Below are 114,062 nucleotides of genomic sequence, written 5' to 3'. Positions count from 1 at the left end.
GTCGATGCCGAGGAGGGCGCAGGCGGCGAGGATCGTCGGGTGGGGCAGGCCGCCGAAGTCGGCCTGCGGCGGGGACGCGAGCGCCATCGACTCGACGCCCGCCTCCTGCGCCGGCACGGCGTTCATGATCACGGAGGAGGGGTAGACGGACCGGCCGCCCGGGGCGTAGAGCCCGACGCGCTCGACGGGCACCCACTTCTCGGTGACCTTGCCGCCGGGCACGACCTGGACGGTGTGCGGGGCGCGGCGCTGCTCGCGGTGGACGGCGCGGGCGCGGCGGATGGACTCCTCCAGGGCCGCGCGCACGGCCGGGTCGAGGCCGGCCAGGGCCTCGGTGAGCGCGGCCGCGGGGACGCGGACCTGGTCCAGGCGCACGCCGTCGAACTTCTCCGCGTACTCGATCAGCGCCGCGTCGCCACGATGATGCACGTCCTCGCAGATGGGCCGCACCTTCTCCAGGGCGGCCGCGACGTCGAAGTCGGCACGGGGCAGCAGGGCGCGCAGGGCGGCCCCCGACGGAAACTCCGTGAGGGCATCGCCGCGCAGATCGATTCGAGAGATCACATGGCCAATTCTCTCAGACCTTCTTTCGACGTCGGTCGCCCGTATCACTGACTGATATGAGCCACGGAAGACCGTGTTCACCCCTGGCGTTCAGCCGGTCACGGAGCGGGCATGAAACGGGTGTACGAGGGAGCCGCGCACCGCAGGACGGAGGGCGAAAGCATTGGTCGACGACGCCGGTACCGGCGACCCGCCGGACGGGCTGACCGCCGCGGAGATCGGCATGTGGCAGGCCTTCCGGAACGGCAGCGTCTACGACCTCCGATCGGGTGATCCCGCCGCCGACGATCCGCACGGCGGGCACCCCTGGGGCCCCGAGCGCAGCGTGCGGGCGCGCATCGTGTGCTGGCTGCTGCTGGACGGGCCGCCCGCCCTCGCGGGCCGGGTGTCGTCGCTGAAGCTGGCGGGCGTGCAGATCACCGATCCGCTCGACCTCGCGGGCGGCACGGTCGTCCCGTACACGGAGATGAAGCACTGCCGCTTCGAGAAGGAGGTCCTGCTCCCCGAGTCCCGCTTCGCGACGCTGCGGCTCGTCGACTGCTCCATCCCCCGCATCGAGGCCGCCAGGCTGCACACCGAGGGCGATCTGCACCTGCCGCGCTGCCGGGTGCACAACGGCATCCGCCTCACGGACGCGCACATCGGCACCGACCTGCTGCTCAACCAGGCGGTGGTCTACCGCGACCGGCGCGGCCAGTCCATCACCGGCGACGGCCTCACCGTCGGACAGGACCTCCAGGCCGAGATGATGGAGTCGCACGGCCAGCTGAGCCTGCGCGGCGCGAAGGTCGGCGTCTCGCTCAGCCTGCGCGGCAGCAGACTGATCAACCAGTACGGCAGGCAGGCCCTCAACGCCCCCCAGATGACCGTCGAGCGCACCCTGTACCTGACCCCGGCGGCCGTCGGCAATCCGCCGCAGACCAGCGGCACGACACCGGCCCGCGGCACCCGCGTGCAGCACTTCGAGTGCGTGGGCGGCATCCGTCTCGACGACGGCCGCTTCGGCGACGCCATCGACTTCGCGCACGCCCGCTTCACGCTCCGGCAGGACCAGGAGATCTCGCTGCGCCGCGTCCAGACGCCCGAGCTCCGCTTCCTCGGCGAGGCGCCGCGGCGCGGCAAGGTCGTGCTGTCCGGCGCCAAGGTCGTCAACCTCATCGACAGGGCGACAAGCTGGCCCGGGCCCGGCGGCCTCCAGATGGGCGGATTCACGTACGAGAACCTCGTGCCGCAGGGCAGCTTCCCGCTCTCCCGGCGCCTGGACTGGGTGCTTGCCGCGACGGCCGAGTACAACCCCGAGCCGTACGAGAAGCTCGCCGCCGTCCTGCGCAACGGCGGCGAGGACGCCGACGCCCGCGAGGTCCTCCTCGCCAAGCAGCGCCGGCGCCGCGAGACCCTGCCGCTGGCCGCGAAGCTCTGGGGGTACGCGCAGGACTGGACCGTCGCCTACGGCTACCGGCCGGGCCGGGCCGCGGTCTGGATGGCCGTCCTGTGGGCGGTCAGCGCCGTGGCGTTCTCGCGCGCCGACCATCCGGCGATCAAGCCCGGCGAGCACCCGCAGTGGAACCCGGCGCTCTTCGCCCTCGACCTGCTGCTGCCCGTCATCAACCTCGGCCAGGACACCTACTGGCAGCTGCGCGGCGGCTGGCAGTGGTTCTCGACCGCGCTGATCCTGCTCGGCTGGGTCCTCGCCACCACGGTCGCGGCGGGCGCCACCCGGCTGCTGCGCCGCAACTGAGATCCGGTGCCGCTCGCGGCGGACATCCGGCGGCGACGGCCGAACCGTTATGCGCAGCCGGGCAACCATCACCCTCCCCCGGCCGTCATCCCTGCGACCAACAAAAGAGCAACCACGACGGTGACCGGCGAGCCCGCGCGAGCGGCGCCGGTTGAGGCGCAAAGGAGGGCACGGGTGCTGCGTGCCTTCATCCGTACCGCCCGCATGCTCCGGCACACCCCGCGGCTCGCCGCCGGGCTGCCGCCGGACGACGAGGTGCTGCTCGACGTGCCCGACGAGCGGCTCGCCCCCGCCCTGGTCGCCGCGGGGCGCGGCGACTACGGCCCGGCCGCGAAGGTCCTCGCCACCACCCGCGAGGCCGCCGAGTGGGAGAACCGCGACCGCTACACCACGCGCCTCGCCGCCTTCGCCCGCTCCCGCCCCGAGTGGTTCGACGACTGGCTCGGCGCGTCCCCGCACGACCCGGACGCCCTGCTGGTCAAGGCCGAGCTCGCGGTCGTCCGCGGCTGGGAGTCACCGGCCCGCGCCGAGCTCCTGCGCGAGTCGGGCCCGCTGCTCACCGCCGCCGCCGAGGCCGACCCGCGGGACCCGGTGCCCTGGCGGATCGCCCTGGACCACGCCCGCGGCACGCACGCCCCGCACACCGTCTTCGAGAAACTGTGGGAGGAGGCGGTGCGCCGCTCCTCGTACCACTACGGCTGCCACGCCTCGGCCCTGCAGTACCTGTCCGCCGCCTGGTACGGCTCGCACCGCGAGTGCTTCGACTTCGCCGAGCGCGCCGCGGCCGACGCGCTGCCCGGCTCGCTGATACAGGTCCTCCCGGCGCGGGCCGCCTTCGCCTACCTGACCAGCCCCTCGGGGAATCTGCCGCGCGAGCGCCTGGACGCGGCCGCCGACCTCGCCATCGCCCTCTCGTACGAGTACGAGGCCGGCGACCCGTGGCCCGCCGAGGTCCGCAACCTCCTCACGTACGTCCTGGTCCGCCTGGAGCGCTGGGACGACGCCCTGGAGCAGCTGCGCCTGATCGGGCCGTACGCGACGTCGTTCCCCTGGGACCGGATGGCCGACGATCCGCTCGGCCAGTTCCTGGAGCTGCGGGACGGCGTACGCATCGAAGTGGCCTCGATGACGCCGCTGCGCGCTCCGCGCGAACGCGACCCCTCCGGCGAGCATTAGGCTTGCCGGTCGTGACCACCCGGCTTCCGCTCTTTCCGCTCAACTCGGTGCTGTTCCCCGGCCTCGTCGTGCCGCTGAACGTCTTCGAGGAGCGATATCGCGCCATGATGCGCGAACTGCTCAAGACCCCCGAGGAGGAGCAGCGTCTGTTCGCCGTCGTCGCGATCCGCGACGGCCTGGAGGTCGCGCCGAGCGCGCCCGGCCTCCCCGACCCGACGGCACTGCCCGAGCACGGCCCCGCGGCGGGCTTCGGCGGCGACCCGCTCAAGGCCTTCCACGCCGTGGGCTGCGTGGCGAGCGCAGCGACGATCAGGGAGCGCGACGACGGCGGCTTCGAGGTCCTCGCCACCGGCACGACCCGCGTGCGCGTCCGCTCCGTCGACGCCTCGGGAGCCTTCCTCACCGCCGAGGTCGAGGAGCTGCCCGAGGAGCCGGGGGACGGCGCGGGCGCCCTGGCCGAGGGCGTCCTGCGGGCCTTCCGCTCCTACCAGAAGCGGCTGGCCGGGGCGCGGGAGGGCTCCCTGTCGACGGGGGCCGAACTGCCCGACGACCCGTCCGTCGTGTCGTACCTCGTCGCCGCGGCGGCCGTCCTGGACACCGCGACCAAGCAGCGGCTCCTGGAGGCGCCGGACACCGCGTCGCGGCTGCGGGACGAGCTGAAAACGCTTCGCTCCGAGACCGCGATCATCCGTAATCTGCCGTCGCTGCCCGCGACGGACCTGACGCGCGGGACGACCAGCCTCAACTGAGCCACGGAAGGCGCGGACACCTTGGCGAAGAAACAGAAGAAGCAGCAGTCGGCGGGGACCCCGGCGACGGTGGCCCTCACCGCGGCGGGCGCGGAGTTCACGGTCCACTCCTACGACCACGACCCGTCCCACCCCTCGTACGGCGAAGAGGCCGCCGAGGCCATGGGCGTCTCCCCCGACCGGGTCTTCAAGACGCTGGTCGCCGAGGTCGACGGGGAGCTCACCGTGGCCGTCGTGCCCGTCGCGGGCTCCCTCGACCTGAAGGCCCTGGCCGCCGCGGTCTCCGGCAAGCGGGCCGTGATGGCCGACCCGGCGGCCGCCGAGCGCACCACGGGCTATGTGCGGGGCGGCATCTCCCCGCTCGGCCAGCGCAAGAGGCTGCGCACGGTCCTGGACGACTCGGCGTCGGCGCACGCCACCGTCTGCGTCTCGGCGGGCCGCCGCGGCCTGGAGGTGGAGCTGGCGCCGGGCGACCTGGCGGAGCTCACCGGCGCGGTCCTCGCGCCCATCGGCCGGGCGTGAGACGGACGACGTGAAAGCGCCCTCGACACATGTCCCGGGCGGGACTAGTACCGAGGGCATGTCGAAGAAGACGCGCATGCGGAAGTGGCGGGCGAAGAAGCGCAAGGCCAACCACGGGAAGCGCCCCGCCTAGGGGCGCGGGCCGTCTGGGAGCGGTCCGGAAGGCCGTCCTCAGGAGCCCGAGCGCAGGCCCTCGGGGTAGTCGTCGTCCTGGGGGCCCTGGTAGGCCACCGGCGCGGGGTACGGCTCCGGGTCGCGCGGTCCGAAGAGCCCGGTGAGGCCGAGGTGCACGGCGAGCGCGGCCACCGGCCAGGCGAGGAGCGTGCCCTTGGCCTTGAGGTCGAGCGGCGCGTCGAAGACGACGCCCTTGCCGACGGACTTCGCGTGCGCCACGACGTCCTTCTCGGGACCGAGCCACACGCCGGCCTTCCACGCGATCAGCGCCCCGAACAGGCTGCCGAGCGCGAGCCCCACGACCAGCGGGATCCCGCCGCGCCTGCGCAGCAGGAAGACGACGGCACCGCTGACGAGGCCGAAGCCGAGCGAGAGCAGCGTAAACGTTCCGTCTACGCCCATCGCCTGCTCGCCCTCGGTGTCCTTGAGGTACACCGCCTTGCCGTCCGAGACGAGCGGCACCCGCGGCGCGAGCCACGTCCACAGCAGCGCGAGCAGGACTCCGCCGGCGGCCACCACGACCATGGTCACCACGGCCGGCAGCACTTCGTCCTTCATCCCGGCGCCGGCTTCCCCGGCGCCGTGCGCAGACGTCGCTCCGGACGGCTGCGCGGCTGCCTGCCAGGACTCGTGCGGGGTGCGGTCGTGCGGCGGTTGGGAGGGTGTATGCGGTGCGGTCACCCCCACATCGTGCCAGCACTCCCTGTGCGGCGCGTCACCGGACGGCCGCCCGGCGGAAAGCCCACGTGGCCACGGCCAGGGAGACCACGCCGACGCCCGCGCAGACCGCGAGGTCCAGCGCGACGACGGCCCAGTCCGGATCCGGCCCGAACGTACGGGCGAAGGCCTCCACGCCGTACGTCGAGGGCAGCAGGTCACGCGCGTACTGCAGCAGCGTCGGCATGCGGTCGGCCGGGAGCACGCCGAGCAGCAGCGCCGCCGACATGCCCATCTGGCCGAGGAGCGTGGCCAGTTCGGGCCGTGGCGCGAGCAGTCCGAGGGCCGCGCCGAGCCCGGCGAGCGCGGCACCGGCCAGCGGGATCACCGCGAGGAGCACCCACAGGTGGGTGAACGGCAGCCCGAAGAGCCCGCACCCGACGATCGCCGTGACGAAGGTGCCGGGCACCGTGAAGGAGGCGTACGCGGCCGCGGCCCCGAGGACCACGGCGGCGGGCGGCACGGGCAGCGTCGCGTAGTGGTCGAGGCCTCCGTCGGAGCGGAGCTGTCCGAAGTACTGCGCGAGCAGGTTGAGCGCGACGAACGCCACGACGAGCACGGCGGAGCCGGCGACGACGGCCCGCGCCTCACCGCCCCCGTCGACGACGCCGCGCATCAGGATCATGATGCCGACGGACTGGAAGGTCGCCACGAACAGCAGCGGTATGCGGGCGACCCTGGCCCGGGACAGCTGGGCGCGGTAGACCGCCGAGAGCGCGGGGAACAGCCGCGCCGGCGGCCCGAGGGGCGCGGGGCCTTCGGCCTCCCGCTCCGCACGGCCGCCGTCGGCCCGCACGGCGGCTTCCAAGGGAACCGCACTCACCGGACAACCCCTCCGTCTTCGTTCCTACAAGCGGCGGTGCGGGGACAGCCGCACCGAGTCGCGGAAAGAGTCACGCCTTGACCAACCCCTGTCCGCTCCCGCCCAGCGCGAGATAGACGTCCTCCAGGCTCGGCGTGGCCAGCGTGAAGTCGTCGAGCGCGGCGAACGCGGCGCCGCCGGTCACCGCGGCGACGGCGGCCCGCGCCGCGTCGGGCGCGAGGCGCAGGGTCCAGCGCCGCCCCGACTCGACGGCGAGGGAGCGCAGCGCGGCCACTTCGGGGACGCCGAGCGGCGGCCGCTCCCGCCACACCAGCTCCACCCGGACCTCGTCGGCGACCTTCTCCTTCAGCCCGGCCGGGCTGTCGCAGGCGATGACCTTGCCCTGGTCGAGGACGGCGACCCGGTCGAGGACGGTCTCGGCCTCGATCACGTTGTGCGTGACCAGCACGACCGTCGTCCCGCGCTCGGCGCGCCGCGAGTCGATCGCCGCCCAGACGGCGCGCCGCGCGACGGGGTCCATGCCGGTGGTCGGCTCGTCGAGGACGAGCAGCGGCCGCTCCCCCACCAGCGCGGTGGCGAAGCAGGCGAGCCTGCGCTGCCCGCCGGAGAGCTTCTTCAGCGGCCGCGAGGCCAGCGCGGTCAGTCCGAGCTCCGTGAGGACCGCGTCCCGCTCGGCCCGGGCCCGCGGCACGTCGAGGCCGCGCAGCCGCCCGGTCGTCTCGACGGCGAGCGACACGGTCAGCTCGTCGAGGGCGGTGGACTCCTGGCCCAGGTACGCGAGGAGGCGCGCGGCCCGCTCGGGGTGGCGCACGATGTCGTGGCCGAGGATCTCGACGCTCCCGCTGTCGGGCCGCATCAGGCCGGTCAGCTGGCGTACGAGGGTGGACTTGCCGGCGCCGTTGGGGCCGAGCAGGCCGAAGATCTCGCCGCGGCCGACCGTCAGACCGATGCCGTCGGTGGCGCGGACCTCGGGGGTCGCGGGCCTGCCGCGTCGGGCGCGGGCGGCGGGATAGGTCTTCACCAGGTCGCGCACCGCGCAGACGGCGTCGTTGCCGTGTTCCTGACGGAGTCCCTGTCGGACTGCCGGTGCCGGGCGCGTACTCACGAAGGACGAGCCTACGGGGTCCACGGGCGCGGGCGACGCCCGGGGCGGCCCGTACGGCCCGTGTCAGTCACCTGCGCGGTCCCCCGCGGGCGCGTGCTCGGCGGCCGTCCGCACGTCGACCTCGCGCCAGAAACCCGCCCTGATCGCGTACCGGTCGTGCTCGTCGATCTGGTCGTCCTTGTGGGCGAGGAGGCCGAACCGCGCCGCGTAGCGGAGCAGCTCGCCGTCGATGCGGTGCGGGATGCGCGGGTACATCGTCGAGAGTTTCTGCAGGTTGTGCTGTTCCGGGAGGCGCGCCATCCAGCGCCGCGCGAACACCTGTCCGACCTCGTAGGGGTCGCCGCCGACGGTGGTGATGTCCTCCTCGCGGTCGGCCCAGCGCTGCTCGGCCGTGGTCAGCTGGGCGAGGGTCGGCAGGGCGGCGGCCTCGGTGCTCTCGGCCGCGCCGCCGGGCCGCTCGATCCAGCCCTTGTCGGAGGACCAGCGCAGCGTCGCGTTCGTGGGGTGCTGGGCGGGCTGCTGGATGCCGGGGGCGCGCAGGGCGGCGAGGTCCTTGGGGGTGGGGACGCCCTTGCCCGGGGGGACGCGGGCGTCGTCGGCCTGCCGGCCGTTCGCGGCGGGTTCGGCGTGCCGGGCGGGGGTCTCCTCCTCGGCGCGCTGCGCTGCGGCGGCGAGGGCGGACTCCGGGAGGGGCGCCGAGAGGATCGCGGCGATCTCGGGACGCGGCGCGGGCGGCGGCGCGCAGCTGCCGGTGAGCTCCTTGGGGCGGACGGCCTTGGTGATCCAGGCCCGGTCGAGCACGCGCCGCTCGTCGGCCTCGGCGACCAGGTCCTCGGACTGGTTGTAGTCGCCGTCGGCGGCCTGGACGGCCCACAGGTGGACGGCGACGCCGTGCTCCTTGGCGGCCATCATGCCGGGCAGCAGGTCGCCGTCGCCGGTGACGAGCACGACGTCGGAGCAGGCGCGGTTGCGGGCCAGTTCGGTCAGCTCGGCGTGCATGGCGGCGTCGACGCCCTTCTGGGCCCACCGTCCGTCGCTGCGGGTCAGGGCGCCGAGCCGGACCGTCACGCGGGGCATGACGCGCAGCCGCCGGTGCTCGGGCTGCGGGACCCGGTCGGGGGCGCCGTCGAACCAGTAGATGCGCAGCAGGGGGCGCTCGGTGTCCGCCTCCGCGCGCTCGCGAAGCCCCTGGATCAGGGCGGTGTGATCGACGGTGATCCGGGACCTGGAGGGCTCGCCCGCGAGGAGACTCGCGGCGGCACCCAGCAGATACCCGGCGTCCACCAGGACGATGCAGCGATCCACGCGGTCCACCCTCTTTCCCTGCCCGGAGGTCTCTGGACGTTCCCTCGAAGTCCCACGAAGACACCCTGTAAGGACAACGAATCAGGGGTGCGGGTCCGCGTCGGGTTCACCTTCGAGTCTGCCCGACCCGGCGGAGGTTAACGGCCGGAACTCGATCTTCGGCGTGGCGCATCCGCGGATCGCCCTCCCACAGGCCTTATTACGCACGGTAATTCTCCGAAATGCGCTCTTGGTTGCGGTATGTGAATCTGATCGCGTCCTGGCCCCCAGATCCCCTTCAGGAGGAAGATCACCATGGCCAAGAACAAGAATCGCAAGCAGGGCGGCGACCAGAACCGCGCCTCGCAGGCCGAGCAGGCGCAGGAGCAGGCCAAGACGGCCGCCACCGATGCCCAGTCGGCGATGCAGTCGCAGGCTCAGGGCAGCCCTGCCGATGTTGCCCGTAAACACCAGCGTCGCTTCGGCCACAACTGACACACATCCAGGCACACATGAGGGGCGCACCCGGTCTCCCGGGTGCGCCCCTCAGTCGTGGGTCGGCTCAGTCGTGCGTCGGCTCAGTCGTGGGTCGGCGGCCTCTCGGCCGCAGGCCGGGTCAGCCCGCCAGGCAGGACGGGCCGAGCAGCACCTTCAGGTCGCCGAAGAGCGCCGGGTCCGGCTTGACGCGGTGCCGGTCGAGCCGGAGCACGGTGGTCTTCTGCGCCCCCTGGAGCTTGATCCGCACCTCGCTGTTGCCCCGGTGGTGGCTGAGGACCTCGCCGAGGCGCTGGACCATGGGCGGGCTGACCTTGACGGTCGGGATGGTGATGATCACGGGCGCGTTGGTCCCGGCGTTCGACAGGTCGGGGACCTGGAGCTCCATCGCGACGAGCCGCGGCACGTCCTCGCGCTTGTCGAGGCGGCCCTTGACGAAGACCACCGCGTCCTCGACGAGTTGCGTCGACACCAGCTGGTACGTCGCGGGGAAGAACATGCACTCGATGGAGCCCGCGAGGTCCTCGACGGTGGCGATGGCCCAGGCGTTGCCCTGCTTGGTCATCTTGCGCTGCAGGCCCGAGATGATGCCGCCGATGGTGACGACGGACCCGTCGGAGAAGTCACCGCCGGTGAGCTGTCCGATGCCCGCGTCCGCCTTGTCGGAGAGGACGTGCTCCAGGCCGAAGAGCGGGTGGTCGGAGACGTACAGACCGAGCATCTCCCGCTCCTGGGCGAGGAGGTAGGTCTTCTCCCACTCGTCCTCGGAGAACTCCACGTCGAGCCCGAAGCCGGGCTCGTCGCCGCCGGACTCGTCGCCCATGCCTCCGAAGAGGTCGAACTGGCCCTCGGCCTCCTTCCGCTTCACCGCGACCACGTTGTCGATCATCGGCTCGTACTGCGCGGTGAGGCCCTTGCGGGTGTGGCCCATGGTGTCGAAGGCGCCCGCCTTGATGAGCGATTCCGTGGTGCGCTTGTTGCAGGCGGCGGCCTCGACCTTGTCCAGGTAGTCCGGGAAGGAGGTGAACTTCCCCTTCGCCTTGCGCGAGCGGATGATCGACTCCACCACGTTCGTACCGACGTTGCGGACGGCCTCGAGGCCGAAGAGGATCACGTCGTCGCCCTGGGCGGCGAAGTTGTGCACGGACTCGTTCACGTTCGGCGGGAGGACCTTGATGCCCATGCGGCGGCACTCGTTGAGATAGACGGCCGACTTGTCCTTGTCGTCCTTCACCGAGGTGAGGAGCGCGGCCATGTACTCGGCCGGGTGGTTCGCCTTCAGGTAGGCGGTCCAGTAGGTGACGAGGCCGTACGCGGAGGAGTGCGCCTTGTTGAAGGCGTAGCCGGCGAAGGGGACCAGGACGTCCCACAGGGCCTGGATGGCCTCGTCCGAATAGCCGTTCTTCCGGGCGCCTGCCTGGAAGAGGACGAAGTTCTTCTCCAGCTCCTCGGGCTTCTTCTTGCCCATCACGCGGCGCAGGATGTCGGCTTCGCCGAGGCTGTAGCCCGCGACGATCTGGGCGGCCTTCTGCACCTGCTCCTGGTACACGATGAGGCCGTAGGTGAGGCCGAGCGTCTCCTTCAGGGGCTCTTCGAGCTCCGGGTGGATCGGCGTGATCTCCTGGCGGCCGTTCTTGCGCTCGGCGTAGTTCGTGTGCGAGTTCATGCCCATCGGGCCCGGCCGGTACAGGGCCGAGACGGCGGAAATGTCCTCGAAGTTGTCGGGCTGCATCTGGCGCAGCAGCGAGCGCATCGGGCCGCCGTCGAACTGGAAGACGCCGAGCGTGTCACCGCGGCAGAGCAGTTCGAAGGTCTTCGGGTCGTCGAGCGGGAGGGAGAGCATCTCCAGGTCGATGCCCTTGTTGGCGCGCACCATCTTGACGGCGTCGTCCATGATGGTGAGGTTGCGCAGGCCCAGGAAGTCCATCTTGAGCAGGCCGAGCGACTCGCACTGGGGGTAGTCCCACTGCGTGATGGTCACGCCGTCGGTGTGCCGGGTCCAGAGCGGGGCGTGGTCGACGATCGGCTCGCTGGACATGATCACGCCGGCCGCGTGCACACCCATCTGCCGGACCAGGCCCTCGACGCCCTTCGCGGTGTCGATGACCTTCTTCACGTCCGGTTCGTTCTCGTACATCCCCCGGATCTCGCCCGCCTCGCTGTAGCGCGGGTGCGAGGGGTTGGTGATGCCGTCGAGGTCGATGCCCTTGCCGAGGACGTCGGCGGGCATCGCCTTGGTGAGGCGGTCACCCATCGCGTACGGATATCCGAGCACGCGCGCGGAGTCCTTGATGGCGTTCTTCGCCTTGATCTTTCCGTACGTGCCGATCATGGCGACCTTGTCGGCGCCGTACTTCTCGGTCACGTACCTGATCACCTCGACGCGCCTGCGCTCGTCGAAGTCGATGTCGACATCGGGCATGGAGACGCGCTCGGGGTTGAGGAACCGCTCGAAGATCAGTCCGTGCGTGATCGGGTCGAGGTCGGTGATGCCCATGGCGTACGCGACGATCGAGCCGGCCGCGGAGCCTCGGCCGGGGCCGACCGCGATGCCGTTGTTCTTGGCCCACATGATGAAGTCGGCGACCACGAGGAAGTACCCGGGGAACCCCATCTGGATGATGATGTCCATCTCGTACTCGGCCTGCTTCTGCCGGTCCTCGGGGACACCGCCCGGATAGCGGCGCTCCATGCCGCGGCGGACCTCCTCCTGGAACCAGGTGACCTCGGTGAAGCCCTCCGGGATGTCGAACTTCGGCATCAGGTCGCGCTTCTCGAACATCCCCGTGGTGTCGATCTGCTCGGCGACCAGGAGCGTGTTGCGGCAGCCCTCCTGCCAGGCGTCGGACGAGTCGATGGCGTACATCTCGTCGGTCGACTTCAGGTAGTAACCGGTGCCGTCGAAGCGGAAGCGGTCCGGGTCCGAGAGGTTCTTGCCGGTCTGGATGCAGAGCAGGGCGTCGTGGGCGGTCGACTCGTGCGCGTAGGTGTAGTGCGAGTCGTTCGTCACCAGGGGCGGGATGCCGAGCTTCTTGCCGATCTCGAGGAGGCCGTCGCGGACCCGGCGCTCGATCTCGATGCCGTGGTCCATCAGCTCCAGGAAGTACCGGTCCTTGCCGAAGATCTCCTGGTACTCCGCCGCCGACTTCAGCGCCTCGTCGAACTGGCCGAGCCGCAGTCGCGTCTGGAGCTCACCCGAGGGACATCCGGTGGAGGCGATCAGCCCCTCGGACCACTGGGAGATCGTCTCCTTGTCCATGCGCGGCCACTTCTGGAGCCAGCCTTCCGCGTAGGCGTCCGAGGAGAGCCGGAAGAGGTTGTGCAGACCGGTCTTGTTCGCCGCCCAGATCGTTTTGTGCGTGTAACCACCCGAACCGGACACGTCGTCGCGCTTCTGGTGGGGCTGGCCCCACTGGATCTTCCGCTTGTTCCTGCGCGACTCCGGCGCCACGTACGCCTCGATGCCGATGATCGGCGTCACGCCCGCCTTCTGCGCCGAGTGGAAGAAGTCGTACGCCCCGTGGAGGTTGCCGTGGTCGGACATCGCGATATGGGTCATGCCCATCTCGTTGCACGCGTTGAACATGTCCTTCAGCCGCGCGGCACCGTCGAGCAGCGAGTACTGAGTGTGCACGTGCAGGTGCGTGAAGGGCGGCTTTGTCACGACGGGAGGCCTCCGGAGAACGCTGGGGAACAGGCTGCGGACAGTCTGGGGGGTCAGCGTGGAAGTCTAATCCGGGGCGCTGACAGTCGGCGGGCACTCGGGAGTACGGTCGAGCGTTGGAAGGGGCGGACCATCCGTCCCACGGGCGGATCGTCCGCCCCACCGGCGGGCCCGTCCGCCCCAGGGGCGGCCCATCCGCCCCCCATGTCACGCATCACCCTGTACCAGGAGGCACCCAGCGATGTCGGTCCCGCAGCCCAGCGCTGAGCAGCGCGGCGAGCAGATCCTCGCCGTCTTCGACACCGCGTTCGGCGAGCTGCTCGCCGCGGACCCCGCCGCGTTCCGGGTGAAGTTCCGGAAGATGGCCTCCTCCGCCTTCGCGTTCTACCGCGGCACGGCCTGCCTGTTCTACGCCGACCTGGAGCGCGAGCAGCACGGCGGGCCCTATCTGGACGACCGCACGGGCCGGGTGTGGATCCACGGCGACCTGCACGCGGAGAACTTCGGCACGTACATGGACTCCCAGGGCCGCCTGATCTTCAACGTGAACGACTTCGACGAGGCGTACGTCGGCCCCTTCACCTGGGACCTGAAGCGCTTCGCCGCCTCCGTCGCCCTGATCGGGTACACGAAGGCGCTCAGCGACGAGCAGATCACCGACCTCGTGCGGACCTACGCCGCGGCGTACCGCGAGCGCGTCCACGACCTCGCGACGGGCGCCAAGAGCGACGAGGTGCCGCCCTTCACGCTGGACACCGCCCAGGGCGCCCTCCTGGACGCGCTGCGCGACGCCCGCTCCCTGACCCGCTTCGGACTGCTCGACTCGATGACGGAGATCCGCGACTTCGAGCGCCGCTTCGCGCCGGGCGGCGGCTCCATCGAGCTCGACGCGGCCACGCGCTACAAGGTCCTCGCCGCGTTCGACGGCTATCTGGAGACCCTCCCGGAGTCCTCCCTCACCCGCCCCGATTCGTACCGCGTGAAGGACGTCGTCGGCCGCCGCGGCATCGGCATAGGCTCCGCCGGCCTGCCCTCGTACAACATCCTCCTGGAGGGCAACAGCGACGCCCTGGAGAACGACGTCGTGATCTACCTCAAGCAGGCCCAGACCCCCGCCGTCTCCCGCCACATCACGGACCCCGCGGTCCGTGACTACTTCCAGCACGAGGGGCACCGCACCGTCATCTCGCAGCGCGCCCTCCAGGCGCACGCCGACCCGTGGCTCGGCTGGACCGAGCTGGACGGCGCGGGACAGCTCGTCGCCGAGGTCTCGCCGTACGCCGTGGACCTGGACTGGTCGGACATCGACGACCTGGAGGAGATCTCCGCGGTCGTCGCCGACCTGGGCCGCGCCACCGCCACGATGCACGCCGCGGCGGACGACGAGAGCGGGCACTCGGACCTGGTGCCGTTCTCCACGGAGCGCGCCATCGACGCCGCCATCGCGGCCGACGAGGACGGCTTCGCCGACCTGCTCGTGGACTTCGCGCACAGCTACGGCGCACGCGCGCGTGCGGACCACCAGATCTTCGTCGACCTGTTCCGCAACGGCCGCATTCCGGGCCTGTAGGCGCACGGAGGCCCGAGGGGCTCATAGGCACCCTTTATGGGCCTCCCACAGGAACACATGGCACACTCCTCCGCGATGGACATATCCGGGACCCAGCTCAGAGCCGTGCGCGCGGCGCTGTTCACGGCATTCGTCGTGACGCTCTCCGCCGCGTCGCACGTGCTGCTGTCCCGTGTCCCCCTGCCGCTGACCACCGTCGCGGCGATCGCCGCCCCCGTCTTCCTCATCGCGTACGCGATGGCGGGGCGCGAGCGGGGATACGGACGGATCGCGACCCTGCTGATCCCTCTCGAACTGGCCGCCGACACGGTGTTCACCGCGGGCCAGCACGTCTGTTACGGCGAGGCGGGCGGTCCCGTCGCGGGTCCGCTGCGCTCCGTCGGCTTCGACGTGCTGTGCGGCGGGGCGCCCGTGGGATCGCCCCTGGCCCGGATGACGGCGGACGGGCACGGCGCCGCCGTGCTGCTGGCCGACGTGGACCCGGCCGCCGCCTGGCTGCTGCTCGGCGCGCACGTCGGCGTGGGCCTCCTCGCGGCGGCCTGGCTACGGCGCGGCGAGCGGGCGCTGGCCCAGCTGCTCCGCGCGGTCGCCGCCGCGACCTTCCGGCCCCTGCTGATCGCGGTCGCCGCGGTCACCACCTTCCGCACGCCGGTCCGCCGCGCCCCGCGCCCCGCGCGCCGGGTGCGGGCGGCGCGCACGCGGCTGCTCGTGCACTTCGTGGGGCGGCGTGGACCGCCGTGCTCGGCCGTCTTCGCCTGAGCACAGCACCCCCACGCAGTTCACCCACACGGAGAAAAAGATCATGAGCAAGCGCAACAGCCAGGCCGCCAAGTCCGCCGCCCGCGAGCGGATCCGCGCCCAGCAGGAAGCCGAGCGCAAGCGGGAGAAGCGGAAGCGTGCCGTCATCGTCGGCGTCTCGATCGTCGGCGTCCTCGCGATCGCGGGCGGCGTCGGCTACGCCGTCATGCAGTCCAACAAGCCCGGTTACTGGGAAGAGGCCAAGGACAAGAAGGTCGTCAAGCCCGCGAACACCTCGGGCGAGGACGGCACCACGGTCACGATCGGCAAGTCGGACACGAAGAACACGGTCCACCTGTACGAGGACCCGCGCTGCCCCGGCTGCGCGGCCATGGAGCAGTCCATCGGCTCCGCGATCGACAAGGGCATGAAGGACGGCGACTACAAGCTGAACTTCACCATCGGGACGTTCCTCGACAACAACCTCTCGGGCGAAGGGTCGAAGAACGCCCTCAGCGCGCTCGGCGCCGCGCTGAACGTCAGCCCCGAGGCGTTCCTGGAGTACAAGACCGCCCTGTTCTCGACCAAGTACCACCCGACGGAATCCACCGACGAGTTCGCGAAGGACGAGTACCTCATCAAGGTGGCGAACACCGTGGACGCCCTCAAGGACAACAAGAAGTTCAAGAGCGCCGTCGAGAAGGGGACCTTCGACCCCTGGGCCCTCAAGATGAGCGACTCCTTCCAGTCGGCCGAGGGCGTGCAGTCCACCCCGACCATCAAGATCAACGGCAAGGTGGTCGAGACGCCGAAGACCCCCGACGCCTGGAAGGCCGCCCTGAAGAAGGCGGGCGTCACGAAGTAGCCGGCTGAACAGTACTCAAGAGGGGGGCGAACTTGACGAGTTCGCCCCCCTCTCGCGATTACCGATCAGTATCGTGATCGTCCGTGACCAGTCGAAACGATCTTCAGTCGTCGCTCAACTCCCCGGCGTTCAGCACCCCTGCGCCCCACTCCTCCGCCCCGAGCCGCCGTACCGTCGTCAAGGTGGCGGCCGCCGGCGCCGCGCTCGCCGCGCCGCTCGCCTCCATACCCGCGCACGCCGCAGAAAGACCCGCCTTCCACCACGGAGTGGCCTCCGGGGACCCGTTGCCCGACGGCGTCCTGCTCTGGACCCGCGTGACCCCCACGCCGGACGCCGTACCGGGGTCCGGCAAAGGCCCCGACACAGAAGTGGTGTGGGAGGTCGCGGAGGACAAGGGGTTCACCCAGGTCGTGGCGCACGGCAGCACCACCGCGCGGGTCGCGGCCGACCACACGGTCAAGGCCGATGTAAGGGGCCTGCGCCAGGCGACCACGTATTACTTCCGCTTCTCCGTAGGAGACGTCCGCTCCCCCGTGGGGCGTACCCGCACCACCCCAGCGCACGACGCCTCCGCGCACGGCGTCCGCTTCGGTGTGGTGTCCTGCGCCAACTGGGAGGCGGGCCACTTCTCCGCCTACCGCCACCTCGCGGCCCGCACCGACCTCGACGCGGTCCTCCACCTCGGGGACTACATATACGAGTACAAGAGCGGCGAGTACCCGTCCCCCGAGCACGTCGTCCGACCGCACGAGCCGAGGCACGAGATCCAGACGCTCGCCGACTACCGCACCCGGCACGGCGTCCACAAGACCGACCCCGACGCGCAGGCGATGCACGCGGCGCACCCCGTCATCGCGATCTGGGACGACCACGAGTTCGCCGACAACGCCTGGTCGGGCGGGGCCGTGAACCACTCCCCGGAGACCGAGGGCGGCTGGGCGGGGCGCATGGCCGCGGCCAAGCAGGCCTACTTCGAGTGGATGCCCGTGCGCCCCTCCACCGAAGGCACCGTCTACCGCCGCGTCCGCTTCGGGAAGCTCGCGGATCTGCACCTGCTCGACCTGCGGTCCTTCCGCTCCGAGCAGGCGGGCTTCGGCAGCGGCGCGGTCGACGACCCGGACCGCACGCTCACCGGTCGCGCCCAGCTCGACTGGCTCAAGTCGGGCCTGGCGTCCTCGGAGGCGGCCTGGAAACTGGTCGGGACCTCGGTGATGATCTCGCCGGTCGCCTTCGGCTCGCTGCCCGCCCATCTCCTGGAGCCGCTGGCGGAGCTGCTCGGCCTCCCCAAGGAGGGCCTGGCCATCAACGCCGACCAGTGGGACGGCTACACGGACGACCGCAAGGAGCTCATCGCCCACCTGCGCGACCGGAACATCCGGAACACCGTCTTCCTGACCGGCGACATCCACATGGCCTGGGCGAACGACGTACCGGTCAAGGCGGCCACGTACCCGCTCTCACCGTCCGCCGCCACGGAGTTCGTGGTCACCTCGGTGAGCTCCGACAACATCGACGACATGCTGGGCGTCGCCCCGCACACCGTCTCCCTCGTGGCCGCGGGCGCGCTCAAGGCCGCCAACCGCCATGTGAAGTGGCTGGACATGGACTCGCACGGCTACGGAGTCCTCGACGTCACCGCCGAGCGTTCGCAGATGGACTACTACGTCGTCTCGGACCGGACCGATCCCGGGGCGACCTCGTCCTGGACCCGTTCGTACCGCACGCGCAGCGGCACGCAGAAGGTGGAGCGGGTGCACGCCCCCGTCCGCTGAACCGAGCGGCCACGGACTAGAGCGTCTCCAGGAAGCCCAGCGCCGTGCGCCACGTCGCCTCCGCGGCCTCGGCGTCGTAGTCGTCGAGGTCCGGGTCGGTGTAGAGGTGCCCCGCGCCCGCGTAGCGGTAGATCTCCACATCGGCCCCGGCCCGGCCCATCCTGAGGTACCAGGCGCTCAGCCAGTCGTCGGACTCGAAGGGGTCGGGCTCGGCGACGTGCAGCTGCACGGGCAGCTCGTCGACGGACGCGTTCTCCGCGAGGTCGGACGTGCCGTGCAGGAGCAGCAGGCCGCGCGCCTTCTCGTCGCCGAGGGCGAGGGTCTGCGCGGTCGCGGCGCCGAGCGAGAAGCCCGCGTACACGAGCCCGCGCTCGGAGTAGGGCGCGGCGGCGAGGATCGCCCGCTTCAGGATCTCGTCCTTGCCGAGCTCGTTCTGAAAGGCCCTGCCTTCCTCGACGTCGTCGAAGACGCGGCCCTCGAAGAGGTCGGGGGTCCACACCTCGTGTCCGGCGCCGCGCAGCCGGTCGGCCGCCGCGTGCACCGCCGGCCGCAGGCCGTACGTCGAATGGAAAAGCACGATGTTCATGGAGCCATCGTGCCATCCGCCAGGGCCCCCTCCCCGCCCAGGCACTCCATGCCCCTACTCTCGGAGGCATGGAGAACGTACTGCGTCCGTTGATCGTGATCGGCGGCTCGGTCGTGCTCACAGTGCTGGTCGGCTGGCTGGTCGACTTCGCTATGCGCCGGGCCGACGAACGGCATCACGAGACCCCGCTGTGGGGTCTGCTGCGCCGCTGCCGCGTCCCCTTCCACGTCGTCCTGTGCGCCGCCCTGCTGAGAGGCACCTACGGCCATGCCGAGCTCGCCAAGGACCACTCGGCGGCCATCGGGCGGATCCTGTCCCTCGTGCTCATCGGCTCCACGGCCTGGCTGGTCGTGCGGATCGCCGCGGCGATAGTCGAGTCCACGTACGCGCGCTACGCCGCGGTCCACCGCGACCCGGCCCGGGTCCGCAGGGTCCGTACGCAGGTGACGCTCATCCAGCGGGTCGTCACCGCGATCGTCGCCGTGGTGGCGACCGCCGCGATGCTCCTGACCTTCCCCGCCATGCAGGCCGCCGGCACCTCCCTGCTGGCCTCCGCGGGCATCCTCGGCATCGTCGCCGGTGTCGCCGCCCAGTCCACCCTCGGCAACCTCTTCGCGGGCCTGCAGATCGCCTTCGGCGACATGGTGCGCATCGGGGACACCGTCGTGGTGGAGGGCGAGTGGGGCACCGTGGAGGAGATCACCCTGACGTTCCTCGCGGTGCGCACCTGGGACGAGCGCCGGATCACCATGCCCGTGTCGTACTTCACCTCGCGGCCCTTCGAGAACTGGTCGCGGGGCGGCGCGCAGATGACCGGCACGGTCTTCTTCCACCTGGACCACTCGGCGCCGGTCCACAAGATGCGCGCGAAGCTCCAGGACATCCTGCGGGACTGCGCGGCGTGGGACGGCCGGGACTGGGGGCTCGCCGTCACGGACACGACGCCGAGCACCATGCAGGTCCGCGCCCTGGTCACCGCGAAGGACGCGGACGACATCTGGACCGTGCGGGTCATGGTGCGCGAACAGCTCATCCAGTGGCTCACCGAGCACCATCCGTACGCGCTGCCGCGGATCAACACGGCCCCCGCGGAGCCGACCCCGAACGGCCACCGCCCGCTCCACCTCGCGCCGAAGTCCCCGCGCACCGGCCGCGGCTAGAGCCGCGCACAGGCTGTCAGCGCAGGCTGCGTACGTCGAGGTGGTGCAGGACCCGGTCGACGACCTCCGGGTCGGCTCCGGCCTCGCTGCGCGCGGCGAGCACTTCGTGGCGGGCGGCCGACATCATCTCGCGCTGGATGCGCTGGACGGCCTTCAGCCGGTCGACGCGCTTGGCGTACCGCTCGCGCCGCTCGTCGTCGAGCAGGTCGGGGCTGATCCTGGTGCCGATGTCGAGGGCGCCCCGCTGGAGCCGCTCGCTGACGTCGTCGGGGAGCTCCTCGACCTCCTGGATCTCCTTGAGGCGGCGCTTGGCGGCCTTGGCGGCGCGGAGCGCGAGCGTGCGCTCCAGCTCGCGCTCCGCGTCGGCGTCGGCGCGCACCCCGAGCTTCCGCACCAGCCAGGGCAGGGTGAGCCCCTGCACGACGAGGGTCGCCATGATGACGCAGAACGCGAGGAAGATGATCTCGTCGCGGGCGGGGAACGGGCTCCCGTCGTCCGTCTTGAGCGGAATGGCGAGCGCCAGCGCGACGGACGCCACGCCCCGCATCCCCGACCACCACATGACGACGGTCTCCCGCCACGTGGTCGGGATCTCCTCGTCGACGTCGCGCCGCTTGTGCAGCCGCTTGGCCAGCCAGGTCGCGGGCAGCAGCCACAGCAGTCGTACGCCGACGACGACCGCGACGACCGCCGCGCCCCAGCCGAACATGTGCCACTCGCGGTCGTTCGCGATGCCGAAGACGTTGTGCAGTTCGAGGCCGATGAGCCCGAAGGCGATGCCGGTGACCAGGGTGTCGACGATCTGCCAGAAGGTCTGCCCAGTGATGCGTCCGAGCACGTCGTCGGCGTCGACGGCGTTCTCGGCGAGGTAGAGCGCGGTGGTGAGGACGGCGAGCACGCCGGAGCCGAGCAGCTCCTCGGCGAGGACGTAGCTGACGAACGGCACGAGGAGCGTCAGGCCGGTCTGCAGGGTGGCGTCACCGAGCAGCCCCATGAGCTTGTTGGTGAGCCAGCCGAGCACGAGGCCGACGGCGATGGCGACCACGGCCGAGAGCACCAGGAGCCCCACGGCGGAGGGCCAGGAGAAGGTGCCGCTCACCGCCGCCGCGATCGCCACGTGGTAGAGCACGATCGCCGTGACGTCGTTGAAGAGCCCCTCGCCCTCCAGGATCGACACGAGCCTGCGCGGCAGCCCGAGCGACCCGGCGACCGCGGTCGCGGCCACGGGGTCGGGCGGCGCGACGAGCGCCCCGAGCGCCACGGCCGCCGCGATCGGCAGCCCCGGCACGATGGAGTTGGCCATCGCGGCGACGGCCGCCGTCGTCACGAACACGAGCGCCACGGCGAGCAGGAAGATCGGCCGGATGTTGGCCGTGAACTGCCGCCAGGACGTGCGCTGCACGGAGGCGTAGAGCAGCGGCGGGAGCACCAGCGGAAGGATGTAGTCCGGCGGGATCTCGACGTTGGGCACGAACGGCAGCAGGGCCATGCCGATCCCCACCAGCGTCATGAGAACGGGCGCCGGCAGCCCGAGCCGGTCCCCCAGGGGCACGGTGAGCACAGCACCGAGCAGCAAGATGAGCACCAGTGCCAGTTGATCCACGGGTGTGCCCTCCGGCGGTCGAGGCTTGGACGATCAAGACCTCAACCCTGCCACGCATTCCCCGCCAACCGGACCAATGCCCCGCGGCTAGCGGGTCAGCGACTTGCGCATCGCCCGGTGCGGGATGCCCGCGTCCGGGAATTCCGGTCCGTACGCCTCGTACCCCAGGCGTTCGTAGAAACCCAGGGCGTGCGTCTGTGCGTGCAGGTCCACGGCTGTCAGGCCACGCGCGCGTGCCGCGTCCTCGATGGCCGCGACCAGCGATGCCCCCACGCCGAGCCCGCGCGCGGACCGCGTCACGGCGAGCCGGCCGAGCGCGCCCACTCCGGCCTCGCCGCCGTTCTTCGCCGCGGCGGCGGCCCCGGTCAGGAGCCGTCCCGTGCCGAGCGGCACGCCGTCCTCGCGCACGGCCAGGACGTGCACCGCGTCGGCGTCGTACGCGTCGTACTCGAGCTCTTCGGGCACCTGCTGCTCGGCCACGAAGACGTCCTTGCGGACCGCGAAGCAGGCCTCCAGGTCGTCCGCGTCCCGGGCGACCCGGACCGTCACACCGGTCACGCGCTCTCCGCCCGCACCCGGTCCAGCGCCAGCTGGAGGTCGTCGGGATAGCCGCTCTCGTACTCCACCCACTGGCCGTCGCCCGGGTGCTCGAAGCCGAGCCGGACCGCGTGCAGCCACTGGCGCGTGAGGCCGAGGCGCTTGCCGAGCGTGGGGTCCGCGCCGTACGTCAGGTCGCCCACGCAGGGGTGCCGGTGGGCCGACATGTGGACGCGGATCTGGTGCGTGCGGCCGGTCTCCAGCTTGATGTCGAGCAGGGAGGCCGCGCGGAACGCCTCGATGAGGTCGTAGTGCGTGACGGAGGGCTTGCCCTCGGCGGTGACCGCCCACTTGTAGTCGTGGTTCGGGTGGCGGCCGATGGGGGCGTCGATGGTGCCGCTCATCGGGTCGGGGTGGCCCTGCACGAGCGCGTTGTACCGCTTGTCGACCGTGCGCTCCTTGAACTGGCGCTTCAGCGAGGTGTACGCACGCTCCGACTTGGCGACGACCATCAGGCCCGACGTGCCGACGTCCAGGCGGTGCACGATGCCCTGGCGCTCGGCGGCGCCGGAGGTCGAGATGCGGTAACCGGCCGCCGCGAGACCGCCGATCACGGTCGTCCCCGTCCAGCCCGGGCTCGGGTGCGCGGCCACGCCGACCGGCTTGACGATCACGACGATGTCGTCGTCGTCATGCACGATCTCCATGCCCTCGACGGGCTCGGCGACGATCTGCACCGGAGCGGGTGCCTGCGGCATCTCCACTTCCAGCCAGGCGCCGCCGTGCACCCGCTCGGACTTGCCGACCACCGAGCCGTCGACCGAGACCTTCCCCGCCGCGGCGAGCTCGGCGGCCTTCGTACGGGAGAACCCGAACATGCGCGAGATGGCGGCGTCGACGCGCTCGCCCTCCAGGCCGTCCGGCACGGGCAGGGTACGGATCTCGGGAATCGTGCTCACCCATTGAGTATGCAGGAGCGCACCGACACTCCCGCACCACAGGGCACCCGGGGGCGCTCCGGCGGGGCCTCAGTCCTTGTGGACGGTGCCGTCCGGGTCGAGGCCGCGGAAGGACAGCAGCACGATCAGGATGCCGCCGCAGACGATCGCCGAGTCCGCGAGGTTGAAGACCGCGAAGCCCTTCGGGGCGATGAAGTCGACGACCGCGCCCTCGAAGACGCCGGGCGAGCGGAAGAGGCGGTCGGTGAGGTTGCCGAGCGCGCCGCCGAGCAGCAGGCCGAGCGCGATCGCCCACGGCAGGCTGTACAGCTTGCGGGCGAGCCGGGCGATCACCACGATGACCGCCGCGGCGATGCAGGTGAAGATCACGGTGAAGGCCTCGCCGAAGCCGAAGGCCGCGCCCGCGTTCCGGATGGCGGAGAGGCGCAGCCAGTCGCCGATCAGCTCGATCGAGTCGTGGTGCTCCAGCTTCGCCACCACGATCATCTTGCTGATCAGGTCCAGGGCGTACGCGACGACGGCCACCGTGAACAGCACGGCGATCTTGCGCTTGCCCCTGCCGCCGGTCCCGGCCTCGTCCCGCTGCCCGTCCCGACCGCCCGCCGCCGTCTCGTCGGAGTCCGAACCGGAGTGCTCCGACTCGTCCCCGGCCGCCTCAGGGATGTCCGGCGTACCGATGATGCGCTCCGCCTCTGCCACGTGAGTCCCTCAACCTAGGTACCTGACTGGGGACGAGGGTACGGCACACGCGTACGGTTCCCGGAGCCCAGGCCGCGCTCAGGAGCGCCGCTCCTGCTTCTGCTTGCACTCCACGCAGAGCGTCGCGCGGGGGAAGGCCTGCATCCGCGCCTTGCCGATGGCGTTGCCGCAGTTCTCGCAGAGGCCGTACGTCCCCGCGTCGAGGCGTTCCAGGGCGCGCTCGGTCTGCTCCAGCATCTCGCGCGCGTTGGCGGCCAGCGACATCTCGTGCTCCCGCGTGATGTTCTTCGTGCCGGTGTCCGCCTCGTCGTCGCCCGCCCCGTCACCGGAGTCCCGCATCAGCCCCGCCAGGGCGTCCTCGGAGGACGCGATCTCGCTGCGCAGCCGCAGCGACTCGCTCTGGAGCTCCGTGCGGGCCTCCGCGACCTCCGCCGGAGTCCAGGGATCCTCGCCAGGCCGCACCGCGAGCTCGCCGGGCCCCACCGCGGCGGCCCGCGCCTTCGGCACCGCCTGGGGCGCCGCCGTGGGCTGCTTCGCCGCTGTCGCCGTGCCCGGAGTCTTCTTCGCAACCACCGTCGTGGCTCCCGTCGTCTCCGCGGCCTCAGCCGCACCTTCGGCCGCGGATGCGGCCGTTCCGTTGTCCGTGCCCTGCTGAGCCGTGCTCTTCTTGGCGGTCTTCTTGGCCGTGGTCTTCTTCGCCGTGGTCTTCTTTGCTGCGATCTTCTTGGCCGCGCTCTTCTTGGGGGAGCTTTCTGCCGGGTCGTGCTCCTTGGCAGCGCTCTCAGCGTCCGCCTCGGCACCCGCCTCCTGGGCTTCCCCTTCCTTGACCGGGCCCGGAGCCTTCTTGGCCGTGGCCTTCTTCGCCGGAGCCTTCTTGGCCGGCTCCCCCATCACCGCCCTCTTCGCCACCGCCTTCTTCGCGGCGACCTTCTTCGCCACCGCCTTCTTCACCGCGGCCTTCTTCCCCGTCACCGTCCCTTCGGCGTCGGACGCCGCCCCCGCGTCGGTGGATCTGCCGGACGCCGACTGCTGTACGGCGGTCTTCTTCGCCACCATGGCCGCGGCCCCTTCACATATTGTGATCTTGCTCGCGAATCGTGCTGGGACGATAAATCGACTCCAGGCCCGCGGCAACGGGGCACGCCGCCCGATTCGCCCGCCCCACGGGTGCCGCACGGCGAGTCTGCATGCGTTGTGCCCAACTCCCCGGCGGGTAATCCGCCGGTGGACGCCCGCCCGGATCCGCCCGCCCCGCATGTCGCCATTCGGGTCAGTCGTCCCCTCCTTCCCCACCCGTCCCAGGGCTCCCGGAAAACCGGTCGGCCACCGCTCACCGGGCGCCGTACACTGGGCGGCAGCGAGAAGCGTGGATGGGGACGAGTAGCGGCGTACGCAGCCATGAGCGACCCGGGGACGGTGTGAGCCCGGGGGCGAGCGCGACGTGAAGATCACCCCGGAGCCGCCGGAAGAAAGCCGAGGCGTCCCAGCCGAGGCGAGTAGACCCGGTTTCGCGACCCCAATGAGGGGGCTCACCGGCACGGACCCCGTCCCGGAGGGCCAAGGAGGGTGGTACCGCGGGAGCGCGCCGCACCAGGCGCACATAGCTCTCGTCCCTCCGACGGAAGGCAGCACATCCGCCGGAGGACTTCGTTGAATACGCCGCCGCAGTACCGTCAGGTGCCCGCCCAGGTCGACCTGCCCGCCCTCGAGCACGCCGTGCTCGACTTCTGGCAAGAGCAGAAGATCTTCGCCAAGAGCCTCGAGCAGTCCGAGGGCCGCCCCGAGTGGGTGTTCTACGAGGGCCCGCCGACCGCCAACGGCATGCCGGGCGCCCACCACATCGAAGCCCGCGTCTTCAAGGACGTCTTCCCCCGCTTCCGCACCATGCGGGGCTACCACGTGGCCCGCAAGGCCGGCTGGGACTGCCACGGCCTCCCGGTGGAGCTCGCCGTCGAGAAGGAGCTCGGGTTCAACGGCAAGAAGGACATCGAGGCGTACGGCATCGCCGAGTTCAACGCCAAGTGCCGCGAGTCCGTGACCCGGCACACCGACGCCTTCGCCGAGCTCACGACCCGCATGGGTTACTGGGTCGACCTCGACGACGCGTACCGCACGATGAACCCGGAGTACGTCGACTCGGTCTGGTGGTCCCTGAAGGAGATCTTCAACAAGGACCTCCTCGTCCAGGACCACCGCGTCGCCCCCTGGTGCCCCCGCTGCGGCACGGGCCTCTCCGACCACGAGCTGGCGCAGGGCTACGAGACGGTCGTCGACCCGTCCGTCTACGTCCGTTTCCCCCTCACCTCCGGTCCCCTCGCGGGCGAGGCCGCCCTCCTGGTCTGGACGACGACCCCCTGGACCCTCGTCTCCAACACCGCAGTCGCCGCGCACCCGGACGTCACGTACGTCGTCGCGACGAACGGCGAGGAGAAGCTGGTCGTCGCCCAGCCGCTCGTCGAGAAGGCCCTCGGCGAGGGGTGGACGGTGACCGGCGAGACCTTCACCGGCGCCGAGATGGAGCGCTGGAACTACCAACGTCCCTTCGACCTGGTCGAGTTCCCGGCTCCGGCGCATTACGTCGTGAACGCCGAGTACGTGACGACGGAGGACGGCACCGGCCTCGTCCACCAGTCCCCCGCCTTCGGTGAGGACGACCTCAAGGTCTGCCGGTCGTACGGTCTGCCGGTCGTCAACCCGGTCCGCCCCGACGGCACCTTCGAAGAGGACGTCCCCCTCGTAGGCGGTGTCTTCTTCAAGAAGGCGGACGAAAGTCTCACGAAGGACCTGGCCGACCGGGGCCTGCTCTTCAAGCACATCGCGTACGAGCACAGCTACCCGCACTGCTGGCGCTGCCACACGGCGCTGCTGTACTACGCGCAGCCGTCCTGGTACATCCGCACCACCGCCATCAAGGACCGCCTCCTCCAGGAGAACGAGAAGACCAACTGGTTCCCGGACTCGGTCAAGCACGGCCGCTTCGGCGACTGGCTGACCAACAACGTCGACTGGGCGCTGTCCCGCAACCGCTACTGGGGCACCCCTCTGCCCATCTGGCGCTGCGAGGAGGACCACCTCACCTGCGTCGGCTCCCGCGCCGAGCTCTCCGACCTGACGGGCACCGACCAGTCCTCCCTGGACCCGCACCGCCCGTTCATCGACGAGATCACCTTCACGTGCCCCCAGGAGGGCTGCTCCAGCACGGCCACGCGCGTGCCGGAGGTCATCGACGCCTGGTACGACTCGGGCTCGATGCCGTTCGCCCAGTGGGGATACCCGTACAAGAACAAGGAGCTCTTCGAGAGCCGGTATCCGGCGCAGTTCATCTCGGAGGCCATCGACCAGACCCGCGGCTGGTTCTACACGCTGATGGCCGTCGGCACCCTGGTCTTCGACAAGTCCTCGTACGAGAACGTGGTCTGCCTCGGCCACATCCTCGCCGAGGACGGCCGCAAGATGTCCAAGCACCTGGGCAACATCCTCCAGCCCATCCCGCTCATGGACCAGCACGGCGCCGACGCGGTCCGCTGGTTCATGGCGGCCGGCGGCTCCCCCTGGGCGGCCCGCCGCGTCGGCCACGGCACCATCCAGGAAGTCGTCCGCAAGACCCTCCTCACGTACTGGAACACGGTCGCCTTCCAGGCGCTCTACGCCCGTACGTCGAAGTGGGCCCCCAGCGACGCCGACCCGGCGCCCGCCGACCGCCCGCTCCTGGACCGCTGGCTGCTGAGCGAGCTGCACGCGCTGACCGACCAGGTCACCCAGGCCCTGGAGGGCTACGACACCCAGCGCGCCGGCAAGCTGCTCTCCGTCTTCGTCGACAACCTCTCGAACTGGTACGTGCGCCGCTCCCGCCGCCGCTTCTGGCAGGGCGACAAGGCGGCCCTGCGCACCCTGCACGAGGTCGTCGAGACGGTCACGCGCCTGATGGCCCCGCTGACCCCGTTCATCACGGAGCGTGTCTGGCAGGACCTGATCGTGCCGGTCACCCCCGACGCCCCGGAGTCGGTGCACCTCTCCTCCTGGCCGGAGGCGGACCTCTCCGCCATCGACCCGGAGCTGTCGCAGCAGATGGTGCTCGTGCGCCGGCTCGTCGAGCTCGGCCGCGCCACGCGCGCGGAGTCCGGCGTCAAGACCCGTCAGCCGCTCTCCCGCGCGCTGATCGCGGCCACGGGCTTCGAGTCGCTCAACCCCGAGCTGCACACCCAGATCACCGAGGAGCTCAACGTCTCCTCGCTGGCGTCGCTCTCCGAAGTCGGCGGTTCACTGGTCGACACCACGGCCAAGGCCAACTTCCGGGCGCTCGGCAAGCGCTTCGGCAAGGGCGTCCAGGCGGTCGCCAAGGCCGTCGCCGACGCGGACGCGGCCGCGCTGTCGCTGGCCCTGCGCGAGGGCACGGCGTCGGTCGAGGTCGACGGCGAGACGGTGACGCTCGCCCCCGACGAGGTCATCATCACGGAGACCCCGCGCGAGGGCTGGTCGGTGGCGTCCGAGTCCGGCGCCACGGTCGCCCTTGACCTGGAGATCACCGAGGAGCTGCGCCGCGCCGGCCTGGCCCGCGACGCGATCCGCCTGATCCAGGAGGCCCGCAAGAACAGCGGCCTGGACGTCGCCGACCGGATCGCCCTGCGGTGGACCTCCGCGGACCCGGCGGTGGAGACGGCCCTGGCCGAGCACGCGGAGCTCATCGCGGACGAGGTCCTCGCGACCGACTTCGCCCGGGGTGAGGCGGACGACACGTTCGGACAGCCGTTCACGGATGACTCCCTGAAGCTGACGTTCCGCCTCCGCAAGGCGTAAGCGCTCGTACGAAGGCCCGGTCCCGCCGAGATCATCGGCGGGACCGGGCCTTTCGCATGCGGGCCGAGCCAACACCAGGACAACCGTACAAGCACGACAAAGGGCCGGGCCCCCGGAATATCCGGGGGCCCGGCCCTGAACGCTGCCGACGCCTAAGGCGTGGTCACGCCCGTCAGTTGTCGTCCTCGTCGATGAGGAAGCCACGCATCGGCGACGGAGCCTGCTGCATCGGCTGCTGGCCCTGCGGCCGCACCGGCGCCATCGGCTGGGTCATCGCCGGCGACATCTGCTGCTGGCTGCCGTAGGACGGGCCGCCGTTCTGCTGGTTGCCACCGCCCATCGACTGGTTGCCGCCGTAGGACGGGGCACCCGCACCGGCCGGAGCCATCGACGGCGCCGGGGACGGCGGCAGCGAGGCGGTGGCCGGCGTGCGCGGCGGGGCCAGCGAGTCGTCGGCCTGGGTCTCCAGCTGGCGCAGCTGCGACTCCAGGTAGGACTTCAGACGCGTGCGGTACTCGCGCTCGAAGCCGCGCAGGTCCTCGACCTTGCGCTCCAGCGTGGCGCGAGCGGACTCCAGGGAGCCCATCGCGACGCGGTGCTTCTCCTGCGCGTCCCGCTCCAGGGCGTCGGCCTTGGCACGGGCGTCACGCTCGAGGCCCTCGGCGCGCGAGCGAGCCTCGCCGACGATCTTGTTGGCCTCGGAACGGGCCTCCGCGATCGCCTGGTCGGCGGTCTGCTGCGCCAGGGAGAGCACACGGGCGGCGCTGTCGCCACCGGGGCCCTGGCCGGGCTGCGGCATCTGCGGACCGTGACCGCCCATGGGGCCACCCATGGGACCGCCCATCGGACCCTGACCCATCGGGCCGGGACCCTGCGGACCGCCCTGCGGGCCATGCCCCTGGCCGTGGCCGCTGGGGCCTGCGGGCAGCTGCGGCGCGCCACCGGGCAGCTGCGGCGGGCCGCCCATGGGGCCACCCATCTGCTGCTGCTGATGCTGCTGCGGCGGCACCGGCTGCGGACCTGATATTGCGGCGGGCACGGGGGCGCCGGGACCGCGCTGGTCCTGCGGCCCGTCGGGGCCCTTGCGCATCCCGCCCTGCTGCTGGTTCTGCGCGGCGGCACGGGTGGCCGCGGCGAGCTTGGCGCGCAGGTCCTCGTTCTCGCGGAGGAGTCGCGTCAGTTCGGCTTCGACCTCATCGAGGAAGGCATCGACCTCGTCCTCGTCATAGCCTTCTCGGAGGCGGACGGTCGTGAACTGTTTGTTCCGCACGTCCTCGGGGGTCAACGGCATCTCTTCACCTCAACGTAGTCGTCGGCATTCGGCAAGACCGTATTAGACATCGCACTCATCACAGCTGACTCACGATGTGGATCAGGATGTAGACGATGATCATCAGTACGAAGAAGGACAGGTCGAGCGCCACGCCCCCGAGACGCAGCGGCGGAATGAACCGCCGCAGGAGCTTGAGCGGTGGATCAGTGACAGTGTAGGTGGCCTCCAGAACGACCACCATCGGCTTGCCGGGTTGCCATGAGCGGGCGAACTGGAAGACGTAGTCCATGACGAGCCGGAAGATCAGCACGATGAGGAAGCACATCAGCGCGATGTAAAGCACCTGCACGACCACGCTCATGTTCGCGGTTCCCTCTCCCCTGTTACTCGTACTTCGTCGTTCCGGTACTGCGTCTACGGCAACTACTGCATCACTGCGTCTCAGCTCTGGTTGAAGAACCCGCCCTCTGCGATGCGAGCCTTGTCCTCCGCCGTTACATCGACGTTAGCAGGCGACAACAGGAACACCTTCTGCGTCACTCGTTCAATGCTGCCATGCAGGCCGAAGACCAAACCGGCCGCAAAGTCGACAAGTCGCTTCGCGTCCGTGTCATCCATCTCGGTCAGATTCATGATCACCGGGGTGCCCTCACGGAAGTGTTCCCCGATGGTACGGGCCTCGTTGTAGGTCCGGGGGTGCAATGTGGTGATGCGGTAGGGCTCCCGCTCGGACACGACCTTGGGCATGATCACCGGTGCGTTCTTCTCCAGGCTCTGGCGTTCAGGTGTGATGGATGCCACGGGGGCGATTCGCGCCGGACGTCCGGATTCCGCGGATGGCGAAGCGGAATGGGCCGCCGGCTCGCGCGGGGCGGGCGGCTGCACCACTCGTACCGATTCGTCCCGTTGTGACTGATGGGACTGGTGCGACTGATGCGATGGTTCGTGCCTCCTGCGGTCGCGCTCGGGCTCCGGCTCGGGTTCGAACTCGTCATCGGGGTCGAACCCCGGACCGTCGTACCCATCGTCCTCCACGAGGCCGAGGTAGACCGCCATCTTGCGCATCGCGCCGGCCATGCTCTGAGTCCTCCGCTCTGTGGTGGATCGGCTGTCGTCGTCAACTGCCCGCGATCCACGAGGTATCCCCGCCCAACAGCGAGAATGACCATATTTTCTGCTGTGGTCCGACTTCTTGGCGACGTTACCCGAGCCCGGGTCGGACTCCGAGTACCGCCGTACCGACGCGCACATGTGTCGCCCCGGCCGCCACAGCCTGTTCGAGGTCCGCACTCATCCCTGCCGACACCATGTTCGCAGCAGGATGAGCCGCGCGCATGAGGGTTGAGAATTCCATCAACCGCTCGAACGCCGCCTGTTGCCGTCCCGCGTACGGTCCGGTCAGCGGCGCCACGGTCATCAGACCATCGAGCCGCAGCCCCGGCGCCCCCGCGACGAGGTCGGCCAACTCTTCGATTCCGCCGGGCCCCACGCCCCCGCGCTCGCCCCGGCCGTTCTCCTCGGCGTCGAGCGCGACCTGGATCAGACAGCCGATCTCGCGCTCCGCGCGCACCGCGGCCGTCGAGAGAGCTGTGACGAGCTTGGGACGATCCACGGACTGCACCAGATCGGCATAACCGGTCACGGAACGGACTTTGTTGGTCTGCAGCTGGCCGACGAAGTGCCACGTGAGGGGCAGGTCCGCGCTCTCGGCCGCCTTCGGCGCCGCGTCCTGGTCCCGGTTCTCCGCGACGTGCCGCACACCGAGTTCGGAGAGAATCCGCACATCGCTCGCCGGATAGGTCTTCGTGACCACGATCAGGGTCACTTCTTCCCGCTTGCGCCCGGCCGCCGCGCACGCCGCGGCGATGCGCTCCTCGACCTTCGCCAGATTTGCGGCGAGTTGAGACTTACGCTCCGTCATGCCCTATCAGTCCAGCCAGACATAGCCCGCGAGGCGGCCGGTGGTCCGGTCGCGGCGGTACGAGAAATGGTCACCGGATTCCAGGGTGCACACCGGCGACTGCTCCCGGTCGCACACCCCCAGCCGCTCCAGTTGGGCGTGCACCCCGGCGGTCACGTCGACCGCCGGCGTACCCCAACTCGTCCCGGCGTGCGCCGCGGGCTCGACGGCGGCGACTTCGGCGCGCATCGCCTCCGGCACTTCGTAGCAACGCCCGCAGACGGCGGGGCCGGTGCGGGCGACGATGCGCCCGGGGTCCGCGCCGAGCGCCACCATGGCCTCGACCGTGGCGGGCACGACTCCCGCCACCATGCCGGGTCGGCCCGCGTGCGCCGCGGCCGCGACCCCGGCCACCGGATCGGCGAGCAGGACGGGCGTGCAGTCCGCGGTGAGGACGGCGAGGGCGAGGCCCCTGCGGGCGGTCACCACCGCGTCGACGGCCGGGATCTCCGCGTCGGACTCCCACGGTCCTTCGACCACGGCGACGTCACGGCCGTGTACCTGGTTCATCCAGACGACCAGGGCCGGGTCGATGCCGAGGGACTTGGCGGCCAGCGCGCGGTTGGTGCGCACGGCCTCGGAGTCGTCGCCGACCGCGCCGCCGAGGTTGAGCTCTTCGTACGGAACGGCGCTCACCCCGCCCCACCTGTCGGTGAAGGCGAAGTGCGCGCCGCTCACGGTGCTGTGCTTGCTTATCACTTCGAGAAGTCCGACATCACTTCAGGAAGTCCGGCACGTCCAGCTCTTCGGCCTGGCTGTCCTGGTAGGGACGGGCCGGCGGGACCTGCGGCGGCGCCGTCGGCGCGGACGGGGCCTCGCTCACCGGGGCCGGCTCCGCGGGCTCCGGGGTCGAGGGCTCGTCGCGCGGGGTGACGCTGCCGAGGCCGCCGAAGGCCGGGCGGGACGATTCCGCAGGGCGGGACGGTGCGGAGGACGGGGCCGGCTCCTCGCGCTTGGGGGCTCCCGACGACGCCGAGCCGAGGACGTTGTCCCGCTTGGACGGTGGCTGGCCGCCGTCGAAGCCCGCCGCGATGACGGTGACCCTGACCTCGTCGCCGAGCGCGTCGTCGATGACCGCGCCGAAGATGATGTTGGCCTCGGGGTGCGCGGCCTCGCTGACCAGCTGGGCCGCTTCGTTGATCTCGAAGAGGCCGAGGTCCGAGCCGCCGGAGATGGAGAGCAGCACGCCGCGGGCGCCGTCAATGGACGCCTCGAGGAGCGGCGAGGAGATCGCCATCTCGGCTGCGGCCACCGCGCGGTCGTCGCCGCGGGCCGAGCCGATGCCCATGAGGGCCGAACCGGCCTCGGACATGACCGACTTGACGTCGGCGAAGTCGAGGTTGATCAGGCCGGGCGTGGTGATGAGGTCGGTGATGCCCTGGACACCGGAGAGCAGGACCTGGTCCGCCGACTTGAACGCGTCGAGGACGGAGACCTGGCGGTCCGAGATGGACAGCAGCCGGTCGTTGGGGATGACGATGAGGGTGTCGACCTCTTCGCGCAGCTCCGCGATGCCGTCCTCGGCCTGGTTGGCGCGGCGCCGGCCCTCGAAGGTGAACGGCCGGGTGACCACACCGATGGTGAGGGCGCCGAGCGAGCGCGCGATGTTGGCGACGACGGGTGCGCCGCCGGTGCCGGTGCCGCCGCCTTCGCCGGCGGTGACGAAGACCATGTCGGCCCCCTTGAGGACCTCCTCGATCTCCTCGCGGTGGTCCTCTGCGGCCTTGCGGCCGACGGCCGGGTTGGCGCCGGCGCCGAGGCCGCGGGTGAGTTCACGGCCGACGTCGAGCTTGACGTCGGCGTCGCTCATCAACAGGGCTTGCGCGTCGGTGTTGATGGCGATGAACTCGACGCCCTTGAGACCGACCTCGATCATCCGGTTGATGGCATTGACACCACCGCCGCCGACACCGATGACTTTGATGACTGCGAGGTAGTTCTGCGGTGCTGCCACGTCGAAGGCCTCTCGCCTCGAGTTACGTGTCGCCGTTTCGCATCGATGCGATGCGGCGACTGATGCCGAATGGGACGGTCCGAACGCCGACCCGAACCCTAACGCTGAAGTTTAGGGTTACCAGTGTGTCTGTTCCTTGGACTCTTCCGAACAGGACACTAAGTCGACAAGTGGCGCACGTTCAACGAACACGCCGAACCTCCCGTTTTTCTTTTCACCCTATGTGATCAGCCGTAGCGCTGCCGAACCAGGGTGCTGGCCTGCGACGATATGCGTCAACTCCCCGCTGACGCAGGGGCGGTGGGGACGCTCACATCGAAGTGCCGCGCCTTGGGAGCCGCTTTCATCAGCGCGACGAGGGTAGTGGCCTTGGATCGGCCCTTCTCGCCACTGCCCCAGTCGACGGTGCGCCCGCCGCTCAACTCCAGCGAGATGGAGTCGTACGAGCGGACCTTGAGGCTCCGGGTATCGCGGGCCACGGCTTCGGGCAGGTCACCGGCGACCCGCACCGCCTCGCGCAGCAGCCGGCCGGTGCCGAACCTGCGCAGGCTGGCCGCCCCGCTCTCCCGGTCCAGCGCCAATTCGAGCTCCGGCACCCCCTTGGGCGCGCGCTCGACCGTGGCGAATCGCACTCCCTCGGCGTCCACTTCGACGAACTTTCCGCCCTTTTCGAGAACGAGGACCGGCTTGCGTTCCGTCACTTCGAGGCCGATTCCGTGCGGCCAGGACCGGACGACGTCAACCGAGTCAATTCGGGGCAATTTTGAGCGCAGCCGCTCCTCGATGGCGTCCGTGTCGACCGAAATCAGTGGTGTCCCGACGGGGGCGTCGGCCGCCTCCCGCACTTCGTCGGGCGTCAGGACACCGGTTCCCGACGTCGTCACGCGTTCGAGGCGGAGCCACTGCGAGCCGTAGAGCACCCAGAGCCCGCCGGCGCCGAGGAGCACGGCGAGCACCAGTACGACGATCAGAGTGCGTGAATGCGGCAGCCGGGGGCGGCGGGTGCGCTGCGGGCGGGGCGGGCCGGACTTCTTCTGCTGCCGTTCGGCGGTGGTCGGTCCGGCCACGGTCCCCTGCCTTCTCACGCGTTGCGGCGTGACGCAATCGCCTCGTACACCATGCCGACGAGGAGGTCGTCGGCGTCCCTGCGGCCGAACTCCGAGGCCGCGCGGGACATCTCGTACAGCCGGTGCGGGTCGGCCAGCACGGGCAGCACGTTGCCCTGGACCCACTCGGGCGTCAGTTCCGCGTCGTCGACGAGGAGTCCGCCGCCGGCCTTGACCACCGGCTGGGCGTTGAGCCGCTGTTCGCCGTTGCCGATCGGCAGCGGGACGTACGCGGCGGGGAGCCCGACGGCGGAGAGTTCGGCCACGGTCATCGCGCCCGCGCGGCAGAGCATCATGTCGGCCGCGGCGTACGCGAGGTCCATCCGGTCCACGTACGGTACCGGGATGTACGGGGGCATCCCCGGCATCTGGTGCACCTGCGGCAATTCGTTCTTCGGGCCGACCGCGTGCAGGATCTGGATGCCCGCGCGCTGGAGCACAGGGGCGACCTGCTGGACGACCTCGTTGAGCCGCCGGGCGCCCTGCGAGCCGCCCGAGACGAGCAGCGTCGGCAGGTTCGGGTCGAGACCGAAGGCGGCACGCGCCTCCGGGCGCACCCGGGCCCGGTCGAGCGTCGCGATGGTGTGCCGCAACGGGATGCCGATGTAGCGGGAGTTGCGCAGCTTGCTGTCGGGGGTGGCGACGGCCACCCCGTGGGCGTACCGCGAGCCGATCTTGTTGGCGAGGCCGGGGCGCGCGTTGGCCTCGTGCACGACGATCGGCGTCCCGGTCCGCTTGGCCGCGAGGTAGCCGGGCAGGGCGACGTAGCCGCCGAAGCCGACGACGCAGTCCGCCTTGGTGCGCTCCAGGATCTGCTCGGCCGCCTTGATGGTGCCGCGCAGCCGCCCCGGGACGGTGATCAGTTCAGGGGTGGGCTTGCGCGGCAGCGGGACGGCCGGGATCAGCGCGAGTTCGTAGCCCCGCTCGGGTACGAGCCGGGTCTCGAGTCCGCGCTCCGTGCCCAGGGCCGTGATGCCCACGGTCGGGTCCTGCCTCCGCAGGGCGTCCGCGAGGGCGAGCGCGGGCTCGATGTGGCCGGCGGTCCCCCCACCGGCGAGTACGACATGCACCGAAATTCACCGCTCTCCGGACGAACGCGCCTTGACGCGCCGTCGCATCGTGTTCCATCTCACCCGAGGTTGCCGCATGGCCAGGGCCGCCTTCGCCGCCGGGTCCGATCGCGCGAAGGCGATGAGGAGTCCGATGGCGAACATGGTCGGCAGCAGGGCCGAACCCCCGTAGGAGAACAGCGGGAGCGGGACACCGGCGATCGGCAGCAGACCGAGCACCGCACCGACGTTGATCACGGCCTGCGCCGTGATCCAGGTGGTCACGCCTCCCGCGGCATACCTCACGAAGGGGTCCTCCGTGCGTCCGGCCACGCGGATACCCGCATAGCCTAGAGCCGCGAACAGGGCGAGCACCGACAGTGTCCCCGCCAGACCGAGTTCCTCGCCGGTGATGGCGAAGATGAAGTCGGTGTGCGGTTCAGGCAGTTGACCCCATTTTTCCACACTCGCGCCGAGTCCGGAACCGAAGAATCCGCCGGAGGCCAGGGCGTAGATGCCGTGTACGGCCTGCCAGCACTGGTCGCCGGGGCCCGGGTCGGTGGCGCCGATGCACGCGAGCCTGGCCATGCGGTTCGGGCTGGTCTTGATGAGAATCACACCGAGCAGCGCCGCGATGCCCAGCACGCCGGCGAACAGCCGGGTGGGTGCTCCCGCGAGCCACAGCAGGCCGAAGAGGATCGCGGTGAGAATGATCGCGGTGCCCATGTCGCCGCCGAGCATGATGAGTCCGAGCAGCATGAAGGCGACCGGCACGAGCGGCACCAGCATGTGTTTCCACTGGGTAAGGAGCCGCTTGTCGTGTTTACGCGCCAGCAGGTCGGCGCCCCACAGGACCAGGGCGAGCTTGCCGAACTCACTGGGCTGGAGCTGGAACGGGCCGCCCAGGTAGATCCAGTTCTGGTTGCCGTTGACGCTGCGCCCTATCCCCGGGATCTGCACGAGGACCATCAGGAAGACGGTCACCGCGAGGATCGGATAGGCGAGTGCCCGGTGCAGCTTGATGGGCATCCGCATCGCGACCAGGAGCAGGATCGCGCCGAGCACGGCCGCCACGAACTGCTTCCGGAAGAAGTACGAGGCGGGCAGGTCCAGCTGCAGCGCCTGGATCATCGAGGCGGAGTAGACCATCACCAGGCCGAGCCCGGTGAGCAGCAGGCTGCTGCCGAGGATGAGGTAGTACGCGGTGAGCGGCCGGTCCCAGGCCCGGCGGATCCTGTTGTGGAGCCGCCGGAGCCCGCTCTCGCCCGGAGGGTGGGAGGCACCTCTGGCGCGTACCGGAGCCGGTCGTCTGGCGACCCGCACGGATGACCTGGCCACGTTCCCCTCCCAAGGGTGTGCCCGGCGCCCGCCGGACGGAGAGCCCGGTCAGGCGCGCGTGGGACCGAGTTCGCGGACGGCGTCCGCGAACGCTTCACCACGCTTGTTGTAGTTGGTGAACATGTCCATCGACGCACAGGCCGGAGCCATCAGCACGGTGTCCCCCGGCTGAGCCAGCTCCGCCGCCCGCCGTACCGCCTCGGACATCGCCCCAGTGTCGGTCCGGTCGAGGTCGACGACCGGGACCTCGGGGGCGTGTCGCGCGAGGGCTTCGCGGATCAGCTCGCGGTCGGCGCCGATGAGGACGGCACCGCGCAGCCGCTTCGCGGCGCCCGCGACGAGCTCGTCGAAGGTGGCGCCCTTGGCGAGCCCGCCCGCGATCCAGACGATCGACTCGTACGCCGCCAACGACGCCTGGGCGGCGTGGGTGTTGGTGGCCTTGGAGTCGTCGACGTACGCGACACCCTCGACGTCGGCGACGTGTTCGATGCGGTGGGCGTCCGGGCGGAAGGCGCGCAGCCCGTCGCGGACGGCCGTCGCCTGCACGCCGAAGGCGCGCGCGAGGGCCGCCGCGGCCAGCGCGTTGGCGATGTTGTGCGGCGCGGGCGGCTGGACGTCGGAGATCTCGGCGAGCTCCTGGGCCTGCTTCTGGCGGTCCGGCACGAAGGCACGGTCGACCAGGATGCCGTCCACCACGCCCAGTTGCGAGGGTGCGGGCGCGTTCAGCGTGAAACCGATGGCGCGGCAGCCCTCTTCGACGTCGGCCTCGCGGACCAGGTCCTCGGTCGCCTTGTCCGCGACGTTGTAGACGCAGGCGATCCGGTTGCCCTCGTAGATGCGGCCCTTGTCGGCGGCGTACGCCTCCATGGAGCCGTGCCAGTCCAGGTGGTCGGGCGCGAGGTTGAGGACGGCCGCGGAGTGGGCGCGCAGCGAGGGTGCCCAGTGCAGCTGGTACGAGGACAGCTCGACGGCGAACACGTCGTACGCGTCGTCGCCTTCGAGGACCACGTCCACGATCGGGGTGCCGATGTTGCCGACGGCGGCCGTGCGCAGGCCCGCCGCGTGAAGGATCGAGGCGAGCATCTGCGTCGTCGTGGTCTTGCCGTTGGTGCCCGTGACGGCGAGCCAGGGGGCCGCGTCGGGGCCGCGAAGCCGCCAGGCGACCTCGACGTCGCCGATGACGTCCACGCCCGCCTCGGCGGCCGCGGCGAACAGCGGCGACGACGGCTTCCAGCCCGGCGAGGTGACGACGAGGTCCGTGCCGGGCGGCAGGCTCTCGGCGTCTCCCAGGCGTATGGAGATGCCCTCGCTCTCCAGAGAGGCGGCGCGTTCCCGGTGCGCCTCTCCGGAGCCGCCGTCCACGACGGTCACCGTCGCGCCGAGGCCGGCCAGGGCGCGGGCGGCGCTGATGCCGCTCACGCCGAGACCGGCGACGGTGATGTTCCTGCCCTGCCAGTCGGACACAGAGGTCACTTTTCGGCTGCCCATCCCGCGTAGAAGAGACCGAGGCCGACGATCACGCACATGCCCTGGATGATCCAGAAGCGGACCACCACAAGGACCTCGGACCACCCCTTGAGTTCGAAGTGGTGCTGGAGTGGCGCCATCCGGAAGACCCGCTTACCGGTCATCCGGAACGAACCGACCTGGATGACGACCGACATGGTGATGAGGACGAAGAGGCCGCCGAGCAGCGCGAGGAGCAGCTCCGTGCGGGAGCAGATCGCGAGGCCGGCGAGCGCGCCGCCGAGGGCGAGCGAGCCGGTGTCGCCCATGAAGATCTTGGCGGGCGAGGTGTTCCACCACAGGAAGCCGAAGCAGGCGCCCATCAGCGCGGAGGCCACCACGGCGAGGTCGAGCGGGTCTCTGACCTCGAAGCACGCCTGCGGGTTGGTCAGCGTCGTCGCGTTGGCGCAGGACTCCTGGTACTGCCAGACACCGATGAAGGTGTAGGCGCCGAAGACCATCACGGAGGCACCGGTGGCGAGGCCGTCCAGACCGTCGGTGAGGTTCACGCCGTTCGACATCGCGAGGATCATGAACAGCGCCCAGACCACGAACAGGACCGGGCCGATCGACCAGCCGAAGTCCGTGACGAACGACAGCTTGGTGGAGGCCGGGGTCTGGTTCCGGTTGTCCGGCCAGTTCAGCGCGAGCACGGCGAAGCCGATGCCGACGATCAGCTGGCCGGCCATCTTCGCCTTGGCGCGCAGACCGAGCGAACGCTGCTTGACGATCTTGATGTAGTCGTCGAGGAAGCCGACGAGGCCCATGCCCGCCATCAGGAAGAGCACCAGGAGGCCGGAGAGCGTGGTCTCCGTGCCGGTGATGACCTTCGTGAGGAAGTACGCGATGAGCGTGGCCAGGATGAAGGCGATACCACCCATGGTCGGCGTACCGCGCTTGCTGTGGTGCTCGCGCGGGCCGTCGTCCCGGATGAACTGGCCGTAGCCCTTGCGGGCCAGGAGCTTGATCAGCAGCGGGGTACCGACCAGGGTCAGGAAGAGCCCGATCACGCCCGCGAAGAGGATCTGCCTCATCGGCCGGAGACCTGCCCCTCAGAAGACACCGCGGCGTCGTCGAGCAGCGCCGTGGCGACCTTCTCGAGACCGACCGACCTGGACGCCTTCACCAGCACGACGTCACCTGGGCGCAGTTCATTGCGCAGCAGGTCGATCGCCGCCTGTGCGTCGGACACGTGCACCGACTCCTCACCCCACGAACCCTCGTTGTATGCGCCCAGTTGGAGCCAGGACGCTTCCCTGCCCCCGACTGCCACGAGCTTGCTCACGTTGAGCCGGACGGCAAGTCGTCCGACCGCGTCGTGCTCGGCGAGACCCTCGTCCCCGAGCTCGGCCATGTGACCGAGCACCGCCCACGTACGGCGCCCCTTGCCCATGGCCGCGAGCGCGCGCAGAGCGGCTCGCATGGACTCGGGGTTCGCGTTGTAGGCGTCGTTGACGACCGTCACGCCGTCCGGGCGCTCGGTGACCTCCATCCGCCAGCGGGACAGCGTGCCCGCCTCGGAGAGCGCGAGGGCGATCTCGTCCACGGACATGCCCAGCTCATGGGCGACGGCGGCCGCGGCAAGCGCGTTCGACACGTGGTGCTCACCGTACAGCCGCAAGGTCACGTCGCTGCACCCGGAGGGTGTGTGCAGCGTAAAAGCGGGCTGTCCGTTCTCTGTGAGCCGGACATTTTCCGCGCGTACGTCGGCGTCCTCGGCCTCTCCGAAGAGGATCACGCGCGCCTTCGTGCGCGACGCCATCGCGCGGACGAGCGGGTCGTCGGCGTTGAGGACCGCGGCGCCCTCCGCGGGCAGCGACTCGACCAGCTCACCCTTCGCTTGTGCGATCTGCTCGCGTCCGCCGAACTCGCCGATGTGGGCGGTTCCGACGTTCAGGACGAGCCCGATCTTCGGCGGGGTGAGTCCGGTGAGGTACCGGATGTGGCCGATTCCGCGCGCTCCCATCTCGAGGATGAGGAAGCGCGTCTCGTCGGTGGCGCTGAGCGCGGTCAGCGGCAGGCCGATCTCGTTGTTGAACGAGCCGGGCGTGAAGACCGTGGGGGCCTTGCGCCGGAGCACCTGCGCGAGGAGGTCCTTGGAGCTGGTCTTGCCGACCGAGCCCGTCAGCGCCACCAGGGTGGCGCCGAGCCGCTCCACGACGTGGCGCGCAAGGGCTCCGAGGGCCGCCTGCACGTCGACGACGACGACGGCGGGCACGCCGACGGGCCGCGAGGCGAGCACGGCGACCGCGCCCGCGGCGACCACGTCGGCCGCGTAGTCGTGGCCGTCGACGCGCTCGCCGACGAAGGCGACGAAGAGGCTTCCGGGCTCCACCTCACGGGAGTCCCGGACGACGGGTCCGGTGACCTGGACGGCCGGATCCGGTATGTCGTACGTCTGCCCGCCGACGACGGTGGCGATCTCGGCGAGGGAGAGGGCGATCACAACTTCATCCCTGGGTTTGCTGGATAGCTTCGCGAAGTACCTGGCGGTCGTCGAAGGGACGCACCACCCCGGCGATGTCCTGTCCCTGCTCGTGGCCCTTGCCCGCGACGAGGACGGTGTCACCCGGCCGCGCGCGGACGACGGCCGCGCGGATGGCGGCGGCGCGGTCCTCGAACACGGCGACGTCGCCGCGCTCGTGGGCCGGGACCTCGGCGGCGCCGGCGAGCATCGTGGCGAGGATCGCGAGGGGGTCCTCGCCACGGGGGTTGTCGGAGGTCAGTACGGCGGTGTCGGCGAGGCGGGCCGCGGCCGCGCCCATCGGCATCCGCTTGGTCTTGTCCCGGTCGCCGCCGCAGCCGAGCACGATGTGCAGCTTGCCCTCGGTGACCTTGCGCAGCGCGCGCAGGACCGATTCGACGGCGTCCGTCTTGTGGGCGTAGTCGACGACGGCCAGGTAGGGCTGGCCCGCGTCGACGCGCTCCAGGCGGCCCGGCACGCCGGGCACCGCGCCGATGCCGTCGGCGGCCTGCTGCGGGTCGATCCCCGCGACGGCCAGCGAGACGATCGCGGCGAGGGTGTTGGCGACGTTGAAGGGGCCCGCGAGCGGCGACTTGGCGGCGATCCGCTCGCCGGCGGGGCCGACCGCGACGAACGTCGAGTCGAGCGGCCCGACCTCGACGTCCTCGGCACGCCAGTCGGCGTCCGGGTGCCCCTCGGCGGAGAAGGTGGTGACGGGCACCTCCGACTCGGTGATGAGCCGGCGCCCGTACTCGTCGTCGAAGTTGACCACTCCGAGGCGCGAGCGGTGCTTGGTGAACAGCTGCGCCTTGGCCTGGAAGTAGTCCTCCATGCCGGAGTGGAACTCCATGTGCTCCGGGCTGAGGTTGTTGAAGACGGCGACGTCGAAGACGCAGCCGTCCACCCGCCCGAGCACCAGCGCGTGGCTGGAGACCTCCATCGCGACCGCCTCGACGCCGCGCTCGCGCATCACCGCGAACAGCGCCTGGAGGTCGGTGGCTTCGGGGGTGGTGCGCTCCGACTTGATGCGCTCGTCGCCGATGCGCATCTCGACCGTGCCGATGAGGCCGGTCGAGCGGACGCCCTTGAGGCCGCCCTCGATGAGGTACGCGGTGGTGGTCTTCCCGGACGTGCCGGTGATGCCGATCTGCAGCAGGTCGCGGCCGGGGTGGCCGTAGACCGTCGCCGCCAGCTCGCCCATGCTGCCGCGCGGGTCGTCGACGACCAGGACCGGCAGTCCGGTCACGGCCGCGCGTTCGGCGCCGGTCGGGTCGGTGAGCACCGCGGCGGCACCGAGGTCGGCGGCCTGCGCGACGAAGTCGGCGCCGTGCATCCGGGCGCCGGGCAGCGCGGCGTAGAGGTCGCCGGGCCGCACGGCGCGCGAGTCGTGCGTGATACCCGTGATCTGCGCACTGCCCGGGTCGGCGACGCCCAGCTGGCCTGCGAGCTCCGTCAGCGAGGTCGGGGAGACCCGGTCCGGCCGCGGCGGTCCCGGATATGTCACGGGAACGCCCTTCTGGGTGGTTTGGGACTGATCAGCGTGTGGCACGGCGGTGAGCGTACCGGGCGTACCCCTCTCGGAGCGAAGTGAGGGGCGTGCCGGGGGGTGGTTCCCCGAGCCTGGCGTGATGGTTGTCACGAGCTGTTCCTGGTGGGTCTCAGGGCTTGAAGGTCACCGGGAGGCGGGCCGGGCCGCTTCCGGTGGGCGGTACTTGGAGCGTCTTGAGGGCGAACTCCATGACTTCCTTGTAGATGGGTCCGCAGATCTGGCCGCCGAAGTAGCTTCCCTTGGTGGCGTTCTGGATGGCGCAGTAGACCGTGACGCGCGGCTTGTCGGCGGGCGCGAAGCCGGCGAACGACGAGGTGTAGCCCTTGTAGCGGCCGGTGGCCGGGTCGACCCGGTTGGCCGTACCGGTCTTGCCCGCGACGCGGTAGCCGGGGATGCGGGCCTTGGTGCCGGTGCCCTCTTCGTCGTCGACGACGGATTCGAGCATCTGCGAGACGGTCTTCGCCGTCTTCTCGCTCACCACCCGGGTCTTCTTGGGCTTCGGCGCGGGCGTGAAGCGGCCGTCGGGGCCCTTGGTGCCGCGCACCAAAGTGGGTTCGACGCGTACGCCGCCGTTGGCGATGGTCGAGTAGACCGACGCGGCCTGCATGGCGTTGATCGAGACACCTTGGCCGAAGGGGATCGTGAACTGCTGCGAGGTGGACCACTTGTCGGCGGGCGCGAGGATGCCGGAGGTCTCGCCGGGGAAGCCGAGCCCGGTCTCCTTGCCGAGGCCGAACTTCCGCAGGTACGAGTAGAGGACCCGGTTGGCCTCCTTCTGCGTCCTGCCGAGCTCTCCGGTGGCGAGGATCGTGCCGATGTTGGAGGACTTGGCGAGCACGCCGTTGAGCGTCAGGTGCCAGGTGGGGTGGTCGATGTCGTCCTGGAAGAGGCGGTCGCCGCGGTGCAGCCGGTTGGGCACCGTCACGTGCGTGCCGGGCGTGGCGGCGTTCTCTTCCAGGACGGCGGCCATCGACATGACCTTGGCGGTGGAGCCCGGCTCGAAGGCGTCCTGAAGGGCGGCGTTGCCGAGGGCGGCGCCGTCGGCCCGCGAGAGGTCGTTCGGGTCGAAGCCGGGGGCGTTGGCCATCGCGAGGACCTCGCCGGTCCGCGTGTCCTGCACTATCACGTAGCCACGGTCGGCCTGGGACTTCCTGACCTGCTCGCTGATGGCGTTCTGCGCTGCCCACTGGATGTCGCGGTCGATGGTGAGCTCGACGTCGGAGCCGGGCACGGCGGGCGTCTCCGTGGAGCCCGCCGTCGGCACCTGGCGGCCGCCGGACTGGGCGTAGCGGACCTTGCCGTCCTCGCCGGCCAGCTGCTTGTCGAGCTGTGCCTCCAGGCCGCCCGCGCCCTTGCCGTCGGAGTTGACCCAGCCCAGTATCCCGGCGCCGAGGTCGTCGTTCGGATAGACCCGCTTGCTGCTCGGGTCGGCGAGGACGCCCGCCAGGACGTTCGGCGATGCGGGGTCGGTGCCCGCTTTCTCGGCGAGGGCGCCGCGCAGGTCCTTGATCTGCTTCCACACCTGGGGGCTCTGGCGGCGGGCGAGCAGGACGTAGCGCGTCTTGGGGGTCTTGAGCTTCGCGGTGAGCTCGGCGACGTCCTTGTCGAGGATCGGGGCCAGCAGCGCGGCCGCCTGCTCGGGCGCGTCGTCGGTCTTCATCTCCTTCGGCGTGAACAGCGTGGGGTCCGCCGTGATGTCGTACGCGTCCACACTGGCGGCCAGTTCGACGCCGGCGCGGTCGGTGATGCGCCCGCGCTCGGCGGCCAGGGTGTGGGTGAAGTAGCGGTTCTTCTCGGCCTTGGCGGCGTACGCGCTGGCGTCGACGGCCTGCACCTGCAGCAGCCGTACGACGAAGGCGAGCATCACCAGCGTCAGGCCGAGGCTGACCATGCGCAGGCGCGGCCGTGGGCTGCCCAGGCGGATGGTGCGGGCCTTGGCCTTGCCCTTGGCTGCGGGCCTGCGGGCTGTGGGGCGGCCGCCCGGCGCGGGGCGGCGCGGGGCGCTTGCCTTGGCCGGGCGGACGGGCTTCGCGGGTCCTGGCACCCGGCGCCGCGGGGGTTCCCTGTCGGGCACTTGCGTCACCTGCCGGAGGTCGTCGTGGGGAGGCCGGGCTGCGCGGGCGCCTGGGCGGCGGGGGTGGGGGCGGGCGGCGGCGGGGCGGATGCGGTGGCGTCGGGGGCCGGGGGCGGCACGGGGGGTGCGACCGGGATCGAGACGGTCGCCGCGGGGGACGCGACCTCCTGCGGGCGCGGCGCGGGGTACCCCAGTGACGAGGGGCGGGCCGCGGCGCCCGGCACGCCGCGCACGGTTCCGTCGGGGTCGAGGAAGGCCGGGTCGCCGCCGGGGACCATGCCGAGCTCACGGGCGCGGCGCTGGAGGGCGTCGGGGGCCGCATAGCCGTCCACTTCGCGCTGGAGCTCCTGCTCCTCCTCGGTGAGCTCCTTGGTCTCCTTCTTCAGCTCGCTCAGCTGGAACGAGCCTTCGTTGAGGGAGGAGTTCAGGATGAGCAGCACGATCAGGCCGCCGCCGAGGAGCACGACGACGAGGAGGACGAAGGGCGTGCGCGCGGCCTGGGTCGGGCCCTGGGGCAGCAGCCGTGCGAGGCGGGCGGCCCTCCCCCGCAGCTCGGGCTTCTTGCTCATGGAGCCTCCTCGCGGACTCTGATCAGCGGACTCTGATCAGCGGGTGCTGCTCAGCGGACGTCTTCGCGTACGCGCTGCGCGCCCCGCAGCCGGGCCGGGGCCGCCCTGCGGTTCTCGGCGACCTCTTCCTCTGTGGGGAGTTCGGCGCCGCGCGTCAGAAGCTTGAGCCGCGGCTGGTAGCGCTCGGGGACGACGGGCAGGCCGGGCGGTGCGGTGTTCGCGGCGCCGGCCGCGAACACCTGCTTGACCAGGCGGTCCTCCAGCGAGTGGTACGAGAGGACGGCGATCCGGCCGCCGACGGCGAGTGCCTGGACCGCGGCGGGAATGGCCCGTTCCAGGACGCTCAGCTCACCGTTGACCTCGATGCGCAGGGCCTGGAAGGTGCGCTTGGCGGGGTTGCCGCCGGTGCGCTTGGCGGCCTGCGGCAGCGAGTCGCGGATGAGCTCGACGAGCCGCGCGCTGTTGCTGAACGGCTCCTTCTCGCGTTCGCGGACGACGGCGCTCACGATGCGCTTGGCCTGCTTCTCCTCGCCGTACTGGCGCAGGATCCGCACCAGTTCGCCCGGTGCGTACGTGTTGAGGACCTCGGCGGCGCTGATGCCGGTCGTCTGGTCCATGCGCATGTCGAGGGGGGCGTCCTGGGCGTACGCGAAGCCGCGGTCGGCCTCGTCGAGCTGCATGGAGGAGACGCCGAGGTCGAAGAGGACGCCCTGGACGCGGGGGATGCCGAGGCGGTCGAGCACGTCGGGGAGTTCGTCGTAGACCGCGTGGACCAGGGTGGCCCGGTCGCCGTAGGGGGCGAGCCGCTCGCCGGAGAGGCGCAGCGCTTCCTTGTCGCGGTCCAGGGCGACGAGGCGGGCGGCCGGGAAGGTGGCGAGGAGGGCCTCGCTGTGGCCGCCGAGTCCAAGGGTGCAGTCGACGACGACGGCGCCCGGCTCGGCGAGCGCGGGGGCCAACATGTCCAGGCACCGCTGGAGCATCACCGGGACGTGTCGGCTGTTGTCGCTCAAGGGGCCCTCTCAGGTCCGGCGCGGCGTGCGCACGCACCGCCGGGTCCCCACCCGCTCCGTGAAGGGGAATGGACTGCTGGCGCCGGGGAAGTGGCGTCAGCCGACCGGGAGCGGGAGGAGGCCGAGCCGTACGTACGCGCCGCGCACGTGGGGGGATTCTGGGAATCCCCGGGATGTGCGGTCCAGCAGGGAGCAGGTCACGTCTCCCGCTTCGCGTCACTTTAGTCCACCGTGTCTCCCGGTCAATCAACCGGCCTGCGCGTCGCCGACCGGCCCCGACAGGGGTGCGGAGCCGGTGGGCTCACCCGTTCGGCCGTACTCCGGCCGGCCTGTGGGTTAGCTCACAACAAGAGTCTTTGACGTTCTTTGTCCCTCCTCACAGCGGGCCCGGACGATCAACGCGCATTAACGTCTAAGCCATGTCGACTTCCGCAGCCTCCCCGGATAACACGCCCGCTGAGCCCCTCGGCGACATAGCCGCGGGGACGGTCACCGACCGCCTCGTGGACGCGAACGCGAAATACGCCTCCGAGTTCACCGACCCCGGCATGGACGCCCGCCCCGTCCTGCGCGTCGCCGTCGTCGCGTGCATGGACGCCCGTCTCGACCTGCACGAGGCACTCGGCCTCGAACTGGGCGACTGCCACACCATCCGCAACGCGGGCGGTGTGGTGACCGACGACGTCGTCCGCTCCCTGACCATCAGCCAGCGCGCGCTCGGCACCCGCAGCGTGGTCCTCATCCACCACACCGGCTGCGGCCTCGAGACCCTCACCGAGGAGTTCCGCCAGGACCTGGAGAACGAGGTCGGCCAGCGGCCGACGTGGGCGGTGGAGTCCTTCCGCGACGTCGACCAGGACGTGCGACAGTCGATGGAGCGGGTGCGGACCTCGCCGTTCCTGCTGCACACCGACGACATCCGGGGCTTCGTCTTCGACGTGAAGACGGGTCTGCTGCGGGAGATCCACCCCGCGTGACGGACAAAGCGTCGTAGGACCCGACAAATCGCCGCCAGTTATCCACAGGCGAGTGACACGACCCGGTATGCCCAACAACAATGCGGGGGTGGCATCACGCAGAACCATTCATGTGTGGCGCCCGTGAATTCGGGGTGTACCGGGTCGCACGCTTGAGTGGCGGCCCGACTGGGGTATCCCCTGCTCCTTGGGAGTGCGGGGAAGGGCCGAGGAGGGCCGGGTGACGACCTATGACGATCGAGCGAGCCTCACAGATCTGACCACGACAGCGGAGCGTGTCCGCAGGTCGGTGGAGGGTGTGATCGAGGGCAAGCCAGAGGTCGTACGGCTTTCGCTGACCGTGCTCCTCGCGGAGGGGCACCTGCTCATCGAGGATGTGCCGGGCGTGGGCAAGACCATGCTCGCCAAGGCGCTGGCGCGGTCCATCGACTGCTCCGTGCGGAGGATCCAGTTCACACCGGATCTGCTGCCGTCGGACATCACCGGCGTGTCCATATTCGACCAGCAGCGCAGGGACTTCGAGTTCAAACCGGGCGCGATCTTCGCGCAGATCGTGATCGGCGACGAGATCAACCGCGCGTCTCCGAAGACGCAGTCCGCGCTCCTGGAGTCCATGGAGGAGCGCCAGGTCACCATCGACGGGCAGACCTATGAACTGCCCAGCCCGTTCATGGTCGTGGCCACCCAGAACCCCGTCGAGATGGAGGGGACCTACCCGCTGCCCGAGGCGCAGCGCGACCGCTTCATGGCGCGGGTCTCGATCGGCTATCCCGGGCCCGAGGCCGAGCTCCAGATGCTCGACGTCCACGGCGGCGTCTCGCCCCTGGACGACCTCCAGCCGGTGGCGCACGCGCACGACATCGTGAAGCTCATCGACGCCGTGCGCACGGTCCACGTGGCCGATCCCGTCCGGCGGTACGCGGTGGACCTGGTCGGCGCGACCCGCAACCACCCGGACCTCAGACTCGGCGCGTCCCCGCGCGCGACGCTGCACCTGCTGCGCGCCGCCAAGGCCTCCGCCGCGCTCAGCGGCCGCGAGTTCGCCCTGCCGGACGACGTGCAGGCACTGGCCGTCGCCGTCCTCGCGCACCGCCTGCTGCCCACGGCCCAGGCCCAGCTGAACCGCCGTACGGCCGAGTCCGTCGTCCTGGAGATCCTCCAGCGCACCCCGGTGCCCGCCGCCACGCCACCGGGCACCGGCGCCTACTTCGACCAGCAGCCGCCCGGCGCCCGGAGGCTGTGATGGCCCTCGGGGGGAGCCCGGCGGGCCCCGCCGAGGACGAGAAGGGCGGGGTGCGCACGGCCCTCGCGGGCCTGACCACCCGCGGCCGCTCCTTCCTGGCCGCCGGCGTCGCCGCCGCCGTCTGCGCCTACGTCCTCGGCCAGAGCGACCTGCTGCGCGTCGGACTGCTGCTCGCCGTGCTGCCGCTGGTGTGCGCGACGGTCCTGTTCCGCACCCGCTACCGCGTCGCGGGCAGCCGCAGGCTCTCCCCCGCGCGCGTGCCCGCCGGTTCGGAGGCGCGCGTCCACCTGCGGATGGACAACGTCTCGCGGCTGCCCACCGGCCTCCTCATGCTCCAGGACCGGGTGCCGTACGTGCTTGGGCCGCGGCCCCGCTTCGTGCTCGACCGCGTCGAGGCGGGCGGGCGGCGCGAGGTGTCCTACCGCGTCCGCTCCGACCTGCGCGGCCGTTACCCGCTGGGCCCCCTGCAACTGCGCCTGACGGACCCCTTCGGGATGTGCGAACTGACGCGCTCCTTCTCGACGTACGACATGCTGACGGTCATCCCGCGCGTGACGGCCCTGCCACCGGTGCGGCTCACCGGCGAGGCGAAGGGGTACGGCGACGGGCGGAACCGCTCGCTGGCGCTGGCCGGCGAGGACGACGTCATCCCGCGCGGGTACCGGCACGGCGACGACCTGCGCCGGGTGCACTGGCGCTCCACCGCGCGCTACGGCGAGCTGATGGTGCGCCGCGAGGAGCAGCCCCAGCGGGCCCGCTGCACGGTGCTCCTGGACACCCGGGGCGTCGGCTTCCGGGGCGCGGGGCCCGACTCGGCCTTCGAGTGGGCGGTGTCGGGCACGGCGTCCGCCCTGGTGCACATGCTCGAACGGGGCTTCTCGGTGCGCCTGTTGACCGACGCCGGCACCTCCGTGCCGGGCGAGGGCTCGGACGGCTTCGCGGGCTCCGGCCAGGAGTCGGCGGACGCGGCCGGACTGATGATGGACACCCTCGCGGTGATCGACCACTCGGACGGCGCCGGGCTCTCCCGGGCCTACGACGTGCTCCGCGGCGGGAACGAAGGGCTTCTCGTCGCCTTCCTCGGCGACCTGGCGGAGGAGCAGGCGGCGGTGGTCGCCAAGATGCGCCAGCGCAGCGGCGCCGCGGTCGCCTTCGTGCTGGACAGCGCGGCCTGGGCGCAGGGCCAGGGCGCCCCGCCGTCCGAGGCCGGTGACGCGCGCGTGCGGATGCTCCGGGAGGCGGGCTGGACGGCCCTCGCCGTGCCGCCGGGCGCGGATCTCGCGGACCTGTGGCGGCAGGCGGACCACGCCCGCACGAGCGCGGGCCCCGCGCCCGCGGCGGGCACGACGACCGGGGGATGGGCATGAGCGGCCGGGGACGTACGGCAGCGGGGGGACGCAAGACAGTGGGGGGACGGTCATGAGCGGGCGCGCGCGGCTCGCGGTGTGTGCCACCGCGGCCACCCTGATGGCGTCGGGCTCGCTGCTGCCGCTGGTCGACCCGGCGACGTGGTTCCTGCAGGCGGTGATCCTGCTGGTGCTCCAGAGCGGGGTGGGCGCGCTGGCCCGGCGGGTGCCGCTGGCCAGGCCGCTGACCGTGGCGGTGCAGGCGCTGGTGTCGCTCTTCCTGCTGACGCTGGTCTTCGCCCGTGAACAGGCCCTCGCGGGGATCGTGCCCGGACCCGAGGTCTTCCAGCGGTTCGGCCTGCTCCTGGAGGCCGGGGGCAACGACGTCAGCAAGTACATGATCCCGGCGCCCCTCAGCGACGGCATACGGCTGATGCTGGTCGGCGGTGTCCTGGTCATCGGCCTCGCGGTGGACGCGCTCGCGGTGACGTTCCGCACCGCGGCCCCCGCCGGGCTTCCGCTGCTCGCCCTGTACTCGGTCGCGGCGGGGCTCTCCGACGGCGGCGCCGGATGGCTGTGGTTCCTGCTGGCCGCGGCCGGCTATCTGCTGCTGCTCCTGGCGGAGGGGCGGGACCGGCTCTCGCAGTGGGGCCGGGTGTTCGGCGGCGCGGCGCGCGCGCCGGGCCGGGTCTCCGGAGGTCTGGAGAGCAACAGCGGGGCGCTCGCCCCGGTCCGCACGGGACGGCGCATCGGGGCCGTGGCCCTCGGCATCGCCCTGGTGGTGCCGCTCGCGCTGCCCGCCCTGGACGGTGGCCTGCTGGACGGCTCCGGCGGTCCGGGGGGCGGCGGCTCGGGCGGCGGCGGCACGATCTCGGCCGTGAACCCCCTGGTCGCGCTCCAGGACAGCCTGAACCAGCCGGAGGACCGCGAGGTCCTCTCGTACCGTACGAACGCCGAGTCGACCAACGACCTGTACCTGCGCATCGTCTCGCTCGACCAGTTCGACGGCACGACGTGGAAGACCACCGTCCGGCGCATCCAGGACGTGCCGTCACCGCTGCCCGACCCCGTCGGCCTGCGCCCCGACGTCCGCAGGACAGAGATCCAGACGAACCTCTCGGCCGCCGACAGCTACGCGCAGAACTGGCTGCCCATGCCCTTCCCCGCCAGCCAGGTCGAGATCGGCGGCCGCTGGCGGTTCGAGCCGGTCGGCCGCGCCCTCGTCGGCGACCGGGGCCAGACCACGCGAGACGCCCGGTACCAGGTCAAGAGCCTGGTCGTGGAGCCCACGGCCGAGCAGCTGGCCGCCGCGCCCGCGCCGCCGGACGACTTGCGGCGCGAGTTCACCGACGTACCGGAGTCGCTCCCTGCGATGGTCGGCGAAAGGGCCCGGCAGGTCACCAAGGGCGCCGCGAATCCTTACGAGCAGGCGGTCAAGCTCCAGGACTACTTCGCCTCGGACGGCGGCTTCACGTACAACACGCAGGTGCGGGCGGGCAGCGGGCCCTCCGCGATCGAGCGGTTCCTGAAGCAGAAGGAAGGCTTCTGCGTCCACTTCTCCTTCGCGATGGCCTCCATGGCGCGGACCCTGGGGATCCCCGCGCGGGTCGCGGTGGGCTTCACGCCGGGCACCGCGCGGGGGGACGGTTCGATGTCGGTCGGGCTGCGGGACGCGCACGCCTGGCCCGAGCTGTACTTCGAGGGCGTGGGCTGGACCCGTTTCGAGCCGACCCCGAGCCGCGGCACGGTGCCCGACTACACCCGTTCGGACGTCCCTTCGGGCGACGTCGGCGACCCGGACACCCCGGAGCCCGCCGAGTCCGCCGAGCCGTCCACGGCGCCTTCCGCGTCGGACAGCTGCCCGCCCGACATGAAGAAGCAGGGCGGCTGCGCGAGCGCCGCCCCGCAGGTCGCGGCCGGATCGGGCGGTGAAGGACCGCCCATCGGGATGATCGTGGGCATCGGCCTCGCGGCGCTGCTCGTCCTCGGCGTGCCGCTGCTGCCCCTGCTGTGGCGGACCCGGATCCGGGCGGTGCGGCTGGGATCCGGCGGCCGCACCGAGGCGGAGGCAGCGGCGCGGACGCTGGCGGCCTGGCTCGAAGTGACCGATACGGCCTGGGACCACGGCATCGCGCCGGACGAGTCGCTGACCCCCCGGAAGGCCGCGGCGCGCATCGTCCGTGTCGGACAGCTGACCGCGGGCCCCGCGGAGGCCGTCCATCGGGTGGCGGCCGCGGTGGAACAGGTGCTCTACGCCCCGCGCCCGCAGCCCGCAACCGGACTGGCCGAGGACGTCCGGCGGGTACGGGACGGGTTGAACGCCTCGGTGGGCCGGGCCACCCGGCTGCGCGTGACGCTCGCGCCGCGTTCGGCCGCGCGGGTGGTGTGGGCGGTCTCGGACCGGTGGGCGGCGTTCGGCGCGCGCCGGCGGGAACAGGCTGCGAGGGCGTGGGCGACGGTCGCGCGGAAACTGCCGCGGCGGGCCGGGCAGGAGGGCTGAGGGCCGGGACGGGCCTCCCGGGGGCGGGTGCCTCCGGGAGGGGCGGTGCCTCCGGAGGGGCGCCTCCCTCCCCGCCCCGCCCGGCGGAGCATCGTCAGGCAGGTGCGTACACACGTGTGAGGGGTGACCGCCCCACCGGGCGGCCACCCCTCACACATTGCCTTGTCTGCTCGGTCAGTCCTGAGCGGCTGCGCTCACTGACCGCCCTGCTGTTCGTCGCGGCGGCGCTGCCACCGCTGCTCGATGCGGTCCATCACTGAGCGGCGCTGCCTCGCCTGCCGTGGGGCCGCGGCCCCGCCCGGCGCGGCGGCCGTGCCCGAAGGTTGTTCGCCCGGCTTCGGCGCTTTGCGCCAACCGGTGACGGCGAGCACCGCGCAGCCCAGCATGACGAGGAACCCCACCACGCTGATCCAGATCTGCTGGGCGACCATTCCGGCCATGAGAAGGGCGATACCCACCAGGAAGCCCGCGACCGCTTGGTAGACCCGCTTCCGGGTGTACGTACGCAGCCCGCTTCCCTCAAGCGCTGTCGCGAACTTGGGATCTTCGGCGTACAGCGCTCGCTCCATCTGCTCGAGCATGCGCTGCTCGTGCTCCGAGAGCGGCACGGAGTCCTCCTCATCGTGCAGTCGCCGGGGCGACCGGGGGTCCCCTTCAGGATAGGCAGGGAATCGCCCCCGTGAAACCCGCCCCTCTACGCCAACTTCGCCAAACCGGACCTTCACGCCGATCCGGCTCGCTGAAGCGTGCATTCCCCAGCGGCCGAACCCTCATGCAGAACGGTGTCCCTCGATCATACGGCGCCCGTAGCCCGTTCGGGGGGCCTGTGGCGTACTCCATGTGCGGCTGCGGCCCTGATCAGCCGGTCGGCCGCCGGGCGCCTCAGGCCCCGGTGGCGTCCCGCACCTCGCCGAGCACGTGCAGCTGGGTGGCCACGGAGTGGAAGGCGGGCAGCTCCGCGGCGGCTGCCTCCAGCTTGAGGAGGGCCTCCAGGGCGCCCGGCTCGGTGTCCACGAGGACGCCGGGGACCAGGTCGGCGAAGACCCGGACGCCGTGCACCGCGTCGACGCGCACGCCCGCGGCCTCGACGAGACCGGTGAGCTGCTCGGCGGTGAAGCGCCGCGGCACGGGGTCGCCCGCGCCCCAGCGGCCCGCCGGGTCGGTGAGCGCGGTCTGCGCCTCCTTGAAGTGCCCGGCGAGGGCCCGCGCGAGCACGGCGCCGCCGAGGCCCGCGCCGAGCAGGCTGAGGACGCCGGAGGGGCGCAGCGCGTCCACGGCGAGGCGCACGCCCTCGGCGGGGTCGTCCACGTACTCCAGGACGCCGTGGCACAGGACCGCGTCGAAGCCGCCGCGCTCGACGACGTCGAAGAGGCCGAGCACGTCTCCCTGGACGCCGCGCACGCGGTCGGCGACGCCGGCCTCGGCGGCCCGGCGCTCCAGCGCGAACAGGGCGTTCGGACTGGGGTCGACGACGGTGACGCGGTGGCCGAGGCGGGCGACCGGCACCGCGAAGTTGCCGCTGCCGCCTCCGGTGTCGAGCACGTCCAGTTCGGTGCGCGACTCCCGGCCTGTGACCTGGACGCGGCGGTCGAGGGCGTCCTTGAGGACGTCCCAGACCACGGCGGTACGGAGAGAAGCGCGCGGACGAGGGGGGTCGGAGCGCAGCGACGCCGGCTGAGAGTGGTGGTGGGAGGCGGGCGGGCGCATCGGGTCCGACACGGCAGTTGACTCCTCGGCGCGTGGGGTGCGAACGCCTCCACCCTATTGCCTGCGGAACCGTGCCCCGGCCATGCCTCCCGGGGCACGGACGGGCCGGTCAGCCCGCGTCCGGCGGCTCCCGGCCCGCGTCCTGCGGCTCCTGCCGGGGCTGGGGCAGCACGGGCTGGAGCACGAGCATCCGCTCGACGATGCGCAGGAACATCGCGACGTCGCGGAGCAGGTCGTCGGCGTCGCGGGCGGTGGCGGCGGCCGCTATGCCGGCCTCGGCGCGGGCCCGCCGGGCGGCGCCGGAGGCGAACAGGGCGCTCCACTCGGTCAGTTCGGGAGCTATTTCGGGGAGGACTTCCCAGGCGCTGCGGATGCGCTGCCTGCGGCGCGGGGTCGCCTCGGGGCGGCCGCGCGCGGCGAGGACGGCGGCGGCGGTGCGCAGGGCGGCGAGGTGGGCGGTGGCATAGCGCTCGTGGGGGGCGTCGAGGCGGGCGGCCTCGTCGATTCCGGCGCGGGCCTGGGCGAGCAGTTCGAGAGCGGCGGGCGGGGCGGTCGCGCGGCGCAGGACGGGGTGGACATCGCTCGCCGGGCCGGTCAGTGAGGGAGCAGGGCCGACGGCGCGGTGCCGGCGGGCGGCTGCTGCGGAAGTGCTGGCCATGACGAACCTCCTGTCGTCGTGTGACGGCGCAGTGGCCGTATGTGCCCATCGTGGAGTACGCCACTGACAATCGGCTCTGACCTGGGGCTTTGCCACGATGGTGGGTTCGGGCCTACTTTTGTACTGACCAGTCAGTTCAAAAGCCGGTCCGTTGAGGCCGGCCCGATGCAGGGGCAGGGGGGACTGTGGACGGTCCGACCGACGGCGCGCGCGGAGCCGCCGTCACCGCCGAGGAGTTCGGGCTCGAGGGGCCGCGCGGCTGGGCGTTCCGCGGCATCGGTTTCGAAGCGGAGCCCGGGTCGCTGGTCGCGCTGGAGGGCCCTTCCGGTTCCGGCCGCACCTGTCTTCTGCTCGCGCTCACGGGACGTATGCGTGCCACCGAGGGCCACGCGTCCGTGGGCCGCTTCCGCCTGCCCGGGCAGCTGGCCGCGGTGCGCCGGATCAGCGGGCTCGGCCCCGTGCCCGGCGTCACCGACCTGGACCCGGCCCTGACCGTCGCCGAGCATCTGCACGAACGGGCGCTCCTGGAGCGGCGGTTCGGCGGACCGCTGCGCGGTCTGCTGCGGCCCCGCGCCGAGCGGGCAGCGGAGACGCGGCTGCGCGTCGAGACCGCGCTGGCCGCCGCCGGGCTCGACGTGGAGAGCCTGCCCAAGGGGCGGCGGACCTCCGTGCGCGACTTGGAGCGGCTGGAGGCGCTGCGGCTCTCCGTGGCCCTGGCCCTGATCGGCCGGCCGCGCGTGCTCGGCGTCGACGACACCGACCTGAAGCTCTCGGACGCCGAACGGGCCGAGGCGTGGGGGATGTTGAAGTCCCTCACGGAGCGCGGGACGACCGTCCTCGCGGTCTGCAGTGAGGCTCCGGAGGGCGCGGTCGTGGTCCGCACCGACACCACCCGCCTCACCGACACCTCCCGCCCCACAGGCACCTCCCACCCCACAGGCGCCACCCTCCGCACCGACGACGACAAGGAGACGGCGGATGCGCTCCCCGAAACTGGCCGCGCTTGAGCTCAGGCGCTTCGGCAGGGGGAAGCTGCCGCGAGCCGCGCTCGTCGCCCTCCTGCTGCTCCCCCTGCTCTACGGCGCGCTGTACCTGTGGTCGTTCTGGGATCCGTACGGCCACCTGAACCGCATTCCCGTGGCGCTCGTCAACGACGACAAGGGAGCCACCGCGCAGGGCAAGAAGCTCGCGGCGGGCGACAACATCGTCGAGGGGCTGCGCGACAGCAAGACCTTCGAGTGGCACGAGGTGAGTGACGCCGAGGCACGCAAGGGCGTGGAGGACGGGACGTACTACCTGTCGCTGACCATGCCCACGGACTTCAGCAAGCGCATCGCGTCCAGTTCGGGGGACTCTCCGGAGACTGGTGCCCTGCAGGTGCACACGAACGACGCCAACAACTACATCGTCGGGCAGATCTCGCGGACGGTCTTCTCCGAGGTGCGCTCCGCCGCGTCCACGAAGGCGTCGCGTTCCTTCCTCGACAAGATCTTCATCTCGTTCTCCGACATCCACGGAGCGACGCAGAAGGCCGCCGACGGCGCCGACAAGCTGGACGACGGCATCGGCAAGGCGAAGAAGGGCACCAAGGACCTCGCGAACGGCCTGAAGGACGCCAAGAAGGGCAGCGGCGACCTCGCCGGGGGCATCAAGAGGCTCCACACGGGCGCGGGCAAGCTCGAGGACGGCTCGAAGAAGGTCGCGGACGGCACGCAGAAGCTGGCCGACAGGGTCAACGGCGCGGCGGACAAGGTGCGGCCCTTCCTGAAGGACAACGGCAAGAGCATCGGCCACACGGCCCAGCTCGTCGCCGACTCCTCCAAGGCGATGCGCCGCAACCTGGGCACCTGGGTCAAGATCGCGCCCGGCGCGGCAGAGGGCGCCGAGAAGGCCTCGCGGATCATGGACGACTTCTATACGAAGCAGTGCGTGAAGGCCCCCGTGCCCGACCCCGGCTGCCCGGAGTTCAAGAAGGCCAGGAAGGCCGCGGAGGACGTGTCGACCATCGCGGACGACATGAACACCGTGATCAAGGACCAGAACAGCGACGTCAAGAAGCTCGACAAGCACCTGGCCACGCTCCACAAGAAGTCCCAGGCGCTCGCCGACCGCGCCCCGCACCTCGACGAGGACCTGAACACCGCCGTCACGCAGATCAACGACCTCAACAAGGGCGCGGGCAAGGTCGCCAAGGGCGCCAAGAAGATCCACACCGGCCTGGGTACCGCCAAGACCGGCGCCGAGGACCTCGACACGGGCATCGGCAAGCTGGAGACCGGTGCGGGCGACCTCAAGGGCGGCATGTTCAAGCTGGCCGACGGCTCCGCGAAGCTGTCCGGCGGGCTGCACGACGGCGTCAAGAAGATCCCGGACTACGACAAGAAGGACCGTGACGAGCGCACCGGAGTCATGTCCGACCCCGTGCGGCTCGCCTCCCAGTCGCTGCACAAGGCGCCCAACTACGGCACGGGCTTCGCGCCGTACTTCATCCCGCTCTCCCTGTGGGTCGGCGCGATGGTGGCGTACATGCTGATCCAGCCGCTCAACCGGCGCGCGCTCGCGGCGGGCGCCTCCGCGTGGCGCATCGCGATCGCGGGCTGGCTGCCGGTGGCGGCCCTGGGGGTGCTCCAGACCGCGGCCCTGCTCTCGGTCCTGCACTGGGGGCTCGGCCTCGAGATGGCCCGGGCGGCCGGGACGGTGGGCTTCCTCTGCCTGGTGACCGCGTGCTTCGCGGCGATCGTGCAGTGGCTCAACGCCCGCTTCGGAGCGGCCGGGCGGATCCTCGTCCTCGCCGCGCTGATGCTGCAGCTGACGTCGGCGGGCGGCACGTACCCCGTGCAGACGAGCCCCGGCTTCTTCGGCGCGATCCACCCCTTCCTGCCGATGAGTTACGTCGTCGAGGCTCTCCGGAGGCTCATCACGGGCGGCGGCCTCGGCCCCGTCTGGCAGGGTTGCGCGGTTCTGTCGGCCTTCACCCTGGGCGCCCTCGCGCTGACCGCGCTCTCCGCGCGCCGCAAGCAGGTGTGGACCCTGGACCGGCTGCACCCGGAGCTGAGCCTGTGAGTGTGAGAATCAGGACCATGGACAGCAGTGCAGTCAGCACCCGCCGCGAGGCCACTCGGCAGAAGCTCTACGAGGCCGCCGTCACCCTCATCGCCGAGCAGGGTTTCTCGGCCACGACGGTCGACGAGATCGCCGAACGGGCCGGCGTCGCGAAGGGCACCGTCTACTACAACTTCGCCAGCAAATCGGTCCTCTTCGAAGAGCTGCTGCGGCACGGCGTCGGTCTGCTGACCGCCTCCCTGAAGGAGGCCGCGGAGGAGGCCGACAGGAGCGGTGGCAGCAGGGTCGACGCCCTCGACGCGATGATCCGCGCGGGTCTGGTCTTCATCAACCGCTATCCGGCCTTCACCCAGCTGTACGTCGCCGAGCTGTGGCGCACCAACCGGGCCTGGCAGTCCACGCTGCTCGTGGTCAGGCAGCAGGCCGTCGCGGTGGTCGAGGACGTGCTGCGGGCCGGCGTGGAGAACGGTGAGCTGAGCGAGGAGATCGACATCCCGCTGACGGCCGCCGCGCTCGTCGGCATGGTCCTGGTGGCCGCGCTGGACTGGCAGGCCTTCCAGCCGGAGCGCTCGCTGGACGACGTGCACGCGGCCCTGTCGCGGCTGCTGCAGGGCCGGGTCAGCGGCACGCGCGCGTAGGGACACGAAAACTCCGTACAACGGCGCCGGTCCGGTGTCCCCCGTCACCGGGCGGCACCGGACCGGCGCTTTCTTCGTGTCCCCCCGTGACCCCCGTGCGACCCCCGTTTGGTCGTCCCCCCGAGTCACCCCCGTACCTCGCTCCCGCCGTGTCGGCGGGAGGAGCGGCCAAGGGCGCGGCACCGTTCCGCCGCCCCGTGTCGGCGGTACCCGTACCGCGCCCTTCTCCGTGCCCCACACTCTTCCGTCTGCGCAGGTGGGGCCCCATCCGCGCGGGTACTCATCTCACCCACTAGGTACGGATACTCAGGCGTACGCACTCATCCCCAGGCCGCTTCGCCCCCGACTGGTTACGATCACGTCCGTGTCCGTACTCCCCCTGGTGTTCACCAGCGGCTGGGCGAGCGGGATCAACGCGTACGCCGTTGTCCTGTTGCTCGGCGTCTTCGGCGCGACCGGAGTCAGCGACGAGGTGCCCGAGGCGCTGCAGCGGCCCGATGTGCTGATCGCGGCCGGTGTGCTCTTCGTGTGCGAGGCCGTCGCCGACAAGATCCCGTACGTCGATTCGGTCTGGGACACGGCGCACACCGTGATCCGGCCGGTCTCCGGCGCCGTGGTGGGTGCGCTCCTCGCGGGGCAGAGCGGGTCCCTGCCCGACCTGGCCGCGGGCGCGGTGGGCGGCACGACCGCGCTGGCCAGCCATGCGGTGAAGGCCGGCACCCGGATGGCGATCAACACCTCACCGGAGCCGTTCAGCAACGTCGTGATGAGCACGGCCGAGGATCTCGGCGTCGGCGGCGTCATCAGCTTCGCGATGTTCTACCCGGAGGCCGCCGCGATCATCGCGGCCGTGCTGCTCCTGCTCGGCCTGTTCCTGCTGTTCTTCCTCGTCTCGCGGATCCGGCGGTTCCTGCGGCGCAGGGCGCAGCGGCGCGAGGAGAAGCGTCTCGCGGAGCGGACCGGGCCACCCCCGCCGTGACTGTCGGTGGCTGCCGATAAAGTCCCTGGCATGGCACGGATTGTGGTGATCGGCGCCGGTCTCGGCGCGATGACGGCGGCCGCCCGGCTGGCCGTCGCTGGCCACCGGGTGGTGGTGTACGAGCGCGGCGCGACGTACGGCGGCGCGCTCGGCCGCGTCGAGCGGGACGGCTTCGCCTTCGACACCGGACCGGGGCTGCTCCAGCTCCCCGCGGTCTACCGCGACCTGTTCGTCAAGACGGGCAAGGAGCCGCTGGAGAAGTGCGTCGAGCTGTCCCAGGTGGAGCCCGCCGTGCGCCACGTCTTCGCGGACGGCACCGCGGCCGACCTGCCGAACGCCTCGCGGGCGGGCGTGGGCGAGGCCCTGGACACGGCTCTCGGCGAGGGCGCGGGCGCGCGCTGGTCGGCGTTCATGAACCGCGCCAGGGAGGCCTGGGACCGCACCCGCCGCCCCCTCCTGGAAGAGCCCCTCTGGCCGAACTGGGAGGTGCTCGCCGCCCGCGAGCCGTATCCCTCGGTGCCGCTCAAGCGCCTGCTGCGCCGGGAGCGCCGCGCGGTCACGGTCAGCGAGGTCGGCGATCTTGAGCTGGGCGGCGACCCGCGGCTGATCGCGCTCCTGGAGCAGTTCGCCCTCGCGCACGGCCTGGATCCCCGCGCGACACCGGCGAGCGCGGCCGTCCTGCCCTATCTGGAGCAGACGTTCGGCACCTGGTCGGCGCGGGGCGGCATGCGCTCCCTGGCCCGTGCGGTGTACGAGCGGTGCGTCGCCCGGCGCGTCGAGTTCGTGTTCGACTCGGCGGTGACGCGGATCGTGGAGAAGGACGGCCGGGCGGCGGGCGTGGAGCTCGCGGACGGCACCGTCGCGGACGCGGACTTCGTGGTCGCCGGTGTGGCTCCCACACTTTTGGACGGCATGCTGCCCGGCAGGGCCCTGCGGGCGGAGGGTGACGTCCCCGCGCGCTCGGGCATGCCCAGCAGGCTGACGGTGCTTCTGGCGCTGTCCGGGGCGCGTCCCGAGGGCACCCCGCTGCGGACGGTGCTGCACTCGGCCGACCGGCAGGACGAACTCGACCGCCTCTTCGGTGAGCGGCCCGGACTCCCCGCCTCGCCCACCGTCGCGGTGCTGAGCCCCGACGACCCGGACCTGACGCCGGACGACGCGCACGAGGCGGTGACGCTCACGGTGACGGTGCCCGCGCACCTGGAGATCACCCCGGCGGACGTGGAGCGGGTGATATCCCGCGCCGAGGCCGTGGTCCCGGATCTCCGGAGCCGCCTCCTGTGGCACGAGGTCCGCACCCCGGCCGACATCGCGGAGGCCACCGGGGCCGACGGCGGCGCGGTCCCGGCCCCGGCGCTCGCGGCGGCCGACGGGAAGCTGCTGCACCCGTCCAACAGCACGCGGCTCCAGGGCCTGTTCGCCGTCGGCGGCTGGGCGCACCCCGGCGGCGGCCTGCCGCACGCGGGCATGTCGGGCACGCTCGTCGCGGGCCTGATCGTGGAGGGCCCGGAGTTCCGCGGCTCCCAGTGAGCACCGTGCCTCAGTAGCGGTACTGCTGCTCGTTGTAGCCCTGCCCGTCGTATCCAGGAGGTCCGTCCTGGTACGGGGGTTGCGGCTGCTCGGGCGGCAGTTCGCCGCCGTACTGGTCGTCGGTGGTGCGCTGCTGCGGCACCCAGACGCCGCCCGGCGGGGTGTCCTCGTACGTACCGCCGAGGGAGCCGCTGTAGGTGTCGCCGCCGTACGGGGCGTACTGCTGCGGGTCGCCGTAGGTGTCGTAGCTCTGCCGCGCGCCGTAGGTCTGCGTGCCGATGTACGGGTCGGAGTAGGCGGCGTACTGCTGCTGGCCGGTCTCGTCGTACGCGTAGTTCTGCTGGCCGTGCTGCTGAGCGTGGAGCGGGTCGAAGCCGGCGTAGGCCGCGGCGTCGTAGCCGTAGCCGTCGCTCTGGTGGGTGTCGCCCGCGCTCGGCGGGGCGTAGGCCGCGTCGCTGTACACGCCGTACTGCCCGGTGTCGTCGGGCAGCGGCTCCGGCTCGTATATCCCGCCGACGGGAATGTCCGGGCCGTGCGCGGGCGGCGGCGGAACCTGGTCGTACGCCAAGCCGGAGACGTCCGGATCGGCGACGTCCGGACCGGCCGCTCCCCCGTCGGACACTTCCAGGTCGGAGACCTGGAGCGTCGGTTCCTGCACGGCTGTCGCGGCCCGCGCCGGCCGCTTGCGGCGCTTGCTCAGGCCCGGCCGCCCGCCGAGCGCCCAGCCGGTGGAGAAGCCCTGGCGGAACGACATCGTCACGTACGTCTGGCCGGTGGCGAACGCGATGGCGCCGATCCCGATGAGCCACACCGCCGGGATCAGCACACCGACGACGACGCCGAGGAAGCCCACGAAGGCGAGCAGGCGCCAGCGCAGCCTCGCCTTGTACTGCAGCAGCACCTCGCCGAGCAGCCACAGCGCGACGCATCCGAACGCGATGTAGAGGACCGTCCAGCCCATGTACGCCCCTCTCCCCTACGGTCGCCGCCCCTCGGGTGCGGGTACGACCGTTCAGGCCTGGTGGTGCAGGCCCAGATTCTCGTAGATTTCCAGCGTCGCCGTGGAGTTGTTCAGCGTGATGAAGTGCAGACCGGGCACGCCTTCGGCCAGCAATCGCGCGCAGAACTCCGTCGCGAACTCGATGCCAATGGAGCGTACAGCGGCGGGATCGTCCTTGACCGAGAGGATCCGCTCTTTCAGCTCGGCCGGGAACACGGCGTTGCTGAGCTGCGGCAGCCGGTCGAGCTGGCGGACGTTGGTGACCGGCATCATCTCGGGGATGATCGGCGTCCGGCAGCCCGCCGCCTCGACGCGGTCGCGCAGCCGCAGGTACTCCTCGGGGTCGAAGAACATCTGCGTGATCGCGTAGTCCGCGCCGGCCCGGCACTTGTCGATGAAGTGCCGGGTGTCGGACTCCCAGTCGGGCGAGCGCGGATGCATCGCGGGAAAGGCGGCGACACCCACGCAGAAGTCGCCGGACTCCTTGATGAGTTCGACCAGTTCGGCGGCGTAGGTGAGGCCCTCGGGGTGCGCGATCCAGTCGCCGAGCGGGTCGCCGGGCGGGTCGCCGCGGACCGCGAGCATGTTCCGGATCCCGGCGTCCGCGTACTGCCCGATGATGTTGCGCAGCTCGGCCACGGAGTGGTCGACCGCCGTCAGGTGCGCGACCGGCGTCAGCGTCGTGTCGGCGACGATCTGCTGGGTCTCCTTGACCGTGCCGGTGCGCGTCGAGCCGCCCGCGCCGTAGGTCACGGAGACGAAGTCCGGGGCGACCGCCTCGACCCGCCGCAGCGCGTTCCAGAGGTTCCGCTGGCCCTTCGGGGTCTTCGGAGCGGAGAACTCGAACGAAAATGTCGTTTTCCCGGTCGCGAGCATGTCGCGCACCGTGCGCGCACGGTCAGTCCTGGTCGAAGCTGTGCCTGAGGCCATATGGGCAGGTTAGCCAGGCCGCGACGGTCACCCAACCAGACCTGGGGGATTTAGCCGATTTGCCGCTTTGTTGTCCACGGATCGGACACTCCCGGGCTGTTGCTCAGACGGATGTGCGGAGCCGCTTCGCGAACTCCGCGGCGGCGGCTCCGGGGTCGTCGGCCTCGGTGATCGCCCGCACGACGACGACGCGCCGTGCACCCGCCTCCAGCACCTCGTCCAGGTTGCCCGCGTCGATGCCGCCGATGGCGAACCAGGGCCGGTCCGTGCCGAGCGAGGCGGTGTACCGGACGAGGTCGAGGCCCGGGGCGTGGCGGCCCGGCTTGGTGGGCGTGGGCCAGCACGGCCCCGTGCAGAAGTAGTCCACGCCCTCCTGGACGGCGGCCGCGGCGGCCTCCGACTCGGCGTGCGTGGAGCGCCCGATGAGGACGTCCTCGCCGAGGATGGCGCGGGCGGCGGGGACGGGCAGGTCGCCCTGGCCGAGGTGCAGCACGTCGGCGCCGACGGCGTGCGCGACGTCCGCGCGGTCGTTCACCGCGAAGAGCTTGCCGTGCCGCCGTGCGGCGTCGGCGAAGACCTGGAGGTGCGCCAGCTCCTCGCCGGCCTCCATGCCCTTGTCGCGCAGCTGCACGATGTCGACGCCGCCCGCGAGGACGGCGTCGAGGAACTCCGGGAGGTCTCCCTGCCGCTTGCGGGCGTCCGTGCAGAGATAGAGCCGGGCGTCCGCGAGCCGGGTGCGGTGGTCGGCGGCCATGGAGAAGTCCCCCCGTTGTCGGTGGCGTACCGGACCGCGTGATCGCACGCGGTCCGGTAGGCCGGACGGTGTGTTCAGGTCAGACGGCCTTGCGCCTGCTCAGACGGCGAGCGCCTGGGCGCGGCGCTTCACCTCCGTGCCGCGATTCTCGCCCAGCGCCTGCACGGGGGTGCCGGGCAGGGTCGGGTCGGGGGTGAAGAGCCACTCGAGCATCTCCTCGTCGGAGAAGCCGTCGTCCCTCAGGAGCGTCAGGGTGCCGGCGAGGCCCTTGACGACCTTGTCGCCGTCGATGAAGGCGGCGGGCACCTGGAGCGCCCGGTTCTCCCCACGGCGTACGGCGATCAGCTGGCCCTCCTTGACCAGCTGGCGCACGCGGGTCACCTCGACATCGAGCATTTCCGCGATGTCGGGGAGGTGCAGCCAGGCAGGGACAAGAGCGTCAGTCTTTGCGTCAATCTCGGTCACCGTCCCAGCGTATCTCTGGCCGGGGGCCCGCGACGGGTGGTGCTGCCCCGGCCGGGGCGGGGGCCGGACCTGTGCTCCACCGCGGGCCGGTGGGGGCTGGTCGCGCAGTTCCCCGCGCCCCTGGAGGGCCCGCTACAGTGCCGCCTTCTTCAGGGGGACCGAAGGGTCCGCCGTCAGGGCCGGGTCGAGGCGGGCGCCCGACTCGATCAGTCTGCGGCCCTGGGCCAGGTCCCGGGGGCGGCCCACCGCGAGGACCGCCACCAGGGCGCCCTCCCGCAGCCAGCAGACCGACCAGGCCACACCCGTCGGGTCGCCGCGCCACACCAGCTCGTCCGCCGATGCGTGGTGGCCCGCGTACTGCACGAAGCGGCCGAACTGCTCCGACCAGAAGTACGGCACGGGGTCGTACGCCGCGGGGGTCTCGCCGATGATGTTCGCCGCCACCGTGCGCGGGCCCTGCAGAGCGTTGTCCCAGTGGTGCACCAGCAGACGCTCGCCGTACCTTCCCGAAGGGAAGGAGGAGCAGTCGCCGACCGCGTACACGTCGGGCGCCGAGGTGCGCAGGCCGTCGTCGGCCACGACCTCCCGGTGGCTGCCAAGCTCGATGCCGGAGCCGGTCAGCCAGGCCGTCGCGGGCCGCGCCCCGATGCCGACGACGACGGCGCCCGCGGGCAGCCGGGTCCCGTCGGACAGGACGACGGTGCCCGGTTCGACACGCTCCACGCGCGCGTGGGTGCGCAGGACCGCTCCGGAGTCGGCGTACCAGCCCGTCATGGGGGCCGCGACCTCCTCGGGCAGCGCTCCGGCGAGCGGCCGAGCGGCGGCCTCGACCACGGTGACGGAACAGCCCGCCTCGCGCGCGGCGGTCGCGAACTCCGCGCCGATCCAGCCCGCCCCGACGACCACGACGTCCTGCTGCTCGGCGAGGACCGGGCGCAGCCGCTCGGCGTCGTCCAGGGTGCGCAGGAGGTGGACGCCGGGGACTCCCTCGGTGCCGGGCAGCCGGATCGGTTCGGCGCCGGTCGCGAGGACCAGCACGTCGTACGCGAGGGGGCCGTCGGCGGTGTCCAGCTCGTGGTCGGCGGGGCGCACGCCGGTGACCGCGCGTCCCAGGACCAGCTCGATGCCGAGCGCCTCGAAGTCGATGTCGAAGGCGGAGCCCTCCACCTTGCCGAGCAGCACCGCCTTGGACAGCGGCGGCCTGTCGTACGGCTGGTGCGGCTCCGCCCCGACGAGGGTGACCGGGCCGGCGAACCCCTGTTCCCGCAGGGCCACCGCGGTCTGCACCCCGGCCATGCCGGCTCCGACGATGACGACGCGCCGCTCCGCGTGCCGCTGATTTCCGCTCTGCCTCTGCTGCTCGCTCACCCGATCACTGTAGGGCGGCGGCCCGTGGCGGCCTCAGATGGCTGCGGGGAGATCTCTGACACACCGTCACCGCCCATACCCGGACAGCTCCCCTACTGCCGCGCGAAGCGACGGGCTAGGGTGGCCGGTGCAGAGCACTCGCGGGAGCCCGGGCGCACCGGGCTGAGAGGGAGGCTGGGACGGCCTCCGACCGTACGAACCTGATCCGGGTCATGCCGGCGAAGGGAGGGGCTGGACGCCCATGCATCCACGTACGACACCACCATCCGCCACCTCTGACGTCCTTGTCGTCGGAGGCGGCGTCATCGGCCTGGTCACGGCCTGGCGGGCCGCCCAGCGCGGGCTTTCCGTCGCGCTCGTCGACCCCGCGCCGGGCGGCGGCGCCGCGCAGGTCGCGGCGGGCATGCTGGCCGCCGTCACCGAACTCCACTACGGCGAGCAGACGCTGCTCGGCCTCAACGTCGAGTCCGCCCGCCGCTATCCCGACTTCGCCGCCGAGCTGACCGAGGCGAGCGGGCAGGACCTCGGCTATCGCGCGTGCGGCACGCTCGCCGTCGCGCTCGACTCCGACGACCGCGCCCACCTGCGGGAACTGCACGCCCTGCAGCGCCGTTCGGGGCTGGAGTCCGAGTGGCTGAGCGGCCGCGAGTGCCGCCGTCTCGAACCGATGCTCGCTCCGGGCGTACGCGGCGGGCTGCGGGTCGACGGCGACCACCAGGTCGACCCGCGCCGGCTCGCGGCGGCGCTCGTGGTGGCCTGCGAGCGGGCCGGTGTGGCCTTCCACCGCGCGTGGGCCGAGCGCCTCTCGGTCGTCCGCGACCGGGCGTGCGGCGTCGTCCTCGCGGACGGCACCGAGCTGGGCGCGGGTCTGACGGTGCTCGCGGCGGGCAGCCTCAGCGGGCGCCTCGGGGGCATCCCGCAGGACGTCCTGCCGCCCGTGCGGCCCGTGAAGGGCCAGGTGCTGCGGCTGACGGTGCCGAAGGCGTACGCGCCGTTCCTGAGCCGCACCGTGCGGGCCGTGGTGCGCGGCAGCCACGTCTACCTCGTGCCGCGCGAGAACGGCGAGCTCGTCGTCGGCGCGACCAGCGAGGAGCTCGGCTGGGACACCACGGTGACCGCGGGCGGCGTCTACGAACTCCTGCGGGACGCCCACGAACTGGTCCCCGGCATCACGGAACTGCCGCTGACCGAGACCCGCGCGGGCCTGCGCCCCGGCTCCCCCGACAACGCGCCGCTGCTCGGCCCGACGCGGCTCGCCGGACTCCACCTGGCCACCGGCCACCACCGCAACGGCGTCCTGCTGACGCCCCTCACGGGTGACGTCATGGCGCACGCCCTGACCACCGGTGAACTGCCGGACGTGGCGCGTCCGTTCACCCCGCGCCGCTTCGCCGGGCCCTCCCCCGTACCCCCTCCCGCCACGCCGCACTTCACGGAGCAGCACGCATGAGCACGCCCTTCGCCGTTTCCGTCAATGGGGAAGCACGCGACGTGGCCTCGGGCACCACGCTCGAAGCCGTCGTGGCCACTCTCTCCTCGGCGCACTCCGGTGTCGCCGCCGCCGTCAACGAAACCGTCGTCCCGCGCGCGCAGTGGTCCACCACGACGCTCGCCGCGGGCGACCGCGTCGAAATCCTCACCGCCGTCCAGGGAGGCTGAACCACCATGGCAGACGACCCCTTCGTCATCGGCGGGCTCACCCTCTCCTCGCGCCTGATCATGGGTACGGGAGGGGCGCCCAGCCTCGACGTCCTGGAGCGGTCCCTCATCGCGTCCGGCACGGAGCTGACCACCGTCGCGATGCGCCGTCTCGACCCGGGCGTCCAGGGCTCCGTGCTCTCCGTCCTCGACCGGCTCGGCATCCGCGTGCTGCCCAACACGGCGGGCTGCTTCACGGCCGGCGAGGCCGTCCTCACCGCCCGGCTCGCCCGCGAGGCGCTCGGCACCGACCTGGTGAAGCTGGAGGTGATCGCCGACGAGCGCACCCTGCTGCCCGATCCGGTCGAGCTCCTGGACGCCGCCGAGACCCTGGTGGACGACGGTTTCACCGTCCTGCCCTACACGAACGACGACCCGGTGCTCGCGCGGAAGCTGGAGGACGTGGGCTGTGCGGCGATCATGCCGCTCGGCTCGCCCATCGGCTCCGGGCTCGGCATCCGCAACCCGCACAACTTCCAGCTGATCGTGGAGCACGCGCGCGTGCCGGTGATCCTCGACGCGGGGGCGGGCACGGCGTCCGACGCGGCGATCGCGATGGAGCTGGGGTGTGCGGGCGTGATGCTCGCCTCCGCGGTGACGCGGGCGCAGGAGCCGGTCCTGATGGCCGAGGCCATGCGGCACGGCGTCGAGGCCGGGCGGCTCGCGCACCGGGCCGGGCGGATTCCGCGGCGGCACTTCGCGGAGGCGTCCTCTCCTGCGGAGGGCATGGCTCGGCTCGATCCGGAGCGGCCCGCGTTCTGACGTCCTTGCCGTGCCAGGGAGGGCCTGTTCGCTCGCAGCTGTCCGCCGGTGGGGGCTTGTCGCGCAGTTCCCCGCGCCCCTTACGGGGCACGGTCGCCCCGTCACCTGTCACAGCTCGGCTGCAGTAGTGCCGTGTACGCGCCCGTCCGGCCGGGGTGTCGGTGCCTGCTCGTAGACTCCCTCTGTGGACACGACCCTTCAGGACCCGCTCGTCGGGCAGCTGCTCGACGGCCGTTACCGGATCGAGGGGCGCATCGCGGTCGGCGGGATGGCCACGGTCTACCGGGCCGTGGACACCCGCCTCGACCGCGTGCTCGCGCTCAAGGTGATGCATCCGACGCTGGCGGCCGACGCCTCCTTCGTCGACCGCTTCATCCGCGAGGCCAAGTCGGTGGCCCGCCTCTCGCATCCGAACGTGGTCGGTGTGTTCGACCAGGGCACGGACGGTTCGTACGTCTACCTCGCGATGGAGTACATCGCGGGCTGCACCCTGCGCGACGTCCTGCGCGAGCGCGGCGCCCTGCAGCCGCGGGCCGCCCTCGACATCCTGGAGCCGGTCCTGGCCGCGCTCGGCGCCGCGCACCGCGCCGGGTTCGTGCACCGCGACATGAAGCCGGAGAACGTCCTCATAGGGGACGACGGCCGGGTGAAGGTCGCCGACTTCGGGCTCGTCCGCGCGGTGGACACCGTCACGAACACCACGGGCACCGTCCTCGGCACCGTCTCGTACCTCGCCCCCGAGCAGATCGAGCACGGCACGGCGGACACCCGCGTGGACGTGTACGCGTGCGGGGTCGTGCTCTACGAGATGCTGACCGGCGCCAAGCCGCACTCCGGCGACTCCCCCGCCCAGGTCCTCTACCAGCACCTCAACGAAGACGTGCCGCCCCCGTCGGCGGCCGTCCCCGGGCTCCCCTTCGCCCTCGACGAGCTGGTCGCCTCCGCCACCGCGCGCACCCCGGACATCCGTCCGTACGACGCGGTGGCGCTCCTCGCGCAGGTCAGGGAGGCGCGGGCCGCCCTGACCGAGGAGCAGCTCGACGCCGTGCCGCCGCAGGCGCACCCGACGGACGACGAGCACCGCGACATCTCCGGGGACCGCACGAGCGTGATCCCGCGCGCGGCGCGCTCCGTGCAGCTCCCGCTGCCCGCGGAGGGCGATCCGGAGGCGCAGCGAGGCGCGGACGCGCTGAACCGCACCAGCGTCCTCACGACTCCGCCGCCCGGCCCGCCAGGACCGCCCGCCGCCGCCCCGGCCTCCCGGCGGCGGTTCGACCCGCGCCGCCGCACGATCGCGGTCATAGCCGGTGTCCTGCTGGTCCTCGGCCTCGGCACGGGCATCTGGTACATCAATTCCGGCCAGTTCACGGAGGTCCCGCCGCTCCTGGCGAAGACCGAGGCGCAGGCGAAGCAGCGGCTCGACGCGGCCGGGCTCGAAGTGAAGGACGTCGAGCGCAAGTACAGCGACACGGACAAGCGCGGCACGGTCATGGAGACCGACCCGGCGGTGGGCGACCGCATCCGGCAGAACGACGGGGTGACGCTGACCATCTCGCTGGGCCCCGAGACCGTGAAGGTCCCGAACGTGAAGAGCCTCCCGCTGGCCACGGCGAAGAAGGAGCTCAAGAACTCCGGACTCGCGCCGGGCATGGTCACCAAGAGCTTCAGCGAGACCGTCGACAAGGGCTCCGTGATCGGCACGGACCCGCGGGCGGGCTTCACCCGCAAGGCGGGTTCCGCCGTCGCCCTGGTCGTCAGCAAGGGCCGCCCGGTCGAGATCCCCGACGTGCGGGGCGATTCCGAGGCCGACGCCACCGAGGATCTTGAGGACGCCGGGCTGAAGGTCGAGATCGCCCCGACGCGGGTCCACTCCGACGAGGACAAGGGCGATGTCGTGAAGCAGTCGCCCGCCCAGAACAAGACGGTCGCGGAGGGTGACACGGTCACGCTGACGATCTCCAAGGGCCCGCCGATGGTCGAGGTGCCGGACGTCACCGGCATGAGCGTCGACGAGGCCAAGGACGAGCTGGAGAGCGCGGGCTTCGAGGTCGACGAGGACCGCGGCCTGCTGGGCATCTTCGGGGACACCGTGAAGAAGCAGTCGGTGGACGGCGGCGACAAGGCGCCGAAGAACTCGACGATCACCATCACGATCCGCTGAGCCGGGCGCCGGGCTCCCGGTCCGGCCCCGCCCTGCCCCTCCCCGCTCCCGGACCGTTCGGGAGCATCCACGCGCGCGTGCCACCCTTGACGTCGTGAGCAGCAACAAGTCCCCCAACGCAGTGTCCCGCAATCCCGTCGGCGGCCATGTCCCGGTGGCCGGCGGACTCGCCTCCGTCGGCCTGTCGTACGCCCGTGACCTCGGCGCCGAAGCCGTCCAGGTCTTCGTCGCCAACCCGCGGGGGTGGGCGACCCCGCCCGGCAACCCGAAGCAGGACGAGGCGTTCCGCGCGGCCTGTGCCGCCGAGAACATCCCGGCGTACGTCCACGCGCCTTACCTGATCAACTTCGGCTCGCACACCGAGGCGACCGTCGAGAAGTCCGTGGAGTCCCTGCGCCACTCGCTGCGCAGGGCCCGCGAGATCGGGGCGCTCGGCGTCGTCGTGCACACCGGCTCGGCGACCGGCGGCCGGGACCGGGCGGTCGCCCTGAAGCAGGTGCGCGACCGGATGCTGCCGCTGCTCGACGAGCTGACGCACGACGACGACCCGTTCCTGCTCCTGGAGTCGACCGCGGGCCAGGGCGCCTCGCTCTGCTCCCGCACGTGGGACTTCGGTCCGTACTTCGAGGCGCTGGACTCCCATCCCAAGCTCGGCATCTGCCTGGACACCTGCCACATCTACGCGGCGGGCCACGACCTGACGGGTCCGGGCGGCATGAAGCAGACCCTGGACCTCCTCGTGGACACGGTCGGCGAGGGCCGTCTGAAGCTCGTGCACGCCAACGACTCCAAGGACGTCGTCGGCGCCCACAAGGACCGCCACGAGAACATCGGCACCGGCCACATCGGCGAGGAGCCGTTCCGCGAGCTGATGGTCCACCCGGCCACCGACGGCGTACCGCTGGTCATCGAGACGCCCGGCGGCAAGGAGGGGCACGCGGCCGACGTGGCGCGCCTGAAGGGGCTCAGGAGCCTGTAAGAAACACCCGTGGGCGCGGGGGCGGGCCTTAGAACTCGGGGCCGTCCCCGGGCTCCTCCTGGTAGGAGTAGCGCTGCTCCCGCCAGGGGTCGCCGAGGTTGTGATAGCCGCGCTCCTCCCAGAAGCCGCGGCGGTCGGCGGTCATGTACTCGATGCCGCGGACCCACTTGGGGCCCTTCCACGCGTACAGGTGGGGCACCACGAGCCGGAGCGGGAAGCCGTGCTCCGCGGTGAGCAGTTCGCCGCCTTTGTGCGTGGCGAAAATCGTGCGGTCGGAGGCGAAGTCCGCCATCCGCAGATTCGAGCTGAAGCCGTACTCCGCCCAGACCATCACATGGGTGGCGTTCGGCGCGGGCGGGGCGATCTCCAGGAGCGTGCGGGCCGGCACGCCGCCCCATTCGGCGCCGAGCATGCTGAACTTCGTGACGCAGTGCAGGTCGGCTACCACGGTGTCGTACGGCAGGGCGGAGAATTCCTCGTGCGTCCAGCAGTGCTTCGCGCCGTCGGCGGTGGCTCCGAAAACCCTGAACTCCCAGCGCTCCGGCCGGAACTTCGGCACTGGTCCGTAGTGCGTGACCGGCCAGCCGCGCTGCAGCCGCTGACCCGGCGGAAGCTCCGGCTCCGCCGCCTGTCGAGATGCGCGTTCCGCCGGCTGACCCATGACTCCATCCTGACAGACCCGGGGCGGTGGACGTGACCAGACGAAGTCTGACAGATACGGATTCGGGCAACTCCTACTAAGCGTGCACTTACTGGACGCCCTCCGAACACCGGTGCAAAGATGCGCGCACCTGCCCAGTCAACCGCGTGGAAGGAGCCTCTGCGATGCAGGGCGACCCCGAGGTCATTGAATTTCTCAACGAGCAGCTGACCGCCGAACTGACGGCGATCAACCAGTACTTTCTCCACGCCAAGATGCAGGAGAACTTCGGCTGGACCAAGCTCGCGAAGTACACCCGGTCCGAGTCGTTCGACGAGATGAAGCACGCGGAGGTGCTGACCGACCGGATTCTGTTCCTCGACGGTCTGCCCAACTACCAGCGGCTCTTCCACGTCCGGGTGGGCCAGACGGTCACCGAGATGTTCCAGGCGGACCGGCAGGTCGAGGTGGAGGCGATCGACCGCCTCAAGCGCGGCATCGAGGTGATGCGCGCCAAGGGCGACATCACGTCCGCGAACATCTTCGAGTCGATCCTCGCCGACGAGGAGCACCACATCGACTATCTGGACACCCAGCTCGAGCTCGTCGAGAAGCTGGGCGAGCCGCTCTATCTCGCGCAGCTCATCGAGCAGCCGGAGAGCTAGGGCTAGGCGGCCTCGTCCAGGTCGGCGAGCACCGGCTCCCCCTGGTCCACGAGGTCACGGCGGGGGCACGCGCCCCGGCCGAGCAGGGCCTGGATGCGCCGCACGCACGAACCACAGTCCGTGCCCGCCTTGCAGGCCGACGCTATCTGGCGGGGGGTGCAGGCCCCGTCCGCCGCGTGCTTCTTCACCTGCGCCTCGGTGACCCCGAAGCAGTTGCAGACGTACACGCGGTTCACCTCCCGGACAGGACTCATCGGTAGCGCCGTCCCGATTGATCGGTGAGGCTAACCTAACCTTACCCGCGACGTCGGGTCCACAAAAGCCCCGGATACGCCGGTGGGGCGCGGATCACACGGATCCGCGCCCCACACGTACGTACACCTCGAAGGACTACTGGTCGCGGTACATCTCCGCCACCAGGAACGCCAGGTCGAGCGACTGGCTGCGGTTGAGCCGCGGGTCGCAGGCCGTCTCGTAGCGCTGGTGCAGGTCGTCGACGAAGATCTCGTCGCCGCCGCCCACGCACTCGGTGACGTCGTCACCGGTGAGCTCGACGTGGATGCCGCCCGGGTGGGTGCCGAGGGCCTTGTGGACCTCGAAGAAGCCCTTGACCTCGTCGAGCACGTCGTCGAAGCGGCGGGTCTTGTGACCGGAGGCCGCCTCGTACGTGTTGCCGTGCATCGGGTCGGTGATCCAGGCGACGGTCGCGCCGGAGGCGGTGACCTTCTCGACCAGCTCGGGCAGCTTGTCGCGGACCTTGTCGGCGCCCATGCGGACGATGAAGGTCAGCCGGCCGGGCTCGCGGTCGGGGTCGAGGCGCTCGATGTACTGCAGCGCCTCCTCGGCCGTCGTGGTCGGGCCGAGCTTGACGCCGATGGGGTTGCGCACCTGGGAGGCGAACTCGATGTGCGCGTGGTCCAGTTGGCGGGTGCGCTCACCGATCCAGACCATGTGGCCCGAGGTGTCGTACAGCCGGCCGGTGCGGGAGTCGACGCGGGTCAGCGCCGACTCGTAGTCGAGGAGCAGCGCCTCGTGGGAGGCGTAGAACTCGACGGTCTTGAACTCCTCCGGGTCGGTGCCGCAGGCGCGCATGAAGTTGAGCGCGTTGTCGATCTCGCGGGCCAGCTGCTCGTACCGCTGGCCGGACGGGGACGACTTCACGAAGTCCTGGTTCCAGGCGTGCACCTGGCGCAGGTCGGCGTAACCGCCGGTGGTGAAGGCGCGCACCAGGTTGAGCGTGGAGGCGGAGGCGTTGTACATCCGCTTGAGGCGCTCGGGGTCCGGGATCCGGGCCTCTTCGGTGAAGTCGAAGCCGTTGACGGAGTCGCCCCGGTAGGTCGGGAGCGTCACGCCGTCGCGGGTCTCGGTCGGCTTGGAGCGCGGCTTGGAGTACTGCCCCGCGATGCGGCCCACCTTCACGACGGGCACGGACGCCGCGTACGTGAGGACGGCGCCCATCTGGAGCAGCGTCTTCAGCTTGTTGCGGATGTGGTCGGCGGAGACGGCGTCGAAGGCCTCGGCGCAGTCGCCGCCCTGGAGCAGGAACGCCTCTCCCTTGGCGACGGAGGCCAGTCGGGCGCGCAGCTGGTCGCACTCGCCCGCGAAGACGAGCGGCGGATACGACTCGAGGTCCGCGATCACATCGCGCAGAGCCTCGGCATCGGGGTACTCGGGCTGCTGCGCCGCGGGCAGGTTTCGCCAGGTGTTGCCACCGGTAGCGGTGGTCTTAGCGTTCACGGTCACCTCGTCAACATTACGTGGTGCAGCGCGCCGTCCATTCACCCGCTCACGAAGTGAGACGGAGCAGACACGGTGGAGTGATCGGTTCCCGCTGCCCGCTCGCCGGCGCTCGGGGCCGCGAGGGCGAGCCTGCGGTGGACGCGGCGGAGCATCATGCGGGCCATGAAGGGGTGCACCGGCCGCACGGCGGCCCAGTAGAGCCTGGCGCGCAGGGTGTCCGCCCGGACGGCCGTGCTGAGCGTGACGTGGTGCTCGTCGACCAGGATCGAGGCGCGGGCGGTGAGGCCTGCCGTGTTCACGTCCATCAGCAGCTCGCCGCCCTCGCGGGCGAGGACCGGGAAGGCGTCGCGCAGGACGCCGGTCCAGGCCGCGGGGTCGCGGGGCAGTCCGGCGCGCAGGTCCATGCGGTACGCGTCCCGGTAGCCGGGCCGGTCCACGGAGGCCCGGAGCAGGCGGGCACCCTCTGGAACCGCCACCGGCACCGGCCTGGGCCACCAGAGCCGGTTGAGCAGCCGCAGCCGGGGTGACCAGCGGACGGGCCGGGCGCAGCCGCCCGCCGCCGCGCGCTCGATGTTGTCGAAGAGCTCTTCAAGCATCGTGTCGTGCACGGGCCGGACCGCCGTGGGCCACAGGAGGCGGTCCACGCCGGACTGCCGCATCTCCAGGACGTGCCGCACGAGGCAGCGCCCCTCTCCCCGCGGCTCGACCGTCAGCTCGTGGAAGCCGTCGTCCGGCGGGGTGAAGGCGAAGCGGACGCGGCGGCCCGGTTCGTGGGCCGTGACGGAGTACCGGATCGGGCCGTGGCCGCCGGTCGCGCCCACACCGAGGGGGCGGTCGAAGGTCATGGGCGCCCAGGCCGGGACGGGGAAGACCGGGTCGTCTTCGGCCGACAGACGGTCCAGGAGCGCCCCCACCACCTCCGCCGGAGCCTCGACGACCCGCTCGTGCTCGTTGCGTACGACTCCCATGCCGCACCTCCATACGCTGGCGTATGGTCACCGTACGGTAGCGTATGGACATGGCGCAACGGCAGCAGAAGAAGGCCACGGCGAAGCCCCGGCTGACCGCCGACGACTGGGCGGACGCCGCCCTGACGGCGATCGGCGACGGCGGGCTCGCGGCCGTCGCCGTGGAACCCCTCGCGGTCCGCCTCGGCACCACCAAGGGCAGCTTCTACTGGCACTTCGCGAACCGCGACGCGCTCATCGACGCCGCCCTCGACCGCTGGGCCGAGCTCCACACGGAGGGGATGATCAGCCACGTCGAGACCGAACCGGACCCCCGCAAGCGGATCCGGCTGCTCTTCGCCGAGGCCATCACCGCCGCCGCCTCGGGCCCGCTGGAGGTCTCCCTGCTGGCGACGGCCGAGCACCCCCGGGTGGCGGCGGCCCTGCGGAAGGTGACCGAGCGCCGTCTGGCGTACGTCGCCGAGCTCTTCGCCGGTCTCGGCTTTCCCGAGGCGGAGGCGCGCCGGCGCGGTCTGCTCGCGTACAGCGTCTATCTGGGCCACACCCAGCTCGGCCACGCGGTGCCCTCGGCCGTGCCGTCCGGCGCGGAACTCGGCGCGTACCTCGACGAGAGCCTCGATCTCCTGATGACCAGGGCCTCGGTCTCCTGATGATGCGCTAAGGTGCGGGGCATGCACGCGCAGACGACGACTCGTAACTGGTGGTGGCCCGCTCATCCGGCGGCCCACTGACTGCGCGTAGCCACAGACTCGCGAAGGCCGCCCGAGGGGCGGCCTTCGGTGTTTTCCGGACTTCCCGGGGCCGGGCCGTTCCTCTCCGAGTGAGAAGGAACCAGCCCATGCACCCCACGCACCTCACCGACCTCCTGTCCGACGACCGCCCCTTCGCCCTGCTGCGCCGCCGCACCCCGGGCCGCGACCACGACACGGTCGAGGTCCTGATCGGCCCGACGGGCACGTACGACCGCCTCGCGGACATCCCCGAGGGCCTCGCGCTCGTGCCCTTCCGGCAGATCAGGGAGCGCGGCTTCGACGTCCGCGACGACGGCACGCCGCTGACCGTCCTCATCCCCGAAGAGACGCACGAACTCCCGCTCGACGCGGCTCTCTCCGCGCTGCCCGCGCACGACGTGCGGGTCGAGGGCGGCGCCTTCGACGTGGACGACGCCGCCTACGCGGACATCGTGGGGCGCGTCCTGCGCGAGGAGATCGGCCGGGGCGAGGGCGCCAACTTCGTCATCCGCCGCACGTACGAGGGCGACATCCCGGGCTTCGGGCGCGCGGACGCCCTCGCGCTCTTCAGGCGGCTGCTCGTGGGCGAGCGGGGCGCGTACTGGACGTACGTCGTGCACACCGGGGACCGCACGCTCGTCGGGGCCAGCCCCGAGGTGCACGTGCGGATGTCCGGCGGGACCGTCGTCATGAACCCCATCAGCGGCACCTACCGCTACCCCGCCGACGGGCCCACCCCCGAGGACCTGCTCGCCTTCCTCTCCGACGGCAAGGAGATCGAGGAGCTCTCGATGGTCGTCGACGAGGAGCTCAAGATGATGTGCACCGTCGGCGACATGGGCGGCGTCGTGATCGGGCCGCGCCTGAAGGAGATGGCCCACCTCGCGCACACCGAGTACGAATTGCGCGGCAAGTCGTCGCTGGACGTGCGGGAGGTCCTGAAGGAGACGATGTTCGCGGCGACCGTCACCGGGTCACCCGTGCAGAACGCCTGCCGCGTCATCGAGCGGCACGAAGCCGGCGGGCGGGGCTATTACGCGGGCGCCCTCGCGCTCATCGGCAGGGACGCGGGCGGCGCGCAGACCCTGGACTCCCCCATCCTGATCCGCACCGCCGACATCTCCCCGGCCGGGCGGCTGCGGGTGCCGGTGGGCGCCACGCTGGTGCGCGGCTCCGACCCCGCGGGCGAGGTCGCCGAGACGCACGCGAAGGCCGCCGGAGTGCTGGCCGCGCTGGGCGTACGCCCCGGCAGGCCGCACGAGGAGGGCGCGCGGCCCGCCCTCGCCGACGACCCGCGGGTGCGGGCGGCCCTCGACGGCCGGCGCGCCTCGCTCGCGCCGTTCTGGCTGCGGATGCAGGCGCAGGCGAGCGCACTCACCGGCCACGCGCTCGTCGTGGACGGCGAGGACACCTTCACCGCGATGCTCGCGCACGTCCTGCGCTCCTCCGGCCTGCGGGTCTCGGTGCGGCGGTACGACGAGGAGGGGCTGCGGGAGACGGTGCTCGCGCACGAGGGGCCCGTCGTGCTCGGCCCGGGTCCCGGCGACCCGTCCGACCGCACCGACCCGAAGATGCGGTTCCTGCGCTCGCTGGCGGCCGAGGTGATCCGCGGCCATGAGTACGGCGTGCTCGGCGTCTGCCTCGGGCACGAGCTGATCGCGGCCGAGCTGGGTCTGGAGATCGTACGGAAGGAAGTGCCGTACCAGGGCGCGCAGACGGGCATCGACCTGTTCGGGCGGCCGGAGACCGTCGGCTTCTACAACAGCTTCGTGGCGCACTGCGACGACGAGTCGGCGGCGGAGCTGGCCGCGCACGGCGTGGAGGTCAGCAGGGACGGGACGAGCGGCGAGGTGCACGCGCTGCGCGGGGCGGGCTTCGCGGGCGTGCAGTTCCACCCGGAGTCGGTGCTGACGCTGCGCGGCACCGCGATCGTGCGGGAGCTGCTCGGTCAGCTCGTGGCCGCCGCGGGGACCAGGACGTTCTCGGAGCGGCGGCCCGCCAGGTAGTCGAGGACGTTGTGCACCGTGGTGTCGATGATCTGGCCCACCGCGTCCACGGTGTAGTACGCCTGGTGGGAGGTGACCACGACGTTCGGGAACGTGACGAGGCGGGCCAGCGTGTCGTCCTCGACGACCTCCAGGGACTTGTCGAGGAAGAAGAGTCCCGCCTCCGCCTCGTACACGTCCAGGCCCACCCCCGTGAAGCGTCCCGCGCGCAGCTCCCCGACCAGGGCGTCGGTGTCGATCAGGCCGCCGCGGCTGGAGTTCACCAGGATCGCGTCGTCCTTCATCGTCCGCAGCGCCTCGGCGTCGATGATGTGCTGGGTGGCCGGGAGCAGCGGCACGTGCAGGCTGACGAGGTCGGCCTCGGCGAGGAGTTCGTCCTTCGTCACGTACTTCATGCCGAGCTCGGCGCAGGCGGGGTTCTCGGCGACGTCCCAGCCGAGCAGCCGCATGCCGAAGCCGTGTGCGATGCGGGTGAACGCCTCGCCGATCTTGCCGGTGCCGAGCACGCCGACCGTGCGGCCCCGCAGGTCGCGTCCCATCAGGCCGTCGAGGCGGAAGTCGAAGTCGCGGGTGCGGTTGCTCGCGCGGACGATGCGGCGGTTGACGGCCATCGCCAGGGTCCAGGCGAACTCCGCCACGGAGTAGGGAGAGTAGGACGAGACGCGGGCGACGGTCAGGCCGAGGCGTTCGGCGACGGGCAGGTCGATGTTGTTGAACCCGGTGGAGCGCTGGGCGATCATCCGGGTCCCGCCGGCGGCGAGGGTCTGGAGCACCCGGTTGTCGAGGGTGGCGTTGACGCTGGAGGAGATGACCTCGTAGCCGGCGGCGATCGGGGCGGTGTCCTCGTTCAGGAACACGTCGAGGCAGCGGACGTCGTGGTGCCCCTCGAAGGCCTTCTCGATCAGCGGCTTTTCGTCGGACTGCACGCCGAATGCGAGGATCTCCATGGCGTGAGTCTATGTACCGCCTCCCGGGACGGCACCCGGAGCGTCGGCCGGGGCCGTCCCTCGTGCGTCTTCGTCTGCGGGCCGTCGTGGGCTGGTCGCGCCCACGCGGCGGAGCCGCATATGTCACAGCCCCGCGCCCCTTACGGGGCGCTCCACTTCAGCCGAAGAAGACGCCGACCTCCGCGTACAGCGCCGGGTCCACCGTCTTGAGGCGGGCCGTGGCCTCCGCGATCGGGACGCGGACGATGTCCGTGCCCTTGAGGGCGACCATCTTGCCGAAGTCCCCGTCGCGCACCGCCTCGATCGCGTGCAGGCCGAAGCGTGTGGCGAGCCAGCGGTCGAAGGCGCTCGGGGTGCCGCCGCGCTGGACGTGGCCGAGGACCGTGGTGCGCGCCTCCTTGCCGGTGCGCCCCTCGATCTCCTTGGCCAGCCACTCGCCGACCCCGGAGAGCCGCACGTGCCCGAAGGAGTCCTGCGTCCCGTCCTTGAGGACCATCTCGCCGTCCTTGGGCATCGCGCCCTCCGCGACGACGACGATGGGGGCGTACGACGCCTTGAACCGCGAGGTCACCCAAGCGCAGACCTGGTCGACGTCGAAGCGCTGCTCGGGGATGAGGATGACGTTGGCGCCGCCCGCGAGGCCCGAGTGCAGGGCGATCCAGCCCGCGTGGCGGCCCATGACCTCGACGACGAGGACGCGCATGTGCGACTCGGCGGTGGTGTGCAGGCGGTCGATCGCCTCGGTCGCGATGCCGACGGCCGTGTCGAAGCCGAAGGTGTAGTCGGTGGCGGAGAGGTCGTTGTCGATGGTCTTCGGGACGCCGACGACCGGGACGCCGTACTCGTCGGTGAGGCGCGCGGCGACACCGAGCGTGTCCTCGCCGCCGATCGCGATGAGGGAGTCGACCTCGTGCTTGGCGAGGTTCTCCTTGATGCGGCGCACGCCGTTCTCCACCTTGAACGGGTTGGTGCGCGAGGAGCCGAGGATGGTGCCGCCGCGCGGCAGGATGCCGCGGACCGCCGGGATGTCGAGCTGGACGGTGTCGCCCTCCAGCGGCCCGCGCCAGCCGTCCCGGAACCCGACGAAGTCGTAGTCGTACTCCTGCACGCCCTTGCGGACGACGCCCCGGATGACCGCGTTGAGCCCGGGGCAGTCGCCGCCTCCGGTCAGTACGCCAATTTTCTTGGCCCCCATGGAACAGTCCCTTCGCCTCAGTGACCTGATGCGAGTCACGCTAATGGTGATCCAGGTCACTCAGGGACGGTGCGAATGGTCAATTCCTGTGCCGCACTGGGGAGTTGATCACGCGCTTTCACCCGTACGAGGGGTCACGCGTCGTCGGGCCTGTCGATGCCGCGCTCTATCGCGTACCGCACGAGCTCCACCCTGTTGTGCAGCTGGAGCTTGCCCAGGGTGTTCTGGACGTGGTTCTGCACGGTGCGGTGCGAGATGACCAGGCGCTCGGCGATCTGCTTGTAGCTCAGGCCCTTGGCGACAAGGCGCAGGACCTCCGTCTCGCGGTCGGTGAGCTGCGGGGCCTTCGGGTCGTCCGGGGTGCCGGCCGCGGGCTCGGTGGCCAGCCGGCGGTACTCGCCGAGGACCAGGCCCGCGAGGCCCGGGGTGAAGACCGCGTCGCCGACGGCCGTGCGGCGCACCGCGTCGATCAGCTCTTCTGTGGACGCCGACTTCAGGAGATAGCCGGTGGCGCCGGACTTGACCGCCTCCAGGACGTCCGCGTGCTCGCCGCTCGCCGAGAGGACGAGGACACGCAGCGCCGGATTGGCGCCGACCAGTTCCTTGCAGACCTGCACGCCGGGCTTCAGCGGCAGGTTCAGGTCGAGGACCAGGACGTCGGGCGCCACCGCCTGGGCGCGGCGGACGGCCTGCTCGCCGTCGCCCGCGGTGGCGACCACGTCGAGGCCGGCCTCCGCGAGGTCACGGGCGACGGCGTCGCGCCACATGGGGTGGTCGTCGACGACCATGACCTTGATCGTGCCGACCGCCACCCCGTCCCCCGCGGTGGCCGGTTCCTGCCGTTGCTGCTGCTCGTTCATCTCGCCTTTCCTGCCTTCCCCCGTGTGTCCCGCGCCTCTTCGCGCGGCACTCTCAGTTCCACTTCCGTGCCCTGGCCCGGCACCGAGATCAGCTCGGCCGTGCCGCCGATGTCCCGCAGCCGCCCCCGGATCGACAGGGCCACGCCCATGCGCCCCTCCCCCTCGGCCTCCGCGAGCCGGCCCTCCGGGATGCCGGGGCCGTCGTCCCTGACGGTCACGATCACCCCGTCCGGCTCGTCCTCGACCAGGATCCAGGCGTGCGCGTCCGGCCCGGCGTGCCTGCGGACATTGTCCAGGGCGGCGCCGACGGCGGCGGCCAGCTCCCTCGCGGCGGGCGGCGCGAGGAGCACCGGCGCCCCCGGCTCGGAGAGCGTCACCTTCGCGCCCGCGTGCCGGGTGAGGAGCGAGCGCAGGTCGCGGGGCTCGTCGTCGTCCTGCTCGTCGGGCACCTCGACGGCGCGGACGACGGCGCCCTGCGCGATGTCCTCCGACGCGTACGAGGCGGGGACCATGCCGCCGGCGACCAGGGTCCGCAGGGCGACCTCCTGCTCGCCCGCGAGACGGCCGAGCTCCGCGGCCTCGCCGCCGATGGCGGTGCCGCGCCGCTGCACCATGGCGAGGACCTGGAGGACGCTGTCGTGGATGTCGCGGGCGAGCCGTTCGCGCTCGCGGGTCGCGGCCTCTATCTCCAGGGCGCGGGCCAGGGTGCGCTCGGAGGCGCGGGCCAGCTCCACGACGTAGCCGATGGCGATGGAGGCGATGCAGACCAGCAGGACGTTGTGGACGGTGTCGCGGCTGAACGCGCCGCGCTGCACCACGTTGGCGACGCCCACGAGCAGGGACGCCGAGGCCGCCCAGCGCCAGCCGCCCTTGATGGCGAAGGCGAGGACGGAGCCCGCCGTCCATATGGAGGGCAGTGTCGGGCCGCCGTCGACGATCCGCTGCTGCGAGTCGGCGAGCGGTGTGAGCAGGATGCCCACGATCGCGACGGTCAGGTCCGTGACGAGGAACCGCTTGGTGCAGCTCGCCGCGTTCGCGACGCGGGGCAGGGTGGCGAGGGTCCAGGGGGCGAGCACCGCGTAGTAGGCGATGGCCAGCCAGGGCCGGTCCAGCTTCTCGTGCGCCGTCGTGAAGAGGCCGATCGCGTACAGCATCGTCAGGACGCGGTACGCGGTGAGCGCACGCCACAGCGGCTGCTCGACCGACATCCTCATGACTTTCTCGCGCTCGGCCATGTCCCCCGACCCCCGCCCCCCGTGTGCCCCACCCCTGAACGGACGCGGCTAGGAGCCGGACCGTTCCCTGCGCCCGCCCTTGTGCCCGTCCTTGTGTGCGTCCGCCGCCTTGGCCGCCTTGGCCGCGTCGGAGATCTGGCGCTTCGCGGCCGTCGCGTACATGTCGACGTACTCCTGGCCGGAGAGCTTCATGATCTCGTACATGACCTCGTCGGTCAGCGCGCGCAGCACGAAGCGGTCCTGCTCCATGCCCTGGTAGCGCCGGAAGTCGAGCGGCTTGCCGATGCGGATGCCGGGCCGCATCAGCTTGGGCATCACCTTGCCGGGCGGCTGGATCTTCTCCGTGTCGATCATCGCGACGGGGAGGACGGGCGCGCCGGTGGCGAGGGCCACGCGGGCGAGACCGCCCGGTTTGCCGCGGTAGAGGCGCCCGTCGGGCGAGCGGGTGCCTTCGGGGTAGATGCCGAAGAGCTCACCGCGCTCCAGGACCTCGATGCCGCTCTTGATGGCCGCCTCGCCCGCGCCGCGCGCGCCGGAGCGGTCCACCGGGAGCTGGCCCACGCCCTTGAAGAAGGCCGCGGTGAGCTTGCCCTTCACGCCGGGCGAGGTGAAGTACTCCGCCTTGGCGATGAAGGTGACCTTGCGGTCGAGGACCGCGGGAAGGAAGAAGGAGTCCGAGAACGAGAGGTGGTTGCTCGCCAGGATCGCTGGGCCTTCGGCGGGGACGTTCTCAAGGCCCTCCACCCAGGGCCTGAAGCCGAGCTTCAGCGGCCCTCCGATGGCAACCTTCATTGCGCCGTAGATCAAACCGAGTGCCTCCTGTTTCTGTGGATCAGACCTTAACCCGGGGTACGGCCAATGGGCCCGACGACCCTGGTCGGTGTCAGTCCGGTCGCGTACGGTGAAGTACTCCTCGCTACCCCCCTGATCCCCTCGTCACATCTCACGAAGGAGACCGAAGGTGCCGGTCCTCCCCGGAGCCGAGCCGTACCGCCACGAAGGCGGCGAGGTCGGCGTCCTCCTCTGCCACGGCTTCACCGGATCCCCGCAGTCGCTGCGCCCCTGGGCGGAGTACCTGGCGGAGCGCGGCCTCACCGTCTCGCTGCCGCTGCTGCCCGGGCACGGCACCCGCTGGGAGGACATGCAGGTCACCGGCTGGCAGGACTGGTACGCCGAGGTGGAGCGCGAGCTGCGGGGCCTGTTCGACCGGTGCGAGCGGGTCTTCGTCTTCGGGCTGTCCATGGGCGGCGCGCTCGCCCTGCGCCTGGCGGCCAAGCACGGGGACGCGATCAGCGGCCTCGTCCTCGTCAACCCGGGGAACAAGGTGCACGGCGTCGCGGCCCACGCGCTGCCGGTCGTGCGGCACTTCGTGACGACGACCAACGGCATCGCGAGCGACATCGCCAAGCCCGGCTCCGTCGAGATCGGCTACGACAAGGTCCCGCTGCACGCCGCGCACTCCCTGCGCCGCTTCTTCCGCGTGGTCGACGCGGAACTGCCGCAGGTGACCCAGCCGTTGGTGGTGCTGCACAGCCCGCGCGACCACGTGGTGCCGCCCGCCGACTCGGCCCGCATCCTCGGCCGCGTCTCCTCCACGGACGTCAAGGAGATCCTGCTGGAACAGAGCTACCACGTCGCGACGTTGGACTACGACGCGGACCGGATCTTCGCGGAGAGTTACGCGTTCATCACCCGGCTCGCCCCCAGCGTCGGCAAGGAAGGGACGGCCACCGGTGGCTGAGCACGAGGCGGCGGACCGCGACGAGAGTCGCGAGCCGGAGAAGAGCCCGGAGAAGAGCAGAGTCCCCGGTGACGGGGTGCCGCTGGACGAGGACGCCGCCTGGCAGGCGATCGTCGCGGGGTACGGCGAGGAGCCCGCGGACCCGCCGGGCGCCAAGCCCTTCAAGTCGGTGGAGGACCTGGCCCTCCTGGAGACGGAGACGAACGGCCCCGCGGACGGCCCCGGCGGTCCCGGCCCGCTGAAGAGCCCCGCCGAGCCCGGCGCGGACGACAAGTCCGGCACCGACAAGCCGCTCGGCAGCTCCGTCTCGTTCGCACCCGGAGTCGGGCCGACGGGCGGCGGATCGACGGTCGGCGGGCCGCGCGACTACACCACGCCCGAGCCCTCCGACGACGACTTCGACGCCGGCGACGAGGGGCACTTCGTGCCGCCCGAGCCGCCGCCGCTGCCCGAGGCCGACGTGACGGCCAAGTTCGCCTGGCTCGCCGTACTCGGCGGCCCGCTGCTCATCCTGCTCGCCGTGCTGCTCGGCTGGCAGATGACGTGGTGGCTGACCACGCTCGGCATCGGCGGCTTCCTCGGCGGCTTCGCGACCCTGGTGATGCGGATGAACAGCGGCGACGACGAGGAGGACGACGACCCGGGACGCGGCGCCGTCGTCTGAACCACCCGGCCCGCGTGAGGCCCGTCCGGAACTGTCCGGACGGGCCTCACGCATGTCACGGCACGGCACACACGTCACGGCGCCGCACGCATGTCACGACGCCGATGGAACCCGATCCCGCCCGGCGGCGAAGGAGAGGTGAACCACCGAACGAGCCCAAGCCTTCGAGGCGTATCGACGAACGAAAGGAGCCCCGATGACCGTCGAACCCGGCGTCCCCCTTCGAACGGGGCAGCACGAGCAGAGTGACGCCTGGTCCATCGAGCGGTCGCGGGACGAGCCCGAGCGGTTCGCCGTCCTCTTCGACCGGCACGCCGACTCCGTGTACCGGTACGCGGCCCGCCGGCTCGGCCCCGAGGCGGCGGAAGACCTGATGGCGGAGACCTTCACCACCGCCTTCAAGCAGCGCCACCGGTACGACCCGGCGCGGGCCGACGCCCGCCCCTGGCTGTTCGGCATCGCGACCAACCTCATCGGCCGGCACCGCAGGGCCGAGGCGCGCCGCTTCAAGGCGCTCGCGCAGGTGCCCGCCCCGGTGCCGCACGAGGAGCCGGTCGCCGACCGCGCGGTCGCCCGCGCGGGCGCCCAGGGGGTGCGCGGTGACCTGGCGCAGGCCCTGGCCGGGCTCTCCGCGCGCCACCGCGACGTGGTGCTGCTCGTGGCGTGGGCCGACCTCAACTACGAGGAGGCGGCCCAGGCGCTTGGGGTGCCCGTCGGCACCGTCAGGTCACGGCTGCACCGGGCTCGCAGGACACTGCGCGAAGCACTGGGCGGATCCGATCCGACAGCTTTCCAGGAGGCACACGCCCATGAATGAGCTCGACGAACTGCGCGGCTGGGAGGCGGGGGCTCCCCCGCTGGACGACGAGACGCGCCACCGCGCGCGGGTGCGTCTGTTCGCCGCGATGAACGAACCGCCCGCAGCGGTACGGCCGCCCGGACGCCGGCGCGTGCTGCGCATCGCCCTCACCGGCCTCGTGACGGCCGCGGTGGCCGCGACCGTCCTGGTCACCGTCGACGGCGCGCAGGAAGGACAGCAGGCCAAGCCGCCCGCCACCGACTCCCCGAACGTGGCCAACGTCGCCGCGTCGAAGGTGCTCAACGGCGCGGCCGCCTGGGAGCGCAGGCACGAGCAGCGGACCGTGGTGCCTCGCGACGACCAGTTCATCTACTCCAAGCGGATCATCAAGGAGACCGAGCAGAAGACCGGCGAGGTCAGGACGTACACCGACGAGATGTGGGACTCGGTGGACGGCTCACAGCGCTCCTTGAGCATGGAGCTCGGCAAGGTCATGTGGGAGGAGCCCCTGGGCGAGAACGAGAGCGTGTGGCCGCCCCGCAGGTGGGACGAGCTGAAGAAGCTGCCCACCGACCCCGAGAAGCTCGTCCCTGCCATCGTCTCCGCGGGCGGCTCCGGCGGGTCGATCAGCGACCTCACCGAGGACGACCGGTGGCAGGCCTACTTCCTGCTGGGCGAGCTCCTGAAGGCGCCGATGCTGCCCGAAGGCCTGCGCGCCACAGCCTACGAAGGGCTGGCGCTCGTGCCCGGCGTCAAGACGGTCGAAGGGATCAAGGACTCCGCCGGGCGTACCGGTGTGGGGATCGCCTACCCCGGCCAGTTCAAGGGCCGGTACCTCATCTTCGACGCGAAGTCCTATGAATTCCTGGGCTTCCGCGACGAGCGGGTCTCGCGCGACGGCAAGAAGACGTACGTCCAGCTGTCGCACACGGTCGAGTGGGCGATCGTCGACAAGGTGAGGCAGCGCCCGTAGGTCTCACCGAGCGCTCGCCTCGTGGGCCTTACCGGGAGGGGGGAACCCTGAGGGCGGCCAGGACCGGCAGGTGGTCCGTGGCCGCTCTCAGGTCCTCCTGGCTCACCCCGGGCAGGTCCGACGGCACGCCGCAGCCGAGGACCTCGATCCCGGAGGTCGCGAAGATCGCGTCGATGCGCTGGTGCGGGTCGTCGGGCGTCGAGGTGTTCTCGCCGCCCCACGGCTCGGCCGCCCAGCAGTCCTGGAGCCCCTCGGCGAGCCTGCGGAAGGTGCGGCCGCCCGGCCGCTCGTTGAGGTCGCCGCCCGCGACCGCGTGGTCCACGCCCATCCCGGCGAGCCGGTCGAGCAGCATCCCGCCCTGCGCGTACCGCTCGTCGGACTGGAGACTCAGGTGGCAGCTCAGGACGCCGAGGCGGGCGCCGCCGAAGCGCACGACGGCGGTGGCGAAGCCGCGCCGGTGCAGCCCGGGGGTGAGCGGCAGCAGCACGTCCTCGGTGCGCTCGACCGTGGCGCGCAGCGAGCAGAGCAGCGCGGGACCGGCCGCGCTGCCGCCGCCGGAGAGGATCACCAGGTCGGCGGCGCGCGCGAGGCGGGCCAGCTTCTTGCGCCAGCGGAAGAACCGCGGCGCCTCCTGGACCAGGACGAGGTCGGGGGCGCAGGCGGCGATGGTCCGGGCGAGCGCGGCGGTGTCGTCGCGCATCGAGCGGATGTTGTAGCTGAGCACCCGGATGACGGCCGAACCGTCGGATTCGGTGCGCGAGTCGGGGAGCGTGGAGCTCGGGCTCGTCGGCATGGCGATCAAGATACGCGAACGCCGGACGGGCCGGGGAGATCCGGTCCGTCCGGCGTTTGCGGACGAGTGCGCGGCGCGGTCGGCGCCCCGGCACGGGGTCACATGACGGGATCGGGCTCCCGCGCGAGGTCCGCCGCGCCGACGAGCCCCGCCTTGTTGCCCAGCTGGGCGGCGATGACCTGGGCCTCGGGGCGCCAGGCGGCGCCGACGAGCCAGCGCTTGAAGGACTTGCGGATCGGGTCGAGGACCAGCTCGCCCTCGTCCGAGAGGCCGCCGCCGACGATGAACGCGGACGGGTCGAAGAGCGACGCCAGGTCGGCGAGGCCGGCGCCCGCCCAGCGGGCCAGCTCGCGGTAGGAGTCGATGGCGACGGGGTCGCCCTGCCGCGCGGCCATCGAGATGTGCTTGCCCTCGATGCCGTCGGGGGTGCCGTCGCCGAGCGAGAGGAGGTACTCGGCGTTCTCCGGGGTGGCGTTGGCGCGCTGCTTCGCGTACCGCACGAGGGCGCGCCCCGAGGCGTACTGCTCCCAGCAGCCCTGGCTGCCGCAGCCGCAGAGCAGGCCGTCCGGCACCATCCGGATGTGGCCGAACTCGGCGGCCACGCCGAAGTGGCCGCGGCGCAGCTTGTTGCCGATGATGATGCCGCCGCCGAGGCCGGTGCCGAGCGTGATGCAGATGACGTTGCGGTGGCCCTTGCCGCCGCCGAACCTGTACTCGCCCCACGCCGCGGCGTTGGCGTCGTTCTCGACGACCACGGGCAGGCCGACGCGCTTTTCGACCTCGTCCTTGAGCGGCTCCTGCCGCCAGTCGATGTTCGGCGCGAAGTAGACCGTGGAGCGCTGGCGGTTGACGTATCCGGCGGCGCCGATGCCGACGCCGACGATCTCGTGTCCGGCCCGTGCGCCCGCCACCGCGGAGGCGATCGCGTCGACGATGGCCTCGGAAGTACCAGGGGTCGGCACCTTGAAGGTCGAGAGGATGTTGCCGTCCTCGTCGACCACTCCGGCCGCGATCTTGGTGCCGCCGATGTCGACGCCGATGGTGAGTCCCATGAATCCCTCAGTTCGATCGAGCCCCGCTACGGCCCACCGTACCCGAGGGGGGTCAGTCCAGATCGATGTGTTCGCCCGCCGCGGGACCATCGTCCTTGCGATCCCCGCCGCGGGTCCAGCGGCTCTCCTGGCCCTCGACCGCGGAGCGGTAGGCGGCGAGCAGTTCGGAGCCGGCCGCCGCGAGGTGGTCGAAGACGTCGGGGTTGCGCTCGATGACCGGTTCGACGACGGCCTTGGCCTCCCTGACGACCTGCTTCAGGGTCTGCTCGACGGCGCCCTGCGCGACCGCGCCGAGCAGCGGCGTCTGCAGTCCCGAGAGCTTCTCCGAGACCGCGTCGACGAGCTTGCGCAGCTCCTCGGCCGCCGAGCCGGGCTGCGGACCGTACTGCGCGCGGCGGCGGGCCTGCTCCGCCGCGAGATCCTCGGCGCACGCCTGCTCCCAGGCGTTGGCGTCGGCTTCGGGGGCTTCGTGCCCGGTGGCATCGCTCATGCCACTCGACGTTACCCGAATGGCGGTGGGGCGTTCACCGTCCGGACGGCCACAGGTCCGGGTCCGGCGTGAACCGGACCCGCAGCTCGCCCTCGTGCAGCCCGGCCCCCGCGACGGTGCAGCGGCGCAGCGCGGAAGGGAGGGGGACGATGCGGCGGAAGGGGCCCGCGGTGACGACGAGTTCGTCGCCGCGCCGGATGAGGCCGAGCTCGTCGCGTGCGACGCCGGGCAGCGGGATGTGCCACACGTAGACGCGGCCGCCGTCGTCGGCGGTGGCGTCGGTGACGGGCCAGGGCTCCGTGTCCGGGGTGCCGGGAGCGGGCGCGGTGAGGCCGAGGGCGGCGAGGTCGTCGGCGCCGCGCGGGTCCCGGCCGAGGTGGCGGACCCTGGCGACATGGTCGTACGCAGACTCCCACTCGGTGAGCGTCTTGTGCTGCTGGGCGCAGAGGCCGGCCAGCCAGGTGTCGGAGGTCGCGTCCGGCAGGACGCGGTTGGCGACCAGGAGGTCGGTGCGCAGGCCGTGCAGGGCGAGGCCGGTGGCGGCGGTGCGGACGGCGTCGGCGCCCGCGGGGCCGGGTTCGGCGACCAGGCGGACGGTGGTGGTGGGGGCCTCGATCACGCGCTGGACGGCGGCGAGGTCGTCCTCCCTGCGGGCCGCGGTCTCGTACAGCCAGGCGGCGGGCATCGGAACGCCCGCGAGGCGGCCGAGCATGGGGCGCAGGGCACGGGCCGCCTGCCGCTCGGGCGGGAGCAGCCGGCGCAGATAGCGGCGGAGCTGCTCGGGGAGCGCGAGGGTCGCGAGGGCCTTGGCGGTGGGCGGCAGGTCGACGACGACGGTGTCGTACGCGTCGTCGCGGGCGGCGTCGCGCAGGGCGCGCAGCAGGGCCAGCTCCTCGGCTCCCGGCAGCGGGGTCAGCTCCTCGCCGTCGAGGCGTTCGGCGCCGAGCAGGTCGAGGGCGGAGGCGGCACGTTCCTGCAGGGCGAGCAGGTCGTCCCGGAAGCGGTCGTCGGCGTCGGGCCGGTGGGCGGTGAGTCCGGGGTGCGCGTCCGGTGCGCTGAGCGCGGCGCCGAGCGCCGTACCGAGGGTGTCGGCGCGGTCGGCGGAGATCACGAGGGTCCGGTGGCCTGCGCGGGCCGCGGCGAGCGCGGTGGCGGCGGCGACGGTGGTTCGGCCGGAGCCGCCGGGGCCGGTGACGAGGAGGGTGCGCATAAGGGGGAACGGTACGGGAGCGCGGTGCGGGGGTGCGGGGCGCCCACTCGCCGTGGGGGGCGGGGTGCCTTGGCGGCTTCCGGTTGTGTGTGGTTGCTCGCGCAGTTCCCCGCGCCCCTGGGAGTCGGGGCTGCGCCCCGCTCCCCCCTTACGCCGTGCCGGACTCCACGCGCTTCTTCAGGCCCGCCAGTGCGCGGTCGATGATGACCTTCTCGGCCTTGCGCTTGATCATGCCGAGCATGGGGATCTTGACGTCGACGGTGAGCTGGTAGGTGACCTCGGTGCCGGTGCCGACGGGCTTGAGGAGGTACGAGCCGTCCAGCGAGCGGAGCATCTGGGACTTGACGAGGGTCCAGCTGACTTCGTTGTCGCCGGTCCAGGTGTAGCCGAGGGTCTGGTCGTCCTTGATCGCGCCGGCGTCCATGACGAGGCGGACCTGCTCGGCGCGGCCCCGCTCGTCGGTGGCGAGCACCTCGGCCTCCTTCACCTCCCCGGTCCAGTCCGGGTAGCGAGCGAAGTCGGCGATCACTCCCATGACCTCGGCCGGTGCCGCCTCGATCATGATGCTCGAGCTGGTGTGTTCCGCCATCGCTGTGGCTCCTCCAGATGCGGTCCGGGACAGAGGGGTGTGTACCGCGTGAAGGCTACCGCGCGCCGCGTGGTCACCACTCCAGGGCCCAGGGCCTGGACGACCCCGCGAAGTGCCCGACGTTCACGCACTCCGTCGCGCCGACGCGCATGCGCCGGACCAGCGGCTGGTGGACGTGGCCGAAGAGGGCGTACCGGGGACGGGTCCTGCGGATCGCTTCGAGCAGCGCCCGGCTGCCCCGTTCGAAGCGGCGGGCCACGGTGTCGTAGAGGAGCTCGGGCACGTCCGGCGGGATGTGCGTGCACAGGACGTCGACCTCGCCGACGGCCTCGATCTTCGCGGCGTACTCCTCGTCGCTGATCTCGTAGGGCGTACGCATCGGGGTGCGCAGGCCGCCGCCGACGAAGCCGAAGACGCGGCCGCCGATCTCGGCCCGCTCGCCGTCGAGGACGGTGGTGCCGGGGCGCGCGTACTCCGGCCAGAGGGTCGGGATGTCGACGTTGCCGTAGGTGGCGTAGGTCGGGGTGGGGAAGGCCGCGAACATTTCGGCGTACTGCTTGCGGACGGCGCGTTCGATCGCCGTTTTCCGGTCGGTGTCGATGCCGGCCCACAGTTTCCGGCCGAACTCGCCGGCCTCGTCGAAGCGGCGGGCGGTGCGCAGCTCGACGAGCCGGGTGGCGTTCGCCGGGCCGAAGAGGTCGGGGAAGATGCCGCGCGAGTGGTCGGCGTAGTCGAGGAAGAGGACGAGGTCGCCCAGGCAGACGAGCGCGTCCGCGCCGTCACCCGCGCGGGCGAGGCCCTCGGCGTTGCCGTGCACGTCACTGACCACATTGACCCGGAAAGCTGGCATGCCGATCACCCTAGGACGGTCGCCCGGCGGGCGGTAGGGGCTCTTGACAGTGTGCGACCTGCGGTTACTTCCGAGTCAGGAAGACCGTGGCGTACTGTGCGATTCAGACCAGAACGACGTGTGACGCACCGAACATCTGGCCCTGCCCCCCTACCGAACCAGCCATACCGATGGGTAACGTCCGGGCAGTCCAGTAGTGCTCAGCCCCCACTCGACTGAGCACCTGCCCGATCTTGGACCGCACCGTCGCAGCACACAACGTCGTGGCGCCGGCGCCCTATGTAGGAGCAGCAGTCTTGCGCGAGTTCAGCCTTCCGGCCCTGTACGAGGTCCCTGCGGACGGCAATCTGACCGACATCGTCCGTAGAAATGCCGCGCAGCACCCGGATGTCGCCGTCATCGGCCGCAAGGTCGACGGCCGCTGGCAGGACGTCACCGCCAAGGCCTTCCTCGCCGATGTGCGTGCCACCGCCAAGGGTCTGATCGCCGCCGGGGTGCGCCCCGGCGACCGCGTCGGCCTGATGTCCCGCACCCGGTACGAGTGGACGCTCTTCGACTTCGCCATCTGGAGCGCGGGCGCGGTCACCGTACCGGTGTACGAGACGAGCTCCGCCGAGCAGATCCAGTGGATACTGGGCGACTCCGGCGCCGTGGGCTGCGTCGTCGAACTGGACGCGCACGCCGCCGCCGTCGAGTCCGTGCGGGAGCGGCTGCCCGCTCTCGACACGGTCTGGCAGATCGACAAGGGCGGCGTCGAGGAGCTGCACCGCACCGGCGCCGAGGTGCCGGACGCGACCGTCGACGAGCGCAGCGCGGTGGCCGGCGCCGACGACCCGGCCACCATCGTCTACACCTCCGGCACCACCGGCCGCCCCAAGGGCTGCGTCCTGACGCACCGCAGCTTCTTCGCGGAGTGCGGCAATGTGGTGGAGCGCCTCAAGCCCCTCTTCCGTACGGGCGAGTGTTCGGTCCTTCTCTTCCTGCCCGTCGCGCACGTGTTCGGGCGGCTCGTCGAGGTCGCCGCGCTGATGGCGCCGATCAAGCTCGGTCACGCGCCGGACGTCAAGAACCTCACGGACGAGCTGGCCTCCTTCCGGCCGACCATGATCCTGGGTGTGCCGCGCGTCTTCGAGAAGGTCTACAACTCGGCGCGCGCCAAGGCGCAGGCGGACGGCAAGGGCAAGATCTTCGACAAGGCCGCGGACACGGCCATCGCGTACAGCCGTGCGCTCGACACCGTGTCGGGTCCGTCCCTCGGCCTGAAGATCAAGCACAAGATCTTCGACAAGCTGGTCTTCAGCAAGCTGCGCGCGGTCCTCGGCGGCCGCGGCGAGTACGCGATCTCCGGTGGCGCCCCGCTCGGTGAGCGCCTCGGTCACTTCTTCCGCGGCATCGGCTTCACGGTCCTGGAGGGTTACGGCCTCACCGAGTCCTGCGCGGCCACCGCCTTCAACCCGTGGGACCGCCAGAAGATCGGCACGGTCGGCCAGCCGCTGCCCGGCTCGGTCGTCCGCATCGCCGACGACGGCGAGGTGCTTCTGCACGGGGAACACCTGTTCAAGGAGTACTGGAACAACGAGGGCGCCACGGAGGAGGCCCTCGCCGACGGCTGGTTCCACACCGGTGACATCGGCACGCTCGACGAGGACGGCTACCTGCGCATCACCGGGCGCAAGAAGGAGATCATCGTCACCGCGGGCGGCAAGAACGTCGCCCCCGCCGTGATCGAGGACCGCATCCGCGCGCACGCCCTGGTCGCCGAGTGCATGGTCGTCGGCGACGGCCGTCCGTTCGTGGGGGCGCTGGTCACGGTGGACGACGAGTTCCTGGTCCGCTGGGCGGCGGACCACGGGAAGCCCGCCGGTTCGACGGCGGCCTCTCTCCGGGGCGACCCGGATCTCCTCGCCGCGATCCAGAGCGCGGTGGACGACGGCAACGCGGCGGTCTCCAAGGCGGAGTCCGTACGCAAGTTCCGCGTGCTGTCCTCCCAGTTCACGGAGGAGTCGGGGCATCTGACGCCGTCGCTGAAGCTGAAGCGGAATGTTGTGGCCAAGGATTACGCGGACGAGATCGAGGCAATTTACCGCGGGTAGCGTGAACAGCGCCGCCCACTCGCCGTGGGGGGGGCTCTTGCCTCGCGACACCCGGTCTCTCTTGGTGGCTGCGCCCACTCGCCGTGGCGGGGGTTCTTGTTGGGCGGCTTTCGGTCTCTTGTGGTTGCTCGCGCAGTTCCCCGCGCCCCTGGAAAGCCGGGCTGCGCCCGCTTTCAGGGGCGCGGCGCGGGAGTAGGGGGAAGCGGGGCGCAGCCCCGGCTTTCAGGGGCGCGGGGAACTGCGCGGCCAGCCCGAGGCGGCCGGCAGACGCCGGCGGGCCGCCAGGGGGCAACCCCTGGGCGGTAGGGGCGCGGGGAACTGCGCGGCCAGCCCAGACGGGCCCGCAGGCGTGCTACAGGAGTTGTCGCAGGCGTTCTGCCAGGAGGTCCCAGCGCCACTTCTCCTCCACCCAGGCGCGGCCCCGCTCCCCCATGCGGGCCCGCAACTCCGCGTCCGCCAGCAAGGCGGTGATCCGATCCGCCGCCTCCTCGGGGGCACCGCCCCGGACGACCCAGCCCGTCTCCCCGTCGAGGACCGCGTCCGGCGCCCCGCCGGAGTCGCCGGCGACGACCGGCAAGCCCGTCGCGGACGCCTCCAGGTAGACGATGCCGAGGCCCTCCACGTCGAGACCCCCGCGCCGCGTCCGGCAGGGCATGGCGAAGACGTCCCCCGCGCCGTAGTGCGCGGGCAGTTCCGACCAGGGAACGGCACCCGTGAAGCGGACGGAGTCCGCGACCCCCGTCTCGGCCGCGAGCTTGCGCAGGTCCGCCTCGTACGGACCGCCCCCGACGATCAGCAGCACCGCCTCCGGCTCCGCGGAGAGAATCCTCGGCATGGCGAGGATCAGCGTGTCCTGGCCCTTGCGCGGCACCAGCCGCGAGACGCAGACCACCACGGGCCGGTCCGTCAGCCCGAGCCGCGCCCGCACCACGTCGCCGCCGGACCCCGGGTGGAACGTCTTCTCGTCGACGCCGGGCGGCAGTTGGACCATCCGGCCGGCGGCCGCGGGCGTCAGCGCGGCCGCGATCCGCGAGCGCGTGTACTCACCGAGATAGGTGATCGTGTCCGTCGACTCGCCGATCCGGCGCAGGAGTTGGCGGGAGGCGGGCAGCTGGGCCCAGCCGGCCTCGTGGCCGTGCGTCGTGGCGACGAGCCGCTCCGCCCCGGCCTTCCGCAGCGCGGGCGCCATGAGGCCCAGCGGGGCCGCCGCCCCGAACCACACCGACGTACAGCCGTGTTCGCGCAGGAGCGAGACCGCGCGGCGGGTGACGCGCGGCGTCGGCAGGAGCATCGTCGTGGGGTCGCGTACGACCTCGAAGGGCTGTTCGGCGTCGAAGGCGGCCGTCGCCTCGGCGCCCTCGCGGCCGCGCTTCCAGGTGGAGGCGTAGACGACGAGCTGCTCGGGGTCCAGGCGCAGCGCCATGTTGTGCAGGAACGCCTGGATGCCACCGGGCCTGGGCGGGAAGTCGTTCGTGACGATCAGGGTCTTGTGCATCGCGCACGACAGTACCGAAAGCAGTGGACCGTACCGAACGGCCCGGCCTCTTCGTCCTTGCCCGGTCCCGCCCGGCATCATGACTCCCCGAATCACAATGAAGTACCGGAAAAGGGGCGAGGGCGTTCATGGGGCGCATCCTGACCGTCTGGGGTCTGACCAGGACCGTCCTGCTGCTCTGCGTCTTCCATGTGGTCACCGCCCCGGGCCCGGACGTGACCAGCGACGTCACCGTCATCTATCAGGGCTGGTACGAGGTGCTGCGCACCGGGACCTTCCCGCTCGACGACGTCACCTGGCAGTACCCGCCCGCCGCCGCCCTCCCGGTCCTCTCCCCCGCGCTGCTGCCCTTCCTCGACTACGCGTCGGCGTTCTTCGTGCTCGCCCTCCTCTGCGACGCGGCGGTGTGCGCGCTGCTCCTGTACGCGGGACGGCGGCCCGGCAAGTCGCCGCGGGGCGCCTGGGTGTGGGTCGTGGGCGTGGCCCTGCTCGGCCCCACCGTGTACGCACGCTACGACGTGCTGGTGGCCGCCGTCGCGGTCACCGCGCTGCTCGCCGGGGCGCGGCATCCGCGCCTCCTGGGGGTGCTCGCGGGGTTCGGGGCGCTGCTCAAGGTGTGGCCGGTGCTGCTGCTCGTGGGCACGCCGCGCGGCCTGCCGACCCGGCGGGCCTGGGGCGCGGCCGCGGGCACGGGCGTCGTCCTCACGCTGGCGTTCCTGGTGGCGATGCCGGGCGCGCTCGCGTTCCTCACCTTCCAGCGCGACCGCGGCACCGAGGTGGAGTCGCTCGGCGCCCTCGTCTTCCACGTCGGGCGGTACGTCGGCTGGCGGGGCGAGGTACGGCTCAACTACGGCTCGGTGGAATTCCTCGGCCCGTACGTCCCGCTGGTGAGCACGGCGGCGCAGGCCCTGTCGGTGGTGGCCTTCTGCTGGCTCCTGGTGTGGCGGCTGCGGGCCCGGGTCCGGTCGGCGAGCACGCCCGCGGACGCGGCGTTCGTGGCGGTGCTGCTGTTCACCGCCACGAGCCGGGTGATCAGCCCGCAGTACATGCTCTGGCTGGTCGGGACGGCCGCCGTCTGCCTGGTGTTCCGCGGGAGCCGGATGGAGGTGCCCGCCCGCCTGGTCCTCGGCGCCACGTTCGTGACGTTCCTGGAGTTCCCCGTGTGGTTCTCGCACGTGGTGGCCAGCGATCCGCTGGGCGTGTCCCTGCTGCTCGTGCGCAACGGCCTGCTGGTCGCCGCCGCCCTGCTGGCCTGCCGGAACCTGTGGCGGGAGACCGTGCGGGAACCGCGCGGGGAGCCGCGGCCGGTGCCCGGACCGGTCAGCCGAGCTCCGCACGCAGATACGTACGCCAGCGCGCCGTGAAGTCCTCGGGCGTCGTGTCCAAGACGTCCCGCAGCGCGTCCTCGACCGCGCCGGCCCGCTTCGTGCGGTCGCCCACCGCCCGGTAGAAGTCCGTCAGCTTCCGCTCGCCCCACTGCTCCGCGATCATCCGGCAGGCCAGCCAGGCGCCTTCGTACGCCCCCGCGAGCTTCGCGGCGTCCCCGCCGAAGCCGAAGTCGGCGTCCTCGGGGAGCGCGCCGGGCAGCTGCCCGCGCTGCACCGCACGCCGCAGTTCGGGGGCGGCCTGCGCCGGGGTGCGCCCCGTGTCGCGGTATCCCACCCAGTCGGCGAAGCCCTCGGAGAGCCACAGCGGGGTGGCGGCGGAGGTCTGCGTGCGGGTCGCGACGTGGGTCGCCTCGTGGGTGAGGACGACCTGCTTGCCGAACGAGCCGAGCACGCCGTACGCCTCGGGGTTGAGGATGATCCGGTCGGCCGGTGCCCGCCCCGAGCCGCCCGTCTCGCCCGTGGTGACCGCCGCGATCCCCCGGTACCCGGAGGGGGGCGCCCCGAGCAGTCCCGCCATGCCGTCCAGGGAGCGGGGCACGAGGACGACGATCCGCTCCGGCCACTTCCCCGGCCAGGCGTCCCGCACCGCGGGCACCGCCCGGTCGGCGAGTTCGCGGTGGGCGCGCAGCTCGGCGGGGCTCTGGCCGATGCCGAGGACGAGGCTGCGCCTGCCGCGTTCGGCCGTCACGCGGCCCTGGTCCCAGAGCTGTTCGCCGGACTTCTTCGCGGGCCGCTCCGCGGTGACGTACCACCGGCCGCCGTCGCGCTTCAGCGACAGCGTGCGTTCGGCGGTGACCGGCGCGCGGTCGTAGCCCTTGACGCGGTAGTGGAGTTCGGCGGTCGCCGTGGCCTCGGCGCCGGTGCGGTCGAGGCGGGTCAGCCGGTACTCCCAGGACTCCAGCGGGACGCCGCTGACGTGTGCGAAGAGGTCCCGTGCGCCCTTCGCGGGCCGCTCGGTCCTGTCGTACGCCTTCTCGTCCCCGTCGAGGACGGCCCGCGCCCGCCGCTCCAGGAGCACGCGGACCTCGCCGGCGGCGGCGTCAGGGACCGGGTCGCGGCCGCAGCCGGCCAGCAGGGCGAGGCAGAGCGCGACGCACAGCGCCACCACCCACGACCCACGCCTGTGACCAGCCACCTTCCCGATCGTACGGTGTGCGGGCGGAAAGCCGTCGGTCAGATCCGCGTCACTCCGGACACCGGCATCATGCCGACGGGGTCGTAGCGGACCGGGGCGCCGGGGTAGGGGGCGTGCACCACCTGGCCGTTGCCCACGTACATCCCGACGTGGCTGGCGTCGGAGCGGTAGGTCACCAGGTCGCCGGGTTGCGCCTCGGACAGGGAGACCTGGCGGCCCGCGTTCCGCTGGGCCTGCGAGGTGCGCGGCAGACCGACCCCGGCCTGGGCGTACGACCACTGCATGAGGCCCGAACAGTCGAAGCCGGAAGGTCCGTTGGCGCCCCACACGTAGGGGCGGCCGAGCGCGGAGCGGGCGGCGGCGATGGCGGCGGCGGCCCGCGAGGAGGACGGGGCGCCCCCGGCCTTCGGCAGCTCGCCGCGCCCGCCGGTGCGCGAGGACCTGTCGTAGGCGGCGCGCTCGTCACTCGTCAGCGAGTTGAGGAGCTGCCTGGCCTCGGCCAGTTTGTGCTCGACCGTGCGCTTGTGGCGGGCGACGAGGGTGCGGCTCTTCTCCAGCTCGGCCAGTTTGCGGCCCGCCTCCGCGCGTTCCTGGGCGAGGCCGCGCTGGGCCCGCTGCAGGTCGGCGAGTTCGCCTGCCTGCCGGGCGCTGAGGCGGTCCAGGACCGAGGCCCTTTCCAGGTAGCCCTCCGGGTCGGAGGAGAGCAGCAGGGCCAGCGAGGGGTCGATGCCTCCGGAGCGGTACTGCGCGCCGGCGAGCGAACCGAGGGCGCCGCGCATCCGGTTGATGCGCTCCTGGCCGCGCGCGACGCTGTCCTTGACCTGCTCGACCTGCGCGCGCAGCTTGTCCGTGCGCTCGTCGGCCTTGTTGTACAGCTCGGTCGCGTGCTCGGCCTGCTCGTACAGCCGGTCCACCTTGGCGCGCGTGTCGGACGGCTTGTCCTGCGGCGCGGCACCTGCGGGTGCGGCGGCGAGGGCCGCCGCGGCGGTGGCCGCTGCCGCTGAAAGGACGGTCACGCGTGTGCTCCGGTCGAGACCGGACTGTGCGGGACGGCGATGGAACCCCACGGGAAGCCGCTCTCCCTTCCGCTGACGAACCCCCGGCTGTCCCGGGGGAATGCGCGCCGACAGTAGTCGTGCGGCCACGGCGGGCCAAAGAGCCGTACGGGTGGGGAAAGGGCGCGGACAGCCCGACGCCCCGCTTCTGACGCAGGTCATCAACGGGGCGTGGGGTCAGCGTGAGTTACCGGAATTCGCCCGTTCGGGCGGTGTGGGCAGCCGTGTCGAGGTCAGGCGACGCGGACGCCGAACTGGAAGTTGCCGAGGTACTCCATCGCCTCGTAGCGCACCACGGCGCCGGGCTTCGGGGCGTGCAGCACCTGGCCGTTGCCGGCGTAGAGGCCGACGTGCGCGAGGTTGTTGAAGAACACCAGGTCGCCGGGCTTGAGCTCGCCGCGGCCGAGCCGCGTGCCGTCGTTCTGCTGGGTGTAGGTGGTCCGCGTGATGGAGACGCCGGCCTGGTTGTACGCCCACTGGGTGAGCCCGGAGCAGTCGAAGGAGTTGGGGCCCGTGCCGCCGGAGACGTACGGCTTGCCGAGCTGGGTGGCGGCGGCGTTCAGGGCGGCGGCGCCGCGGCCGGAGGCGGGGGCCTCGTCGCCGAGGTCCGCGCGCTTGTCGGCGGCGCGGCTGGCGCGCTGCTCCTCCTTGGCGGCCATGGCCGCCTTCTCCTTGGCGCTCAGGGTGTTGAGGAGCTTCTGCGCCTCGCCCAGCTTGCCCTGGACTTCCTTCTTCTTCTTGCCGAGCTCGGTGCGGGTGGCGGCGAGGTCGTCGAGCTTGCCCGCGGCCTCCTTGCGCTGCTGCGCGAGGTCCCGCTGCTTCTTCTGGATCTTCTTGAGCGAGTCGACCTGCTGGCTGCTCAGCTGGTCCAGCGTGGACGCCTTGTCGAGGTAGTTGTCCGGGTCGGAGGAGAGGAAGAGCTGCAGGGAGGGGTCGATGCCACCGGAGCGGTACTGGGCGCTGGCCATCGAACCGAGGCCGTCACGCAGGTCGTTGAGCTCCTCCTGGCCGCGGGCGACCTTGTCCTGGAGGTCGCCGATCTGCTTCTCCAGCTTCTCCTGCTTCTCCTTGGCGCCGTTGTACTTGTCGGTGGCCCGCTCCGCGTCTTCGTAGAGCTTGTCGACCTTGGACTTGACCTCGTCCTTGCTCGGCTTCGGCGCGGCCTGGGCGGCGCCCTGCGAGGTGAGGGCAACGGCAGCGGCGGCGGTTGCGGTGAGCACGGTCACGCGGGTGCGGCTCGGCTGCTTGGGTCGACGGTGGGACGCCACGCGGGCGGCTCCTTCATCCTCCAACCGCCTACCGGGACGCGGCGGGCGGGTACCACCGCCGCCACCCCGGATGGGTGATCAACCGAGCGGGGGTTCGAGGGCTGACCCTAGTGACCTTCTTGTGATCAGTTCAAATCACACCATCAAAAAATCGGTCGCGGGAAACATTCTTTACCGATAACGCACAGCCCGTAATGATCTTCTGACGCTACGTCGCGTGCAGCCGACTCCCAATTCGGGCATAGAGCCCAGGAGTTGCCGAGTGCCCCTTTAGCCCCGCGAAAGCCGCTTCAGGAGCACCGCCGAAGCCACCGGCCGCGCGCCCGCCTTGGCGATCCCGTCGGCCACCTCGCGGTCGGTCGAGACGACGACCACGGGCCGGCCGGGAGGCTCCGCGCGCACCAGCTGACGGATCAACTCGTCCGCGGTGACACCGGGCTTGGAGAACAGCACCCGCACCCCGCGCGGCGGCGCGAGCAGCACGGGCGCCGCCAGCTCCGCGCCGTCGAAGACACAGGTGACCTCGGCGCCCGACTGCAGCGCCAGCTGCGAGAGCGAACCGAGCAGGCGCAGCCGCTGCTTGTCCAGCGGCATGGTCGGATAACCGGTCTTGGTGACGTTGTAGCCGTCGACGACCAGGTGGGCCTGCGGCAGGGCGAGCAGCTGGTCGAGAATGGCCGGGTCGTTCTCGGAGAGCGCGCGGGCGGCGATGTCCTTGGGCGACATCCGCCCCGGCTCGACGGCGTCCACGGTCTCCGCGGGCCGCACGGAGACGGGCGGCAGCGCCAGCTCGCGCCGCAGCCCCTGGGCCGCGTCAAGGACCGTGTCGAGCAGCAGCCGCAGCCGCATGTCCTCGACGCTGCGCCCCTCGCGCGCCGCCCGGCGGCTGGCCTCCAGGGCGGCCTCCGTCTCGGTGAGCCGCGCCTTGAGCCGCCGCGTCTCGCTCTCGGCGGCGGACAGCTGCGCCTGGCCCTCCGCGCGCACGGCCTCGACCTCGGCGGCGGCCTTGCGCAGCGCGGCCTCGCCGCGCTTGACGTCGCTGAGCGCCCCGCGCAGCTTGCGGTGCATCGATTCGGCTTCCTTGCGCGCCGCTTCGAGCTCCGCGCGCAGCCGCTCGGTCTCCGCTCTGGTCTGGCCGCGGGCGGCGGCGAGCTCCTCGCGCAGCCGCTCCAGCTCGGCGCGCGTCTCGTCGTCGACGCGCTCGGCGTCGGCGCGCTGGGCCTCCTCGCCCGCGGCGGTGACCAGCTTCACCCATCCCGCGGGGCGCAGCACGTAGGCCGCGGCCGCCACGTCCAGGGGGTCGGCGGCGGGGGGCGGCGAGCCCGCGTCCAGGGCGCCCGCGAGCTCGGGCTGGACCTCTCTGAGGCGTTCGCCGATGCGCTGCCGGAAGAGCGTGTCGTTCTCCAGTGCGGCCGCCATGGCGTTGGCCGCGAACTTCGCGCGCCGGGTGGGCGTGAAGCGCGCGTACTGCCGCAGCTGGGCGGGCAATTCGGCGAGGGTGAGGCCGCCGAAGCCGTCCGAGACGAGCCGGACGACCCGCCTGCGCACCCCGTCGGGCAGCGGGCGGTCGAGCACCTCAGCGGTGCCGTCGTCCGGCTCCCCGCCTGCGCTCTCCACCATCCGTCACCCCACTAGCTGTGCGGGCCCCGCTCCCTCAGGAGCCGGTGCCCGGCCTGTCCACGAGTTCCACCTGATCCACCGCGTTGCACCAGCGGCAGCGCACCGACTCGATGCTCTCACTGACCACCTCGCGTTCCTCGACGTTCGCCTCTCCGGCCAGGTCGAGATGCACATACTCGACGACCTTGGAGGTGCGGGTCACGTCGAAACGCGTGAGGTTGCCGCACAGCGTGCAGCGCCACCGGGTGGTGGCGGTCGGCAGGGGAACCGTCATCGTGGCTGCTTTCCTCGGTTTCCATGGTGCGTATTGCCCGTAACCCTAAGGCCTGTAAGGGTCACCTCGCGGCGGCGAGGCGGTCTGTACGGTTTCCTGGCATTACGTCATGCTCTGTCCATGATCCAGGCATGGGGTACGAAGGCGGGCCGGCTGCTCACCGGAGGGTCCGCCCCGGTGACGTACGGACTGATCGCCGTCTGCTGCGCGGTCTTCGTCGTCTCCCCGGTGTCCGGGTTCAACCCGGGCTACGGCACCGGCGACCAGTTGCTCGGCGCGCAGCAGGTCTACTTCGAGCGGTGGGGCGTGGTCCCCGTCGAACTGTTCAGCGGCGCCCCGCGCGCCGCCCTCGGACCGTTCACCGCCCTGTTCGTGCACGGCACCTGGCTCCATCTGCTCGGGAACATGCTGTTCCTGTACGTGTTCGGGGCCATGGTCGAGGAACGCATGGGGCACCTCCTGTACGCGCTCTTCTACGTCTGCTGCGGATACCTCGCCCTGCTCGCGTACGCGGCCGCGCACGCGGGCTCCGACCAGACGCTCGTGGGGGCCTCGGGGGCGATCTCCGCCGTCCTCGGCGCTTTCCTGTATCTCTTCCCTCGGGCGCGTGTCACCAGCCTCTTCCCGTTCCTCTTCTTCCTGCCGCTGCGCTTCCCGGCGTGGGTGGTGCTGCCGTTCTGGGTGGCACTGCAGTGGCTTGCGGCGGGGCAGGGCGGGAAGGGCACGGGGGTCGCCTATCTGGCGCACCTGGTGGGCTTCTCGCTCGGGTTCGTCTTCGCGTGGGGGTGGAGTGTGCGGAGGGCTAGAGTGCAGGGACAAGGCAGCGCACCGGCCACCGAGGGAGACAGCCAGCCGTGATCACCGCGATCGTGCTCATCAAGACCAGCGTGGACCGGATTCCGGAGATCGCCGAGTCGATCGCCGCGCTCGACTCCGTGAGCGAGGTCTTCTCCGTGACCGGTACGTACGACCTGATCGCGATGGTGCGGGTGCCGCGCCACGACGACCTGGCCGACGTCATCCCCGGCCGGATCAGCAAGATCCCCGGTGTCGAGGCGACCGACACGCACGTGGCGTTCCGCACGTACTCGCAGCACGACCTGGAAGCCGCCTTCGCGATCGGCCTCGACTCCTAGACGCTCCATGAGGGTTTCTTCATCCGCGCCTCATTTGGGCGCTGCGGTACGTCGGCCAGCCTCGCAGTCATGGTCTTCTCCCACCGCATGGCCGCCCTGGCCGCCGTCGTCGCGATCCCGCTCGGCATCGCCGCGACCAGCTACGTCCTGACGGACAACCCCGAGCAGCCCAAGGCCCCGCCCAAGGTGGAGCTGCAGAGCGACTCGCCGTCCTCGGCGCCGGCCTCTCCCCGGCCCACCCCGAGCGACGAGAAGGTCTCCCCGCCCCCGGTGACCGAGCACACCGGCGACAGGCCCGGCGGGACTCCCTCGAACGACCACAGGGGCAACGACGACACCGCCAACAGCGACGACACGGGCAGCAGCGACGACTCCGACGACGACGGCCGGGGCGACCACGACGACGACGGCGCCGGTGACGACGGCTGAGCCCCGGCGTCACTGGATAACGGCTCGTGTCCGCATCCTGCTGTGGCTGCTCGTCGTGATGACCGTCGCGCTCACCGCGGTGGCGGCCACCACCCGCTCGGTCCTGCTCCGCGACGTCGACCACCGCATCGACCGGCTCCTCGCCCAGGAGACCGCCGAGTTCACCAACCTCGCGCGCGAGGGCGTCGACCCGCACACCGGCGAGCGGTTCACCGCCCCCGACCCGCTCCTGCGGCTCTTCCTGTCCCGGCAGTACGCCGACCCCGACGAGGAGCTCCTCGGTCTGGTCGGCCGCACCGGGCGGACGCCCGCCAAGAAGGAGCAGGCCCGCGAACCGCGGATCGACCACCCGCTGGCCGAGGACCCCGCCGCGCTGCGGGCCGTCTTCGACTCGCCCGACGCCACCGGCACGCTCCACCGCGACCGGGGCGAGGTCCGCTGGGCGAAGGTGGAGATCAAGGCGAGCGGCGGCCACCCGGCCGCGGCGTTCGTCGTGGCCTTCCACCCGGCGCGCGAACAGGCCAAGGCGGGCGACGTGTTCGCCATGCTGCTCGCCATCTCCGGCGTGGCGCTCCTGATGACGACGGGCATCGGCTGGGCGGTCGCGGGCCGGATCCTCAAACCGGTGCGGCTGGTGCGCACGACCGCGGCTCAGCTCACCGAGCAGGATCTGACCAAGCGCATCCCGGTCCAGGGCCGGGACGACATCGCGGCCCTCGCCGAGACGTTCAACGGCATGCTGGACCGGCTCGAGAGGGCCTTCGCCGCCCAGCGCGAGTTCGTCGACGACGCGGGCCACGAGCTGCGCACCCCCATCACCATCGTCCGCGGCCACCTGGAGCTGATGGGCGACGGGCCCGGGGAGCGCGAGGAGACCGTCCGCATCGTGACGGAGGAGCTGGACCGGATGAGCCGCATCGTCGAGGACCTGCTGCTGCTCGCCAAGGCCGAGCGCCCCGACTTCGTCACCCCGGAGCCGGTGCAGCTGGCCGAGCTGACGGCGGACGTCTTCGTCAAGGCACGGGCGATCGGCGACCGCGACTGGCGCCTCGCCGAGGTCGCCGACACCGAGACCTGTCTCGACCCCCAGCGCATCACCCAGGCGATGGTGCAGCTGGCACAGAACGCCGTCCAGCACACCGCCACGGGGCAGCGCATCGGCATCGGCTCGCGGCTGTGCGCGGGCCGCATCGAGCTGTACGTCGCCGACAGCGGCCCCGGCGTGCAGGCGCAGGACGCCGAGGTGATCTTCGAACGGTTCCGGCGCGGCACCGCGCGGCGCGGCTCCCGCGCCACGGGGGCGGGCCTCGGCCTCGCCATCGTGAAGGCCATCGCCGAGGGCCACGGAGGGCGCGTCGAGCTGCGCCCCACGGACGGCGGCGGCGCCACCTTCGTACTCGTACTCCCGCAGGGACAGCCGGAAGGGGCGGAGCGGCAGTGAACCGCATACTGATCGTCGAGGACGAGGAGCGCATCGCCTCCTTCGTCGAGAAGGGCCTGCGCGCCAACGGCTTCACGACCACCGTGGTCGGCGACGGCGAGAGTGCCTACGACTACGCCGTGACCGGCGGCTTCGACCTGATCGTCCTGGACATCGGCCTGCCGGGACAGGACGGCTTCACGGTCCTGCGCCGGCTGCGCGAGGCCCGCGTGACCACACCCGTCATCGTGCTGACCGCGCGGGACTCGGTGCGGGACACGGTGGCGGGTCTGGAGGGCGGCGCCGACGACTGGATGACCAAGCCGTTCCGCTTCGAGGAGCTGCTCGCCCGGGTGCGGCTGCGGCTGCGCACGGCGGCCGGGGCGCCCGAGGTGACGGTGCTGCGCAGCGGGGAGCTCACGCTGGATCTGCGGACCCGCAGGGCGCGTTCGGCCGAGCGCACGGTGGATCTGACGGCACGTGAGTTCGTCCTTCTGGAGCTCTTCCTGCGCCATCCCGGGCAGGTGCTCTCCCGCGAGCAGATCCTCTCCCACGTGTGGGGTTACGACTTCGACCCGGGCTCGAACATCGTGGACGTCTACGTCCGCGCGCTGCGCAAGAAGCTGGGCTCGGAGCGGGTCGAGACGGTGCGCGGGATGGGGTACCGGCTGCCGGAGTGAGCCGCGCGCGCCGACCCACCGACCCGCGCGCCGGCTCGGTGAAACTCCTTTCATCTACGCCTCATTGAGGGCTCACGGCGCCGCACCACGCTGAACGCGTGACCTTGAACCTGCGGCAGGCCGTGACCCTCTGCGCGGCGCTCAGCGTCTGCGCCCTCCTCGCGGTCCCCGGGAACTTCCCGGGGCTCGGCGCAGACGCCCGCCTGACCCTCGCCGTCTTCGCCCTCGCGACGTGCGCCTGGATCGGCACGCCGATCGACGACACGTACATCGCGCTCGGCGCGGGTCTCGCGCTCACCGCGACCGGCGTGATCAGCAGCGACACCCTGTTCGGCACCCTCGGCGACGAGACGGTGTGGCTATTGATCTGCGCCTTCGTGCTGGCGGCGGCCGTGGCCCGCAGCGGGCTCGCCGGGCGGGCCGCGGCCTTTCTGGTCAGCGGGGCGCGCAGCGTACGGCAGTTGACGCATCTGACGACCGCGGCGCTGGTCGTGACCGCCTTCGCGGTGCCGGCGACGTCGGGGCGCGCCGCGCTCGCGCTGCCCGTCTTCCTCGCGCTCGCCAAGGTCCTCGCCGACCGGAAGCGACTGGTCGTGATGCTCGCGCTGCTCTTTCCGACTGTCATCCTTCTCTCCGCGGTCGCGACTCTGATCGGCGCGGGAGCACATCTGATCACCGTGTCGGTGCTGTGGGAGGCGACCGGCGAGCGGATCGGCTTCACGCAGTGGCTGCTGCTCGGCCTGCCGCTCGCCATGACGTCATCCCATCTGGCGGCGGAGGCCGTCCTGTTGACGACCACCCGGCGCGCCGACCGCCGCGGCCCGGTCCACATCACCCTCGACCAGCTCCAGGCCCATAGCGAACAGCCCGTCACCGGCCCCTGGGAGGCTGCCGAGACGCGCTGCGCCCTGCTGCTCGCCACCGTCGTCGTCCTGTGGTGCAGCGAACCGCTGCACCAGGTGCCGCCCGCCGTCGTCGCGCTGATCGGCGCGGTCGTGGCCTCCTCGCCCGCGCTCGGCACGGTCGGCCTCAAGGACGCCCTCAAGACGGTGCCCTGGTCGCTGCTCCTCTTCATGGCGGCGACGATGGCGATGGGCGTCGCGCTCGCCGACTCGGGGGCGGCGAGGTGGCTGGTGGCCGGGCTGCCCCTGGACCTGTCCCCGTGGCTCTTCCTCACCGTGGTGGTCGCGGTCAGCACGGCCGCCCACCTGGTCCTGCAGTCCCGCTCGGCGCGCTCCTCGGTCCTCGTCCCGCTGGTCGTCGCGGCGGCCGTCGGCACCGGCGTCAACCCGGTCGCGGCCGCGCTCGCCTCCACGGCCGCGGCGGGCTTCTGCCACACGCTGCCCGCCTCCGCGAAACCCGTCACCCTCTTCGCCGAGCTCCCGGACACCCCCACCTACACCCCGCGCGACCTGCTGCGCCTCTCCGCGGTCCTCGCCCCGCTGACCGCCGCGCTCGTCCTGCTCTTCGCCGTGACGCTCTGGCCGCTGCTCGGCGTCCCCGTCCGCTGAACCCGCCCTTGAATCCCCCTGGAGACCGTCATGCTGACCCGTTTCGCCATCGCCCCCAGCGGCTTCAAGGAGTCCCTGTCCGCGAGCTCCGCGGCCGAGGCCATCGCCGCCGGTGTACGCCGTGTCGTCCCGCACGCGGAGACCGATCTGATCCCGCTGGTGGACGGCGGCGAGGGCACCGCCCGCGCGCTGGCCGCCGCGGGCGGCGGGCGGCTCGTCGCCCTGCCCGCGACCGGTCCCGTCGGCCAGCGGATCGGCACGCACTTCGCCCTGCTGCCCGACGGCACGGCGGTCGTCGAGATGGCGGCCGTGGCGGGGCTCTCGCTGGTCCCCCGCGACCTGCGGGACCCGGGCGCCACCACGACGTACGGCGTGGGCGAGCTGATCCGCGCCGCGCTCGACGCGGGTGCCCGCCGCATCCTGGTCGGCTGCGGCGACTCGGGCACGTCGGACGGCGGCGCGGGCGCCCTGCAAGCCCTCGGCGCCCGGCTCCTCGACGCCGACGGCTGGGAACTGCCGCACGGCGGGCGGGAGTTGACGCGGCTGAGCCGCATCGACCCGGGCGGCCTCGACCCGCGCCTCGCGGCCACCGAGATCCGTGTCGCCTGCAACCCCTTCAACGTCCTGTGCGGCGAGCGCGGCGTCGCCCGCGTCTTCGGCCCCCAGAAGGGCGCGACACCCCAGCAGGTCGAGCAGCTCGCGGCCGCCCTTGAGCACTGGGCGCACCTCCTCACGCGGGACCTGCCCGTGCGCACCGACCTCTTCGAGGGACCCGGCACGGGCGCGTCGGGCGGCCTCGGCGCCGGGCTCGCCGCACTCGGCGCCGCGCTGCTCCCCCGCTTCGACGTGCTGCTCGAACGGCTCGACCTCGACGAGCGGCTGGCCCGCGCCGACCTGGTCATCACCGCGGAGGGCGCCCTCGACCACCAGACCCCGCGCGGCAAGGTCCCCGCCGAGGTGGCCCGCCGCGCGAAGCGGTCCGGGCGCCCGGTCCTGGTCCTCGCGGGCACGATCGGGGACGGCGCGCACACCGTCCGCGCGCTGGGCGTGGACGCGTACAGCGCGATCCTGCCCGCTCCGGTCTCGCTGACGGAGGCGCTCGGCCGGGGCGGCGAGTTCCTCACCGACGCGACGGAGCGGGCCCTGCGGATGATCCAGCTCGGCTCACGGCTGCCCGGGGGCCGGCTGCCCGCGGGTCAGGCGGCGGCGCTGGTGTCCGGCACGCAACGCCCGTCCTCGGTGCGGTAGTTCCACCGCGCGCCGTCCGACACCAGCTCCTTGACGGCGCGCACGAAACGCTCGATGTGCTCGTCGGGGGTGCCCGCGCCGAAGCTCACGCGGATGGCGTTCAGCGACTTCTCGCCGGGCGCGGCCTCGGGGGCGCCGCACGCGCCGGGCTCGTCGGGCTCGCTGCCGAGCAGGGTGCGCACCAGCGGGTGGGCACAGAACAGGCCGTCCCGTACGCCGATGCCGTACTCGGCGGAGAGCGCGGCGGCGAAGTGCGAGCTGTTCCAGCCGTCCACGACGAAGGAGATGACGCCCACGCGCGGCGCGTCGTCCCCGAAGAGCGAGAGCACCCGCACGGCGGGCACCTCGGCGAGCCCCTCGCGCACCTTCGCGATCAGGTACTGCTCGCGGGCGACGAGCTGGTCGAAGCGCGCCTCGGTGAGCGTCTTGCAGGCGGCGGCGATGGAGTAGACGCCGATGACGTTCGGCGAACCGGCCTCGTGGCGGGCCGCGCTCTCGTGCCACTCCACGTCCACGCCGCCGTCCGTACGCCGTGCGACCTTGCGCGAGGCGCCGCCGCCCGCGAGGTACGGCTCTGCCGCCCGCAGCCAGTCGGAGCGGCCCGCGAGGACGCCCGAGCCGAACGGCGCGTACAGCTTGTGTCCGGAGAAGGCGACCCAGTCGACGTCCAACTCGCCGATGGAGACGGGGTGGTGGGGCGCGAGCTGCGCCGCGTCGAGGACGATCCGGGCGCCGTGCGCGTGCGCGGCGGCGGCCAGCTCCCGCACAGGCCACAGCTCGCCGGTGACGTTGGAGGCGCCGGTCACGCACACCAGCGCCGGGCCGTAGGGGTCGCGGTCGGCGAGGGCCCGCTCCAGGGTCTGGACGGCCTCGTCGGGGGTGCGCGGCGCGTTCAGGTAGGTCACCCGGGCGTCCCGCCACGGCAGGAGCGAGGCGTGGTGCTCGGTCTCGAAGACGAAGACCTGGCAGCCGGCGGGCAGGGCGGCGGCGAGCAGGTTCAGCGAGTCGGTGGTGGAGCGGGTGAAGACGACCTGGTCGTCCTCGCGGCAGCCGAGGAACTCGGCGACGACGGTCCGGCTGTTCTCGAACAGGTCGGTGGAGAGCTGCGACAGGTACCCGGCGCCGCGGTGCACGCTGCCGTAGTACGGCGCGTACGCGGCCACGTCGTCCCACACCCGCTGCAGCGCCGGCGCGCTCGCCGCGTAGTCGAGCGCGGCGTAGCTCACCTCGCCGCCGGTGACCAGCGGAACGGTGACGTCCCGGCCGAGGACCGGCAGCGGGGCACAGACGGCGGCGTCGACGGCAACGGCGGAAACAGACATGGCGAACTCCCGTGAGAAGCAGGCGAGATCACTGCGCCGGACGTCGGTCGACGGCGCAGGAGAAAGGTGAAAAAGGGTGTGCGGAGGCGGGGCGTAGAAGCCCTGTCACATTCGCTGGCTCACGAGACTGCTCCCTTGAGGACCAGGACCCCAGGGTTGCGAGGGGTCCGCGCTTGCCATACGCCTTGCTGCGTACGACCTGGTCTTCACCCGGGGCACCCCGCCACGGACGGAGGGTTGCCGGACAGCGGGCCGGGGCCGTAGTCGCTGTCACTCATGACCTGTGCAGCATCCTGCCACACGATCTTCGACGCGCAAGGCGCAGTCCAGAATCCGGACTGCGCCCTGCGTCACATCACCACCGCCCGAGGGCGGCTCTCAGCGGTTGCTCGCTGCCACCCAGCGCTCCAGGGCCTTCTTCGCGGCGCCCGAGTCGATGGCCTGCGCCGCCCGGGCGATGCCGGCCCGGATCTGCTCGGCCAGCGGCTCGTCGGTGGGCGTCAGGGCGGCCAGCGCCGCCGCCGAGTTGAGCAGCACCGCGTCCCGCACCGGTCCGCTCTCCCCGTCGAGCAGCCGCAGCGCCACTTCCGCGTTGTACGAGGCGTCGGCGCCCCGCAGCGCCTCGACGGGCACCAGGTCGAGCCCGACGTCCCGGGGATCGAAGGCCTCCTCGCGCACGGCGCCGTCCCGCACCACCCAGACCCGGGAGGTGGACGTCGTCGTCAGCTCGTCGAGCCCGTCGTCACCGCGGAAGACGAGGGACGAGTGCCCCCGCTCGGCGAAGACGCCCGCCACGATGGGGGCCATCCGGGGGTCGGCGACCCCGACGGCCTGGGCGCGCACCTTGGCCGGGTTGGTGAGCGGGCCGAGGAGGTTGAAGACGGTCCGGATGCCCAGCTGGCTGCGGGCGGCACCGGCGTGGCGCAGCGCCGGGTGGAACTTCACGGCGAAGCAGAACGTGATGCCAGCCTCCTCGGCGACCTCGACCACCCGCTGCGGGGTGAGGTCGAGGTTGACGCCGAGCTTCTCCAGCACGTCGGAGGCGCCGGACGCGCTGGAGGCGGCCCGGTTGCCGTGCTTGACGACCTTCGCGCCGGCTCCGGCGACGACGATCGCGGACATGGTCGAGATGTTGACGGTCTTGGCGCCGTCGCCGCCCGTGCCCACGATGTCGACGCTCGGGCCCGGCACGTCGATGACGTTGGCGTGCGCGTACATGGCGCGTACCAGACCGGAGATCTCCTCGACGGTCTCGCCCTTGGCCCGCAGCGCGACCACGAAGCCCGCGATCTGCGCGTCGGTGGCCTCGCCGCGCATGATGCGGTCCATGGCCCAGGCCGTGTCGTCGGCGCTCTGGTCACGGCCCGCCAGCAGGCCGTTCAGTACGTCGGGCCAGGAACGGTCCGCCGCGGTGTCGCCTCCTGCGGGGGTCACAGCGTTCATGGCCGCTCCTGGTTTTCGTCTGTGTGTGTACTTGGGGTGAGTCCCACCCTATCCAGCCCCGGGGACGGCAAAGAGCCCCGTCCATTGCCTGGACGGGGCTCTTACCGTGGCGACCTTGGGAGGTCAGAGCTTCAGAGCTCCAGATGATCAGTGGTGGCCGTGGCCGCTCGTGATCTCCTTGTACTCGTCGGCGGTGGGCTTGGGGATCTGACCCTCTTCCCCGAAGTAGCCCTTGGAGAGCTTGGCCCGCAGCTTCTGCGAACCGGACAGCTTGCGCTTGACGCCGTTCTCGTCGACCGCAGGGCCGAGCTCGACCGGCTTGTACTGCTCGTGCGCGGTGAGCGTGTGCAGCTGCTCCTTGCTGAGCGGCTCGTGGACCTCGATGAACTCACCGTGCGGCAGCCGCTTGATGATGCCCGACTCGCGGCCGTGCAGCACCTTGTCCCGGTCGCGCCGCTGCAGACCCAGGCAGATCCGCTTGGTCACGATGAAGGCGATGACCGGTCCGACGAAGAAGGCGATCCGGACGAACCAGGTGATCGCGTTCAGCGACAGGTGGAAGTGCGTGGCCCACAGGTCGTTGCCACCACCGACCAGCATGACCATGTACGCCGTGATCCACGCGACACCGAAGGCCGTGCGGGTCGGGGCGTTGCGCGGGCGGTCCAGGATGTGGTGCTCGCGCTTGTCGCCGGTGACCCAGGACTCGATGAACGGGTAGACGGCGATGGCCACGAGGACCAGCGGGAAGACGATGACCAGCGGGATGAACACACCCAGGACGAGCGTGTGACCCCAGAGGTTGATCTCCCAGCCCGGCATCACACGGATCAGACCCTCGGCGAAGCCCATGTACCAGTCGGGCTGGGCGCCGGTGGACACCTGGTCCGGGCGGTACGGGCCGATGGCCCAGATCGGGTTGATCGAGGCGATCGCCGCGATGACCGCGATGACACCGAAGACCAGGAAGAAGAAGCCTCCGGCCTTGGCCATGTAGACGGGCAGCAGCGGCATGCCGACGACGTTCTTGTTGCTCTTGCCGGGGCCCGCGAACTGCGTGTGCTTGTGGTAGAAGACCAGGATCAGGTGCGCCACCACGAGGCCGAGCATGATGCCCGGCAGCAGCAGGATGTGGACCGAGTAGAACCGGGCCACGAAGTCGCCGCCGGGGAACTCGCCGCCGAACAGGAACATCGACAGGTACGTGCCGACGATCGGCACCGACAGGATGGCGCCCTGCATGAAGCGGACACCGGTGCCGGAGAGCAGGTCGTCCGGGAGCGAGTAACCGGTGAAACCGGTGAACATGCCGAGGACGAACAGCAGGAAGCCGAAGAGCCAGTTGACCTCACGCGGCTTGCGGAACGCACCCGTGAAGAACACGCGCATCATGTGCACGAACATGCCGGCGAGGAAGATCAGCGCCGCCCAGTGGTGGATCTGCCGGATCAGCAGACCACCGCGCACATCGAAGGAGATGTGCATGGTCGAGTTGAACGCCTCCGACATCAACTGTCCCTGCATCGGGATGTAGCTGCCGTGGTACTCCACCTCGTTCATCGACGGGTGGAAGAACAGCGTCAGGTACACACCCGTGAGGATGATGATGATGAAGCTGTACAGGCAGATCTCGCCGAGCATGAAGGACCAGTGGTCCGGAAAGATCTTGCGCATGTTGGCCTTGGCGAGGGAGTAGATCCCCAGCCGGCCGTCGGCCCAGTCGGCGACGCGCTCGCCGGCGGGCGCTTGCTTGCGCTGTTCGTTGGAGGAAGTGGTGGTGGTGCTCATCCGCGCTCCCAGAAGGCAGGACCGACGGGCTCTTCGAAGTCGCCGAGCGCCTCGAGGTAGCCCTTTTCGTTCACGCCGATGCGCAGCTGCGGCAGGGCGTGACCAGCCGGGCCGAAGATGACTCGGGCACCGTCGGAGAGATCGAAGGTGGACTGGTGGCACGGGCAGAGGACGTGGTGCGTCTGCTGCTCGTACAGGGAGATCGGGCAGCCCACGTGGGTGCAGATCTTGGAGTACGCCACGATGCCTTCGTGCGACCACTCCAGCTCGCGCTTGTCCTTGATGTTCTCCGGCTGAATCCGGACGATCATCAGGGCGGCCTTGGCGATCTGGGTCTGGAAGTCGTGGTCGTGCTCCGACATGCCCTCGGGCATGGCGAAGGTCAGCGACCCGACCTGCACGTCCGCGGGACGCAGCGGCTCGTGGGTGTTCATGTTCACGAGCATCTTGCCCTTGGCCCACTTGGTGTGCCGGAGCTTGTCCTCGGGCAGCGGCCCGAGGTCACGCAGCAGGACGACACCGGAGAGCGGGACCAGGGCCAGCGCGCCGAACATCGTGTTGCGGATCAGCTTGCGCCGACCGAAACCCGACTCCTCGGCGCCCTGCTTGAAGTCCGCCATGACCTTGGCACGGACCTCGGGCTCCGCCGCGATCGCGTGCCGCTCGTCGGTCATCTCGACGTCGGACATCAGGGTGCGGGCCCAGTGGACCGCGCCCGCGCCGATGCAGAACAGCGCCACGCCGAGGGTCGTGCCCAGGGCGAAGTTGAGGCCGCTGATGTGCCCGATCGGCCAGATGAAGACGCTCTTGTCGGCCGGGATCGCCACGTACGAGGCGATGAAGCCGACGGTCGCGATCATCGACAGCGTGAACAGGAACGCCACGACGCGCTCGGAACGCCGGGCGGCCCGCTCGTCGATGTCCTGGACGCGGTGCTCGTGGGGCGGCAGCCCCGGGTCGGCGAACGGGTTGTCCTCCGCGGTCGCCACCGAGCCGTGCTCGGTCTCCTGCTTGCTGGGCAGGTTCTCTTCTGGAATCTCTTGGCTACTCATGACTTCTTGGCCTTTGCGGTCCGAGCGGCGACCCACACGGCGACCGCGATCAGCGAGCCGAGACCGAAGATCCAGCCGAAGAGGCCTTCACTGACCGGACCCAGACCGCCCAGCTTGAGACCGCCAGGGCTCTCGGTCTTCTCGCCGTTGACCGCGTCGAGGTACGCGATGATGTCCTTCTTGCTCTTCTCCGGCATCGTGGTGTCGGGGAAGGACGGCATGTTCTGCGGGCCGGTCTGCATGGCCTCGTAGATGTGCTTCGGGGAGACACCTTCGAGCGACGGCGCGAACTTGCCGTGCGTCAGCGCGCCACCTTCACCGGTGAAGTTGTGGCACTGGGCACAGTTCGTGCGGAACAGCTCACCGCCCTTGGCGATGTCGGCTCCGTCCGGGCTGTACTGCTTCTCGGTCGGAACCGAGGGACCGGCACCCAGCGACGAGATGTACGCCGCCAGCTGGTCGATCTGGGCCTGGTTGTAGATGACCTTCTTCTTGGGCGCCTGGGCACCCGGCTGCTGGAGCGGCATACGGCCGGTGCCGACCTGGAAGTCGACAGCGGCGGCGCCGACGCCCACCAGGCTCGGACCGTCGGAGGAGCCCTGACCGCCGGTTCCGTGGCAGCTGGAGCAGCCCACGGCGTAGAGCTTCTT

At 71.6% G+C, this 114,062-nt stretch carries 104 protein-coding genes and 2 riboswitches (2 of these 106 only partly in view); of the genes, 42 read left to right on the top strand and 62 right to left on the bottom strand.

Going from position 1 to position 114,062, the window contains the following annotated elements:
• A protein-coding gene (gene hisD, locus ACZ7LU_RS29360) for a histidinol dehydrogenase (protein WP_398307256.1) crosses the window boundary here: on the bottom strand, positions 1-564 show its start. It extends 768 nt beyond the left edge of the window; the window shows 564 of its 1,332 coding nt (coding positions 1-564); it begins with the start codon at positions 562-564; its stop codon lies off the left edge, out of view.
• A gap of 223 nt (positions 565-787) precedes the next feature.
• Between hisD and ACZ7LU_RS29355 the strand changes: the two genes are divergently transcribed.
• The 4 genes from ACZ7LU_RS29355 to ybaK all read left to right on the top strand — a co-directional run bounded on the left by ACZ7LU_RS29355 (position 788) and on the right by ybaK (position 4,749).
• Positions 788-2,302: an oxidoreductase gene (locus tag ACZ7LU_RS29355; protein ID WP_398307801.1), complete on the top strand. Its 1,515-nt coding sequence runs from the start codon at positions 788-790 to the stop codon at positions 2,300-2,302.
• Positions 2,303-2,506: 204 nt separating this feature from the next.
• Entirely contained in the window at positions 2,507-3,478 is a 972-nt protein-coding gene (locus ACZ7LU_RS29350) for a hypothetical protein (protein ID WP_468083956.1), read from the top strand.
• A gap of 2 nt (positions 3,479-3,480) precedes the next feature.
• Positions 3,481-4,227 (top strand): LON peptidase substrate-binding domain-containing protein, encoded by a 747-nt coding sequence (locus tag ACZ7LU_RS29345; protein WP_468083640.1) that lies wholly within the window; start codon positions 3,481-3,483, stop codon positions 4,225-4,227.
• Positions 4,228-4,248: 21 nt separating this feature from the next.
• Positions 4,249-4,749 carry a Cys-tRNA(Pro) deacylase gene (gene ybaK / locus ACZ7LU_RS29340; protein WP_471918464.1) on the top strand — a complete coding sequence of 167 codons (501 nt, stop codon included), beginning with the start codon at positions 4,249-4,251 and terminating at the stop codon, positions 4,747-4,749.
• A gap of 171 nt (positions 4,750-4,920) precedes the next feature.
• On the opposite strand, the gene ACZ7LU_RS29335 is transcribed toward ybaK, so the two are convergent.
• The 4 genes from ACZ7LU_RS29335 to ACZ7LU_RS29320 all read right to left on the bottom strand — a co-directional run bounded on the left by ACZ7LU_RS29335 (position 4,921) and on the right by ACZ7LU_RS29320 (position 8,873).
• A complete protein-coding gene (locus ACZ7LU_RS29335) occupies positions 4,921-5,604 on the bottom strand; it encodes a DUF2567 domain-containing protein (protein ID WP_471918463.1) in 684 nt (227 codons plus the stop codon).
• Between the two features lie 34 nt (positions 5,605-5,638).
• Positions 5,639-6,463 (bottom strand): ABC transporter permease, encoded by an 825-nt coding sequence (locus tag ACZ7LU_RS29330; protein ID WP_398307248.1) that lies wholly within the window; start codon positions 6,461-6,463, stop codon positions 5,639-5,641.
• Between the two features lie 70 nt (positions 6,464-6,533).
• Positions 6,534-7,568 carry an ABC transporter ATP-binding protein gene (locus tag ACZ7LU_RS29325; protein ID WP_471918462.1) on the bottom strand — a complete coding sequence of 345 codons (1,035 nt, stop codon included), beginning with the start codon at positions 7,566-7,568 and terminating at the stop codon, positions 6,534-6,536.
• Positions 7,569-7,631: 63 nt separating this feature from the next.
• Entirely contained in the window at positions 7,632-8,873 is a 1,242-nt protein-coding gene (locus ACZ7LU_RS29320) for an NYN domain-containing protein (RefSeq protein WP_398307244.1), read from the bottom strand.
• A 294-nt stretch (positions 8,874-9,167) separates the two neighbouring features.
• Here ACZ7LU_RS29320 and ACZ7LU_RS29315 point away from each other — a divergent pair, with 294 nt between their 5' ends.
• Positions 9,168-9,347, top strand: a complete 180-nt coding sequence (locus tag ACZ7LU_RS29315; RefSeq protein WP_398307242.1) for a hypothetical protein — start codon at positions 9,168-9,170, stop codon at positions 9,345-9,347.
• A gap of 121 nt (positions 9,348-9,468) precedes the next feature.
• On the opposite strand, the gene dnaE is transcribed toward ACZ7LU_RS29315, so the two are convergent.
• The gene (dnaE, locus tag ACZ7LU_RS29310) at positions 9,469-13,011 is read right to left on the bottom strand and encodes a DNA polymerase III subunit alpha (protein ID WP_398307240.1); all 3,543 of its coding nucleotides are present in this window, start codon (positions 13,009-13,011) and stop codon (positions 9,469-9,471) included.
• Between the two features lie 241 nt (positions 13,012-13,252).
• Between dnaE and ACZ7LU_RS29305 the strand changes: the two genes are divergently transcribed.
• The 4 genes from ACZ7LU_RS29305 to ACZ7LU_RS29290 all read left to right on the top strand — a co-directional run bounded on the left by ACZ7LU_RS29305 (position 13,253) and on the right by ACZ7LU_RS29290 (position 17,956).
• Positions 13,253-14,581, top strand: coding sequence for a DUF2252 domain-containing protein (locus ACZ7LU_RS29305; RefSeq protein WP_471918461.1), 1,329 nt, complete (start codon positions 13,253-13,255; stop codon positions 14,579-14,581).
• A 75-nt stretch (positions 14,582-14,656) separates the two neighbouring features.
• Positions 14,657-15,340 (top strand): hypothetical protein, encoded by a 684-nt coding sequence (locus tag ACZ7LU_RS29300; protein ID WP_398307797.1) that lies wholly within the window; start codon positions 14,657-14,659, stop codon positions 15,338-15,340.
• Between the two features lie 43 nt (positions 15,341-15,383).
• On the top strand, positions 15,384-16,184 hold the full coding sequence (locus ACZ7LU_RS29295) for a DsbA family protein (protein WP_398307236.1): 801 nt from the start codon (positions 15,384-15,386) through the stop codon (positions 16,182-16,184).
• A gap of 182 nt (positions 16,185-16,366) precedes the next feature.
• On the top strand, positions 16,367-17,956 hold the full coding sequence (locus ACZ7LU_RS29290; protein WP_471918604.1) for an alkaline phosphatase D family protein: 1,590 nt from the start codon (positions 16,367-16,369) through the stop codon (positions 17,954-17,956).
• A 16-nt stretch (positions 17,957-17,972) separates the two neighbouring features.
• Here the strand turns inward: ACZ7LU_RS29290 and ACZ7LU_RS29285 are convergent, their stop codons facing one another.
• Entirely contained in the window at positions 17,973-18,542 is a 570-nt protein-coding gene (locus ACZ7LU_RS29285; RefSeq protein WP_398307232.1) for a dienelactone hydrolase family protein, read from the bottom strand.
• 68 nt (positions 18,543-18,610) lie between these two features.
• On the opposite strand from ACZ7LU_RS29285, the gene ACZ7LU_RS29280 reads away from it, so the two are divergent.
• Positions 18,611-19,702: a mechanosensitive ion channel family protein gene (locus ACZ7LU_RS29280; RefSeq protein WP_398307230.1), complete on the top strand. Its 1,092-nt coding sequence runs from the start codon at positions 18,611-18,613 to the stop codon at positions 19,700-19,702.
• 16 nt (positions 19,703-19,718) lie between these two features.
• Here ACZ7LU_RS29280 and ACZ7LU_RS29275 read toward each other — a convergent pair whose 3' ends face one another.
• The 5 genes from ACZ7LU_RS29275 to ACZ7LU_RS29255 form a co-directional block, all read right to left on the bottom strand.
• Complete coding sequence (locus tag ACZ7LU_RS29275) at positions 19,719-21,305, bottom strand: Na+/H+ antiporter (RefSeq protein ID WP_398307228.1); 1,587 nt, start codon at positions 21,303-21,305, stop codon at positions 19,719-19,721.
• Positions 21,306-21,392: 87 nt separating this feature from the next.
• A complete protein-coding gene (locus ACZ7LU_RS29270; protein WP_468310994.1) occupies positions 21,393-21,863 on the bottom strand; it encodes a GNAT family N-acetyltransferase in 471 nt (156 codons plus the stop codon).
• Positions 21,860-22,801 carry an RluA family pseudouridine synthase gene (locus tag ACZ7LU_RS29265; protein WP_365356524.1) on the bottom strand — a complete coding sequence of 314 codons (942 nt, stop codon included), beginning with the start codon at positions 22,799-22,801 and terminating at the stop codon, positions 21,860-21,862. The genes ACZ7LU_RS29270 and ACZ7LU_RS29265 overlap by 4 nt, the downstream gene beginning before the upstream one ends.
• A gap of 69 nt (positions 22,802-22,870) precedes the next feature.
• Positions 22,871-23,500, bottom strand: a complete 630-nt coding sequence (lspA, locus tag ACZ7LU_RS29260; protein ID WP_398307222.1) for a signal peptidase II — start codon at positions 23,498-23,500, stop codon at positions 22,871-22,873.
• Positions 23,501-23,578: 78 nt separating this feature from the next.
• Entirely contained in the window at positions 23,579-24,556 is a 978-nt protein-coding gene (locus tag ACZ7LU_RS29255) for a TraR/DksA family transcriptional regulator (RefSeq protein ID WP_471918460.1), read from the bottom strand.
• A gap of 594 nt (positions 24,557-25,150) precedes the next feature.
• Between ACZ7LU_RS29255 and ileS the strand changes: the two genes are divergently transcribed.
• A complete protein-coding gene (ileS, locus tag ACZ7LU_RS29250; RefSeq protein WP_471918459.1) occupies positions 25,151-28,297 on the top strand; it encodes an isoleucine--tRNA ligase in 3,147 nt (1,048 codons plus the stop codon).
• Between the two features lie 172 nt (positions 28,298-28,469).
• On the opposite strand, the gene ACZ7LU_RS29245 is transcribed toward ileS, so the two are convergent.
• From ACZ7LU_RS29245 to rsmH, 16 genes are all read right to left on the bottom strand, one after another.
• Entirely contained in the window at positions 28,470-29,588 is a 1,119-nt protein-coding gene (locus ACZ7LU_RS29245; protein WP_398307216.1) for a DivIVA domain-containing protein, read from the bottom strand.
• 58 nt (positions 29,589-29,646) lie between these two features.
• Complete coding sequence (locus ACZ7LU_RS29240; RefSeq protein WP_150166801.1) at positions 29,647-29,931, bottom strand: YggT family protein; 285 nt, start codon at positions 29,929-29,931, stop codon at positions 29,647-29,649.
• Positions 29,932-30,011: 80 nt separating this feature from the next.
• Positions 30,012-30,647: a cell division protein SepF gene (locus tag ACZ7LU_RS29235; protein WP_398307214.1), complete on the bottom strand. Its 636-nt coding sequence runs from the start codon at positions 30,645-30,647 to the stop codon at positions 30,012-30,014.
• Between the two features lie 124 nt (positions 30,648-30,771).
• Positions 30,772-31,491: a YggS family pyridoxal phosphate-dependent enzyme gene (locus ACZ7LU_RS29230; protein ID WP_362992416.1), complete on the bottom strand. Its 720-nt coding sequence runs from the start codon at positions 31,489-31,491 to the stop codon at positions 30,772-30,774.
• 6 nt (positions 31,492-31,497) lie between these two features.
• Positions 31,498-32,208 (bottom strand): peptidoglycan editing factor PgeF, encoded by a 711-nt coding sequence (pgeF, locus tag ACZ7LU_RS29225; protein ID WP_471918458.1) that lies wholly within the window; start codon positions 32,206-32,208, stop codon positions 31,498-31,500.
• Positions 32,209-32,245: 37 nt separating this feature from the next.
• Complete coding sequence (gene ftsZ, locus ACZ7LU_RS29220) at positions 32,246-33,484, bottom strand: cell division protein FtsZ (RefSeq protein ID WP_398307208.1); 1,239 nt, start codon at positions 33,482-33,484, stop codon at positions 32,246-32,248.
• 275 nt (positions 33,485-33,759) lie between these two features.
• Complete coding sequence (locus ACZ7LU_RS29215) at positions 33,760-34,551, bottom strand: cell division protein FtsQ/DivIB (RefSeq protein WP_471918457.1); 792 nt, start codon at positions 34,549-34,551, stop codon at positions 33,760-33,762.
• 14 nt (positions 34,552-34,565) lie between these two features.
• Positions 34,566-35,660 carry an undecaprenyldiphospho-muramoylpentapeptide beta-N-acetylglucosaminyltransferase gene (murG, locus tag ACZ7LU_RS29210; RefSeq protein ID WP_362992424.1) on the bottom strand — a complete coding sequence of 365 codons (1,095 nt, stop codon included), beginning with the start codon at positions 35,658-35,660 and terminating at the stop codon, positions 34,566-34,568.
• Positions 35,661-35,666: 6 nt separating this feature from the next.
• Complete coding sequence (gene ftsW / locus ACZ7LU_RS29205; RefSeq protein ID WP_468717507.1) at positions 35,667-36,977, bottom strand: putative lipid II flippase FtsW; 1,311 nt, start codon at positions 36,975-36,977, stop codon at positions 35,667-35,669.
• A 48-nt stretch (positions 36,978-37,025) separates the two neighbouring features.
• On the bottom strand, positions 37,026-38,441 hold the full coding sequence (murD, locus tag ACZ7LU_RS29200; protein ID WP_471918456.1) for a UDP-N-acetylmuramoyl-L-alanine--D-glutamate ligase: 1,416 nt from the start codon (positions 38,439-38,441) through the stop codon (positions 37,026-37,028).
• Positions 38,442-38,446: 5 nt separating this feature from the next.
• Positions 38,447-39,517: a phospho-N-acetylmuramoyl-pentapeptide-transferase gene (gene mraY, locus ACZ7LU_RS29195; protein ID WP_125512299.1), complete on the bottom strand. Its 1,071-nt coding sequence runs from the start codon at positions 39,515-39,517 to the stop codon at positions 38,447-38,449.
• Positions 39,514-40,929, bottom strand: a complete 1,416-nt coding sequence (locus ACZ7LU_RS29190; protein WP_471918455.1) for a UDP-N-acetylmuramoyl-tripeptide--D-alanyl-D-alanine ligase — start codon at positions 40,927-40,929, stop codon at positions 39,514-39,516. Before ACZ7LU_RS29190 ends, mraY begins: the two co-directional genes overlap by 4 nt.
• Positions 40,930-40,933: 4 nt before the next feature.
• Positions 40,934-42,586 (bottom strand): UDP-N-acetylmuramoyl-L-alanyl-D-glutamate--2,6-diaminopimelate ligase, encoded by a 1,653-nt coding sequence (locus ACZ7LU_RS29185; RefSeq protein ID WP_398307197.1) that lies wholly within the window; start codon positions 42,584-42,586, stop codon positions 40,934-40,936.
• A gap of 19 nt (positions 42,587-42,605) precedes the next feature.
• Positions 42,606-44,570 carry a peptidoglycan D,D-transpeptidase FtsI family protein gene (locus ACZ7LU_RS29180; protein ID WP_471145166.1) on the bottom strand — a complete coding sequence of 655 codons (1,965 nt, stop codon included), beginning with the start codon at positions 44,568-44,570 and terminating at the stop codon, positions 42,606-42,608.
• A 5-nt stretch (positions 44,571-44,575) separates the two neighbouring features.
• On the bottom strand, positions 44,576-45,139 hold the full coding sequence (gene ftsL / locus ACZ7LU_RS29175; protein WP_470980875.1) for a cell division protein FtsL: 564 nt from the start codon (positions 45,137-45,139) through the stop codon (positions 44,576-44,578).
• Positions 45,140-45,189: 50 nt separating this feature from the next.
• Positions 45,190-46,149 (bottom strand): 16S rRNA (cytosine(1402)-N(4))-methyltransferase RsmH, encoded by a 960-nt coding sequence (gene rsmH, locus ACZ7LU_RS29170; protein ID WP_398307191.1) that lies wholly within the window; start codon positions 46,147-46,149, stop codon positions 45,190-45,192.
• A 419-nt stretch (positions 46,150-46,568) separates the two neighbouring features.
• On the opposite strand from rsmH, the gene ACZ7LU_RS29165 reads away from it, so the two are divergent.
• The 4 genes from ACZ7LU_RS29165 (at position 46,569) to ACZ7LU_RS29150 (ending at position 52,215) form a co-directional block, all read left to right on the top strand.
• Positions 46,569-47,126 carry a beta-class carbonic anhydrase gene (locus ACZ7LU_RS29165; RefSeq protein WP_398307189.1) on the top strand — a complete coding sequence of 186 codons (558 nt, stop codon included), beginning with the start codon at positions 46,569-46,571 and terminating at the stop codon, positions 47,124-47,126.
• Between the two features lie 220 nt (positions 47,127-47,346).
• A complete protein-coding gene (locus ACZ7LU_RS29160) occupies positions 47,347-48,369 on the top strand; it encodes an AAA family ATPase (protein ID WP_398307187.1) in 1,023 nt (340 codons plus the stop codon).
• A complete protein-coding gene (locus ACZ7LU_RS29155; RefSeq protein ID WP_468083611.1) occupies positions 48,369-49,736 on the top strand; it encodes a DUF58 domain-containing protein in 1,368 nt (455 codons plus the stop codon). Before ACZ7LU_RS29160 ends, ACZ7LU_RS29155 begins: the two co-directional genes overlap by 1 nt.
• 52 nt (positions 49,737-49,788) lie before the next feature.
• Positions 49,789-52,215, top strand: a complete 2,427-nt coding sequence (locus tag ACZ7LU_RS29150; RefSeq protein WP_471918454.1) for a transglutaminase TgpA family protein — start codon at positions 49,789-49,791, stop codon at positions 52,213-52,215.
• A 194-nt stretch (positions 52,216-52,409) separates the two neighbouring features.
• On the opposite strand, the gene ACZ7LU_RS29145 is transcribed toward ACZ7LU_RS29150, so the two are convergent.
• The 3 genes from ACZ7LU_RS29145 to ACZ7LU_RS29135 all read right to left on the bottom strand — a co-directional run bounded on the left by ACZ7LU_RS29145 (position 52,410) and on the right by ACZ7LU_RS29135 (position 54,580).
• Positions 52,410-52,823: a DUF3040 domain-containing protein gene (locus ACZ7LU_RS29145; protein WP_398307182.1), complete on the bottom strand. Its 414-nt coding sequence runs from the start codon at positions 52,821-52,823 to the stop codon at positions 52,410-52,412.
• 274 nt (positions 52,824-53,097) lie between these two features.
• On the bottom strand, positions 53,098-53,934 hold the full coding sequence (locus ACZ7LU_RS29140) for a class I SAM-dependent methyltransferase (protein WP_398307180.1): 837 nt from the start codon (positions 53,932-53,934) through the stop codon (positions 53,098-53,100).
• 97 nt (positions 53,935-54,031) lie between these two features.
• A complete protein-coding gene (locus tag ACZ7LU_RS29135; protein WP_398307178.1) occupies positions 54,032-54,580 on the bottom strand; it encodes an SAV_6107 family HEPN domain-containing protein in 549 nt (182 codons plus the stop codon).
• Positions 54,581-54,765: 185 nt separating this feature from the next.
• On the opposite strand from ACZ7LU_RS29135, the gene ACZ7LU_RS29130 reads away from it, so the two are divergent.
• From ACZ7LU_RS29130 to ACZ7LU_RS29110, 5 genes are all read left to right on the top strand, one after another.
• Entirely contained in the window at positions 54,766-55,587 is an 822-nt protein-coding gene (locus tag ACZ7LU_RS29130; RefSeq protein ID WP_471918453.1) for an ATP-binding cassette domain-containing protein, read from the top strand.
• Positions 55,559-57,643 (top strand): YhgE/Pip family protein, encoded by a 2,085-nt coding sequence (locus ACZ7LU_RS29125; protein WP_471918452.1) that lies wholly within the window; start codon positions 55,559-55,561, stop codon positions 57,641-57,643. Before ACZ7LU_RS29130 ends, ACZ7LU_RS29125 begins: the two co-directional genes overlap by 29 nt.
• A 17-nt stretch (positions 57,644-57,660) precedes the next feature.
• The gene (locus ACZ7LU_RS29120) at positions 57,661-58,281 is read left to right on the top strand and encodes a TetR/AcrR family transcriptional regulator (RefSeq protein ID WP_362992455.1); all 621 of its coding nucleotides are present in this window, start codon (positions 57,661-57,663) and stop codon (positions 58,279-58,281) included.
• A gap of 364 nt (positions 58,282-58,645) precedes the next feature.
• Positions 58,646-59,260: a DUF4126 domain-containing protein gene (locus ACZ7LU_RS29115; protein ID WP_398307172.1), complete on the top strand. Its 615-nt coding sequence runs from the start codon at positions 58,646-58,648 to the stop codon at positions 59,258-59,260.
• Positions 59,261-59,290: 30 nt separating this feature from the next.
• Positions 59,291-60,790: a phytoene desaturase family protein gene (locus ACZ7LU_RS29110; RefSeq protein ID WP_471918451.1), complete on the top strand. Its 1,500-nt coding sequence runs from the start codon at positions 59,291-59,293 to the stop codon at positions 60,788-60,790.
• A gap of 10 nt (positions 60,791-60,800) precedes the next feature.
• Here the strand turns inward: ACZ7LU_RS29110 and ACZ7LU_RS29105 are convergent, their stop codons facing one another.
• The 5 genes from ACZ7LU_RS29105 to ACZ7LU_RS29085 form a co-directional block, all read right to left on the bottom strand.
• Entirely contained in the window at positions 60,801-61,751 is a 951-nt protein-coding gene (locus ACZ7LU_RS29105; protein WP_471918450.1) for an SCO2102 family sporulation regulator, read from the bottom strand.
• 51 nt (positions 61,752-61,802) lie between these two features.
• Positions 61,803-62,720 carry a methylenetetrahydrofolate reductase [NAD(P)H] gene (gene metF / locus ACZ7LU_RS29100; protein WP_398307166.1) on the bottom strand — a complete coding sequence of 306 codons (918 nt, stop codon included), beginning with the start codon at positions 62,718-62,720 and terminating at the stop codon, positions 61,803-61,805.
• Between the two features lie 103 nt (positions 62,721-62,823).
• Positions 62,824-63,474, bottom strand: coding sequence for a thiamine phosphate synthase (gene thiE / locus ACZ7LU_RS29095; protein ID WP_398307164.1), 651 nt, complete (start codon positions 63,472-63,474; stop codon positions 62,824-62,826).
• A gap of 99 nt (positions 63,475-63,573) precedes the next feature.
• Positions 63,574-63,939 carry an Rv2175c family DNA-binding protein gene (locus ACZ7LU_RS29090; RefSeq protein ID WP_362992467.1) on the bottom strand — a complete coding sequence of 122 codons (366 nt, stop codon included), beginning with the start codon at positions 63,937-63,939 and terminating at the stop codon, positions 63,574-63,576.
• A gap of 132 nt (positions 63,940-64,071) precedes the next feature.
• Positions 64,072-65,235, bottom strand: coding sequence for an NAD(P)/FAD-dependent oxidoreductase (locus tag ACZ7LU_RS29085; protein ID WP_471918603.1), 1,164 nt, complete (start codon positions 65,233-65,235; stop codon positions 64,072-64,074).
• A gap of 202 nt (positions 65,236-65,437) precedes the next feature.
• Positions 65,438-65,551, top strand: a riboswitch (TPP riboswitch).
• Here ACZ7LU_RS29085 and thiO point away from each other — a divergent pair.
• The 5 genes from thiO to ACZ7LU_RS29060 all read left to right on the top strand — a co-directional run bounded on the left by thiO (position 65,549) and on the right by ACZ7LU_RS29060 (position 70,907).
• A complete protein-coding gene (gene thiO, locus ACZ7LU_RS29080) occupies positions 65,549-66,757 on the top strand; it encodes a glycine oxidase ThiO (RefSeq protein ID WP_471918449.1) in 1,209 nt (402 codons plus the stop codon). It overlaps the preceding riboswitch by 3 nt.
• Positions 66,754-66,966: a sulfur carrier protein ThiS gene (gene thiS / locus ACZ7LU_RS29075; protein WP_398307159.1), complete on the top strand. Its 213-nt coding sequence runs from the start codon at positions 66,754-66,756 to the stop codon at positions 66,964-66,966. The genes thiO and thiS overlap by 4 nt, the downstream gene beginning before the upstream one ends.
• A gap of 6 nt (positions 66,967-66,972) precedes the next feature.
• Positions 66,973-67,767, top strand: a complete 795-nt coding sequence (locus ACZ7LU_RS29070; protein WP_468560822.1) for a thiazole synthase — start codon at positions 66,973-66,975, stop codon at positions 67,765-67,767.
• A gap of 184 nt (positions 67,768-67,951) precedes the next feature.
• The gene (gene pknB, locus ACZ7LU_RS29065) at positions 67,952-69,928 is read left to right on the top strand and encodes a Stk1 family PASTA domain-containing Ser/Thr kinase (protein WP_471918448.1); all 1,977 of its coding nucleotides are present in this window, start codon (positions 67,952-67,954) and stop codon (positions 69,926-69,928) included.
• A 94-nt stretch (positions 69,929-70,022) separates the two neighbouring features.
• Complete coding sequence (locus ACZ7LU_RS29060; RefSeq protein ID WP_468560824.1) at positions 70,023-70,907, top strand: deoxyribonuclease IV; 885 nt, start codon at positions 70,023-70,025, stop codon at positions 70,905-70,907.
• A 28-nt stretch (positions 70,908-70,935) separates the two neighbouring features.
• Here ACZ7LU_RS29060 and ACZ7LU_RS29055 read toward each other — a convergent pair whose 3' ends face one another.
• Positions 70,936-71,568: a sulfite oxidase-like oxidoreductase gene (locus ACZ7LU_RS29055; protein WP_398307152.1), complete on the bottom strand. Its 633-nt coding sequence runs from the start codon at positions 71,566-71,568 to the stop codon at positions 70,936-70,938.
• 164 nt (positions 71,569-71,732) lie between these two features.
• On the opposite strand from ACZ7LU_RS29055, the gene bfr reads away from it, so the two are divergent.
• A complete protein-coding gene (gene bfr, locus ACZ7LU_RS29050; protein ID WP_362992482.1) occupies positions 71,733-72,212 on the top strand; it encodes a bacterioferritin in 480 nt (159 codons plus the stop codon).
• A gap of 2 nt (positions 72,213-72,214) precedes the next feature.
• On the opposite strand, the gene ACZ7LU_RS29045 is transcribed toward bfr, so the two are convergent.
• The 3 genes from ACZ7LU_RS29045 to ACZ7LU_RS29035 form a co-directional block, all read right to left on the bottom strand.
• Entirely contained in the window at positions 72,215-72,466 is a 252-nt protein-coding gene (locus tag ACZ7LU_RS29045; protein WP_398307150.1) for a bacterioferritin-associated ferredoxin, read from the bottom strand.
• Between the two features lie 136 nt (positions 72,467-72,602).
• Positions 72,603-73,955: a class II 3-deoxy-7-phosphoheptulonate synthase gene (locus ACZ7LU_RS29040; protein WP_398307148.1), complete on the bottom strand. Its 1,353-nt coding sequence runs from the start codon at positions 73,953-73,955 to the stop codon at positions 72,603-72,605.
• Between the two features lie 35 nt (positions 73,956-73,990).
• Positions 73,991-74,920 (bottom strand): DUF2867 domain-containing protein, encoded by a 930-nt coding sequence (locus ACZ7LU_RS29035; protein WP_471918447.1) that lies wholly within the window; start codon positions 74,918-74,920, stop codon positions 73,991-73,993.
• Between the two features lie 44 nt (positions 74,921-74,964).
• Here ACZ7LU_RS29035 and ACZ7LU_RS29030 point away from each other — a divergent pair, with 44 nt between their 5' ends.
• From ACZ7LU_RS29030 to ACZ7LU_RS29020, 3 genes are all read left to right on the top strand, one after another.
• The gene (locus tag ACZ7LU_RS29030) at positions 74,965-75,570 is read left to right on the top strand and encodes a TetR/AcrR family transcriptional regulator (RefSeq protein WP_398307145.1); all 606 of its coding nucleotides are present in this window, start codon (positions 74,965-74,967) and stop codon (positions 75,568-75,570) included.
• Between the two features lie 21 nt (positions 75,571-75,591).
• The gene (locus tag ACZ7LU_RS29025) at positions 75,592-75,651 is read left to right on the top strand and encodes a trp operon leader peptide (RefSeq protein ID WP_106977022.1); all 60 of its coding nucleotides are present in this window, start codon (positions 75,592-75,594) and stop codon (positions 75,649-75,651) included.
• Between the two features lie 107 nt (positions 75,652-75,758).
• Positions 75,759-77,657, top strand: coding sequence for an anthranilate synthase family protein (locus ACZ7LU_RS29020; protein WP_471918446.1), 1,899 nt, complete (start codon positions 75,759-75,761; stop codon positions 77,655-77,657).
• Here ACZ7LU_RS29020 and ACZ7LU_RS29015 read toward each other — a convergent pair.
• From ACZ7LU_RS29015 to ACZ7LU_RS28995, 5 genes are all read right to left on the bottom strand, one after another.
• Complete coding sequence (locus ACZ7LU_RS29015; RefSeq protein WP_471918445.1) at positions 77,600-78,604, bottom strand: 2-hydroxyacid dehydrogenase; 1,005 nt, start codon at positions 78,602-78,604, stop codon at positions 77,600-77,602. The genes ACZ7LU_RS29020 and ACZ7LU_RS29015 overlap by 58 nt on opposite strands.
• A 157-nt stretch (positions 78,605-78,761) precedes the next feature.
• Positions 78,762-79,799 (bottom strand): 6-phosphofructokinase, encoded by a 1,038-nt coding sequence (locus ACZ7LU_RS29010; RefSeq protein WP_398307139.1) that lies wholly within the window; start codon positions 79,797-79,799, stop codon positions 78,762-78,764.
• Between the two features lie 134 nt (positions 79,800-79,933).
• Entirely contained in the window at positions 79,934-80,587 is a 654-nt protein-coding gene (locus ACZ7LU_RS29005) for a response regulator (protein ID WP_398307793.1), read from the bottom strand.
• A 68-nt stretch (positions 80,588-80,655) separates the two neighbouring features.
• Positions 80,656-81,894, bottom strand: coding sequence for a MacS family sensor histidine kinase (gene macS, locus ACZ7LU_RS29000; protein WP_468310951.1), 1,239 nt, complete (start codon positions 81,892-81,894; stop codon positions 80,656-80,658).
• A 48-nt stretch (positions 81,895-81,942) separates the two neighbouring features.
• Entirely contained in the window at positions 81,943-82,701 is a 759-nt protein-coding gene (locus tag ACZ7LU_RS28995) for a lysophospholipid acyltransferase family protein (RefSeq protein WP_471918444.1), read from the bottom strand.
• Positions 82,702-82,855: 154 nt separating this feature from the next.
• Here ACZ7LU_RS28995 and ACZ7LU_RS28990 point away from each other — a divergent pair, with 154 nt between their 5' ends.
• From ACZ7LU_RS28990 to ACZ7LU_RS28975, 4 genes are all read left to right on the top strand, one after another.
• Complete coding sequence (locus ACZ7LU_RS28990) at positions 82,856-83,635, top strand: alpha/beta hydrolase (protein ID WP_471918443.1); 780 nt, start codon at positions 82,856-82,858, stop codon at positions 83,633-83,635.
• Positions 83,628-84,299, top strand: coding sequence for a hypothetical protein (locus ACZ7LU_RS28985; protein ID WP_471918442.1), 672 nt, complete (start codon positions 83,628-83,630; stop codon positions 84,297-84,299). The genes ACZ7LU_RS28990 and ACZ7LU_RS28985 overlap by 8 nt, the downstream gene beginning before the upstream one ends.
• A 196-nt stretch (positions 84,300-84,495) precedes the next feature.
• Positions 84,496-85,116: an RNA polymerase sigma factor gene (locus tag ACZ7LU_RS28980; RefSeq protein WP_468310943.1), complete on the top strand. Its 621-nt coding sequence runs from the start codon at positions 84,496-84,498 to the stop codon at positions 85,114-85,116.
• Positions 85,109-86,071 carry a CU044_5270 family protein gene (locus ACZ7LU_RS28975; RefSeq protein WP_471918441.1) on the top strand — a complete coding sequence of 321 codons (963 nt, stop codon included), beginning with the start codon at positions 85,109-85,111 and terminating at the stop codon, positions 86,069-86,071. Before ACZ7LU_RS28980 ends, ACZ7LU_RS28975 begins: the two co-directional genes overlap by 8 nt.
• A 28-nt stretch (positions 86,072-86,099) precedes the next feature.
• Here the strand turns inward: ACZ7LU_RS28975 and ACZ7LU_RS28970 are convergent, their stop codons facing one another.
• From ACZ7LU_RS28970 to ACZ7LU_RS28945, 6 genes are all read right to left on the bottom strand, one after another.
• Positions 86,100-86,864 (bottom strand): endonuclease/exonuclease/phosphatase family protein, encoded by a 765-nt coding sequence (locus tag ACZ7LU_RS28970; RefSeq protein WP_398307125.1) that lies wholly within the window; start codon positions 86,862-86,864, stop codon positions 86,100-86,102.
• Positions 86,865-86,962: 98 nt separating this feature from the next.
• The gene (locus ACZ7LU_RS28965; protein WP_398307123.1) at positions 86,963-87,916 is read right to left on the bottom strand and encodes an ROK family glucokinase; all 954 of its coding nucleotides are present in this window, start codon (positions 87,914-87,916) and stop codon (positions 86,963-86,965) included.
• A gap of 52 nt (positions 87,917-87,968) precedes the next feature.
• Entirely contained in the window at positions 87,969-88,406 is a 438-nt protein-coding gene (locus tag ACZ7LU_RS28960) for a DUF5304 domain-containing protein (RefSeq protein ID WP_398307121.1), read from the bottom strand.
• A gap of 34 nt (positions 88,407-88,440) precedes the next feature.
• Complete coding sequence (locus tag ACZ7LU_RS28955; RefSeq protein WP_471918440.1) at positions 88,441-89,616, bottom strand: ArsA family ATPase; 1,176 nt, start codon at positions 89,614-89,616, stop codon at positions 88,441-88,443.
• A 148-nt stretch (positions 89,617-89,764) separates the two neighbouring features.
• Positions 89,765-90,205 carry an SRPBCC family protein gene (locus tag ACZ7LU_RS28950; protein WP_398307117.1) on the bottom strand — a complete coding sequence of 147 codons (441 nt, stop codon included), beginning with the start codon at positions 90,203-90,205 and terminating at the stop codon, positions 89,765-89,767.
• A 73-nt stretch (positions 90,206-90,278) separates the two neighbouring features.
• Entirely contained in the window at positions 90,279-91,055 is a 777-nt protein-coding gene (locus tag ACZ7LU_RS28945) for a metallophosphoesterase family protein (protein ID WP_398307115.1), read from the bottom strand.
• A gap of 296 nt (positions 91,056-91,351) precedes the next feature.
• On the opposite strand from ACZ7LU_RS28945, the gene ACZ7LU_RS28940 reads away from it, so the two are divergent.
• Positions 91,352-93,148 (top strand): AMP-dependent synthetase/ligase, encoded by a 1,797-nt coding sequence (locus ACZ7LU_RS28940; RefSeq protein ID WP_471918439.1) that lies wholly within the window; start codon positions 91,352-91,354, stop codon positions 93,146-93,148.
• 352 nt (positions 93,149-93,500) lie between these two features.
• Here the strand turns inward: ACZ7LU_RS28940 and ACZ7LU_RS28935 are convergent, their stop codons facing one another.
• Complete coding sequence (locus ACZ7LU_RS28935) at positions 93,501-94,643, bottom strand: glycosyltransferase family 4 protein (protein ID WP_471115967.1); 1,143 nt, start codon at positions 94,641-94,643, stop codon at positions 93,501-93,503.
• 128 nt (positions 94,644-94,771) lie between these two features.
• On the opposite strand from ACZ7LU_RS28935, the gene ACZ7LU_RS28930 reads away from it, so the two are divergent.
• Positions 94,772-96,007 carry a glycosyltransferase 87 family protein gene (locus tag ACZ7LU_RS28930; protein ID WP_471918438.1) on the top strand — a complete coding sequence of 412 codons (1,236 nt, stop codon included), beginning with the start codon at positions 94,772-94,774 and terminating at the stop codon, positions 96,005-96,007.
• Here ACZ7LU_RS28930 and ACZ7LU_RS28925 read toward each other — a convergent pair.
• The 5 genes from ACZ7LU_RS28925 to ACZ7LU_RS28905 form a co-directional block, all read right to left on the bottom strand.
• Positions 95,964-97,166, bottom strand: coding sequence for a hypothetical protein (locus ACZ7LU_RS28925; protein WP_471918437.1), 1,203 nt, complete (start codon positions 97,164-97,166; stop codon positions 95,964-95,966). The two genes, ACZ7LU_RS28930 and ACZ7LU_RS28925, sit on opposite strands and share 44 nt — an antisense overlap.
• 38 nt (positions 97,167-97,204) lie before the next feature.
• Entirely contained in the window at positions 97,205-98,233 is a 1,029-nt protein-coding gene (locus tag ACZ7LU_RS28920; protein ID WP_471918436.1) for a C40 family peptidase, read from the bottom strand.
• A 221-nt stretch (positions 98,234-98,454) separates the two neighbouring features.
• Complete coding sequence (locus tag ACZ7LU_RS28915) at positions 98,455-99,489, bottom strand: C40 family peptidase (protein ID WP_398312823.1); 1,035 nt, start codon at positions 99,487-99,489, stop codon at positions 98,455-98,457.
• Positions 99,490-99,759: 270 nt separating this feature from the next.
• The gene (locus ACZ7LU_RS28910) at positions 99,760-101,109 is read right to left on the bottom strand and encodes an NYN domain-containing protein (RefSeq protein WP_398312820.1); all 1,350 of its coding nucleotides are present in this window, start codon (positions 101,107-101,109) and stop codon (positions 99,760-99,762) included.
• Between the two features lie 34 nt (positions 101,110-101,143).
• A complete protein-coding gene (locus ACZ7LU_RS28905; protein WP_362997643.1) occupies positions 101,144-101,383 on the bottom strand; it encodes a hypothetical protein in 240 nt (79 codons plus the stop codon).
• 120 nt (positions 101,384-101,503) lie between these two features.
• Here ACZ7LU_RS28905 and ACZ7LU_RS28900 point away from each other — a divergent pair, with 120 nt between their 5' ends.
• From ACZ7LU_RS28900 to ACZ7LU_RS28870, 7 genes are all read left to right on the top strand, one after another.
• Positions 101,504-102,241 carry a rhomboid family intramembrane serine protease gene (locus ACZ7LU_RS28900; RefSeq protein WP_398312817.1) on the top strand — a complete coding sequence of 246 codons (738 nt, stop codon included), beginning with the start codon at positions 101,504-101,506 and terminating at the stop codon, positions 102,239-102,241.
• On the top strand, positions 102,238-102,519 hold the full coding sequence (locus tag ACZ7LU_RS28895) for an Lrp/AsnC family transcriptional regulator (protein ID WP_125512351.1): 282 nt from the start codon (positions 102,238-102,240) through the stop codon (positions 102,517-102,519). Before ACZ7LU_RS28900 ends, ACZ7LU_RS28895 begins: the two co-directional genes overlap by 4 nt.
• A gap of 69 nt (positions 102,520-102,588) precedes the next feature.
• On the top strand, positions 102,589-102,948 hold the full coding sequence (locus ACZ7LU_RS28890; protein ID WP_471918435.1) for a small secreted hydrophilic protein: 360 nt from the start codon (positions 102,589-102,591) through the stop codon (positions 102,946-102,948).
• On the top strand, positions 102,935-104,389 hold the full coding sequence (locus tag ACZ7LU_RS28885; RefSeq protein ID WP_471918434.1) for a sensor histidine kinase: 1,455 nt from the start codon (positions 102,935-102,937) through the stop codon (positions 104,387-104,389). The genes ACZ7LU_RS28890 and ACZ7LU_RS28885 overlap by 14 nt, the downstream gene beginning before the upstream one ends.
• Positions 104,386-105,048 carry a response regulator transcription factor gene (locus ACZ7LU_RS28880; protein ID WP_398312808.1) on the top strand — a complete coding sequence of 221 codons (663 nt, stop codon included), beginning with the start codon at positions 104,386-104,388 and terminating at the stop codon, positions 105,046-105,048. Before ACZ7LU_RS28885 ends, ACZ7LU_RS28880 begins: the two co-directional genes overlap by 4 nt.
• A gap of 98 nt (positions 105,049-105,146) precedes the next feature.
• Positions 105,147-106,559: an SLC13 family permease gene (locus tag ACZ7LU_RS28875; RefSeq protein WP_471918433.1), complete on the top strand. Its 1,413-nt coding sequence runs from the start codon at positions 105,147-105,149 to the stop codon at positions 106,557-106,559.
• A gap of 30 nt (positions 106,560-106,589) precedes the next feature.
• The gene (locus ACZ7LU_RS28870; protein WP_471918432.1) at positions 106,590-107,807 is read left to right on the top strand and encodes a glycerate kinase family protein; all 1,218 of its coding nucleotides are present in this window, start codon (positions 106,590-106,592) and stop codon (positions 107,805-107,807) included.
• Here the strand turns inward: ACZ7LU_RS28870 and ACZ7LU_RS28865 are convergent.
• The 5 genes from ACZ7LU_RS28865 to qcrC form a co-directional block, all read right to left on the bottom strand.
• Positions 107,756-109,129: an aminotransferase class V-fold PLP-dependent enzyme gene (locus tag ACZ7LU_RS28865; protein WP_471918431.1), complete on the bottom strand. Its 1,374-nt coding sequence runs from the start codon at positions 109,127-109,129 to the stop codon at positions 107,756-107,758. The two genes, ACZ7LU_RS28870 and ACZ7LU_RS28865, sit on opposite strands and share 52 nt — an antisense overlap.
• A 164-nt stretch (positions 109,130-109,293) precedes the next feature.
• Positions 109,294-109,411: riboswitch (SAM riboswitch) on the bottom strand.
• A gap of 96 nt (positions 109,412-109,507) precedes the next feature.
• Positions 109,508-110,572, bottom strand: coding sequence for an anthranilate phosphoribosyltransferase (gene trpD / locus ACZ7LU_RS28860; protein ID WP_471918430.1), 1,065 nt, complete (start codon positions 110,570-110,572; stop codon positions 109,508-109,510).
• Between the two features lie 147 nt (positions 110,573-110,719).
• Positions 110,720-112,360 (bottom strand): cytochrome bc1 complex cytochrome b subunit, encoded by a 1,641-nt coding sequence (gene qcrB, locus ACZ7LU_RS28855; protein WP_398312793.1) that lies wholly within the window; start codon positions 112,358-112,360, stop codon positions 110,720-110,722.
• Positions 112,357-113,412 carry a cytochrome bc1 complex Rieske iron-sulfur subunit gene (gene qcrA / locus ACZ7LU_RS28850; RefSeq protein WP_398312790.1) on the bottom strand — a complete coding sequence of 352 codons (1,056 nt, stop codon included), beginning with the start codon at positions 113,410-113,412 and terminating at the stop codon, positions 112,357-112,359. Before qcrA ends, qcrB begins: the two co-directional genes overlap by 4 nt.
• On the bottom strand, positions 113,409-114,062 hold the 3' portion of the coding sequence (gene qcrC / locus ACZ7LU_RS28845) for a cytochrome bc1 complex diheme cytochrome c subunit (protein ID WP_362997664.1). Its footprint extends 156 nt past the window's final position; 654 of the gene's 810 nt are visible here — the last part of the coding sequence; the start codon falls outside the window, past its right edge; the stop codon is at positions 113,409-113,411. The genes qcrA and qcrC overlap by 4 nt, the downstream gene beginning before the upstream one ends.

Source organism: Streptomyces sp. NPDC039462, from assembly GCF_055639375.1.
Note: the sequence above shows the minus strand (reverse complement) of the source record. Positions and strands in the feature narration are given on the sequence as shown.

Excerpts from the sequence above, each read along its gene's own strand:
- ACZ7LU_RS29355 (WP_398307801.1), top strand. The coding sequence starts at position 788 with ATGTGGCAGGCCTTCCGGAACGGCAGCGTCTACGACCTCCGATCGGGT.
- ACZ7LU_RS29350 (WP_468083956.1), top strand. The coding sequence starts at position 2,507 with ATGCTCCGGCACACCCCGCGGCTCGCCGCCGGGCTGCCGCCGGACGAC.
- ACZ7LU_RS29315 (WP_398307242.1), top strand. The coding sequence starts at position 9,168 with ATGGCCAAGAACAAGAATCGCAAGCAGGGCGGCGACCAGAACCGCGCC.
- ACZ7LU_RS29305 (WP_471918461.1), top strand. The coding sequence starts at position 13,253 with ATGTCGGTCCCGCAGCCCAGCGCTGAGCAGCGCGGCGAGCAGATCCTC.
- ACZ7LU_RS29300 (WP_398307797.1), top strand. The coding sequence starts at position 14,657 with ATGGACATATCCGGGACCCAGCTCAGAGCCGTGCGCGCGGCGCTGTTC.
- ACZ7LU_RS29295 (WP_398307236.1), top strand. The coding sequence starts at position 15,384 with ATGAGCAAGCGCAACAGCCAGGCCGCCAAGTCCGCCGCCCGCGAGCGG.
- ACZ7LU_RS29285 (WP_398307232.1), bottom strand. The coding sequence starts at position 18,542 with ATGAACATCGTGCTTTTCCATTCGACGTACGGCCTGCGGCCGGCGGTG.
- ACZ7LU_RS29280 (WP_398307230.1), top strand. The coding sequence starts at position 18,611 with ATGGAGAACGTACTGCGTCCGTTGATCGTGATCGGCGGCTCGGTCGTG.
- ACZ7LU_RS29255 (WP_471918460.1), bottom strand. The coding sequence starts at position 24,556 with ATGGTGGCGAAGAAGACCGCCGTACAGCAGTCGGCGTCCGGCAGATCC.
- ACZ7LU_RS29245 (WP_398307216.1), bottom strand. The coding sequence starts at position 29,588 with ATGCCGTTGACCCCCGAGGACGTGCGGAACAAACAGTTCACGACCGTC.
- ACZ7LU_RS29240 (WP_150166801.1), bottom strand. The coding sequence starts at position 29,931 with ATGAGCGTGGTCGTGCAGGTGCTTTACATCGCGCTGATGTGCTTCCTC.
- ACZ7LU_RS29235 (WP_398307214.1), bottom strand. The coding sequence starts at position 30,647 with ATGGCCGGCGCGATGCGCAAGATGGCGGTCTACCTCGGCCTCGTGGAG.
- ACZ7LU_RS29230 (WP_362992416.1), bottom strand. The coding sequence starts at position 31,491 with ATGACGGAGCGTAAGTCTCAACTCGCCGCAAATCTGGCGAAGGTCGAG.
- mraY (WP_125512299.1), bottom strand. The coding sequence starts at position 39,517 with ATGAGGCAGATCCTCTTCGCGGGCGTGATCGGGCTCTTCCTGACCCTG.
- ftsL (WP_470980875.1), bottom strand. The coding sequence starts at position 45,139 with ATGAGCAAGAAGCCCGAGCTGCGGGGGAGGGCCGCCCGCCTCGCACGG.
- ACZ7LU_RS29165 (WP_398307189.1), top strand. The coding sequence starts at position 46,569 with ATGTCGACTTCCGCAGCCTCCCCGGATAACACGCCCGCTGAGCCCCTC.
- ACZ7LU_RS29155 (WP_468083611.1), top strand. The coding sequence starts at position 48,369 with ATGGCCCTCGGGGGGAGCCCGGCGGGCCCCGCCGAGGACGAGAAGGGC.
- ACZ7LU_RS29150 (WP_471918454.1), top strand. The coding sequence starts at position 49,789 with ATGAGCGGGCGCGCGCGGCTCGCGGTGTGTGCCACCGCGGCCACCCTG.
- ACZ7LU_RS29135 (WP_398307178.1), bottom strand. The coding sequence starts at position 54,580 with ATGGCCAGCACTTCCGCAGCAGCCGCCCGCCGGCACCGCGCCGTCGGC.
- ACZ7LU_RS29125 (WP_471918452.1), top strand. The coding sequence starts at position 55,559 with ATGCGCTCCCCGAAACTGGCCGCGCTTGAGCTCAGGCGCTTCGGCAGG.
- ACZ7LU_RS29120 (WP_362992455.1), top strand. The coding sequence starts at position 57,661 with ATGGACAGCAGTGCAGTCAGCACCCGCCGCGAGGCCACTCGGCAGAAG.
- ACZ7LU_RS29110 (WP_471918451.1), top strand. The coding sequence starts at position 59,291 with ATGGCACGGATTGTGGTGATCGGCGCCGGTCTCGGCGCGATGACGGCG.
- ACZ7LU_RS29105 (WP_471918450.1), bottom strand. The coding sequence starts at position 61,751 with ATGGGCTGGACGGTCCTCTACATCGCGTTCGGATGCGTCGCGCTGTGG.
- metF (WP_398307166.1), bottom strand. The coding sequence starts at position 62,720 with ATGGCCTCAGGCACAGCTTCGACCAGGACTGACCGTGCGCGCACGGTG.
- thiE (WP_398307164.1), bottom strand. The coding sequence starts at position 63,474 with ATGGCCGCCGACCACCGCACCCGGCTCGCGGACGCCCGGCTCTATCTC.
- ACZ7LU_RS29085 (WP_471918603.1), bottom strand. The coding sequence starts at position 65,235 with ATGGCCGGGGTGCAGACCGCGGTGGCCCTGCGGGAACAGGGGTTCGCC.
- thiO (WP_471918449.1), top strand. The coding sequence starts at position 65,549 with ATGCATCCACGTACGACACCACCATCCGCCACCTCTGACGTCCTTGTC.
- thiS (WP_398307159.1), top strand. The coding sequence starts at position 66,754 with ATGAGCACGCCCTTCGCCGTTTCCGTCAATGGGGAAGCACGCGACGTG.
- ACZ7LU_RS29070 (WP_468560822.1), top strand. The coding sequence starts at position 66,973 with ATGGCAGACGACCCCTTCGTCATCGGCGGGCTCACCCTCTCCTCGCGC.
- ACZ7LU_RS29055 (WP_398307152.1), bottom strand. The coding sequence starts at position 71,568 with ATGGGTCAGCCGGCGGAACGCGCATCTCGACAGGCGGCGGAGCCGGAG.
- bfr (WP_362992482.1), top strand. The coding sequence starts at position 71,733 with ATGCAGGGCGACCCCGAGGTCATTGAATTTCTCAACGAGCAGCTGACC.
- ACZ7LU_RS29045 (WP_398307150.1), bottom strand. The coding sequence starts at position 72,466 with ATGAGTCCTGTCCGGGAGGTGAACCGCGTGTACGTCTGCAACTGCTTC.
- ACZ7LU_RS29035 (WP_471918447.1), bottom strand. The coding sequence starts at position 74,920 with ATGGGAGTCGTACGCAACGAGCACGAGCGGGTCGTCGAGGCTCCGGCG.
- ACZ7LU_RS29030 (WP_398307145.1), top strand. The coding sequence starts at position 74,965 with ATGGACATGGCGCAACGGCAGCAGAAGAAGGCCACGGCGAAGCCCCGG.
- ACZ7LU_RS29020 (WP_471918446.1), top strand. The coding sequence starts at position 75,759 with ATGCACCCCACGCACCTCACCGACCTCCTGTCCGACGACCGCCCCTTC.
- ACZ7LU_RS29015 (WP_471918445.1), bottom strand. The coding sequence starts at position 78,604 with ATGGAGATCCTCGCATTCGGCGTGCAGTCCGACGAAAAGCCGCTGATC.
- ACZ7LU_RS29010 (WP_398307139.1), bottom strand. The coding sequence starts at position 79,799 with ATGGGGGCCAAGAAAATTGGCGTACTGACCGGAGGCGGCGACTGCCCC.
- ACZ7LU_RS29005 (WP_398307793.1), bottom strand. The coding sequence starts at position 80,587 with ATGGTCGTCGACGACCACCCCATGTGGCGCGACGCCGTCGCCCGTGAC.
- macS (WP_468310951.1), bottom strand. The coding sequence starts at position 81,894 with ATGGCCGAGCGCGAGAAAGTCATGAGGATGTCGGTCGAGCAGCCGCTG.
- ACZ7LU_RS28980 (WP_468310943.1), top strand. The coding sequence starts at position 84,496 with ATGACCGTCGAACCCGGCGTCCCCCTTCGAACGGGGCAGCACGAGCAG.
- ACZ7LU_RS28975 (WP_471918441.1), top strand. The coding sequence starts at position 85,109 with ATGAATGAGCTCGACGAACTGCGCGGCTGGGAGGCGGGGGCTCCCCCG.
- ACZ7LU_RS28970 (WP_398307125.1), bottom strand. The coding sequence starts at position 86,864 with ATGCCGACGAGCCCGAGCTCCACGCTCCCCGACTCGCGCACCGAATCC.
- ACZ7LU_RS28965 (WP_398307123.1), bottom strand. The coding sequence starts at position 87,916 with ATGGGACTCACCATCGGCGTCGACATCGGCGGCACCAAGATCGCGGCC.
- ACZ7LU_RS28960 (WP_398307121.1), bottom strand. The coding sequence starts at position 88,406 with ATGAGCGATGCCACCGGGCACGAAGCCCCCGAAGCCGACGCCAACGCC.
- ACZ7LU_RS28955 (WP_471918440.1), bottom strand. The coding sequence starts at position 89,616 with ATGCGCACCCTCCTCGTCACCGGCCCCGGCGGCTCCGGCCGAACCACC.
- ACZ7LU_RS28950 (WP_398307117.1), bottom strand. The coding sequence starts at position 90,205 with ATGGCGGAACACACCAGCTCGAGCATCATGATCGAGGCGGCACCGGCC.
- ACZ7LU_RS28945 (WP_398307115.1), bottom strand. The coding sequence starts at position 91,055 with ATGCCAGCTTTCCGGGTCAATGTGGTCAGTGACGTGCACGGCAACGCC.
- ACZ7LU_RS28935 (WP_471115967.1), bottom strand. The coding sequence starts at position 94,643 with ATGCACAAGACCCTGATCGTCACGAACGACTTCCCGCCCAGGCCCGGT.
- ACZ7LU_RS28930 (WP_471918438.1), top strand. The coding sequence starts at position 94,772 with ATGGGGCGCATCCTGACCGTCTGGGGTCTGACCAGGACCGTCCTGCTG.
- ACZ7LU_RS28910 (WP_398312820.1), bottom strand. The coding sequence starts at position 101,109 with ATGGTGGAGAGCGCAGGCGGGGAGCCGGACGACGGCACCGCTGAGGTG.
- ACZ7LU_RS28905 (WP_362997643.1), bottom strand. The coding sequence starts at position 101,383 with ATGACGGTTCCCCTGCCGACCGCCACCACCCGGTGGCGCTGCACGCTG.
- ACZ7LU_RS28900 (WP_398312817.1), top strand. The coding sequence starts at position 101,504 with ATGATCCAGGCATGGGGTACGAAGGCGGGCCGGCTGCTCACCGGAGGG.
- ACZ7LU_RS28890 (WP_471918435.1), top strand. The coding sequence starts at position 102,589 with ATGGTCTTCTCCCACCGCATGGCCGCCCTGGCCGCCGTCGTCGCGATC.
- ACZ7LU_RS28870 (WP_471918432.1), top strand. The coding sequence starts at position 106,590 with ATGCTGACCCGTTTCGCCATCGCCCCCAGCGGCTTCAAGGAGTCCCTG.
- ACZ7LU_RS28865 (WP_471918431.1), bottom strand. The coding sequence starts at position 109,129 with ATGTCTGTTTCCGCCGTTGCCGTCGACGCCGCCGTCTGTGCCCCGCTG.
- trpD (WP_471918430.1), bottom strand. The coding sequence starts at position 110,572 with ATGAACGCTGTGACCCCCGCAGGAGGCGACACCGCGGCGGACCGTTCC.
- qcrB (WP_398312793.1), bottom strand. The coding sequence starts at position 112,360 with ATGAGCACCACCACCACTTCCTCCAACGAACAGCGCAAGCAAGCGCCC.
- qcrA (WP_398312790.1), bottom strand. The coding sequence starts at position 113,412 with ATGAGTAGCCAAGAGATTCCAGAAGAGAACCTGCCCAGCAAGCAGGAG.